Raw genomic sequence first — 114,499 nt, 5'->3', positions numbered from 1 at the left:
TGCAATCGGCGACTTGAAGGCGGCCGGGGCGGTGACGCCGAGCCGGTGCGTCGCGTCGCCGTGCTCCCCGGTCCGGTGCGCACCTTCGGGCGGTGTCCCGGCGGGCCGTCTGAACGTGGGCTGCCTTGCTGCGGGGTCCGTGCGGGCATGTGCCGACGGGGTGGCGGCCGGGGCCTGGTGGTGCTGAGGGGAGCTGGTGTCGGCGCGCGGCCTGCCTGGTGTGCGCTCTGGGGCGGTGCCCGGCGGGGGCGTGGTCGTGGGGTGTTCGGCCGCTGGCCCGTGCGGGCATGTGCCGACGGCGTGGTGGCCGGGGCGTGGTGGTGAGAGGGGTGCCTTGCGTCGGCGTGCTGCCTGCCTGGGGTGCACCCTCTCCGTGCCGGTGCCTGATGGCGGCGTCCTCGTGCGGTTCGACCGCGGGGCGTGCGGGCTTTTGCCTGCGGTGTGGTGGCGACTGAGGGGTGCCTGGGTCGGCACGCGACCCGCCCGGTGTGCGTTCCGGGGAGGTGTCTGGCGGCGTGTCGCGGTCGGCGTGTGGGGTGTCGTGGCGTCCGGGTCGGGGTCCGTCGGCCGTGCTCCGGCCGGTGCGCCCGGGGGCCGCCGTGGTCCTCTGAGAGACTGGGGGCGCCATGAGTGAGACTGTTGCTGAGCCGACCGCGCCTCTGCGGGCCCGTGCCGAGATCGATCTGGCCGCCCTGCGAGCCAATGTGCGGGTCCTGCGGGCCCGGGCCGAGGGCGCGGCCCTGATGGCCGTCGTCAAGTCCGACGCCTACGGCCACGGGGCGGTGCCGTGTGCCCGGGCGGCCGTCGAGGCGGGGGCGACCTGGCTCGGCACGGCCACGCCGGAGGAGGCGCTCGCGCTGCGCGCCGCCGGTCTGGACACCCGCGTCCTGTGCTGGCTCTGGGTGCCCGGCGGTCCCTGGCGGCAGGCCGTGGAGGCGGACATCGACGTGTCCCTCAGCGGGATGTGGGCGCTGCGCGAGGTCACGGAGGCCGCCCGGCAGGCGGGCCGGCCCGCGCGCGTGCAGCTGAAGGCCGACACCGGGCTCGGGCGCAACGGCTGCCAGCCCGCCGACTGGCCCGAACTCGTCGGCGAGGCCCTGCGCGCCGAACGCGAGGGCCTGCTCCGGGTCACCGGTCTGTGGTCCCACTTCGCCTGCGCCGACGAGCCCGGCCACCCCTCCATCGCCGCCCAGCTCACGCGGTTCCGGGAGATGGTGGCGTACGCCGAGGAGCAGGGCGTGCGCCCCGAGGTGCGGCACATCGCCAACTCCCCGGCCACGCTGACCCTTCCGGATAGCCACTTCGACCTGGTCCGGCCGGGCATCGCCATGTACGGCATCTCGCCCAGCCCGGAGATCGGCACCCCGGCGGACTTCGGCCTGCGCCCGGTGATGACGCTGAGCGCGTCGCTGGCGCTGGTCAAGCACGTCCCGGCCGGACACGGCGTCAGTTACGGCCACCACTACGTCACCCCGGGCGCGACCACCCTGGGCCTCGTCCCCGTCGGCTACGCGGACGGCATCCCCCGGCACGCCTCCGGCACCGGTCCGGTGCTGGTGGACGGCAAGTGGCGGACCGTCGCGGGGCGGGTGGCCATGGACCAGTTCGTGGTGGACCTCGGCGGGGACGAGCCGGAGGCCGGTGCGGAGGCGGTGCTGTTCGGTCCCGGCGACCGCGGCGAGCCCACCGCCGAGGACTGGGCGCAGGCCTGCGGCACGATCGCGTACGAGATCGTCACCCGCATCGGAACGCGTGTTCCCCGCGTCCATGTGAACGGGCGCCAGGAGGGGTAACCCCTTCAAGGGGCGGCCGAATCCGTGCCCGGTTACACCTGCCCCCACTGGTAACACGGACAACACCGAGCACTACCTTTACCAGCCCGGCACCACCCGTTTCACCCACCCAGCGAACTGCAGTACGGCGAAGAGGAGCGGTAGTGAGCGAGAGCAGTGCGGAGGCCGTGGTCGACGCCGTCGCCTCGGCGGCCGTCGCCGTCTCCGCAGCGGGGGCGGCCGGCAACTGGCGCAGGACGACCGGCCTCGCCGGCGCCGCGATAGGCGTGCTGGCCGCGGGCGCGGCCGCCGGGGTGGCCGTCGAGCGGATGACCGTGGGCCGCGGGATGCGCCGCCGGGCCCGGCTCGTGCTCGACTCGGCCGGCCCCTACGGGACGCTGCGCGGCACCCCGGGCAAGGCGTACGCCGACGACGGCACCGAGCTGTACTACGAGGTCGACGACGTGGAGCCCGACCTCGGTCCGAACGTCTCCCCGCGCCGCCGCAGGCTCTTCGGACGCAAGGCGCCCGCTCCCGTCACCGTCGTCTTCTGCCACGGCTACTGCCTCAACCAGGACTCCTGGCACTTCCAGCGCGCCGCCCTGCGCGGGGTCGTGCGCACCGTGCACTGGGACCAGCGCAGCCACGGCCGGTCCGGACGCGGAGTGGGCCAGACCCAGGACGGCGTGCCGCTCACCATCGACCAGCTCGGCCGCGATCTGAAGGCCGTCCTCGACGCGGCGGTGCCGGACGGGCCGATCGTGCTGGTCGGGCACTCCATGGGCGGGATGACCATCATGGCGCTGGCCGCGCACTTCCCGGAGCTGATCCGCGACCGGGTCGTCGCGACGGCGCTCATCGGGACCTCCTCCGGGCGGCTCGGCGAGGTCAACTTCGGGCTGCCGGTGGCCGGCGTCAACGCGGTGCGCCGGATACTCCCCGGAGTGCTGAGGGCGCTCGGGCAGCAGGCGGAACTGGTGGAGAAGGGGCGCCGGGCCACCGCCGACCTGTTCGCCGGGGTCATCAAGCGGTACTCGTTCGCCTCCCGGGACGTCGATCCCGCCGTCGAGCGCTTCGCCGAACGGATGATCGAGTCCACGCCGATCGACGTGGTCGCCGAGTTCTATCCGGCCTTCACCGAGCACGACAAGACCGAGGCGCTGCTCTGCTTCCGCGACTTCCCGGTGCTGGTGCTCGCCGGGGTGCAGGACCTGGTCACGCCCAGCGAGCACAGCGAGGCCATCGCCGACCTCCTCCCGGACGCCGAACTGGTGCTCGTGCCGGACGCCGGGCACCTCGTGATGCTGGAGCACCCCGAAGTGGTCACCGACCGCCTCGCCGACCTGCTCACACGGGCGGGGGCCGTGCCGGCAGGGGCTACCGTAAGTGGCTATGGAACAGCCAGCAGCACCAGCAGCACCGCAGGACCCCGCTGAGACCCGGCTGACCATCACCTCTCCCGAGCAGATGCGGGAGCTGGGCCGCCGCCTGGCCAAGCTGCTGCGCGCGGGCGACCTGGTGATGCTCAGCGGCGAGCTGGGCGCGGGGAAGACGACGCTCACCCGCGGCCTCGGCGAGGGGCTCGACGTACGCGGCGCGGTCACCTCGCCGACCTTCGTGATCGCCCGGGTGCACCCCTCCCTCGGCGGCGGGCCGCCGCTCGTCCACGTGGACGCCTACCGGCTCTCCGGCGGCCTCGACGAGATGGAGGACCTCGACCTGGACGTCTCCCTGCCCGACTCGGTGATCGTCGTGGAGTGGGGCGAGGGCAAGGTCGAGGAGCTGACCGAGGACCGGCTCCAGGTCGTCATCCACCGGGCCGTCGGCGACACGACCGACGAGGTGCGGCACGTGACCGTGACCGGGCTCGGAGAGCGGTGGGCGAGCGCGGACCTGGGCACGCTCGCGGCCTGATCCGGGCCGTTTTCCGACAAGGCGTCGGTAACATATTGCGCAGGATGTCCCGGGCGTGGTCATATGGTGTCCCGCCCGCGGTCAGGCATACCTAAGTGCGCCCGCCCCCGCACCTCAGGAGGCGTCCATGTCCGTTCCACGGCCCACGGAGCCGCCCGTGTTCGCCGGCGTGACCATGCGTGAGCTGCTGGCGTCCTGCGAGGCCGCACGCGCCGTCTCCCGTCCCCCGCGCGACCCGGCGCCCGCCAGGCCGCGGCACCCCGAGGCCCTGGGCCGGCGCCACGCCGCCTAGCAGGGCGGAGCGCCCCGCACGGCCGGCCGTGCCCCGCCCGCACGCGTGCCGCCAGGAGCGGCCGGGCGGGCGCCGACGCCGCGCACGCAGGTGCCGGTGTCCGCCGCGACACCCGCGGGCGTCAGCGGATCACCACCACCGGTACTCCGATCGTGGCGAACTTCCACATCGCGTCGCCGTCCTCGCGCCGCTCCCGGATGCCCCCCGTCTTCACCCCGTCCCCGGTGTCGGCGTCGCCGCGCAGCGCCGCGCTGAACCCGATCACCACCCCGTCCACGCTGGTGAACCGCACGACGTGCTCGATGGGCAGCCCGTCCGTCCCGGTGACCGCGTTGGAGCGGGAGGTGACCCAGTACCGGCCCACCGGCGGGTCCACCGTGCCGGGGTTCACCGGGAAGCTGCGCCGCACCAGGTTGTGCTCGTCGACCAGCCAGACCCGGTCGTCGTCCACCGAGTACACGACGCGTTCACCCGTCCCGGAACCGCTCGGCAGGGCGCCCGGATGGAGCGGGTCGCGCGGTGCCCTCCCGGTCGGCGAGGCGGACGCCGCGCTCGGTCCCGGCCTGCCGCTCAGGTTCGGCGGAACGGTCGCCTGCGCCTGGTAGGCGAGGTATCCGACGACGCCGATGGCCACCGCGGTGAGGCCGGCCACGATGCCCGAGCTGGTCCCTGCCACGCGCGCCCACCTCTGTTTCATGCCATATGTCGTACTTCGTACGAACCGTAGCAGTCGGTGACCGTCGCACCGGGACGGCGATGCGAGCGGCGCGGGAGCCGTAGGCTGTTCGCGTGCTCTTGCTCGCTCTGGATACCGCCACCCCCGCCGTCACCGTCGCGCTGCACGACGGGACGGACGTCATCGCCTCGTCGAGCCAGGTGGACGCCCGCCGGCACGGAGAGCTGCTGCTGCCGGCCGTCGACCGGGTGCTCGCCGAGGCCGGGCTCAAGCTGGACGCCGTCACCGGGATCGTCGTCGGGACCGGACCCGGCCCCTACACCGGCCTGCGCGTCGGCCTGATGACCGCCGACACCTTCGGCCTCGCGCTCGGCGTCCCGGTGCACGGCGTGTGCACCCTGGACGGCCTCGCCTACGCCGCCGACATCGAGAAGGGCCCCTTCGTCGTGGCGACCGACGCCCGGCGCAAGGAGGTCTACTGGGCGACGTACGCCGACTCCCGCACCCGCCTGACCGGCCCGGCCGTCGACCGCCCCGCCGACATCGCCGACCGGGTGGCCGGGCTCCCCGCGGTGGGCGCCGGCGCGCTGCTCTACCCGGACACGTTCCCGAGCGCCCACGAGCCGGAGCACGTGTCCGCCGCCGCCCTCGCCGCGCTCGCCGCCGGGAAGCTGGCCGCGGGCGAGGACCTGCCGGCGCCGCGCCCGCTGTACCTGCGCCGCCCCGACGCGCAGGTGCCCAAGAACTACAAGGTGGTCACCCCCAAGTGACAGAGCCTCGACTGCGTGAGATGCGCTGGTGGGACATCGACCCGGTCCTGGGCCTGGAGCGGGACCTGTTCCCCGACGACGCCTGGTCGAGGGGCATGTTCTGGTCCGAGCTGGCCCACGCCCGGGGCGCCGAGGCCAACCGGCGGTACCTCGTGGCCGAGGAGGACGACCGGATCGTCGGATACGCGGGTCTCGCCGCCACCGGCGCCACGTCCGACGACGGCACCACGTCCGACAGTGGCGCCACCGCGGTCGGCGACGTCCAGACCATCGCCGTCGCGCGCTCCCACCAGGGCACCGGCCTCGGCGGCCGGCTGCTGACCGAGCTGCTGAAGGCGGCCACCGCCTTCGAGTGCGGCGAGGTCATGCTGGAGTGCCGGGTCGACAACGTGCCCGCCCAGAAGCTCTACGAGCGCTTCGGCTTCGTGCCCATCGGCTTCAGACGCGGCTACTACCAGCCGGGGAACGTCGACGCCCTGGTGATGCGCCTGACCACAGCACCCGACAGCGGCCCCGCCGCGGACCCGCCCCCAGTACAAGGAACCGAGATCAATGGCTGACGAACCCCTCGTCCTCGGCATCGAGACCTCCTGCGACGAGACCGGCGTCGGCATCGTCCGCGGCACCACCCTGCTGGCGGACGCCGTCGCGTCCAGCGTCGACGAGCACGCCCGCTTCGGCGGCGTCGTACCCGAGGTGGCCTCGCGGGCCCACCTGGAGGCGATGGTCCCGACCATCGACCGCGCGCTGAAGGAGGCGGGCGTCACCGCCAGGGACCTGGACGGCATCGCGGTCACCGCCGGCCCGGGACTCGCCGGCGCCCTGCTCGTGGGCGTCTCGGCGGCCAAGGCCTACGCCTACGCCCTCGGCAAGCCCCTGTACGGCGTGAACCACCTGGCCTCCCACATCTGCGTGGACCAGCTCGAGCACGGCCCGCTGCCCGAGCCGACCATGGCCCTGCTGGTCTCCGGCGGCCACTCCTCCCTGCTGCTGTCCGAGGACATCACCTCCGACGTCCGCCCGATGGGCGCCACCATCGACGACGCCGCGGGCGAGGCCTTCGACAAGATCGCCCGGGTGCTGAACCTGGGCTTCCCCGGCGGCCCGGTCATCGACCGCTACGCCCGAGAGGGCGATCCGTCGGCGATCGCCTTCCCGCGCGGCCTGACCGGCCCGCGCGACCCGGCGTACGACTTCTCCTTCTCCGGTCTGAAGACCGCCGTGGCCCGCTGGATCGAGGCCAGGCGCGCGGCCGGCGAGGAGGTGCCGGTCCGCGACGTGGCCGCGTCCTTCCAGGAGGCCGTGGTCGACGTGCTGACCCGCAAGGCCGTCCGCGCCTGCAAGGACCAGGGCGTGGACCACCTGATGATCGGCGGCGGCGTCGCCGCCAACTCCCGGCTTCGCGTCCTCGCCCAGGAGCGCTGCGAGGCGGCCGGGATCCGGCTGCGCGTCCCGCGCCCCAAGCTGTGCACGGACAACGGCGCGATGGTCGCGGCCCTCGGCGCCGAGATGGTCTCCCGCAACCGCGCCGCCTCCGACTGGGACCTGTCCGCGGACTCCTCGCTGCCGGTGACCGACCCGCACGTGCCCGGGCAGAACCACGACCACGTGCACCGGACCGGCGAGGAGAACCTGTACTCGTGACGGTCGCCCTGATGTGGGAGGCCCGGGCCGCCGCCGGCCGGGGCGCGGAACTGCTCGACTGGGCGCGCGCGCAGGACCTGGTCCGCGAGCCGCTGCGCCGGGAGACCTTCCGGGCCCCGCAGGACCGGGTGCTGGTCATCACCTGGTGGGACGCGCCCTACGACGCCGAGCTGCCGGAACTGCCCGAACCGGCGGGCGGTCTGGTGACGCGGGCGGTGCACCGGTGGCGGTTCGAGCAGGTGGACGGGGAAGCGGAAGGCTGAGGTGGCGCGCGGGCTCGTTCTCGCGCTATGATCATCACACGCGAACGGCCGGAACGCCGGCCAGGACGCAGTGCGTTGGTGGTCCAAGGAAAGACGCCCCACTTCCTGTGGGGAGATGCAGGTGCAAGGCCTGCCCGGCGCTCCATCCGACACCCCGTCACCGGTATCCGGTGACGGGGTGTTCGCGTTCACCCCGCCTCGGCCACCTCCACCTCGCAGCGCAGCACCCGCTCGGGCCCGACCACCCGCACCGGCCCGGTCAGCCGCAGCCGCGCGGTGTGCCGCACCTCCGCGCTGGACGGTCCGAGCCGCAGCTCCAGCGCGCCCGGCTCCACCACGCGCGCGCCCGTGCGGCCGGTGAAGGACGACAGGTCGGCGTGGAAGCGGAAGGTCAGCCGGCGGGCCTCGCCGGGGGACAGCTCCAGCCGCCGGTAGCCGGTCAGCCGGACGTCCGGGCGGGTCACCGACGCCACCGGGTCGTGCAGATAGAGCTGGACCACCTCGGCGCCCGCCCGGTCGCCGGTGTTGCGGACGGTCACCGAGAGGTCGTAGGCGCCGTCCGTGCCGATCTCCGTGACATCGTCGCCGGTGAAGTCCTCCCAGGCGAACGTCGTGTACGAGCGGCCGTGGCCGAAGGGGTACAGCGGGGTCGGGTCGAGGCTGCTCACCTCGCCGGCCAGGCCCAGCGGCGGCTGGAGATAGGTCCAGGGCTGGCCGCCGGGCGCGCGCGGGACGCTCACCGGCAGGCGTCCCGAGGGGTTCACCCGGCCCGACAGGACGCCCGCGAGGGCCGGGCCGCCCTCCTCGCCGGGGAAGAAGGCCTGGACGGCCGCGCCCAGCCGGCCGTGCCAGCGGCCCAGCGCGTACGGGCGGCCGGTGAGCAGGACCAGCACGACCGGCACCCCGGTGGCGACCAGCGCGTCCAGCAGTTCGCCCTGGACGCCGGGCAGCCGCAGGTCCGCCACGTCGCAGCCCTCGCCGGAGGTGCCCCGGCCGAACAGGCCCGCCCGGTCGCCGAGGACCGCCACGCACACGTCCGCCTCCGCCGTCCGGGCCACCGCCTCGGCGAAGCCCGAGGTGTCCGGGTCCCGGACGTCGCAGCCCTCGGCGAACGTCACCTTGGCGTCCGGGAGTTCACCGCGCAGGGCGTCCAGGACCGTCGGGATCTCGATGCCGGCCGGCACCCCGGGGTGGTGGGGGAGCACATGGGAGGGGAAGGAGTAGCAGCCGAGCATCGCCAGCGCGTCCGCCGCGCGCGGGCCCACCACCGCGATCCGGGTGTCGGGGGCCAGCGGGAGCAGCCCGCCGGGGTTGTCGAGCAGCACCACCGACTCCTCCGCCAGCCGGCGGGCCAGGGCCCGGTTGCGGGCCGAGTCGAGATCGACGGGGCCGTCCGGCTCCGGACGCCAGTCCTCGTCCAGCAGTCCCAGCTCGCACTTCTGCAGCAGGACCCGGCGGGCCGCCCGGTCCACCAGCGACTCCGGGACGCGGCCCGCCCGCACCGCGGTGACGAGCGGGGTGCCGTAGCACTTCAGGGTGGGCAGTTCGACGTCGACGCCCGCCGCCAGGGCCAGGTGGGCGGCGCCGGCCTCGTCCTCGGCGACCCGGTGCTGGCTCTGCAGGAAGCCGACGCCGAAGTAGTCGGCGACCACCGTGCCGGTGAACCCCCACTCGCCGCGCAGGAGTTCGTCGAGCAGCCGGGGATCGGCTGAGACCGGTACGCCGTCGGTCTCGGTGTAGGAGGCCATCACCGAGCGGGCGCCGCCCTCGCGCAGCGCCATCTCGAACGGCGGCAGGGTCACGTCCGCGAGCTCCCTCGTGCCCGCCCGCACGGGCGCGAGGTTGCGGGCGCCCACCGAGGAGGCGTACCCGGCGAAGTGCTTGAGCGTGGCGACGACCCCGGCCGACTCCAGACCGCGCACATAGGCCGCGCCGACCGTGCCGACCAGGTAGGGGTCCTCGCCGATCGTCTCCTCGACCCGCCCCCAGCGCGGGTCGCGGACCACGTCCAGCACCGGGGCGAGGCCCTGGTGGACGCCGACCGAGCGCAGGTCGCGGCCGATGTGCCGGCCCACCTCGGCGACGAGCTCCGGGTCGAAGGCCGCGCCCCAGGCCAGCGGCACCGGGTACGCGGTCGCGCCCCAGGCCGTGAAGCCCGCCAGGCACTCCTCGTGGGCGACCGCCGGGATGCCGAACCGGCTCGCCGCGGCGATGCGGCGCTGGGCGCGGGCCAGCGCCTGCGTGCCCAGCGCCGGATCCACGGGGGCGGTGCCGAAGGAGCGGGTGAGCTGCCCGAGACCACGGGTGATCAGCTCGTCCCAGTCGTGATCGGCGGTCATCTCGCGCTGCAGCGGTGCGACCCCGTCGCCGTCCGTCGCGGCGCCCACCCACACCCCGTAGAGCTGGGCGGTCTTCTCCTCGAGAGTCATGCGGGAGAGCAGGTCGTCGACGCGTGCGGCGGCGGGCAGGGCGGGGTCGCGCCAAGGAGCGGTGGTCATGGAACTCCCGTCGGAAGGGTCGGGACGCCGGGCTGTACCCCGTTCGTCGGCACACTCTCGGGCTCTCGGGCGGTCGGACTCTCGACTCTGCTCACGAATGTTTCGGGCATTGCATCGAATGTTCCGGAAACCTATGGCGAGCGAACACCTTCGTCAAGAGGTCCCGCAGGGATACGATCGCGGGCATGAAGCCTTCGAAGCCCGCAGAAACGCAGACGGCGACCCTCGCCGAAATCGCCCGGGAGGCCGGGGTCTCCGCTCCGACTGTTTCGAAGGTCCTCAACGGCCGGGCCGACGTGGCCCCCGCCACCCGCACCCGCGTCGAGGAGTTGCTGCGCGCCTACGGCTACCGGCGCCGGCGCGCCGAGGCCTCCCGGTCCCCGCTGATCGACCTGGTCTTCCACGAACTGGAGAGCGCCTGGGCGATGGAGGTCATCCGGGGTGTGGAGAACGTGGCCCGGGACGCCGGCCTGAGCGTGGTGCTGTCCGAGTCCGCCGGGCGGCTCACCCCGGGCCGCACCTGGGCCGACCAGGTCGCCGCCCGCCGCCCGCACGGCGTGGTCCTGGTGCTCTCCGGCCTCGACGAGTCCCAGCGCGCGCTGCTGACCAGCCGGTCCATCCCGTTCGTGGTGATGGACCCGGCGGGCGACCCGGGTCCGGACGTGCCCTCGATCGGCGCCACCAACTGGCAGGGCGGCCTCGCCGCCACCCGCCACCTGGTGGAGCTCGGCCACACCAGGATCGGCGCCATCAGCGGACCCTCCCGGATGATGTGCAGCCGGGCCCGCGTCGACGGCTACCGGGCCGCGCTGGAGACGGCCGGACTGCCGGTCGACCCCTCGCTCGTCGTGACCGGCGACTTCCATCACGACGCCGGCTACCGGCTGGGCCTGGAGCTGCTGCGCCGCCCGGACCGTCCCACCGCCGTCTTCGCGGGCAACGACCTGCAGGCGCTCGGCCTGTTCGAGGCCGCACGGGAGCTGGGGCTGCGCGTCCCGGAGGACCTCAGCGTGGTGGGCTTCGACGATCTGCCGGTGGCCCGCTGGGTGGGGCCGCCGCTGACGACCGTGCGGCAGCCGCTGACCGAGATGGCCGAGGCCGCGGCCCGGCTGGTGCTGGAGCTGGGCCGCGCGGAGGACGAGCGGGCGGCGACCCGGGTGGAGCTGGCGACCAGCCTGGTGGTGCGCAGCAGCACGGCGGCCCCGGCCGCCGGGTGACATGAGCGGCCGGAAGGCGACGTATTGACGGGTGGGGCGTGCGCCCCCACACTCCTCCGAAGTCAATCGGTTGCACGACCGAAACTTTCGGAGGCCCCCCGGTCATGAGAACCTCCAGAACGCCCTTACGCGCCTGCCTGGCGGCCCTGGTCGCCGCCGCGGCCCTGCTGGCGGCCGGCGCCGGCACCGCCCGCGCCGCCGACCCGCCGCTGCGCGACCTCGCCGCGGCGCAGGGCAAGGTCATCGGCACCGCCGTCACCGGCTCCATGAAGTGGGACCCGGTCGAGTGAAGTGGGCGTACGGGGCGATGTCCGGCGGCGCCCGGTCCGGACGGCCGGGAAAAGATCTTCCAGGAAATCTCCGCGCGGCTGTCGATCCGGGCGTCTCCCGTTCGACGCACGGGTGAGCGGCGGGGAACGGCCCCGCCGCCCGGACCGAGGAGTCACCATGCCCCGCTACCTGTCGCTCGTGCGCATCGAAGAGGCCTCCGCCCCCGCCGAGGGCCCCAGTGAGGAACTGATGCGGCGGATGGGCGAGCTGATCGAGGAGATCACCAAGGCCGGCGTCATGCTCGACACCGCCGGGCTCACCCCCTCCGCCCAGGGCACCCGGGTGCACTGGGAGGGAGGGAAGGTCTCCGTCACCGACGGGCCCTTCACCGAGTCCAAAGAGGTCGTCGGCGGCTACGCGCTCATGCAGTGCAAGGACATGGCCGAGGCCGTGGAGTGGACCAAGCGGTTCGTGAAGACGCACGAGGACTTCTGGACCGTCACCTGTGAGGTCCGGGAGATCGCCGAGGGCTGACGTGCTTGGCTCCCGGGGCCCGGGGGTGTTGCATGGTGGGCTGTGGAAGCACAGCCCACCGCGGCACACGCCATCGAGACCGTCTTCCGGCTGGAGTCCCCGCGGGTCGTCGCCGGTGTCGCCCGCATCGTGCGGGACGTCGGCATCGCCGAGGAACTGGCGCAGGACGCGCTGGTCGCCGCCCTGGAGCGGTGGCCCCGGGACGGCGTGCCCGACAACCCCGGCGCCTGGCTCATGGCCACCGCCCGGCACCGCGCCGTCGACCTGGTCCGGCGCCGCGAGACCTACGCCCGCAAGCTCGCCGAGATCGGGCGGAACCTCCCGGCCGCGACCCCGCCGCTCGAACCCGCCGACCCGGAGGACATCGACGACGACCTGCTGCGGCTCGTCTTCACCACCTGCCATCCCGCGCTGTCCCCCGAGGCCCGCATCGCCCTCACCCTGCGCCTGCTCGGCGGCCTCAGCACGGCCGAGATCGCCCGCGCCCACCTGGTCCCGGAGGCGACGGTCGCCCAGCGCATCGTCCGCGCCAAACGCACCCTCGCGACCCGGAACGTCGCCTTCGAGGTGCCCTACGGGCCCGACCGCGAGGCCCGCCTCGGCTCGGTGCTGGACGTCATCTACCTGATCTTCAACGAGGGTTACGCCGCCACCGCCGGCGACGACCTGCTGCGCCCCGGGCTGTGCGAGGACGCCCTGCGGCTGGCCCGGCTGCTGTCCGGGCTGATGCCCAAGGAGCCGGAGGTGCACGGCCTGACCGCGCTGCTGGAGTTCCAGGCCTCGCGCACCGCCGCCCGCACCGCCCCCGACGGCACACCGGTGCTGCTGAAGGACCAGAACCGGCGCCGCTGGAACCGGATGCTCATCGCCCGCGGCATCCGGGCCCTCGCCCGCGCCGACGCCACCGCCACCGGCGCACCCGGCCCCTATGCCCTCCAGGCGGCCATCGCCGCCTGCCACGCGCACGCGTACTCCTACGCGGAGACCGACTGGCGCGCCATCGCCACCCTCTACACCCTGCTCGCCGCCCGCGCCCCGTCCCCGGTGGTCGAACTGAACCGCGCGGTCGCCGTGTCGATGGCCGAGGGACCGGCCGAAGCGCTGGAACTCGTCGAGGCCCTGGCCGGCGAACCCGCCCTGCGCGACTACCACCTGCTGCCCAGCGTCCGCGCCGACCTGCTCGCCCGCCTCGGCCGCCCGGCGGAGGCCCGCACCGAGTTCGAACGCGCGGCCTCCCTCACCCGCAACGAACGTGAACGCGCCCTGCTGCTGCGCCGGGCCGCCGAGGCCGGCTGAGCGGCCGCGGCCGCGGGCGCGCTCAGCGCACCGGCCGGCCGACCAGCATCGTCGGGGCCCCCGCGACCCGGGTGAGGAACACCGTCGCGGAGTTCGGGCCCTGCGGCTTGACCTTTCTGCGCAGTTCCTCGGGTTCGACCGCCGAGCCCCGCTTCTTCACGGTCAGGACGCCGACCTCCCGCTCGCGCAGCAGTGCCTTCAGCTTCTTGACGTTGAACGGGAGCTGGTCGGTGATCTCGTAGGCGGTGGCGTACGGGGTCGGGTGCGGGACGTCGGCGGTGATGTACGCGATGGTCTCGTCGACCAGGCCGCCGCCGATCTCCTCGGCCACCTCGGCGACCAGGTGGGCGCGGATCACGGCGCCGTCGGGCTCGTACAGGTACCGCCCCACCGGGCGCACCGCGGGATCGGGCAGGCCGCGGCCGGACAGCGTGCGCGGGCCCGGCAGCAGCGTGGCCCGCACGGCACCCGGCGCCCCGGTCCCGAACCACAGCACCGCCTCCTTCACGTCGCCGCCGTCCGAGATCCACTCGGCCTCGGCCTCGGCCGGGACGGCCTCGTGCGGGACGCCCGGGGCGATCTTCAGTGCGGCCCGGGGCGCCTTCAGGGCCGCCGCGACGGCCCACGACAGCGGCGGTGAGTAGGCCTCGGGGTCGAAGATCCGGCCCCGGCCGCCGCGCCGGGCGGGGTCCACGAAGACGGCGTCGTAGCCGTCGGTGTCCACCTCGGTCACGTCCGCCTCGCGCACCTCGATCAGCGCGGTGAGCCCCAGGGCGTCGGCGTTGGCCCGGGCCGCGGCCGCGGTCAGCGGATCGCGGTCCACGGCCAGCACCCGGATGCCGGCCCGCGCCAGCGCGATCGCGTCGCCGCCGATCCCGCAGCACAGATCGGCCACCGAGGTCACCCCCAGCCCTTTCATCCGCTCCGCGCGGTACGCGGCCACGCTCGCCCGCGTCGACTGCTCGACCCCGTTCGGGGTGAAGAACATCCGCCGCGCGTCCTCGGCCCCGAACTTCGCCGCCGCCCGCTGCCGCAGCCGTGCCTGTCCCAGCGCCGCCGAGACCAGCTCGGCGGGGTGTTCACGGCGCAGCCGGGTGGCGACGGCCAGCTCGTGCGCGGGGTCGGTGTCGCGCACCTCGTCGAGCAGGGCGCGGCCTTCGGGGCTGAGGAGGGGGGCGAGGTCGTTCACCGGGTCATTGTGGGCCAGTCGGTGGACGGTGCGCCTCCGGCGGCGGTGTCGGGCCGGGTTCGGCACCGGGGCCTGCGAGGATCCGAGACCATGCGAGAAGTAGTACAAAATGACAAAAAGCGGGCACGTGGCAGGCGTGCGCGTCTCACGCGGACCGCCCTCCGCTGCGGGGCGGCCGCCCTGGTCTCGGCCGCCTTCGCCGCCGGCTGCGGCTCCCCGGAGCGGGCACCCGGCGGCCACCCGGGCCCCAGCCGGAACGCCGGCCAGGGCGGCGCCCAGGCGCTGAGCCCCGAGGCGCGCCGCGCCGCCGAACGGGCCCGGCTGGCCGCCGCCGCCCAGCGCTGGAAGCTGGCCGCGGTGCCGCTCACGGCCCCGGCGCCGCCCGCCGTCAAGCCGCGGATCACCCCGCGCGACGGCTTCGAGGTGGACGGTCAGGACGAGGAGAACCTGCCCCCGGTCTTCACCACCGTCCCGACCAGGGAGAAGGTCGTCTTCCTCACCATCGACGACGGCGCCGAGAAGGACCCGGCGTTCCTGCGCATGATGAGCGACCTGAAGATCCCCTACTCGGCCTTCCTCAGCGACTACCTGGTGAAGAACGACTACGGCTACTTCCGCCGGATGCAGTCCCAGGGCCACACCCTCAACAACCACACCCTCACCCACCCGTACCTGCCCGGCCTGTCCTACGAGGAGCAGCGGCACGAGATCTGCGGCATGCAGGACGTCATGCGGAAGCAGTTCGGCAAGGCGCCCACCGTCTTCCGGCCGCCCTACGGCAACTACAACGGCGACACCCTGCGCGCCGCCAAGTCCTGCGGGATCAAGTACGCGCCGATCTGGGACGAGGAGGTCTTCGTCGACCACTGGGAGTACCGCGACTGGGACCGCAGCCTGCACCCCGGCGACATCGTGCTCACCCACTTCCGCGGCCGCGACGAGTGGGACGGCACGATGGTCGACGACATGCGCAGGTTCCTCGACAAGGTCACGCGCGAGGGGTACGCCGTGGCACGCCTGGAGGACTACCTGTGAGGCGCCTGGGGCAGCCGGCGGGCGGGCCGCTACGGGCGCGGACCGCGGCGGCCGCGCTCGCCGCGGCTCTCCTGCTCGCCGGCTGCGCCCAGTCCGTCGACCCCATCGAGCGGCTGGGCAAGCGGGCGGCCCAGGGCGCGCGGCAGCCCACCCCGGCCGACGGCGCGGCGTACCGCCGCTGGGGCCTGACCGCACCGCTCGACACCCCGCCCAGCCACCCGGCCCGGCCCCTCGGGACCCGCCGGACGGACGCCGCACCGCCCCCGGTCGTGGACCGCGTCGGCACCTCCGACCGGGTCGTCTTCCTCACCTACGACGACGGCGCCGAGCGGGACCCGCGGTTCGTCGACATGGTCCGCGAACTCCGGCTTCCGGTCAGCTTCTTCCTCACCGACAGCGTCGTGGGCCCCGGCTACGGCCACTTCGCCCGGCTGCGCGCGGTGGGCGCCGCGATCGAGAACCACACCCTCGACCACCCGGCGCTGCCCGGACTGCCGTACGCCGGGCAGCGCGCCGAGATCTGCGGCCAGCAGGACAGACTCGCATCCCGCTTCGGTGTGCGCCCCCGCCTCTTCCGGCCGCCCTACGGCACCTACGACGCCACCACCCTGCGCGCCGCCGGCGGCTGCGGCATCTCCACCGTCGTCCTGTGGCGGGCCGCCCTGGAGTCCGACGGCATCGTCTACCGCGGCGGCGCGCACCGCCTGGGCCCCGGTGACATCGTCCTCGTGGGCCCCGACGAGGCCGCCGGTCCCACCCTGACGCAGCGCACCATCCGCCTGCTGCGCCACCTCCAGAGGGAGGGCCTGACCGTGGCGCGCCTGGAGGACTATCTGGCCTGACCACGCCCGCCGCCGGCCTGTCACCGGCCCGCCGCCGACGCCGTGCACCACCCCGGCGGGGCCGACGCGCCGCACCGCCATTGGCACTCCGCTTGACCGAGTGCTAATCGCGGTCATAGTCTCGGCTCTGGCACTCGGCAGACGAGAGTGCCAGACACGCGACGGGCAGGTCCGGCACCCGCGACGACGGATCCACCTGGTCGCCACCTCAGACAGTTAACCCCGTGAGATCTCCGAAGGGGGAGGTCGGACCGTGACGACCACCAGCTCCAAGGTTGCCATCAAGCCGCTCGAGGACCGCATCGTGGTCCAGCCGCTCGACGCCGAGCAGACCACCGCCTCTGGCCTGGTCATCCCGGACACCGCGAAGGAGAAGCCCCAGGAGGGCGCCGTCCTCGCCGTGGGCCCGGGCCGCTTCGAGAACGGCGAGCGCCTGCCGCTCGACGTCAAGGTCGGCGACGTCGTCCTGTACAGCAAGTACGGCGGCACCGAGGTGAAGTACAACGGCGAGGAGTACCTCGTCCTCTCGGCTCGCGACGTCCTCGCGATCATCGAGAAGTAAGTCACCTCGAGCACTTTTGATGCTTGACGCTGCGCCCCTGGCCCCCGCGACCACATAAGAAGCCGGGCGCCCGGGGCGCAGTGCCTTTTTCACCCACAGATTTCCGAGAGGGCTCCCGCTGTCATGGCGAAGATCCTGAAGTTCGACGAGGACGCCCGTCGCGCCCTCGAGCGCGGCGTCAACAAGCTTGCCGACACGGTGAAGGTGACGATCGGCCCCAAGGGCCGCAACGTCGTCATCGACAAGAAGTTCGGCGCGCCCACCATCACCAACGACGGTGTCACGATCGCCCGTGAGGTCGAGATCGAGGACCCGTACGAGAACCTCGGCGCCCAGCTCGTGAAGGAGGTGGCGACCAAGACCAACGACATCGCTGGTGACGGCACCACCACCGCCACCGTGCTGGCCCAGGCGCTGGTGCGCGAGGGTCTGCGGAACGTGGCCGCCGGCGCCTCCCCTGCGCTGCTCAAGAAGGGCATCGACGCCGCGGTCAAGGCCGTCTCCGACGACCTGCTCGCCTCGGCCCGCCCGATCGACGAGAAGTCCGACATCGCCGCCGTCGCCGCGCTGTCCGCCCAGGACCAGCAGGTCGGCGAGCTGATCGCCGAGGCCATGGACAAGGTCGGCAAGGACGGCGTCATCACCGTCGAGGAGTCCAACACCTTCGGTCTGGAGCTGGACTTCACCGAGGGCATGGCCTTCGACAAGGGCTACCTGTCCCCGTACTTCGTCACCGACCAGGAGCGTATGGAGGCCGTCCTCGACGACCCGTACATCCTGATCAACCAGGGCAAGGTCAGCTCCATCCAGGACCTGCTGCCGCTGCTGGAGAAGGTCATCCAGTCGGGTGCCTCCAAGCCGCTGCTGATCATCGCCGAGGACGTCGAGGGCGAGGCCCTGTCGACCCTGGTCGTCAACAAGATCCGCGGCACCTTCAACGCCGTCGCGGTGAAGGCCCCGGGCTTCGGTGACCGCCGCAAGGCCATGCTGCAGGACATCGCCACCCTCACCGGCGGCACCGTCATCTCCGAGGAGGTCGGCCTCAAGCTCGACCAGGTCGGTCTGGACGTGCTGGGCTCCGCCCGCCGCGTGACCGTCACCAAGGACGACACCACGATCGTCGACGGCGGCGGCGACTCCGCCGACGTCGCGGGCCGCGTCAACCAGATCAAGGCCGAGATCGAGAACACCGACTCCGACTGGGACCGCGAGAAGCTCCAGGAGCGCCTCGCGAAGCTGGCCGGCGGCGTGTGCGTGATCAAGGTCGGCGCCGCCACCGAGGTGGAGCTGAAGGAGAAGAAGCACCGTCTGGAGGACGCCATCTCCGCGACCCGCGCCGCGGTCGAGGAGGGCATCGTCTCCGGTGGTGGCTCCGCGCTGGTCCACGCCGTCAAGGTCCTCGAGGGCAACCTCGACAAGACCGGCGACGAGGCCACCGGTGTCGCGGTCGTCCGCCGCGCCGCCGTCGAGCCGCTGCGCTGGATCGCCGAGAACGCCGGCCTTGAGGGCTACGTCATCGTCTCCAAGGTGGCCGAGCTCGAGAAGGGCAGCGGCTACAACGCCGCCTCCGGCGAGTACGGCGACCTGATCAAGGCCGGCGTCATCGACCCGGTCAAGGTCACCCGCTCCGCCCTGGAGAACGCCGCCTCCATCGCCTCCCTCCTGCTCACGACCGAGACCCTGGTCGTCGAGAAGAAGGAAGAGGAGGAGCCGGCCGCGGCGGGCCACGGCCACGGCCACGCCCACTGAGGCACCCCGGCGATGAGGCCCGGCACCCTTCGGGGTGCCGGGCCTCCCGCTTTTCCGCCCTCTCCCGGAACGCTCCCCGCCGTCCCCCGGGACCGCCCGCCGGTCAGCCCGACAGCCGGTCGAACATCCCCGGCTGGTACGAGCCGCCCGGGTTGTGCACGATCACGTTCATCCGGGTGGACGCGTTGACCAGGGCGATCACGCAGACCAGCGCACCGGTCTGGTCGTCGTCGAAGTGCTCGCGCACCCCCGCCCACGTCTCGTCGGACACGCCCCGCTCACCGAGCCGGGTGCCCTCCTCGGCGAGCGCCAGCGCGGCCCGCTCGGCGCCGGTGAAGACGGTGGAGTGGCGCCAGGCGGCGACCAGGCCGAGCCGGAGCGCGGACTCCCCGGCGGCCGCGGCCTCCTTGGTGTGGAGGTCGACGCAGAAACCGCAGCCGTTGAGCTGACCGACCCTCAGCTGGACCAGCTCCCGCAGGGTCTTCGGCAGCGTCGAGTCCTCCAGGGCCAGCGAGGTGCCGTAGAAGCGCTTGACGACCTTCGCCGCGGTCGGGCTTTCGAGCAGCAGGTTGAAACGGGGTTCCATGACCTTGTCCTCACTTCGTGCGGCACCGCGGCGCATCGTCCGCGGCGTCCTGACGACCACGAGACGCCGCCCGCCCGGCCCCTGTGACAGCACGGCGATGTGACGCGGCCCACCCGCCGCCGTGTCACAGACCGGACCCCTGCGGCGTCATGTGCGTGACGACGGACGAGAACCGACAGGGGAGCCGGCCATGACCGAGCACAGCGCGCACAGGGACGACACCGCCGGGGCGCCCGCCGGCCCGGACCCCGCCACCCGGACGTTCGTCGCCCACCGCAACCTGCTGTTCACCGTCGCCTACGAGATGCTCGGCTCGGCCGCCGACGCCGAGGACGTCCTCCAGGAGACCTGGCTGCGCTGGGCCGGCGTCGACCTCGGCACGGTGCGCGACCGGCGTGCCTACCTGGTCCGCATCACCACCCGCCAGGCGCTGACCCGCCTGCGCACGCTCCGCCGCCGCAAGGAGTCCTACGTCGGCCCCTGGCTCCCCGAGCCGCTGCTGACCGCGCCCGACGTGGCCGACGACGCCGAACTGGCCGACAGCGTCTCCATGGCGATGCTCCTGGTGCTGGAGACGCTGACGCCGACCGAACGCGCGGTGTTCGTCCTGCGCGAGGTGTTCGGCCTGGAGTACGACGAGATCGCCGGGGCCGTCGACAAGAAGCCACCGGCGGTCCGCCAGATCGCCCACCGGGCCCGGGCCCACGTCGCGGCCCGCCGTCCCCGCGAGACCGTCTCACCGGACCGCGCCCGCGAGGCGCTCGCGGCGTTCCGGCGGGCCGTCGAGACGGGCGACCCGCGGCGCCTGCTCGAGCTGATCGCACCGGACGTCGTCCTGCTGACGGACGGCGGCGGAGTCGTACGCGCCGCCCTGGAGCCCGTGGTGGGCGCCGCCCCGGTGATCCGGCTCCTCACCAGGATCTCCACCACCCTCTCCCTCCGGCCCGCCCAGATCAACGGCCACCCGGCCCTGCTCGCCCACCGCGGCCCCGACCTCGACACCGTCCTCGCCCTCCGCCTGGACGCCGGCCGCATCACGGGCCTGTACGCGGTCCGCAATCCGCAGAAGCTGTCACGCATCGGCAGGGAGACGGCGATGAGCCGGTGAGCCGCGGCCGGGGGAGCGGAGCCGGGAGATCTCGACGTCCCGTCTTGTCAGCCCGGCCACCGTGGCCGCGGATACCGGCTGATACTCACCCACCAGCGCAGCCCGTGCCCTCCACGTGCGGGCTGGCCAAACGGCGCAGGGGCGACGTCCTGTCCCAGACGTGCCAGCGCTCACCGCACACCGGGTCGGTCGCGTACGTCACCTCGGCCGGGAAGCCGTCGACCTTGACCCGCTCGGCCGGAGGGCCGGCGAGACGTCTGCCGCAACGCGGACAGTGATCCGGCGTACGCATCGGGTACATGCCCACAGCTCTCCTCCACCTGCCTCAACGCCTGTCGGAACCTGCGGAGCGGCCCCGCTCGGAGACCGCCCACCCGCTCACCTCGGCGGCCTCGGTGCCGCAGGTCAGGACGCGCCAGGCGTCTGGACTCCAGGCGAAGATCGCGTCCTGGCCGAAGCGGCGGCCCAGGTCGCGCGCTGCGGCGTCGCTCATGCCGACGACGGCCACGCTCTCCTCGCGATGCGTACCGCCCGCATCACCTCCCACCGCGGGCCACCAGGTGAGACCGCGCTGGTGGACCTCGTCGAGCAGCAGGGACTGGGCTTGCACGTTGGCGTCGTCCGACGCGGTGCGGCCCAGGGGGTTCCAGGCGGTGATCACATGGACGATGCCGCCGCCCGCCGCGGCCGGGAAGGCACCCTCGGCCTTGCCCGCAGGACGAGGTTCGACGTGAACGGTCCCGTCCGGGAACCGGATGGTGACGACCGCGGTCCGGTAGTGGTTCCAGTTACGGGGCATGACGGCTGCGTCGACGGCGTGCACAAGGGCCTCCTGTAGGACGAAGACCCCCTTACAGGTCGTGCAGGGAGATCGGTGCTTCACTCCGACCCGCCGCGTTCGATCGGATCGTTCAAGCCGCAACATTTCATGATCGTGACCTCGGAGCAAGGGGATCGCGAAGATCTTGCGGGAGACCGACACGGGTGTTAGCTTCCCGCTCGGTCGTGTGATCCAGCGCCGAACCTGGGCCCGCTGGGGGACATCACACCCGGGCGCGAGCTGCCCCGGGCGTCGGCCGGCCTGCGCGAGGTGCGCGGGAAAACGCAGATCACCGGGGTGCGACAGTGCGCTACCGGGGTCCTACGACTCCGGGAGGCTGCTCGACATGCCCGTACCCTCCGAGACCGCGCCAGGCTGCGACGGCCTTCCGCTCATCGATCACGCTGCCGCGCGGGAGCTGTTCCGCACCGCCGAGTGCACCGGCCTCGGCAGACCCGGAACCGACGAGATCTTCGACCAGTGGCTCGACAGCTTCAGCGACATCGCCTTCTACCGCAACGGGGACCTGCCCGTGCAGGCACGACAGGTCGACGCGAGCGACAGGTGGGTGCCGGAATCGCTCGGCAACAGCCGTGTCGGAGAAGCCCGGCTGGAGGCGGTCTTCCTCAACCCCGCGCAGCCCGCTCCCGCGCCGGAGAGCAAGCAGGCGGAGGCGCGCTCGAAGACCGAAGAAGCCGACGAGACCGAAGAAGCCGACGAGACGGACGAGATCGACGAGACGGACGAGGCCGACGACGAGACGGATACCGGCTGCGACGGCATGCCCGGCCTCTGCTGGCACTGCGAGGACGACAAGGAGCGCTACGCGAAGATCGACTACAGCAGAGGACCAGAGGACGAGGACGATGACCCCTATGTCCTCCAGTTCGTGAACACCTACCCGGGCGGCATGGGCGAGGATCCGTCCTACGGCCTGGGCGGTGAACTCCCGCCGGACCTCCGGACGAACTCGATCGAGGGCCTCACCGTCCTCACCGAAGCCGCCCAGAGGAAACTGGACACGGAACGCTGGGAGGTGGAGGGGCCATGGCGCCTGGACGGCTTCTCCTGCGAGAGCGACCTCGTCGACCCCGACGGTGAAGACGAGGAACCCGACGTCTCCGACGACGAGCCGGGCTGGGAATCGGACGCGATCCGCTACTACGCCGAGATCGACGACGAGGACGACGTCCCCGTCCTGCAGATCACCGGAGCCCGCTGGGGAGAACTCCACGTCTTCTACCGTGAACCCGTGTCCGTCCCCGGCGACGAGCCCCCGGACACCGGCACCGTGGACGGGCTGCGCACCGTCCTGCGACGGGCGACCGAGCAGGTCGGCGAAGCGGGTCACCGGATGGACGGCGGCTGGACCCTCCACTGGTCCCGTTGCTACGTCCTCCTGGCCGGCTGATGCCGGGGCGCGAGGAGAACGGCGCGACGGCGTCCCCTACTGCTCCAGCTCGTCCAGCGCCCCCAGCTGCTGCATCAGCCCGAGCTGGTCGTGCTGCCACCAGGTCTCGGTGATCTTGCCCTGGGGGTCGAAGCGGAAGAGGGTCATGCCGGTCATGGTGACCTGTCGGCCGGTCGCCGGGATGCCCAGGAAGTCGCCCTTGTGGGTCGCGAGCCAGGTCCAGCGCGCGCACGCCTGGTCGCCCTGGGCCAGCACGTCGTCGACCGTGAAGGCGAAGTCGAAGGCGGCCCGCCACATCCGGTACTCGCTGCGCACGCTGTCCAGCCCGATCGTGTCCTGCGGGTTCACCGGGTCGTGGCTGTGGACGTCCTCGTCCAGCAGGTCGTTGAGCGGCGGGAGGTCGCCCTCGCTCTCCAGGGCCGCGAAGAGCCGCCGCACGGACTCCAGGCCCAGCTGCTCGTCCCGGACGACGTCCAGGTCGGTGAAGGTCGGTGCCTCTTCGCACAGGGCGGCCATGTTCCGGAAGATTCTGCCGGTCTCCGGGAGGTTCGAGTTCCGCATCGCCTCCTCGTACGACGGGAACTCCACCACCTCGACGATGTGCGACGCGTCCGAGCGGTCCCTCGCGACCACCGCGTGCGTCGCCGTGCGCTTCCCCTTGCTCTGGGTGACCCAGTCGTCCATCAGCCGGTTCATCTCGTCCAGCCGGCTCGTCCTGCACTCGATGAGCTGTACGAAGGTCATGTCACCGCCTCCGGCCCCCCTGGTCGGGTACCGACCCGACCATTTTCCCACCGGAACGGCGGCGCCACCCTCGCTACTGGGGCCCGTACTTGCGGCCCGTCCGCGAGCTGATCCCGCCCAGGAGAACGCGCGGGGTGACCTTGACCAGCCCCATCAGCGCCTTGTAGCGCGGGTCCGGAATGGACAGCGACTTGCCGCGCGCGAGGTCGGCCAGCGCCGCGGCGACCAGCTTGTCCGCGTCCAGCCACATCCAGCCGGGGATGTTGTCCGTGCCCATCCCCGCCCGCTCGTGGAACTCGGTGCGCACGAAGCCGGGGCACAGCGCCATCAGCCGGACCCCGCTGCCGGCCAGGTCCTTCGCCGCGCCCTGGGTGAACTGCACGACCCACGCCTTGGAGGCGCCGTAGGTGCCCCGGGGCAGGAAGGCGGCCACGGACGCCACGTTGACGACACCGCCCCGGCCGCGCTCCCGCATCGCCGCGGTGGCCGCCGAGGTCAGCCGCAGCACCGCCTCGCAGTGCACCTTGAGCATCTTCAGCTCGTCGGCCATGGGCACGTCGAGGTAGCGGCCCTTGTTGCCGAAACCGGCGTTGTTGATCAGCAGGTCGACCGGTTTGCGCCGGTCGCCTAGCCGGTCGGCCACCCTCTCGATGCCCTTGTCCTCGGCGAGGTCGGCGGTGAGCACCTCCACCTCGACGCCGTGCCGGTCGTGCAGCTCGGTCGCCTGCTCGCGCAGCCGCTTGGTGTCCCGCGCCACCAGGACGAGGTCGTGCCCGTCAGCCGCCAGGCGCCGCGCGAAGGCGGCACCGATCCCCGCGGTCGATCCCGTAATCAGAGCCGTTGTCATGGCCCAAGCGTAGTGACCCGGAGCGAGCGCGTCCGCCGCCGGTGACGGCCGCTCAGCGGGCCTGGGCGGCGACGTACTTGCGGGCCTTGGCCAGGCTCTCCGGGTGCAGCGCCGCGCCGGCCGCGAGCAGCCGGGGCAGCAGTTCCCGCTCGGTGGTGACCGCGCGGAACTCCATCGCCGCCGTCACCCCGTGGTCCGGCCGGTGCACGATCTCGATGGAGTCGCCCGCCCGTATGCCGCCCGGTTCGATCACCCGGAGGTAGGCGCCGGTCGCGCCCTTCCGGGTGAATCTCCTCACCCATCCCCGTTCGGCCAGATGGCCCTGAAAAGTGCGGCACGGGATGCGGCCGGAGGTAACCTCCAGCACCACCTCGGAACCGATCCGCCAGCGCTCGCCGATCAACGCGCCGGACACGTCGATACCGTCCGTGGTGAGGTTCTCGCCGAAGCAGCCGTCGGCCAGCGTCCGGCCCAGCTCGCGCTCCCAGTCGTCGAGGTCCTCGCGCGCGAAGGCGTACACCGCCTGGTCGTCCCCGCCGTGGTGGCGGGTGTCGCACACCGCGTCCCCGGCCACCCCGCTCCCGCCGGTCCCCTTGGGACCGGGCGCCGCCACCCGCACCAGCCCGTCGACGGGCCGCTTGTCGATGCCCGTCACACCCTGCGGCTGGTCCGTGTACGGCACCGGCCGCGGGCGGCCGACGTTGACCGAGAGAAGCTTCATGGCCGCACGGTACGGGAACCGGACCCAAAGCGTCGACGCGATTTCCGGCGCCGGGCCCAAGCCCGGCTTATGCTTCAAGGGTGATCGAGGCCCGTCATCTGCGCGTCCTGCGCGCCGTCGCCACCACCGGCTCCTTCTCCGCCGCGGGGCGCGAGCTGGGCTGCACCCAGCCGGCCGTCAGCCAGCAGATGAAGGCGCTGGAAGCCTCGGTCGGCACCCCGCTGCTGGTCCGCAGCGGCCGCGAGATGCGCCTGACCGAGGCCGGTGAGGCCCTGGTCCGGCACGCCTCCGGCATCCTCGCCGGGCTCACCGCCGCCGAAGAGGAGGTCGCCGCCATCGCCGGCCTGCGCGCCGGCCGGGTGCGGCTCGTCTCCTTCCCCAGCGGCAGCTCCACCCTCGTGCCCACCGCCCTCGCCGCGCTCCGCGCCGCCCACCCCGGCACCCGCGTCTCCCTGGAGGAGGCCGAGCCCCCGCGATCCGTGGAGCTGCTGCGCGAGGGCGACTGCGACCTGGCGCTCGCCTTCCGTTACGAGGGCGCGGCCGCCGCCGAGGAGTGGGACGACCTGATCGTGCGGCCCCTGCTGACCGACCGCCTGGTCGCCCTGGTGCCCGAACGGCACCCGCTCGCGCGCGCGGAGTCCGTCGGCATCGGCGAGCTGGCCCGTGAGCCCTGGATCGCGGGCTGTCCGCGCTGTCGCGGCCAGCTCGTGGAGGTGTGCGAGGGGGCCGGCTTCACGCCCCGCATCGACTTCGCCACCGACGACTACCCGGCGGTGGCCGGCCTGGTGGGCGCGGGACTCGGGGTCGCCGTCCTGCCCCAGCTCGCGGTGGAGTCGGTACGGCCGAGAGGAGTGCGCACGGTGGAGCTGGAACCGGCGGTCCGGCGGCAGATCGTCGCCCTCACCCTGCCCGACCTGGCACAGGTGCCGGCCGTGGCGGCGACGCTGGAGCAGCTGGCCCGGGCGGCGGGGCGGGCGTAGGGGGCACGGCGGGGCGGGCGTCGGGGTCACGGCGGGGCGGGCGGTCACGGCGGCGAGAGGCAGACGGTCACGGCGGCGGAGTCAGACGGTCGTGGAGGCAGAGTCAGACGGTCACGGCGGCAGAGTCACGCGGTCACGGCGGCAGAGTCACGGGCACGCGCGTGGCGTGCCCGGTGGGGATGGGAAGCACCCGGTGGTCTGTGGGTGCAGAAACGTTTCCTTCATTGATGAGGGGCGGTGTCGCCGCTGGTGGTCGAGGCCGCCACCAGGCGGTTGCGGGCCCGCCCCATCAACTCCTCACGCTCGTCCTCGGTCAGGCCGCCCCAGACTCCGTACGGCTCGCGCACAGCCAACGCGTGCGCGGCACACTCCGCACGGACCGGGCACCTCATGCAGACCTCCTTGGCCGAGTTCTCTCGAGCGCTCCGAGCCGCCCCGCGCTCGCCCTCAGGGTGAAAGAAGAGCGAGCTGTCCACTCCGCGGCAGGCAGCCAGGAGCTGCCAGTCCCACAGGTCCGCGTTCGGTCCGGGAAGGCGGGAGAAATCTGCCATTACGTGACCCCTTGTAGCCGTTCTGGGCGGATCCGGTGCCAACGACCGTACATCTCCGGTCTAAGGAGATGAAAATATGACTCATTGCGAATCTAGCCCCAGACACCGAGAAACGGGAGCAAAAGCGACTAAATGGGGCATGGGATGTGATGAAAAGTTGAGAGTCCGTTGGGCATGTCTGCACCGTGTCGAGACCCTCACGTAGAGTGCCGAAGACGGCATGCAGCCCCGTAACTCTTTCGAGTGACCGTCGTTGAGAGTGCGGAGGCGGTTGAAAACACAAGCGCTCGGGCAGGCGTCCGAGTCGGTCGACCGCACAGGTGACGATTCCCTACCAGCCTGGAGGCTCAAGGTGACGTGCATCAGCTGCGGAGGGCGGTCATGACATCCGTCCTCGTCTGCGACGACTCCCCGCTTGCCCGAGAGGCGCTCCGTCGCGCGGTTGCCACCGTGCCCGGCGTCGAGCGTGTGACGACGGCGGCCAACGGCGAGGAAGTCCTCCGCCGCTGGGGCGCCGACCGCTCCGACCTGATCCTGATGGACGTACGCATGCCCGGCCTGGGCGGCGTCGAGACCGTGCGCCGGCTGCTGTCCGCCGATCCGGGCGCGCGCATCATCATGCTGACCGTCGCCGAGGACCTCGACGGCGTGGCCCTCGCGGTCGCCGCCGGCGCCCGCGGCTACCTGCACAAGGACGCCTCGCGCGCGGAGCTGCGCGCCACGGTGACGCAGGCCCTCGCCGACCCCACCTGGCGACTGGCCCCGCGCCGCCTGCGCTCGGCGGAGATGGGCGCCGCGCCCACCCTCACCGCGCGCGAGATCCAGGTGCTGGAGGGCATGAGCCACGGCCGCTCCAACGCCGAGATCGGCCGCGAGCTGTTCCTCTCCGAGGACACCGTCAAGACGCACGCCCGCCGCCTGTTCAAGAAGCTCGGCGCCTCGGACCGCGCCCACGCGGTGGCGCTCGGCTTCCGCTGGGGACTGGTCCGGTAGCACGTGCGCCGCGGCGCACGTCCGCGGCCGGCCGGCCCTGGCGGTCCCCGTCCGCCGCACGGCGGACGGGGCGGGGTGCGACCCGAGGCCGGTGCGACCGGGGGTCACGCGACCGCTGGGTACACGGCCGACGCATGTACGGCCGACGGATGTACAGCTGTTCGAGCGAGGTCGCGGCCCGGGACGCGCGCATGGTGACCGTGAGTGACGGTCGCCCTGATGCTCCGGTCGGCTCCCCGGCGGTCCGCCGCGCGATCCGCCGTTCGTCGGACGGCGCGATCCGCCGTTCGCCGGACGGGTTCCGCCGCTCGCGCCCGTGCGTCCGCCGGGGTGCGAGGCGTGCGGCGCCGGGCCGCCGGCGGGCGTGCGCACGGGTCCGGACGAGGTGGCCGGCGGACGCCCGCTGCTCGTTTCGGCGCGGATGCCGCATCCTTGAGATGTGGAGTCTCTCGGGGACGAGTCGGTCGAGCGGAAGGGGAGGGCGCAGGGGATGAGTGCCGGCGCACCTGCTCATAACGCTTCGGTGCACAACCACGAGCACGATGCGACGGACCGGACGGCCGCAGGGCACCATGGACCGATGCGCGACGACGAGGCGGGCACGGCCCATGGGGCGTTCGGTGCGCTCGTGCATCGTGCCGTCGACGGCGACGCGCAGGCCACGCACGACCTGCTGGCCCACGTCCACCCGCTCGCGCTGCGCTACTGCCGCACCCGGCTGTCCCGGCTTCCGGGCGACGCGCGCCACTTCGTGGAGGACCTCGCCCAGGAGGTCTGCGTGGCGGTGCTGCTCGCCCTGCCCCGCTACCGGGACACCGGCCGCCCCTTCGAGGCCTTCGTCTTCGCCATCGCCTCGCACAAGGTGGCCGACCTCCAGCGCGCCGCGATGCGCCACCCGGGCTCCACGGCCGTCCCCTCGGACGAGATGCCCGAACGCCCCGACGACTCCCTCGGCCCCGAGGAGCGCGCGCTGCTCAGCAGCGACGCCGAGTGGGCCAAGAAACTGTTGGCCAACCTCCCCGAGAACCAGCGGGAACTGCTCCTGCTGCGCATCGCCGTGGGCTTGACCGCGGAGGAGACCGGGCAGATGTTGGGAATGTCACCCGGCGCGGTCCGGGTCGCACAGCACCGGGCGCTCAGCCGCCTGCGCGCGCTGGCCGAGCAGTAACACCCCAGGACGGAGCGTCCCGGACTCCCTCCGCTGAACGGGCACGCCCCCGTTCCCGTACGAACATACGAAGCCCGAAGCGGCGCCCTGACGTGGAATTTGCTGACGAACCTTGCCGTTAGCATGGACATCCGCACCGATCAAGGCCATTTGGGGAAGGTGTCATGACTGCAAACGTCGACGGAGTGCCCGGAAAATTCGCGACACTCGGGCTGACCTACGACGACGTGCTGCTGCTGCCGGGCGCATCCGAGGTGCTCCCCAATGCGGTCGACACCTCGTCCCGCATCTCCCGCAACGTGCGGGTGAACATCCCGCTGCTCTCGGCGGCGATGGACAAGGTGACCGAGTCCCGCATGGCGATCGCGATGGCCCGGCTCGGCGGCGTCGGCGTGCTGCACCGCAACCTCTCCGTCGAGGACCAGGTCAACCAGGTCGACCTGGTGAAGCGGTCCGAGTCCGGCATGGTCACCGACCCGATCACGGTGCACCCGGAGGCGACGCTCGCCGAGGCGGACGCGCTGTGCGCCAAGTTCCGCATCAGCGGCGTCCCGGTCACCAGCCCCGCCGGCAAGCTGCTCGGCATCGTGACCAACCGCGACATGGCCTTCGAGAACGACCGCAGCCGCCGCGTGCACGAGGTCATGACCCCGATGCCGCTGGTCACCGGCAAGGTCGGCATCTCCGGTCCCGAGGCCATGGAGCTGCTGCGGAAGCACAAGATCGAGAAGCTGCCGCTGGTGGACGACGAGGGCGTCCTCAAGGGCCTGATCACGGTCAAGGACTTCGTCAAGGCCGAGCAGTACCCGAACGCCGCCAAGGACGCCGAGGGCCGGCTGCTCGTCGGCGCCGCGGTCGGCGCCAGCCCCGAGGCGCTGGAGCGCGCCCAGGCGCTCGCCGGGGCCGGTGTGGACTTCCTGGTCGTCGACACCTCGCACGGCCACAACAGCAACGCCCTGGGCTGGATGTCCAAGATCAAGTCGAGCGTGAACGTCGACGTGGTCGGCGGCAACGTCGCCACGCGCGACGGCGCCCAGGCGCTGATCGACGCCGGTGTGGACGGCATCAAGGTGGGCGTGGGCCCGGGCTCCATCTGCACCACCCGCGTCGTCGCCGGCATCGGCGTCCCGCAGGTGACCGCCATCTACGAGGCGTCCCTCGCGGCCCGCTCCGCGGGTGTCCCGCTGATCGGCGACGGCGGCCTGCAGTACTCCGGCGACATCGGCAAGGCGCTCGCCGCCGGCGCCGACACGGTGATGCTGGGCAGCCTCCTCGCCGGCTGCGAGGAGTCCCCGGGCGAGCTGCTCTTCATCAACGGCAAGCAGTTCAAGTCGTACCGCGGCATGGGCTCGCTGGGCGCCATGCAGTCCCGCGGCCAGGGCCGGTCGTACTCCAAGGACCGCTACTTCCAGGCCGAGGTGGCGTCCGACGACAAGCTCGTGCCCGAGGGCGTCGAGGGCCAGGTGCCCTACCGCGGCCCGCTCGCCAACGTGCTGCACCAGCTCGTCGGCGGCCTGCGCCAGACCATGGGCTACGTGGGCGCCGCCACCATCGAGGAGATGGAGTCCAAGGGCCGCTTCGTGCGGATCACCTCGGCCGGTCTGAAGGAGAGCCACCCGCACGACATCCAGATGACCGTCGAGGCGCCGAACTACAGCAACAAGAAGTGACGCACGCGCGCGCGTGACGGGCATCCACGGCGGCCCCGGAACCTCCGGGGCCGCCGTTGCCTTGCCCGTCGGCGATACTGGAAGACGCTGAACGCATCAGGGAAAGGCCAAGACGTGACTGAGATCGAGATCGGGCGCGGCAAGCGCGGCCGCCGGGCGTACGCCTTCGACGACATCGCCGTCGTCCCCAGCCGCCGTACGCGGGACCCGAAGGAGGTCTCGATCGCCTGGCAGATCGACGCCTACCGCTTCGAGCTGCCCTTCCTGGCCGCCCCCATGGACTCGGTCGTCTCCCCGGCCACCGCGATCCGCATCGGCGAGCTCGGCGGCCTGGGCGTACTGAACCTCGAGGGCCTGTGGACCCGGCATGAGGACCCGCAGCCGCTGCTCGACGAGATCGCCGAGCTGCCCGCCGAGCAGGCGACCCGCCGCCTCCAGGAGATCTACGCGGCTCCCATCAAGGAGGAGCTGATCGGCGCCCGCATCAAGGAGGTGCGCGACTCCGGCGTGGTCACGGCGGCCGCGCTCTCCCCGCAGCGCACCGCCCAGTTCTCCAAGGCGGTCGTGGACGCGGGCGTGGACATCTTCGTGATCCGCGGTACGACGGTCTCCGCGGAGCACGTCTCCTCCTCGCACGAGCCGCTGAACCTGAAGCAGTTCATCTACGAGCTCGACGTGCCGGTGATCGTGGGCGGCTGCGCCACCTACACCGCGGCCCTGCACCTGATGCGCACCGGCGCGGCCGGCGTGCTGGTGGGCTTCGGCGGCGGCGCCGCGCACACCACGCGCAACGTGCTCGGCATCCAGGTCCCGATGGCGACGGCGGTCGCCGACGTGGCCGCGGCCCGCCGGGACTACATGGACGAGTCCGGCGGCCGGTACGTGCACGTGATCGCGGACGGCGGCGTCGGCTGGTCCGGCGACCTGCCCAAGGCGATCGCCTGCGGCGCCGACTCCGTCATGATGGGCTCCCCGCTGGCCCGCGGCACGGACGCGCCCGGCAAGGGCCACCACTGGGGCATGGAGGCCGTCAACGAGGAGCTGCCCCGCGGCCAGAAGGTCGACCTGGGCACGGTCGGCACCATCGAGGAGATCCTCACCGGTCCGTCCCACACCCCCGACGGCTCCATGAACTTCTTCGGCGCCCTGCGCCGCGCCATGGCCACCACCGGCTACAGCGAACTGAAGGAGTTCCAGCGGGTCGAGGTCACGGTCGCGGACAGCCAGCACCGCCGCTGAGCCCGCGGCACACGCGAGAGGGCCGGTCATCCACGGGGTGACCGGCCCTCTCGCGTGCCCTGGGCCTTTCGTATGCCACCGGGGCCCGCCCGGGGCGCTCTCACAGCCGGTGCGCCGCCCCCGTGGGGGCCGCGCCCCGGGTGTCCAGCAGGAGCTGGGCCTTCACCGACAGGCCCTGCAGGTCGTACGTGCGGTGGTGCTGGAGCAGGATCGTCAGGTCGGCGTCGGCGACCGCCTCGTACAGCGCGTCGGCCCGGGGAATCGGGCGGTCCAGCACGCTCCACGCGGGCACGTACGGATCGTGGAAGCTCACGGACGCGCCCAGTTCGGTCAGCCGCGTCGCGATCTCGCGCGCGGGCGTGCCCTGGAGGTCGGCGATGTCCGGCTTGTAGGTGACGCCGAGCAGCAGGACGCGGGCCCCGCGCGCGGACTTGCCGTGCTCGTTGAGGAGGGTGGCCGCGCGCCGGACGACGTACTCGGGCATGCGGTCGTTGACCTGCTGGGCGAGTTCCACCATGCGCAGGGTGCGGGTCGCGTGCCCGGTCAGGTCCTGGGGGAGGCCGTGGCCGCCGACGCCCGGCCCCGGCCGGAAGGCCTGGAAGCCGAACGGCTTGGTCTCGGCGCAGCGGACGACGTCCCACAGGTCGACGCCCAACTCGTGGCAGAGCACGGCCATCTCGTTGACCAGTGCGATGTTCACGTGCCGGTAGTTGGTCTCCAGCAACTGCACCGTCTCCGCCTCGCGCAGCCCGCGCGCGCGGACCACCTTGTCGGTCAGCCGGCCGTAGAAGGCGGCGGCCGACTCGGTGCAGGCCGGGGTGAGGCCCCCGATGACCTTGGGCGTGTTGGCGGGGTTGCGGTCGCGGTTGCCGGGGTCCACCCGGCTGGGCGAGTAGGCGAGGTGGAAGTCGCGCCCGGCGCGGAGCCCGGAGCCCTCCTCCAGCAGGGGACGCAGGAACCCGTCGGTGGTCCCGGGCAGCACGGGTGACTCCAGGATGACCGTGGTGTGCGGGCGGAGCCGCCCGGCGAGGGTGCGGGCGGCCGCCTCGACCTGGCCGAGGTCGATCCCGCCGTCGGCGCCGCGCGGGGTCGGCGCGCAGATCACCGCGGTGCGCACGCGGCCGAGCTGGGCCGGGTCGGTGCCGGGGCGGAAGCCGGTGGAGCGCATCCGGCGCAGCTCGGCGGGGCTGAGCGAGCCGGCCTCGGGGCCGGTGGCGTACCCGATGGTCGGGATGCCTGCGGCGACGGCGGCCTGGGCGAGCGGCAGGCCGTACGGACCGAGTCCGATAACGGCGAGGTCTGCGGGCATGGGGCGTGGGCCGTCCTTCCCAGTAGCCGAAGCGGAACAGGTGCGCAACCGCTGTGAGCAGCATGTACGAGCGCACTGTCACACTAGGAGTAAATATGACCGTGATGTGGGATTGTGTTCGTGTGTCTCCCGGGTGGTTGCGCGCACGTTGTCCACAGGCCGCGGGTGCGTGGTGGCCGACGCAGGGCGTGCCGGTCAGAATCTGGGCATGAGGAGGGGATGAACCGGCTTCGCGCCGCCGCCGATGCGGCCGGCGCGAGCGAGACGTTCGACAGCGGGAGGCAGCGGTGAGGACAGCGACTCTGGGTCCGGCGCAGCGCGCCGAGGCACTGGCGGCGATGGCGGAACGCGAGCTGGACGTGCTGGTGGTCGGCGGCGGAGTGGTGGGCGCCGGCACCGCGCTGGACGCCGTCACCCGCGGCCTGTCGACCGGCCTGGTCGAGGCCCGTGACTGGGCGTCGGGGACTTCCAGCAGGTCCAGCAAGCTCGTCCACGGCGGCCTGCGTTACCTGGAGATGCTCGACTTCGCCCTCGTCCGCGAGGCGCTGAAGGAACGCGGCCTGCTGCTGGAGCGGCTCGCCCCGCACCTGGTCAAACCGGTGCCCTTCCTCTATCCGCTGCAGCACAAGGGCTGGGAGCGGCTGTACGCCGGGTCGGGCGTCGCGCTCTACGACGCGATGTCGATGGCCCGCGGGCACGGCCGGGGCCTGCCCCTGCACCGGCACCTGACCCGCCGTCACGCCCTGCGCGTCGCCCCCTGTCTGAAGAAGGACGCCCTGGTCGGCGCCCTGCAGTACTACGACGCCCAGATGGACGACGCCCGCTTCGTCACCAACCTGGTGCGCACGGCGGTGTCCTACGGCGCGCGGGCCGCCAACCGGGCGCGCGTGACCGGGTTCCTGCGCGAGGGCGAGCGGGTCGTCGGCGCCCGGGTGCGGGACGTGGAGGGCGGCGGCGAGTACGAGATCCGCGCCAAGCAGGTCGTCAACGCCACCGGGGTGTGGACCGACGACACGCAGGCCATGGTGGGGGAGCGGGGCCAGTTCCACGTCCGCGCCTCCAAGGGCATCCACCTGGTCGTGCCCAAGGACCGCATCCACTCCACCACCGGCCTGATCCTGCGCACCGAGAAGTCGGTGCTGTTCGTCATCCCCTGGGGCCGGCACTGGATCATCGGCACCACCGACACCGACTGGGACCTCGACAAGGCCCACCCGGCTGCCTCCAGCGCCGACATCGACTACCTGCTGGAGCACGTCAACTCGGTGCTCGCCGTGCCGCTCGGCCGCGACGACGTGCAGGGCGTGTACGCCGGCCTGCGCCCGCTGCTGGCCGGCGAGTCCGACGCCACCAGCAAGCTGTCCCGCGAGCACACCGTGGCGCATCCGGCGCCCGGTCTCGTGGTCGTGGCGGGCGGCAAGTACACGACGTACCGGGTGATGGCGAAGGACGCCGTCGACGAGGCGGTGCACGGGCTCGACACGCGCGTCGCCGACTGCGTCACCGAGGAGATCCCGCTGCTCGGCGCGGAGGGCTACCGGGCGATGTGGAACGCCCGGGCGCGCATAGCCGCCCGCACCGGCCTGCACGTGGTGCGGGTCGAGCACCTGCTCAACCGGTACGGCTCCATGGCGGAGGAGATCCTGGACCTCATCGCGGCCGACCCGGCCCTGGGCGAGCCGCTGCAGGCCGCCGACGACTACCTGCGCGCTGAGGTCGTCTACGCGGCCTCGCACGAGGGCGCCCGGCACCTGGACGACGTGCTCACCCGCCGCACCCGCATCTCCATAGAGACCTTCGACCGGGGCACCCGCAGCGCCCGTGAGGCCGCCGAGCTGATGGCACCCGTGCTCGGCTGGGACAAGGGCCAGATCGAGCGCGAGGTGGAGCACTACGAGAAGCGGGTGGAGGCCGAGCGGGAGTCCCAGCTCCAGCCCGACGACCTGACGGCCGACGCGGCCCGGCTGGGGGCGCCGGACATCGTGCCGCTGTAGCCGGACCACCCGGACGGGTGACCCGGGACCGGGATCCGCGCTGCCGGCCCGGCCGTTGTACCGGGTGAGAGGGCGCATCGGGCGCCGGGCGGGAGGGGGTGTGGCCTTGAGAGTTGTGGCCGGGATGTCGGGGTCACGGTCGGGTGCGTGTGGCACCGCCCGCGCGTCCGGGCGGCCGGGCCGGGCCGGGGCCGTGCGGCCCGTGCGGGACAAGGGGGCGCCGGCGTGCATGAAACGCGTTCGGCAGGTGTACTCGGGCAGGGACCCGGCCGGGCCCGGAGGGGGTGTGAGGCGCATGGTCTGACGCTGACTCAAGGTGCCGGTGCGGCGGGTGTTCCGGTGTGCGCGGCCCCCGGCGTGGCAGCGGGCACCCTGGGCGTCGGCCACTTGTCGGGTGAGAGACAATGGAGGCTCTGTCAGGGCGGGTTGCATGAGGGGACGCATGTCGGAGGCGGAGCGGTCGGGGACATCCCGTCAGGAGACTCGTCAGGACAAGAACGAGCGGCGTCTCCTCGCCGGGCGGTACCGGCTGGGAGACGTGCTGGGCCGCGGCGGCATGGGGACGGTGTGGCGCGCGGAGGACGAGACCCTCGGCCGCACGGTCGCCGTCAAGGAGCTGCGGTTCCCGTCGAACATCGACGAGGAGGAGAAGCGGCGCCTGATCACGCGCACCCTGCGCGAGGCCAAGGCGATCGCCCGGATCCGCAACAACAGCGCGGTGACGGTCTTCGACGTGGTCGACGAGGACGACCGGCCCTGGATCGTCATGGAGCTGGTCGAGGGCAAGTCGCTGGCCGAGGTCATCCGTGAGGACGGCCTGCTGGATCCCAGACGCGCCGCCGAGGTCGGCCTCGCCGTCCTGGACGTGCTGCGCTCCGCGCACCGCGAGGGCATCCTGCACCGGGACGTGAAGCCGTCCAACGTGCTCATCGCCGAGGACGGCCGGGTCGTGCTCACCGACTTCGGCATCGCGCAGGTGGAGGGCGACCCGTCCATCACCTCCACCGGAATGCTGGTCGGCGCCCCCTCCTACATCTCCCCGGAGCGGGCCCGCGGGCACAAGCCGGGACCCGCGGCCGACCTGTGGTCCCTGGGCGGCCTGCTGTACGCCTCGGTCGAGGGCCTGCCGCCGTACGACAGGGGCTCGGCGATCGCCACGCTGACCGCGGTGATGACCGAACCGCTCGAGGAGCCCAAGAACGCGGGCCCGCTCCGTGACGTCATCTACGGACTGCTCAACAAGGACCCGGCGCAGCGGCTCGACGACGCCGGCGCCCGGGCCATGCTCAACGCGGTGATCCACGCGCCCGAGCCGGAGTCGATGGACGCCACCCGTGTCGTTCCGCTGCCGGCGCAGCCCGGCGGGCCGGAGGGCAAGCGGGGCGAGGAGGCCGGGGAGAAGCTGCGCGGGGCGCTGCGCTCGGTCCGCAAGGCGGCCGGGGCGGCCACCGCTGCGGCGGCCGCCCGGACGAAGACCGACGGCGACACGGCGGCTCAAGGCGCCGGCGGCACGGGCGACGCCGGCGCCGTGGAGCGCGGCCAGGCCTCCGCTGCCACGGCCGGCGCCGGTTCGCGGGGAAGGCAGGCCGGTGCCGCGCAGGGCTCCGCGGCCGTGCCGAACTCCGGGGCCGACAAGCCGCGTTCCGGGTGGCCCGTGGTGCCGCCCCCGGACCTGCCGCCGCGGCCGGTGCCCAGGGCGCCGCTCACCGACGTGGTGCCCAGGCGGACCCTGGTGATCATCGTCGCCGTGGTCGCGCTGGCGGTGCTCGGCACCGTGCTGGCCCTCGTCCTCGGCGGCGGCAGCGGGAGCGACGACCGCGGCAGCGGTGCCGCGCCGAGCGCCCCCAGCTCCGTCAAGGAGGACAAGGGCGCGAGCGGCAAGGCCGGCGCCGACGGCGGCACGCGGACCGACGGGACCACCCCGACCCCACCCTCGACAGGGCCCTCGTCCGACGCGGCGAGCGCGAGCGCCTCCGGCGACGACGGCTCCGGCTCGTCCGGCTCCAGGAGCGACGGCGGCGCGCCCGTCGAGTCGACCCACAAGAGCGGCCAGGGCTACTCGATCGGGCTGCCCAAGGGCTGGAAGTACCAGTCGACCGGAGCCGCCGGCGACCGCTACGCCGGCCCCGACGGGCAGAAGCTGCTCGTCGCCTGGACCAGCACGCCCAAGGACGACCCGGTGGCGGACTGGAAGAACCAGGAGCGCTCCATGGTGCGTTCCCAGTACCAGAGGATCCGGATAGAGAAGGTCGGCTACCGGGGCTGGAACACCGCCGACTGGGAGTTCACCTACTCCGACGGCGGCACCCGGTACCGCACGATCGACCGGGGATTCGTGGTGAACGACCACCTCGGCCACGCGCTGATGTACACCGCCAAGGCCGCGAACTGGGACGGCGACCTGCGCGAGCGCACCTGGCGGACGCTGACGAAGTCCTTCGAGCCCAAGTCGTGACATGACCGAGCCCGGTTCGGTTCCGTGAGAATCCGGCATCCCCTCAATGCGGGTTGCCTCCGGCACGTATCGTGAATGGTTGCGGACCGTACGGAGCCGGATGTGGATGCGGAACGGACCGTCGGGGAACGGATCTGAACGACCAGGCGGCCGGGGGAGGCAACGTGGACGACTATGCGGGCCGGGTGCTCGCCGACCGGTACCGCCTGCCGCTGCCGCCGTCCGACGAGTACGAGCTGACCGAGACCCGGGCGTTCGACACCTACAGCGGCCAGGAGGTGCTGGTCCGTCAGGTGCCGCTGCCCGAGGTCGTCGAGGCCGAGGTGCTGGACTCGGAGGGGCTGCCCGAGGGCTTCACCGCCCGGGAGCGCGGCGCCCGCCGTTCCCCCGCCGCCCGTACCGCAACCCGCCGCCCCTCGGACCCCGCGGTGCGCCGTGCCGTCGAGGCCGCGCAGGCGGCGGCACGCATCCCCGACCATCCGCGTCTCGACCAGGTCTTCGACGTGTTCGCCGAGGGCGGCTCGCTGTGGATCGTCAGCGAATCGGTGGCCGCCCGGCCGCTGTCCGCGCTGCTGGCCGAGGAGCCGCTGACGCCGTACCGGGCGGCCGAGGTCGCCTCCGACGTCCTCATGGCGCTGCGCGTGCTGCACGCCCACGGCTGGACGCACCGCAACGTCACCGCCCGCACGGTCCTCGTCTGCGACGACGGCCGGGTGATGCTGACCGGACTCGCGGTCGGCGCGGCGGAGGAGGCGCTGTGCGGCTACGACCCGGTGCCGGCCCCGGACGGTCCGGCCGGTGACGTCGGCGCCCCGGACGCCCGGCCCCCCGCGGGACAGCTCCCCGGCGCTCCTGGCGCTCCAGGCGCCGACGGCGGTCCGGGTGCTCCCGGCGGGCACGAGGGCCCGGGTGCTGCCGGGGCCCCCGGCATCCCGGCGAGTCAGGGCTTCGGCGGTGCGCTCCGGCCCGCGGCCGCGGTCCCGGACCCCGACGCCGATCCCGAGGCCGCCCGGCGGGCCGCGATCCAGGCGCGGGCGGCCGGCGGGCTGCCGGCGCCCGGCACGGCTTCCGCCGCCGGCGTCCCGGTGCCGCCGTCCGGGCGGCGGGCCCTGGAGAGCGGGGACGACGTCCGTGCCGCCCGGGCCGGCGCCATAGCCGCCTACCGTGCGGGAACCCGGGCCGCGGCCCGGGTGCAGGGAGCCCAGCAGAACGGACGCGCCGCCCTGCCCGGAGCCCGTCCGCCCGCCGAGGGCGACGCCGGGGCCGCCGGCGCCCCACAGCCGCCGTACTCCTCCGGCCGGCCCGCCGTGCCGCCCGGCCGGACGGCCGACCCCCACGGCGTGACCGGCGCCGGCTGGCACGGCGCCGCACCCCGCACCGGCCCGGCCGGCGACCCCGCCCGACCGGAACTGCCGCCGGGCGACGACACGGCCTCCGGCCCCGGCCACCCGCCCACGCCCGGCTACGGTGCCGCGAACCCCGGTCAGTCACCCGCATCCGGCTACGGCCCTCACGGCCACGGCCGCAGTGCCGTGGTTCCGGGACAGGCGCCGGCTCCTGGTCAGTCGCCCGCGTCCGGGTACGGCACCGCGGGCCCCGGTCAGTCACCTGTCTCCGGGTACGGCGCTCCCGGCCCCGGACAGTCGCCCGCGTCCGGCTATGGCAGTGCGGGCCACGGTCAGTCACCGGCATCCGGCTATGGCGCCGCGGGCCCCGGTCAGCCGCCCGCCTCCGGGTACGGCGCTCCCGGCCCCGGTCAGTCGCCCGCGTCCGGGCCGGGAGGCGCCCGTGCCGGGTACGGTGCCGCCGTTCCGGGGCAGTCGCCCGCCCCCGCCCTCGGTGCCGCCCCGGCGGTGCCCGTGGGCGCGTCCGGCTCGGCCTCGCGTTGGGACGATCCCGATCCCGGTGCCGGTGCCGGTGCCGGTGCCGTGCGGCGTGGCCCCGGCACCGCGCTCGCCGCCGAGCGGGCCCGGCAGGTGCGGATGACCGTGGTGGGGCCGGTCACCGAGCGCTGGGCGCCGGAGCAGGCGGGCCCCGTGCACGAGAACTGGCAGCTCGCCGCGCCGATCGGGCCCGCCACCGACCTCTGGGCGCTCGGCGCGCTGCTCTTCCGCGCCGTCCAGGGACACGCCCCCTACCCCGAGGAGTCCACGGCCGAGCTGGTGCAACTGGTGTGCGCGGAGCCGCCCGCCTTCGCCGAGGAGTGCGGCCCGCTGCGCCCCGTCGTGGAGTCGCTGCTGCGTCAGGACCCCACCGACCGGCCCGACTTCGAGGAGCTGAGCGGCTGGCTGCGCTCCTTGGTGCGCTCGGCGCCCGAGCCGGACGCCGGATCCCATGTGGTGCCCGTTCCGCCGGCCGACCCCAAGCGGCTGCCGATCGTCCGGCGGCGCGGCGAGCTGGTGCGGCGACGGCGCGCGAGAGTGCCCGCCACGCATCCGCACGCGCGGCACAAGCGGGGCCGGGAACCGGACCGTTCGCCCCGCAGCCTGGGCCGGCTGCTGCTCCTGCTGATCATGCTCCTGCTGGCCGGCGCGGTGGCGTACGCGATGCTGTTCATGCCCAAGCAGGGCGGGAGCGGCGCCGCGGGCGGCGGTGACCGCACCGGCAGCGCAGGCGAGGCGAGCACCGCGCCCTCGCCGACCGAGCGGCCGTCCTCCGGACCGTCCGGCCCGGGGCCCTCGGCGTCCGCGCCCGCCGCCGAGACCCAGACCGGCGGAGACCCGTCCGTCGCCGACGGATTCACCCTGCGCAAGGACCCGGACGGCTTCCGCATCGCCGTCGCCAAGGGCTGGGACCGCACGCCGAAGAACGGCAGCGGTCAAGTCGTCTACTCCCACGGGAACTTCGAGCTGCTCGTCGTACCCGGAAGGGACGGCACGGGAACCTACGGCAGCGACCCGATGGTCTACCAGCGGGACAAGGAGCGCGAACTCCAGCCGTACCGGGACTCGAGTTGGGCCACGGCCACCGGCCTGCGGACGATCGAGGTGGGCGGACGGACCATGGCCGAGGGTCAGTTCACCTGGACGGACGGACAGGGCCGCGACCGGTACGTGCGCAACATGGCGATCCTGCTGAACGGCCGCTACCACATCGTCCAGGTCCGCGGCCCGGAAGCCGAGCGCGACGAGGTGACACGGCTGTACGAGCAAGCCACCGCGACGTACCGCTACACCGGCTGAACACCCCGTAGACCCGCCGCGCGCAACGGGGTTGGGACCCGTCGGCGCGCCGGAAGCGGCAACCGTCACAGGACTGTCACCTTGGTACCCCTCGTGTTCCCAGGGGGAGGGCCGGTCCTTAGTCTGACCCTGTCAATAGCATTGCGGGGCAACGTTGAATCAGATGCAGGGCCTGCTCATAGCGGGCCGCTACCGGCTCGCCGACTCCATCGGCAGCGGCGGCATGGGCCGGGTGTGGCGCGCCCACGACGAGGTGCTCCACCGGCAGGTCGCCGTCAAGGAGTTGACCGCGGCGCTCTACGTCTCCGAGAGCGACCGGGCGGTCCTGCTGGCCCGCACCAGGGCCGAGGCGCGGGCCGCCGCACGCATCAACCACTCCGCCGTCGTCACCGTCCACGACGTGCTGGAGCACGACGGCCGTCCGTGGATCGTCATGGAGCTGGTCGAGGGCCACTCGCTGGCCGACGCGGTCAAGGAGCGCGGCCGCATCGAGCCCCCCGAGGCCGCGCGGATCGGCCTGTGGGTGCTGCGGGCCCTGCGCGCCGCGCACTCGGCCGGCGTACTGCACCGGGACGTCAAGCCCGGCAACGTCCTCCTCGGCCGGGACGGCCGGGTCCTGCTCACCGACTTCGGCATCGCCCAGATAGAGGGCGACTCCACCATCACCCGCACCGGTGAGGTCGTCGGCTCGGTCGACTACCTCGCCCCCGAGCGGGTGCGCGGCCACGACCCCGGCCCGTCCTCGGACCTGTGGGCGCTCGGGGCCACGCTGTACACGGCGGTCGAGGGACGCTCGCCGTTCCGCCGCACCTCGCCGCTCAGCACCATGCAGGCGGTGGTCGAGGAGGACGCGGAGGAGCCCCGCAACGCCGGTCCGCTCGGCCCCGTCATCGCCGCCCTGCTGCACAAGGAACCGGCCCTGCGGCCGGGCGCGGCCGAAGCGGAGCGCATGCTCGCCGAGGCCGCGCAGGGCCGCCGGCCGCACACCACACAGGCGTTCGCACCGGCGCAGCACGGCCGCTTCCAGCCGGAGGCGCAGACGGGCTTCACACCCAGCGCCGCGCAAAAGGCGACACCTTATCCCCCGGTGACTAGGGCCACTAGGGTCGATGGTTCGTACGATCCGGGTTACGGGCAACACGCGCCCGTCCCCCAGGGGCAGCCGGTCCAGCCGTCCCGGCGCCGCCGGTTGCGCACACTCGCCATGGTGGTCGCCTTCGCCGCGATCGTCGGCGGAGGCACGGCCGTGGTGCTGCAAAAGTGGGGTCCGGGAAAGTCGGAGGCGAACGGCGGCACCTCCGTCACCACAGCGCCGAGCCACACCCCGACGGGGAAGATGAAGGGAACGGTTCCCGCAGGCTGGAAGCAGTACGACGATCCCGTAGGCTTCAGCCTCCGCCTGCCCGCGGGCTGGAAGCGGTCGGTTTCCATCAAGCGCAAGGACGGCTTGCAGCAAATCGACTATTCACCGGACGGAGGTGAGCACCTGGTGCATATCGCCGTCGATACCTTGCCGGACTACGACGACCCGTACGCTCACCAAGCCGAGCTGGGGCAGCAGTTGAGCCAGCAGTTGGTGGACTACGAACAGTTGAGCATGCAGCGCACGATTTACCGTGACGGGCAAGCATCCCGACTGGAGTACAAGTGGACGGCGCAGGACAATGATTTGCGTCCCCCCGGGGCGTACCAAGCCGTCGATCTCATGTACATCGCCCGGAGCGGGGTCGAGTACGCGATCTACATGTCCTCTCCTGCGCAGGACTGGGCTACCACGCGCAAGCAGTTCGAGAGAGTGTTGCAGAGCTGGCGAGAGGGCGCGGTGAAGCAGTGAGGGTATCCAGCGAACGGCTCTCCGGATGAAGCGGTCCGCGAGTTCAGGACTCTCCATCGCCTGAAACCGATCGTTTCTGACGTGCCTCGGCGGAGCTCCATACAAGAGCTCCGCCGAACGGGTCTTATGGGTGGCTCAGACCGCCGTGCGAGGATCAGGCCCAGTCAGAGCAATAGAGGTTGCCGACTATTTTGTCCCCTTCCCAAACCGCCACGTGCACACCTGCATAGCGGAGGGAGTTGTCGCTAGTCGAGGCGTGAGTGGTGAAGGAAAGAGTTGACCCGTTTCCGCCGTACTCGTGGCGCCAGGGCCAGTGGACCAGGTTTTCGATGCCGCCGCCACCCGAGGAGGAGATGAACTGAATCGCTACATGGTGACCATCGGCAGCTGTGTCCTTGACCCAGCCGCTGATGTCTACGTAATTGTCTGACCAGTTGGTGAACGTCATGCTCCCCGTGGCGCCGTTCGTGGAGCACGAGGCGCCACCGCTCGCCGCGCTGGCATTGGTCACTGTTGCCGCAGCGAATATCGCCACCGTCGCGACACTTGTAACGGAAAGGCGCTTCAAGGTGTTTCCCATGAGGAGACCATAATCCTTCCAAGGTTCACTCAAAAGTTTCATTCCGGCCGTCCGTTCGACCTCTGATGTCCCGGATGTTTCGGCGGTTTGGCATGCTTTGAATCCGATTAGAAGCGGATCATGGCTGAAAGTGAGCGTCCTTGTTCCGGTGAACCGTCGCGCGTCACCGGGCCGTCGGCATACCGGGTCGACTGCTACGGGTCTTCGGGGCCGAGGCGTCAGACTGGAACTGGAACCTGGACCAGGCGGAGCGGGGCACGAGACCACCTCTTGCCGTCGGCTGCCTCGGGGGCGGCACACTTGGCCGACCGCCGCCCCGGAGGGGGTGCGTCCGGTGCGGCATGATGGGCCTCATGGGATCCGACGGGGACGACTTCCGCGTGATCGCGGGCCGTTACCGCCTCCAGGAGCGGATCGGGCGCGGCGGCATGGGCGTCGTGTGGCGGGCGAGCGACCAGGTGCTGGGCCGGCTGGTGGCGGTCAAGGAACTGGCCGCCGACGACTCCCTCCCGGACGACGACGCCCGGCGCCGCCGCGACCGCACCTTCCGAGAGGCGCGTGCGGTCGCGCAGTTGAGGCACCCGCACATCATCGTCGTGCACGACGTCATAGAGCAGGACGAGCGCCCGTACCTCGTCATGGAGCTGATCGACGGCGGCTCCCTCGCGGACCGCATCGCCAGGCAGGGCCCGGTCGACGCCGCCGAGGCCGCCCGGATCGGCGCCGACCTGCTGAGCGCGCTGCGCGTCGCGCACGCGGCCGGCGTCCTGCACCGCGACATCAAGCCCGCGAACGTGCTGCTGGAGTCCGGCACCGGCCGGGTGGTGCTCACCGACTTCGGCATCGCGCAGGTCGCGGGCGCCACCACGCTCACCGAGACCGGTTCCTTCGTCGGCTCGCCCGAGTACACCGCCCCGGAGCGGATGTCGGGCACCCGCACCGGACCGGAGTCCGACCTGTGGTCGCTGGGCGCGCTGCTGTGCACGGTGCTCAGCGGCGAGTCGCCGTTCCGGCGGGACTCGCTCGGCGGCATCCTGCACGCCGTGGTCGCCGCCGAGATCCGGCCACCCGCCCAGGCCGAGCCACTGCTGCCCGTCGTACGGGGCCTGCTGGAACGCGACCCGGACCGGCGGCTGGACGCGGCGGACGCGGAGCGGATGCTGCGGGCGTTCCTGGAGACGGGCCGCACCCCGGCCGCCCCGGAACCGCCGGCGTCGGCCCGCACACCGAGGCTCGTCGCCCTCGCGGCCCGGGCGGCCGCGGCCGCCCACCCGCCGGCCGAGCCCGATCCGCCGCGGACGCCGGCCGATCCGCCCGCCGCCGAACAGCCCCCGCCCGCACGCCAGTCCTCGCGCGGGGTGCTGATCGCCGCCCTGCTCGTGGCCGCGGTGGCCGGGGCGGGCGTCTCGGCGGCGGCGCTGCTGCTGCACCAGGGCGAGGGCGGCGGCACGCCCGGCGGAACGACGAGCAGCCCCGCCGCGCCGACGAGCCGCTCCGCGTCCCCGCCGGACGGCAGCGCCTCGCCGTCCTCCGCGGTCACCGCGAGCAGCGCGCCCGCGGCCTCCCGGCCCCGCACCGCCCCCTCCGGTTACCGCACCGCCCGCGACCAGGACGGCTTCTCGCTCGCCGTGCCGCGGGACTTCACCCGCGAACGGCAGGGCGAACGCGTCTTCTACCTCTCACCGGGACAGACCTTCCGCCTCGGCGTCAAGATCTCCCCGCCCGACGCCGGCGGCCCGGCCGCGGTGATGAGCCGGGCAGCGGCGGGGGGCGCCAGCACCAATCCCGGCTACCACGACGGCAGGGTCGTCGGCACCACGCACGCCGGACACCCGGCCGCGCTCTGGGAGTTCACCTGGGACGGGTTCAGCGCGGCCGAGGGCCCGCGGCACACCTACGACCTGTGCTGGGAGGAGGGCGGCCGGCTGTACGACGTGTGGGTGTCGGCGCCGGTCGGACGGGTGCGGGAGGCGCGGGAGTACTTCGACGTGGCTGTGGACACCTTCTCGGCCACGGCACGTTGATCCCCGCCCGGTCACGGCTTCGTGACCGGTTCGTGCCCGCTGTGGTGGCGGACGCCGGTGGCGCGATATGGATGGTCCATGAGCAGTGACGGGGGAGCCGGCCGCACGGCCGACGACACGACGAGTTTCGTTCTGCGGCCGCCTGATCCGCCGCCCGGCGCACAGTACGGGGCCGCGGCGCCCCGGCAGCCGGCGCAGCAGGCGGCCCACCAGGCACCGCCCCCCGCCGCTCCCGTACCGTCCCAGGCCGCTCAGGAAGCGGTCCCCTCCCCTCAGGACCCGGGCGCCGGGCGGCTGATCGCCGGCCGGTACCGGCTGCTCGCCAAGCTCGGCCACGGCGGCATGGGTACGGTCTGGCGGGCCAAGGACGAGACGGTGGACCGCGAGGTCGCGGTGAAGGAACCCCGTGTGCCGGACCACCTTCCCGAGCGCGAACGCGCCAACGCCTTCGAGCGGATGCGCCGCGAGGCCCGCGCGGCGGCGAGGCTCGACCACCCCGCCGTCGTCAACGTGTACGACGTCGCGGTGGTGGACGGCCGGCCGTGGATCGTGATGGAGCTGGTGCACGGCCGCACCCTGGGCGGCGCGCTCCAGGAGGGCACGCTGGACGTGCGCGAGGCGGCGCGGATCGGTCTTGAGGTGCTCGGCGCGCTGGAGGCCGCGCACGCGGCCGGCGTGCTGCACCGGGACGTCAAGCCGGACAACGTGCTGCTGGGCCGGTACGGCCGGGTCGTGCTCACGGACTTCGGCATCGCCCGGATCGAGGGCGAGACGAACCTGACGGACACCGGCGGTTTCGTCGGTTCGCCCGAGTACATCGCGCCGGAACGGGTGCTGGGACAGCGTCCCGGGCCGTCGAGCGACCTGTGGTCCCTCGGCGTCGTCCTCTACACCGCCACCGAGGGCGTGTCCCCGTTCCGCCGCAGCAACACACCGGCCACCCTGCAGTCCGTCCTCAACGCCACCCCGGCCGCGCCCGCCGCCGCGCGCGGTCCGCTGGCGGAGGCCGTCAACGGCCTGCTCCAGAAGGATCCTTCCCGCCGCCCGACGGCCGCCCAGGTCCGGGTGCTGCTGGAGACGGCCGCCGAGCCCCCGGCGCCGGAGCCCACCCAGCGCGTGGCGCCCGCCGTCCCCGCCGGCCGTGCCCCTCGCCTGGGCCGCAAGGCCTGGCTGGGCGTGGGCGCCGCCCTGGCCGCGGCGGCGGTGGCCGGGTACCTCGTCCTCGCCGACCCCTTCGCGGGGCCGCTGCCGGACGGCTGGGCGAAGCACACGGACGCCGGACTGGGGGCCACCCTCGCCGTCCCCGAGACCTACGAGCCCGGCCACCCGGACAAGGACGACTCCGACCAGAGCTGGGTGTCGTACACGGACCCGAGCGGTGGCGTCTCGGTCGTGCTGGACCTGACGCGGAAGTCGGAGGACTCGCTCAACACGATCAAGAGCAACGCGGTGGCCCAGATGCACGCCGACGACGAGAAGTTCAAGAACGACGGCGACTACAGCCTCGACATGCCCAAGGGCGCGAGGACGCACCCGGACGACGGCGCCACGTACCAGGGCCGGCGGGCCGCCACGAACACCGTCGAGTTCACCACCGACGACTCCCAGCACCCGCGCCCGCGTGAACTGCGCATCTTCTACTACCGCACCGGCTCCGGCGACCTGTACCGCCTCACCGTCGGCTACCCGGGCAGGGGCGACTTCACCGCCCGGGGCCGGGAGGTCGCCAGGACCGCGATCGCGAACCTGGAGATCAAGAAGCCCTGAGGGAACGGGAGTCGGGGCGGGCCGGCGCCCGGCCTCCTTCGACAAGGGCGTGGTGCGCACGGTACTCATGTGACATGAGTGGAGACGGCGAACACCCGCCCGACGCACGCCTGATCGGTGGACGCTACCGGCTCCTGGCGCGCCTGGGCGCCGGGCCGGCCGGAACGGTCTGGCGGGCCAGGGACGAGCAGGAGCGGCGGGACGTCGCCGTCAAGGAGCCCGTGCTGCCCGGGCGTCCGGCCGACGACGAGGAGAGCCGGCGCATCGCGCACCGGATCCACCGGGAGGCGCGGACCGCGGCCCGGGTACGGCACCCCTCCGCCGTCGCCCTGTATGACGTCGTCCTGGAAGACGAACTGCCCTGGATCGTCATGGAGCTGGTGGAGGGCGATTCGCTCCGCGAGGCCGTACGGCGCGGGCCGCTGCCGCCCGCCGAGGCCGCCCGTGTCGGGCTCGCCGTGCTGGGGGCGCTCAGGGCCGCGCACGCCGTGGGGATCGTGCACCGGGACCTCAAGCCCGCCAACGTCCTGATCGAGTCCGGCACCGGGCGGGTCGTCGTCACCGACTTCGGGATCGGGGACGGGCCCGCCGCCGACGTCCCGGCCGGATTCGCCGCCCCGGAGCGCGCCTCCGGCCGCGGCGCCGGTCCGGCCTCCGACCTGTGGTCCCTCGGTGCGCTGCTCGCCACCGCCGTGCGGGGCGGCGACGCCGGCCCGCTGCGACCGCTCCTGGACCGCCTGCACGCCCCGGACCCGGACGCGAGGCCGGCCGCGGAGGAGGTCGCGGCGGCCCTGGAGGAGGTCGCGGCGGCGCCTGAGGGGGTGGCGGCGGTGCCTGAGGCCCGCGCGGTCACGCCCGCCGCCCGCCCGACCGACCCCGAGCCGCAGCGGACCCTGACGGCAGGACCGCACCCCTGACCCGGGCGGCGTGGGCGCCCTGCCGCTACTGCCGCCTACTGCCGCCTCCGACCCGACCCGACCCGACCCGAGCCGCGCCCGGCGCCCGCACCTCGCCCGCCACCCGGCGGGCCCACCTCGTCCGTCACCCGGCGGGCCCACCCCGCCCGTCACCCGCGGAAAAACCCGGCCCACCATGATCGTCACCTGACAACGCGCTGATCAGCGCATTTGCTGCCAGTGATCACTGGCGTCGTGTGAGCACTCGGTGAATCCCCGTTACCGACGGGTACCCAAAGCCTCCGTCGCGGCATACCCTGCGCGTCATGACGGACTCGCAGGCCCCGGACCTCACCGGCACCAATCCGCTCGCGCCCGCCCCCGAGGGCGTCCGCACCGCCGCCGACGTGGTCACCCCCACGCTGGTGGCCCAGCTCACCAAGGGTGTCGTCGGCTCCGGCCGCACCGCCAACCACACCCCGTTCACCGGCGAGAAGCTGGCCGACCTGCCCGAGTCCACACCCGAGGACGTGCTCAAGGCCTTCGATGCCGCCCGCGCCGCCCAGGCCGTGTGGGAGAGGACCCCGGTGAGCCGGCGCGCCGCCGTGCTGCTCCGCTTCCACGACCTGGTGCTCGAGCGCCAGGCCGAGGTGCTCGACCTGATCCAGCTCGAGACCGGCAAGGCCCGGCTGCACGCGCACGAGGAGGTGCAGGCCGTCGCCGTCGCGGCCCGCCACTACGGCCGCAAGGCCCCCGGCTACCTGCGGCCCAAGCGGCACGCCGGGGCCATGCCGACCCTGACGAAGGTCACCGAACTGCGCCACCCGCGCGGAGTCGTCGGCCAGATCGCCCCGTGGAACTACCCGCTGGAACTGTCCGTGGGCGACGCGCTGCCCGCCTTCGCGGCCGGCAACGCGGTCGTCATGAAGCCGGACACCGAGACCTGCCTCACCGCGCTCTGGGCCCGTGACCTGCTCATCGAGGCCGGACTGCCCGAGGGTGTCTTCCAGGTCGTGCTCGGCGAAGGCCCGGTCGTCGGCCCCGAGTTGGTCAAGCACGCCGACTACGTCTCCTTCACCGGCTCCACCCGCACCGGACGCGAGGTCGCCCAGGGCGCCGCCGCCCGTCTGGTCGGGGTATCCCTCGAACTCGGCGGCAAGAACGCCATGCTGGTCCTGGAGGACGCCGACATCGAGAAGGCCGCCGCGGGCGCAGTACGGGCCTGTTTCTCCTCGGCCGGCCAGCTCTGCATCTCCATCGAGCGGCTGTTCGTGCACGAGTCCGTCGCCGACGCCTTCCTGGAGCGCTTCGCCGCCCGCACCCGGGCCATGCGGCTCGGCAACTCCCTCGCCTACGGCGCCGACATGGGCTCGCTGGTCGGCGAGCGGCAGTTCAAGACCGTCGAACGGCATGTGCAGGAGGCCGTCGCCAAGGGCGCCCGGGTGGTCACGGGCGGGGTGGCCCGTCCGGACATCGGCCCGTACTTCTTCGAGCCGACCATCCTGGACGGCGTCGAGGACTCCATGGCCGTCTGCGAGGAGGAGACCTTCGGGCCCGTCGTCTCGCTGTACCGCTTCAAGACCGAGGACGAGGCGGTGGAACGCGCCAACTCCACCCCGTACGGCCTCAACGCGTCCGTGTGGACCAAGTCGGCCAAGCGCGGCCTGGACGTCGCCTCCCGGCTGCGCACCGGCACGGTCAACGTCAACGAGGGCTACGCGCCCGCCTACGGCAGCGTCCAGTCGCCGATGGGCGGCATGAAGGACTCCGGCCTCGGCCGCCGCCACGGCTCCGAGGGCATCCTCAAGTACACCGAGGCCCAGACGGTGGCCCGGCAGCGGCTGCTGCCGATGGCGCCGTCGCTGGGGATGGACGACGCGCAGTACGCCCGGTTCATGAGCCGCAGCCTCCGCCTGATGAAGGCCTTCCGCTTCCGTTAGCCACGCCCCCACGACCCCACCGCCAGCAAGCCCGTTCTCGACGAGGAGAGCACGTGTCGCAGGAGAAGTCTGTCCAGACCCGGGACGAGGACGGGTACGACTACGACGTCATCGTGATCGGTTCGGGGTTCGGCGGCTCGGTCTCCGCGCTGCGCCTCACCGAGAAGGGCTACCGGGTGGGCGTGCTGGAGGCCGGCCGCCGCTTCACCCGCGAGACCCTGCCCAGGAACTCCTGGGACCTGAAGAACTACCTCTGGGCGCCCCGGCTCGGCATGTACGGCATCCAGCGCATCCACCTGCTGGGCAACGTGATGGTGCTGGCCGGCGCGGGCGTGGGCGGCGGCTCGCTCAACTACGCCAACACCCTCTACGTACCGCCGAAGGCCTTCTTCGAGGACCCGCAGTGGCGGGACATCACCGACTGGCAGCAGGAGCTGAAGCCGTACTACGACCAGGCGCAGCGCATGCTCGGCGTGCGGCTCAACCCGACCATGACCCCCTCCGACGTGCACCTGAAGGCGGCGGCGCAGCGGATGGGCGTCGGGGACACCTTTCACCTGGCGCCGGTCGGCGTGTTCTTCGGCGACGGCAAGGACGCCGACGGCACGGCGCAGGGCAGGCCCGGCGAGCGGGTGGACGACCCGTACTTCGGCGGCGCCGGGCCGTCCCGCAACGCCTGCACCGAGTGCGGCGAGTGCATGACCGGCTGCCGGCACGGCGCGAAGAACACCCTCAACGAGAACTACCTGTACCTCGCCGAGAAGGCCGGTGCGGTGGTCCACCCGATGACCACGGTGGTGTCCGTCACGGACGACTCGCGCGGCGGGTACGCGATCGCGACACTGCCGACGGACGAGAAGAAGAAGGGCGCAGGACGGCTGTTCACCGCGCGGAAGGTCGTCGTCGCGGCCGGTACGTACGGCACCCAGACGCTGCTGCACCGGATGAAGGCCGGCGGTCAGCTTCCGCGCCTCTCCGCCCGGCTGGGTGAGCTGACCCGTACCAACTCCGAGGCGCTGGTCGGCGCGCAGACCGACAACCGCCGCTACCGCAGGGCGACCGGGGAGCGGAGGGCCGACTTCACTCGCGGGGTCGCCATCACGTCCTCGATCCACCCCGACGACAGCACCCACATCGAACCCGTCCGCTACGGCAAGGGCTCCAACTCGATGGGCGGTCTGTCCATCCTCCAGGTCCCCTACGCCGAGGGATCCTCGCGTGTCCTGGCCTGGCTGGCCAACGCCGCCCGCCATCCCATGCTCGTCGCCCGCTCGCTGTCCAACCGGCGCTGGTCGGAGCGGACCATCATCGGGCTGGTGATGCAGTCGCTGGACAACTCGCTGACGACCTATCTGAAGCCCGGCGGGGTCGGCAAGGGCCTGCTCACCGCCCGGCAGGGGCACGGCGCTCCCAACCCCAAGCAGATCAAGGCCGCGTCCGAGGCCGCCACCGTGCTCGCCGAGGAGATCAACGGCTTCCCGGGCAGCAACGTCGGCGAGCTGATGGGCACCCCGCTGACCGCGCACTTCCTCGGCGGCTGCCCCATCGGCGGCTCCCCGGAGACCGGGGTGATCGACCCGTACCACCGGCTCTACGGCCACCCCGGCATCTCGGTGGTGGACGGCGCCGCCGTCTCGGCCAACCTGGGCGTCAACCCGTCCCTGACGATCACCGCGCAGGCCGAGCGGGCCATGTCGTACTGGCCGAACAAGGGCGAGGAGGACCCGCGCCCCGCGCAGGGGGCGGCCTACGAGCGCCTGAAGCCCGTGGAGCCGCGCGAGCCGGCGGTCCCGGCGGACGCGTTCGGCGCGCTCCGGCTGCCGTTCCTGGGCATCCCCGCGGTGCCGCCGAAGAAGTAGCCGGACCGGGAAGACGCCGAGGGACCTGCATCCCCCTCCGAACGCAGGTCCCTCGCCTCTTACCGTCTTCTTGATCCGGCAGCAAGTTTGATCCGCGAGGGCGGTGAAGGGTTGCTTCCGGATGCCCCGGAAATTCTGTGGCGTGAGTCACATGCGGGTGGAGTGGGGTCAGTGTGCGGGGGTGGCCCGGGCGCGGGTTAGATGGAAACGGGCCGGGGCCTGATGGACGCGGGGCCGGGCCTGACGGCAGCGGGCCGGGGTCTGACGGACGCTGGGCCAGGGCTTGACGGCACGGGCTGCACGGGGCTGACGGGCGCGCGGCTGGAGCCTGACGGGCACCGGCCCGGGGGTGGGCGCGGCGAAGGGCCCCGCCGGCTGGAGCCGCGGGGCCCTCTTCCCGTCGCCACCGGCTTCGAGGCGCGCCGGTGCCCGGGAGCGGCGCCGGGGGTCGCGCCGCCTGCTCTGTGGGACTCGGGCTCTGGTCCGGGGTTCCGCCGGCCGGCCCCGGGCGTCCCCGGAGCCGGCCGTTCCCTTGGGTGACCGGGCTGCTGTCCCCTGCCGTCCGGTCACTTCTCCGGAGCGAGGTCCCACGGCGCACGGCACGACCCGTACGCCTCATCGCTCCGGTGAGCCACGCGTGGTTCTCTCGGGCCCGCCCCTGGCTGGCACGGACACCGGTCTCAACGAGCCGCCGCGCCGGCCGGTCACGCGCCGTACGGGTGAGACCAGGACCGAACTCAGATGCGACCCCGGCACAGCTCCAGCATGGTCATCGCCAGCGCGGTGCCCGGCTTGCCGAGCGCCTCGCGGTAGCGGCCGAGGATCTCCATCTCGCGGGAGAGGTTCACCCGCCGGCCGCCGGAGGAGATGCGGGTCTCCTGGACGACGGTGGACACGGCCATCCGCTCCTGGATGAGCCCGATGATCCGGTCGTCCAGCGCGTCGATGCGGGCCCGGGCGTCGGCGATGGTCTGTTCCGCGGTGAGAGTGGTCATGGCGGGGGCTCCTCGTGAAGGTGGCTGGTGGAGGCCCCGGAACGGCAGAACCCGGAGAAACGACAGGCGCCCCGGGCCTTGTCGGCCCGGGGCGCCTGGTAAGTCGCTTGGCGGTTCGCTCAAGCAGCACGACCATGGCAGCCGGCGGGCCGGGTGCCATAGGTAAAGACGAAGGTCGAGTGCGCGAGCATGCGTCCAGTATGCCACGGCTGCGTCCGGGGAAGGCGAGTCCGCCCGCACCGTTAGACTCGATAGCACAGACCCCGCCCGACCACCAGAAGGCACCCCGTGTCATCAGCGACTCCCTCTGCCGCCTCCCCCGACACCGTCCTGGTCGTCGATTTCGGCGCGCAGTACGCCCAGCTCATCGCCCGTCGCGTCCGCGAGGCGCGGGTCTACAGCGAGATCGTGCCGAGCACCATGCCGGTCGAGGAGATGCTCGCCAAGAACCCCGCGGCGATCATCCTCTCCGGCGGCCCCTCGTCCGTGTACGAGGAGGGCGCCCCCCGGCTCGACCGCGCGCTCTTCGAGGCCGGCGTCCCCGTCTTCGGCATGTGCTACGGCTTCCAGCTCATGGCGCAGCTCCTGGGCGGCACCGTCGACAACACCGGCGCCCGTGAGTACGGCCGCACCGACCTGCACGTCTCCAAGTCGGGCTCCACCCTCTTCGAGGGCACCCCCGACGAGCAGCACGTGTGGATGTCGCACGGCGACGCCTGCTCCGCCGCCCCCGAGGGCTTCACCGTCACCGCGTCCACGGACGTCGTGCCGGTCGCCGCCTTCGAGAACGACGAGAAGAAGCTGTACGGCGTCCAGTACCACCCCGAGGTCATGCACTCCACGCACGGCCAGCTGGTGCTGGAGCACTTCCTGTACCGGGGCGCGGGCCTCACCCCGTCGTGGACCACCGGCAACGTGATCGAGGAGCAGGTCGCCGCGATCCGCGAGCAGGTCGGCGACAAGCGCGCCATCTGCGGTCTGTCCGGCGGTGTGGACTCCGCCGTCGCCGCCGCGCTCGTCGCGCGGGCCGTCGGCGACCAGCTCACCTGCGTCTACGTCGACCACGGCCTGATGCGCAAGGGCGAGACCGAGCAGGTCGAAAAGGACTTCGTGGCCGCGACCGGCGTCAAGCTGGTCGTCGTGGACGCCGAGGAGCGCTTCCTGACCGCGCTCAAGGGCGTCTCCGACCCGGAGGAGAAGCGCAAGATCATCGGCCGGGAGTTCATCCGCGTCTTCGAGCAGGCGCAGGCCGAGATCATCGCCGACGAGGGCCCGGCCGTGGAGTTCCTGGTCCAGGGCACCCTCTACCCGGACGTGGTCGAGTCCGGCGGCGGCACCGGCACCGCGAACATCAAGTCGCACCACAACGTCGGCGGCCTGCCCGAGGACCTCGAGTTCAAGCTGATCGAGCCGCTGCGCAAGCTGTTCAAGGACGAGGTCCGGATGGTCGGCCAGGAGCTGGGCCTGCCGGAGGAGATCGTGCAGCGCCAGCCCTTCCCGGGCCCCGGCCTCGGCATCCGCATCGTCGGCGAGGTCACCAAGGAGCGCCTCGACCTGCTCCGGGACGCCGACGCCATCGCCCGCGAGGAGCTGACCGCGGCCGGCCTCGACCGGGACATCTGGCAGTGCCCGGTGGTCCTGCTCGCCGACGTCCGCAGCGTGGGCGTCCAGGGCGACGGCCGCACCTACGGTCACCCGATCGTGCTGCGCCCGGTGTCCTCCGAGGACGCCATGACCGCCGACTGGTCGCGGCTGCCGTACGACGTCCTCGCCCGCATCTCGACCCGGATCACCAACGAGGTCCGGGACGTCAACCGCGTCGTCCTCGACGTGACCTCCAAGCCCCCGGGCACCATCGAGTGGGAGTGATCCCCGCCCCGTGAGCAGCGGGTCCCGGACGGCGGGGCCCACGGTTTCTCCTCCGATCCGGACGAGAGACCCTAGGTCCGCCTGAGCGTGCGCACCGGCGCGCCGGGCCGCCAGACCTGGACGACCAGATACGTGTCGTCCTCGACGAAGGTCCGCACGACCTCCGTCAACTCGGTGCGGAAGAGGTGGAACGGCTGCGGCGGTTCCACCTCTTCCACGTACGCGGCCTTGGTCCCGCCCTCCCCGACCTCGTACGCGCGCCCGGCGATCCGCACGTCCCCGCCCGCCATGCCGGTGCCCTCGCCCGGGTTCGCCTGCAGCGTGAAGCGCGGATCGCGCCGCAGGTCCAGGGCCTTCAGCGAGCCCGCCATCATGCCGAGCCACAGCTCGCCGCCCCGGAAGTCCGCCTCCAGGCCGGAGGTGCGCGGGGAGCCGTCCCGGCGCAGGGTGGCGAGCACGTGGTGCCGGAAGGCGCCGAAGCGCCGCTCGGTGACCGCGGCGAGATCGGGTGCGGCGGTGGTGAAGGCTGCCCAGTTCATGGCGGCCAGTCTCACCGGCAAAGCGGACACCTTCTGTCGTGTATCCGTCGCGCACGTCATCTTTACCAACCAGCGCTGCCCTTTTGCGCCGACCGGCGGTAACTTCCCGCCCGTACCGCAAACCCCCACGCTGGAGGACCCATGCACGGGCCCACGCCGCCCCCTCCGCTGCCCACCGACCAGCTCCGGTTCGCCATGCCGCCGATGCACGACTCGGTCGAGGACGAACGCCGGCACCGCAAGGAGCGGCTCGCGGGCGCCCTGCGGATCTTCGGGCGCGCCGGACTCGAGGACGGGGTCTCCGGGCACATCACCGCGCGCGACCCGGAGTACAGCGACTGCTTCTGGGTCAACCCGTTCGGGATGCCGTTCCAGCACGTCACCGTCGGCGACCTGGTGCTGGCCAACCGGGACGGGCAGGTCGTCGAGGGCCGCTACCACGTCAACCAGGCCGCGTTCACGGTCCACGCCCAGGTGCACGCCGCCCGTCCCGACGTCGTGGCCGTCGCGCACTGCCACTCCGTGCACGGCCGGGCCGTCGCCGCGCTCGGCGACCTCATCGACCCCATCACCCAGGAGAGCTGCGCCTTCTACGAGGACCTGGCGCTTTACGACGCCTACACCGGCGTCAACGTCGACGCCGAGGAGGGCCGCCGCATCGCCGGCGTGCTGGGGTCGCGCAAGGCGCTGGTGCTGCGCAACCACGGACTGCTGACCGTGGGGGACTCAGTGGACGCGGCGGCCTGGTGGTTCCTGTCGCTGGAACGGTCCTGCCAGGTGCAGCTCCTGGCCAAGGCGGCCGGCCGGCCGGTCCTCATCGACCACAAGCTCGCCGTGGCCACCCGCGAACAGCTCGGCGGCGACCTGGTGGCCTGGATCAACTACCAGCCCCTGTGGCAGGACATCAGCCGCAGGGAACCCGATCTGCTCGGCTAGCCACCGGCACCGGACCGGCCGCTGGACTCCGGCTGCCGCATTTCGTCCGCCCGATTCCGGCTGCAGGGATCCCGGCTGCCGGCTGTCGGCTCTCGGCCCCCGAATCCTCGTCGGATCCGTGTCGCGCGGGGTGCCGGGCGGCGCGTCAACACGGCGGTATGGAGTTCACCCGCCGTGGCCCGGACCGGCCGGCCCGGACCGCCGCCGGGGTGGGGCACAATTCGCTGTCGTCGCAGGGGAGTTGCGCGGCCGGAAACGCGCACTGCGCGCGGCTCCGGCCCGGACGGGAAGTCGTGGGGAAGGCGGGCGTCGGCCGTGGCGGTACAGGAGGCCAGACAAGGCACGGGTGCAGACGGCACCCATGAGGGCGGCTGCGCGTGCGGCGACTGCCCGCACGGGGCCCGGCAGGGGCACCGGCGGGCCGTCGCCGCGTTCCTGCGCGCCCGCGACGAGTTCGCGGCCGGCGAGGGCCTGCCGCAGGCCGTGGCCCACTCGGCCTCCGCCTCCCGCCAGTGGGTCTCCGAGGAGCTGACCCAGCGTGCCGAGGAGGTCGCCGGACGAGGCCGCGCCGAGGGTGAGGCCTGGCTCGCGCGGCTGTGGCTGCGCACCGTGTACGCGGTGGCGGGCGCCTTCCTCGCCCTGCTGCTCGCCGAGTCGCTGACCGCGATCGGCGCGGGCTGGAGCAGCGCCCGCACCGCCGCCCTGCTCGCCGCCCTCGCCGTCGGGGGCGTCCTGGCCGCCGCCTCCTGGCGGCACCGGGCGCGCGGCGGGGTGCTGGCACCGCTCATCGGCGAGGACAACCGCATGTCCACCTCCCGCGCGGTGGCCGCGAGCTGGCTCCTCCTCGTGATCTACGCCGTCCTGCTGCTCGCGGGCCGGCTGGCCGCCGCCTCCGGTCACGGCGAACGGGACGCGCTGCTGGCCGGCCTCGACCTCGCGCGCGGCGCGGGCCTGGCGACCGTCCTCGCCGTGCTGTGCGGCATCGCGGTACTGGTCCGCCGGGTGGTCGGCCTGCGCATCCTCGCCCAGCGGCTGCAGAAGGTGCCGGCCCACCGGCCGCGCGCGGCCGACCTGCTGACCGACGACTCCGGCCGGGGCGCCTTCGCCGACATCCAGTACGTCGCCGTCAACGCCGTCGCCCTGCTGTTCGCCGCCGTCCGGCTGGCCCGCCGCCCCGACCAGCTCCCCGACCTGCCCTGGGGACTCGCGGTGCTGGTGCTGGTCTCCGCCGCGACCTACCTGGCCGGCAAGTACGCGGAGGGCGGCCGCCCGGTGATCCTCTCCGTGGTGCGCGCCCGCGAGCCCGGCGACCTGGACGGCCCGATCCGCACCGGCGACGACATCGAGATCCGCGGCACCGGCTTCGTCCCGCCCGGCGCTCACGGCGCCGACCGCCTCTCCCGCACGGTCGTCCGCATCGGCGCCGTCGACGTCCACGTCCCCCTGGTCCCCGTCACCGGCGGCTTCCGCAACCCCACGGACACCGTCCTGACCGTCCCGGTGCCGGCCGAGGTGGAGCCCGGCGCGGTCGAGGTGCAGGTGATCACCGCGGGCGGCGCGGCGACCAACCGGTGCGTCGTCCAGATCGCGGAGTGAGGGGAGAACGGAGCGAGGGGGCGTGGGGTGAGAGGTGAGAGGGTGAGGAGGCCGGCCCGCGGGCTGCCGGCTTCCTCCGGTTCGGCTCTCCGAATACACCCGAAAGTCGGAAATTAGTACAAGCATCCCGGAGGGAGTTGAACCGTTCCCGCCTGCCGTACGTATCGTCGGTCGAGGGGTACCGGCACGGTGGGTGAGAGGCGGCTGGCAGTGATGACTCAGAGTACTCGGATGGACACGTACGCCTCCGATCTGAACGGTGTGCGAGGCTGGCGCGACTCGGCCACCCGGTACTCCCTTCTGCCGCTTCGCATCTTCCTCGGCGTGACCTTCGTGTACGCCGGGCTGGACAAGATCACCGACAGTGCCTTCCTCAAGTCCGGCGGTGCCGGCTCCATCGGTGACACCATGCGCGCGGCCCGCGGCTCCGCCGCCATCCCGGCCCTGATCGATCTGGCTCTGAAGAACCCCGTCGGCTTCGGCGTCGCCATCGCCCTCGGCGAACTGGCCGTCGGCATCGGCACCCTGCTCGGGCTGTTCGGCCGGCTGGCCGCCCTGGGCGGCGCGCTGATCTCGCTCAGCCTGTGGCTGACCGTGAGCTGGGCCTCGAAGCCGTACTACTACGGCAACGACCTCGCCTACCTGATGGCCTGGCTGCCCCTCGTCCTCGCCGGAACGTCCTACTTCTCCGTCGACGCGGCCCTGAGGTCCCGGCGACGAGCCCGCACGGGCGGCTATCGCTGACCGCCGCGCGACGAGCCCGCGCGGGCGGCTACCGCTGACCGCCGCGCGCGGTGTGTCTGCGGATGCCCCGCGCCGCCGCCGTACTGACGCCGGCCAGGCACAGGCCGCCCACCACCAGCGGGATGATCACGAACCACGGGGTGTCCCACAGCCCCGCCGCGTCACCGGCGTAGACCGCGCCGGCGGCGGTGAGGAAGAGGCCGGCGACCAGCTTTCCCGGCCGGAACTCATGACGCAGCACGGCTGACCTCCACCTGTCCGACGCCCACCCTGAGGTCCAGCCTGAGCGTGCCGGTCCTCTTCGCGGATCCGACGGGCGACAGGGTCACCTTCTGGTGCCTGTCCGGCTTCACGTCCACGTCCTCCCTGCTCTCACCGGGCAACCGGATGTCGCCCACGCCCACGTCGATGTTCATCCGCACCGTCGCGTCCCGCGGCACGATCACCTTCAGCTGTCCCGCGCCCACCTCGGCGCCGGTGGTCACCGTCCGCCCCCTGCCGGGGTGGACCCGGGTCAGGTCCAGGGTGCCCACACCGGTGCCCACGGAGTAGGCGGGGCGCACCTCCGCCGTAGCGGCCGGTCTCCAGGACGTCCGGCTCCAGTGGGTCGCTATGTCCTTCGGCAGGGCCGTGGCGCCCGCCAGCGCGGCGGCCGTGAGGATCGCGAGGAACACCGATCCGGCTCCTGTCCGGCCCAGGAACGCGCTGAGCGCGATGCCGAGGCCGAGGACCACGAGCGCCCAGGCCAGGCCGGTCTGCAGGCTGACGCCCAGCGGGTGCGTGTCCCAGGTCAGCCCGGTGCCCAGGCCGCCGGCCAGCAGGGCGAGCAGGAACACCCAGCCGCCGATCCAGCGCGGGCCACGCGGTCTCGGCGGCGCCGCCGGCCGCACCGGCTGCGCGGAGCCCGGGTGCGTCCAGGGGAGGTCCATCCTGACGTCGACGGCCGGGGCGAGGTCCCGGTCGCGGGTGTCGGAAGGGCCCCACAGATACCCGGTGCCTCCGACATGGGTGCCGTCCTTGACGATCGGGTCCCGCCACCAGGACGGGGGGTAGATGTCGATGACCGGCGGCGCCTTGGCCTCCGGCGGGGCGTCGGCGGCGGCCTGTGCGGCGAGCGGATCGGGGTCCGGGGCCCCGCGGTGCCGTGACCAGTACCCCGCGCCGGCCAGCAGCAGGGAGAGCACCACGGCGAAGGCGAGCACCCCGCCGTTCTTCAGCATGGTCAGGAAGATGCCGCAGCCGACGAGGGCGAACAGCACAGCGGCCAGCGCCTGCCCGTCGACCCGCCCGGTCAGCAGCTTGCGGACCTCGTTCTCCTCTTCCTCCTCAAACGGCACGAGCAGCCAGGCGAAGCCGTAGAAGATCAGACCGATGCCACCGGTCGCGGCCAGCACCGCCAGGGTGATCCGGAAGATCACCGGATCCATGTCGGTCTGCCGTCCGAGCCCCGCGCACACGCCCGCGATCATCTTGTGCCGGCGGTCGCGCCGGAAGCGGCCCGGGGTGGCGGCGCCGTCCTGCTCCCGCGAGTCCTGCTCCCGCTCCTGCTGAGCCGTTGTCGTCCGTCCCGCCGCGCCAGTGCCGGCGGCCCTCTCCGTGCCGGGCGCTCCGGTCCCTCCCGTCGCGGCGGGCTTGGCATCCGTCGGTCCGGTACCCGGGTCCGGGCGCGGGCCGGGGCCGGGTCCCGGACCCGTCGCGGCGTGCTCGTGATCCGTCATGCGTCCATGGTGACGGTCCGTCCGCCGCGAGGGCAGTCGGGATGACCCTGGGCGAACCCTGAGATCCGCCCGGAGACCCGTCCGGAAGGCGGTCCGGCCCGGGCCGGCCGGCCGCCGCGGACCGCCGGCACCGAGATCAGGGGAGATTAGGGGGCGGACCCTGATGCTCCGCCCCCGCGGCCGTGTGAACATCGATGCCATGCCGGAAGCCGCAGCACTGCCCCTCGATGACCCGCGGCCACCGCGCAAGCTCTACCGCAGCAGCGACGGCCGCTGGCTCGGCGGAGTGGCGCGAGGCCTCGCCGGGCACCTCGGCCTGCCCGTCATCTGGGTCCGGCTCGCCTTCGTAGGCCTGTTCATGGCCAACGGCCTCGGCGCGCTGCTGTACGCCGCGTTCTGGTTCTTCGTACCGCTCGGCGTCGGCGGCGTCGGCGGTCACAAGCCGCCGCTGGTCGGCACCGAGACCTCCCCGGAGGGCCGGCGCAGACTGGTGGCCCGCAAGCCGGACAAGGGACAGATCGTCGCCCTGCTCCTCATGGTCATCGTGTCCATGGTCTTCGTGGGCAGCGTCAACCTGACCAACGGGGCCAAGGCCTACCTGCTGCCCGCCGTGCTGGTCGCGGCCGGTGTCGCCCTGGTGTGGCGCCAGGCGGACAACGCCCGCCGTGCCCGCTGGGTGGAGGTCGGCAGCCGCCGCCGCACGCTCAGCCTGCTGCGCGCGGCCGTCGGAGTCCTGCTGGTCACGGCCGGCGTCTCCGCCATCTTCGTCATGCAGGGCTCGGCCGCCCACCTCGGCGCGGTCCTCCAGGCCGCGCTCGCCGTCCTCGTCGGCATCACCCTGCTCGCCGGGCCCTACCTGGTCCGGATGACCCAGGACCTCTCCGAGGAACGCCTGATGCGCATCCGGGCCCAGGAACGCGCCGAGGTCGCCGCCCACGTGCACGACTCCGTGCTGCACACCCTCACCCTGATCCAGCGCAACGCGGACAACGCCGGCGAGGTGCGCCGCCTGGCCCGCGCCCAGGAGCGGGACCTCCGCACCTGGCTGTACAAGCCCGAGGGCACGGGCAAGGACGAGGCGGACGAGCCCGACACGGTCGCCGAGGCGGTACGGCGCAGCGCGGCCGAGGTCGAGGACAAGCACGGTGTGCCCATAGAGGTGGTCGTGGTCGGCGACTGCCCGCTCGACGAAGGGACCGGGGCGCAGATGCAGGCCGCGCGCGAGGCGATGGTCAACGCCGCCAAGTACGGTGGCGAGGGCGGTGCCGTACAGGTCTACGCCGAGGTCGAGGGGAGGACGGTGTTCGTGTCGGTCCGTGACCGCGGCCCCGGCTTCGACCTCGACTCGATACCCGCCGACCGGATGGGTGTCAGAGAATCGATCATCGGCCGCATGGAGCGCAACGGCGGCACGGCCCGGCTGCGGGCGGTGCCGGGCGGCGGCACGGAGGTCGAACTGGAGATGGAGAGGGCGGAGAAGACGTCATGAGCGACGCGACCGAGGCGAGCGGTACGGCGGGAGCGGCGGAGCCGGCCGGGCCCGGCCCGGCCGGTGAACGGCACGTGCGCGTGGTGCTCGTGGACGACCACCGCATGTTCCGCACCGGTGTCCAGGCCGAGATCGGGCAGACCGTCGAGACCGGGGTCGAGGTGGTCGGCGAGGCCGCGGACGTCGACCAGGCGGTCTCGGTCATCACCGCGACCCGGCCCGAGGTGGTCCTGCTCGACGTCCACCTGCCCGGTGGCGGCGGGGTCGAAGTACTGCGCCGGTGCGTCGCGTTGATGGCCGACGCCGAGCGGCCCGTCCGCTTCCTGGCGCTGTCCGTCTCAGACGCCGCTGAGGACGTGATCGGCGTGATCCGCGGCGGTGCCCGCGGCTACGTCACCAAGACCATCACCGGCACCGACCTGGTCGACTCGGTCTTCCGGGTCCAGGAGGGCGACGCCGTCTTCTCGCCGCGCCTGGCCGGGTTCGTGCTGGACGCCTTCGCCTCCACCGACGCCCCGCCCGTCGACGAGGACCTGGACCGCCTCACCCAGCGCGAACGGGAGGTGCTGCGTCTGATCGCCCGCGGTTACGCCTACAAGGAGATCGCCAAGCAGCTCTTCATCTCGGTCAAGACGGTCGAGTCCCATGTCTCGGCGGTCCTGCGCAAGCTCCAGCTCTCCAACCGCCACGAGCTGACCCGCTGGGCCACGGCACGCCGGCTGGTGTGACCCGCCGGGCCGCCGCTCACGGGCGCGCCGGCTGGTGTACCCGCCGGGCCGCCGCTCACGTCACCCGCGTCGCCCCCGCGAACGGCATCTCGTCGACGGGGGCCACCCGGACCGGCGCCGACGGGTTGGGGGCGTGGATCATCCGGCCGGCGCCGATGTAGATGCCGACATGGCTGATGCCCGAGTAGAAGAAGACCAGGTCGCCGGGCTGGAGCTGGGAGCGGGACACGCGCCGGCCCGCGTTGATCTGGGCGTAGGTGGTGCGGGGCAGGGAGATGCCGGCGGAGCGGTAGGCGGCCTGCACCAGTCCGGAGCAGTCGAAGGCGTTGGGTCCGGTCGCGCCCCACACATAGGGGCTGCCGAGCTTCTGGTAGGCGTAGGCGACGGCCGCCGCCGCACGGGGGCCGGAGGGAACGGACCCCGCCTGTGCCAGGGCCGCCCGGGCGTCGGAGGCCGAGCGCGAGGCGTGCCCGGCGGCGTCGCCGGTGATCCAGGTGCGCTCCGGGGGAGTGAGCCGTGCCAGCAGCCTGCGCGCCTCCGCGAGTTTCGCGGTGACCGTCTGCTTGTGCCGCCGCACCTCCGCCTGCCGCGACCGCAGCGACTTCAGCTCGACGCGGGCGGCGCCGCGTAACTGCTCGATCTCGCGGAGCTGTTCGCGCACCCGCGCCACCGCCCCGGCCTGCCGGTCGTCCACCCGCTCCGCGAGCGCGGCCCCGTCCAGGTACCGGTCGGGGTCGCTGGACAGTGCCAGTTGCCAGGAAGGGTCGATCGCGCCGTCGCGGTACTGCGCGGCCGCCACCGAACCCAGCGCGTCGCGTGCCGTGTTGAGCCGCTGCTGCCTGCGGGCGGCCTCGTCCTGCAGCGAGTTCAGCCGCCGCTGGGTCGCCTCCGTCCTCTCCTTCGCCCCGTCGTACCGCTGGGTGGCGGTCTCCGCCTCCTGGTACAGCTTGTCGACCTTGGCCTTCACCTGGGCCGGCGTCAGCTGCGGTTCGGCGTTGCCCGTGCCCTCGAAGGCCGTCGCGGTGGCCGCGCCCGCCAGGGCGAGGGTCACGGCCGTACGGGCCGTGTTGCCGCCGAGCGAGCGCTGTCGGGGCTTTCGGTGCGCTGCCACCTGGACCGTCACGTCCTTCCATGGGACCTCTGCGGCCGAGCGGTCGGTGTGTCCGGCGGCGGCCCGCACAGGGGAACGGGCCGCCGCCGGACCTTTCTCGGCGGAGGTGGCCGGCGGCCGTCCCTGGCCCGGACGGCGGTGGGAAGCCGGTCACCTGGGGGAGGACGTTAGGGCGCATTGTGACAGTCCGGTAACGCACTGTATGGAACTGACCGAGACGGACCGGGCCGAGCGGGTCCGTGATCGCCTCGCCGGGTCATGGCTGCCGCCTTGACGCTCCGTAGTGACCGAAGCGCGCGTTGCGGGGCCTGCGGGAAGCCTGTGGTGCTATACGGCGCATATATGCAAGATCATCCGCGTCGGATCCGGTCGTGGGACGGGCCCGGTGGCCGGCCGCCCCGGACCCCCTCATTAGGCTCCGGGGTCATGGACGTACTCATCCATCTCTTCGTCGGCCTGCACATCATCGGCATCGCCGCGCTGCTCGGCGGTTTCCTCACCCAGATGAAGGCGATGGGCCAGGGCACGGCCCGGTTCGTCCCCGGAATGCTGCACGGCGCGTTCACCATGCTGGTCACCGGCGTGGCCCTGGTCGGGCTCAACGAGGCCGACGGCCACCACGTCAACACCATCAAGATCGGCGTGAAGCTGGCCGTGCTGATCGTGATCCTCGGGCTGGTCTACGTCCAGCGCGACGAGGAGAAGGTGGACAAGCGGGTCTTCGGGCTCGTGGGTCTGCTGACCATGGTGAACATCTTCATCGCCGTGCTGTGGACCTGAGGCCCGTGCCGCAGCCGTGAGGTCCGTGCCGCAGTCGTGAGGCTCAGCCCGCACTGAACAGGCCGGTGCGGGCTGCGCGCACCGCACCGGCCGCGACCACCAGCCACACCGCCACCGCCAGCCACACCAGCGCCTGGCCGGGCTGCTTCAGCCACCCGAGGGCCAGGGCCGTCCCGACCGACAGGGTCGACGTGGCCGTCATGCCCACCGGGAACACCGTCGCCCACCGACGCACGTCGTAGCGCAGCCGCGGCCTGGCCACCTCGGCGACCAGCAGGGCCACACAACAGGCCAGGGTCAGTACCAGCAGCGTCGCCGTGACATCGCGCAGCACGGTCCGGTCGTCGTCGTTCCACAGGCGGAGCCGGGCGCTGTCGGCGGCGAGCAGCTTCGCCCCGGCCAGCGCGGAGATGGCGAGCGCGCCGCCCAGGACCCAGTGGTCCCCGGGCCCCTCGAACACCTGGCGCGGATCGAAACGCGGCAGTGCCACGCCGTAGAGGGCAAGGCCCAGCCAGAACAGCACCAGCGCGGCGTGCGCGAGCCATGCCGTGGACTTCGCCGCGGCCAGCGTGGTCGCCAGCACCGCCAGCCCCTGTGTGGCCACACAACACAGGAACACCGACCTCGGCATGCGCCGCCCCCAGTGCCGTACGACGAGGACCAGCAGCACCGGCCACAGCAGCACCGCCAGCGCCAGGGCCGCCTCGGCCACGGTGTGCCGGCCGAGCAGCGAGGACCGGGTGCCGAGCACCGTCGTCGCGGCGACGGCGGTGAGCGCGCCGGGGCTCTTCGCATCGGCCAGCCACCGCTGCCGTTGCGTCGCCAGCCGGACTGCGAAGTCGGCGGCGAGCGCCACCCAGGCGAGGCAGCCCAGCCACAGGAGGACCTGGGAAACCGCCTCGGAACCCGTCAGATGCAGGCCCACCGACACGATGCCGCTCGCCATGACCGCGGCCCCCGCCGCCGGCGGACGCCCCTGCCACCACGTACGCAGACCAGGGAAGCCGGGCATGGGCATGCGCCCGATGCTAGGCAGCGGCAGGGCGGCCGCCCGTGGGGCACGCGCGCGTGGGGCCCGAAAAGAGCACTGTCAGGCCGGGCGCACCACCCGGTGGACGACCGGCTCGCCGGCCAGGTGGACCGGCTCCTCGCGGACGTACGCACCGGGCCGCGGGGCGTGGATCATCGTCCCGTCGCCGGTGAGGAGGCCCGCATGGCTGCTGTCGTCGCCGAAGAAGACCAGGTCACCCGGGCGCGCTTCGACGAGCGGGACGGTGGTGCCCATGGCCGCCTGGTCACGTGCGGCACGCGGCAGGGCGACGCCTGCTGCCCTCCAGGCGGCCTGGGTGAGCCCGGAGCAGTCGTAGGAGCCGGGCCCGCTGGCACCGGCGACGTACGGCTTGCCGATCTGAGCGCGGGCGAAGGCGATGGCCTTCTCGGCCTTGGTGACGGGCGCCGGCGGGACGACGGGCGGCAAGCTCACCTGCGGCGCGGCGGAGCGCGCCTGTTCCGCGGCGGGGGCGGAAGCCGGCGCCGGGACCGAGGATCCGGCCGGAGTCAGAGGCCGGGCCGGAACCGCAGCCCGAGCCGTGGCCGGAACCGCAGCCGGAGCCGGGGCCGGAGCCGGGGCCGAAAACGCGTCCGGAGCCGGAGTCACGGCCCGAGCCGGAGCCGGAACCGCAGCCGAATCCGGTGCTGTGGCCGGTGCCGTGACCGGTGCCGTGAGGTGGGTCAGCAGCGCGCGCGCCGTCGCGAGCTTGTGCTGGACGGCCGCCTTGGCCGTCTTCACGTCGTACGACGCCGCGGCCGGCGCCTCGGGAACCCCGGCGGCCGCGGGGGCGGGGGGCGTCCCGCGCTCCGCCGCGCCCTTCACCCGGGAGGCCAGCCGGTTCATCAGCCGGCTCTGGGCGAAGTGGTCCTCCGGGAAGTCCGCGAGCAGCGAGGTGGCCGTCTCGGGAGCCGCGGTGAACGGAACCAGTCCTTCGCGGGCCTTGCTGAACAGTCCCGGACGCCGTGCGGCCTCCGGGCGCGGGGTCCCGGCGCGTGCCCGCTGCACGGCCGCCGGCTCCTCCTCCGGATCCGCCCTGCGGTACAGCTCGTCGATCTTCTTCTCGATCTCCTCCGCGCTCGGCCCGGCGTCGCCCGCGGGGGCGGACGCGGAGGCCGGTGCGGCCCCGGCCGTCTGGGACAGGACGGCCACGGAGGTGAGCGCGGCGGTGGCCAGGACGGGGGTGCGGATGCCCGTCCCACGGGTCCCCGGAGGACCCGGCTTGCGGTGCGACGCCAAGGGAGGCGACTCCTTCCAACGTGCCGCCTACCGGGTTAGCTGTCGGGTTCGGGCGGGTGGTTCGGAAGGGTTGCCCTACGGCGTCGTCCCGGGCGGGAGTCGGCCGATTCACCCCAGGATCGGTGGGTCCCCGGCTCCGGCTGCCGCGAAGGGGCGCACCGGACTCGGCGGAGGCCGCGCGGCCCGGCGAGGTTCGCCGGTAGGGGTCGTGCGGCCTGACGGCAACCTAGCCAACTCGTGTGACTCCTGTGAAGGTTGCCGTGCCATATGTCCGATACATTTCCGTGACCCGGGGTGGGTCTCACACCGGCGTGACCAGGCGCTTCCGCAGGGTGAGCGGCCCGGCCGCACCCGTCGCGAGGTGGCCGGCGAGCCGCTGCCGTGTCCTGTCGCGGACCTCACGGGCGCCGACTTTCCACTGCCGGGACCGGTTGTCGGTGCGGGCCCCTAGACTCGTAGAGCGATGAGCAGCCTCTTTGACGACAGCTTCCTGGCGGACCTCCAGGCCCCTCGCGGGCACGCGGAGGAACCCCCGCCGCCGCCCGAGGACGATCACGCCCCGGAGCCCCTTCCGGACGATCTGTTCGGCGGGAAGTTCGACGTGCCGCCGGACCGGGACGCCCACTACCGCGACGGCGCCCCGCGTCCCGTGATCGACGCGGACGCGCTGCTGACGGGGCTGAACGACAACCAGCGCGCCGCGGTCGTCCACGCCGGCTCGCCGCTGCTCATCGTGGCCGGCGCCGGCTCCGGCAAGACGCGCGTGCTCACCCACCGCATCGCCCACCTGCTCGCCGCGCGCGACGTGCACCCGGGGCAGATCCTCGCGATCACCTTCACCAACAAGGCCGCGGGCGAGATGAAGGAGCGGGTCGAGCAGCTCGTCGGCCCGCGCGCCAACGCGATGTGGGTGATGACCTTCCACAGCGCGTGCGTGCGCATCCTGCGCCGCGAGTCGAAGAAGCTCGGCTTCACGTCGTCCTTCTCGATCTACGACGCCGCCGACTCCAAGCGCCTGATGGCCCTGGTCTGCCGCGACCTCGACCTCGATCCCAAGCGCTTCCCGCCGAAGTCCTTCAGCGCCAAGATCAGCAACCTGAAGAACGAGCTGATCGACGAGGAGGACTTCGCCGCCCAGGCCACCGACGGCTTCGAGAAGACCCTCGCCCAGGCCTACGCGCTCTACCAGTCGAGGCTGCGCGAGGCCAACGCACTGGACTTCGACGACCTGATCATGACGACGGTCAACCTGCTGCGCGCCTTCCCGGACGTGGCCGAGCACTACCGCCGCCGCTTCCGGCACGTCCTGGTCGACGAGTACCAGGACACCAACCACGCGCAGTACGCCCTCGTCCGCGAGCTGGTGGGCACCGGGCAGCACGACGAGGACGTACCGCCCGGCGAGTACGACCTGCCGCCCGCCGAGCTGTGCGTGGTGGGTGACGCGGACCAGTCGATCTACGCCTTCCGGGGCGCGACGATCCGCAACATCCTCCAGTTCGAGGAGGACTACCCGGACGCGACGACGATCCTGCTGGAGCAGAACTACCGCTCCACGCAGACCATCCTGTCCGCCGCCAACGCGGTCATCGAGCGCAACGAGTCCCGCCGCCCGAAGAACCTATGGACCAACGCCGGCCAGGGCGCGCGGATCACCGGCTACGTCGCCGACACCGAGCACGACGAGGCCCAGTTCGTCGCCGACGAGATAGACCGCCTCACCGACGCGGGCGACGCGAAGGCGGGCGACGTCGCCGTCTTCTACCGCACGAACGCCCAGTCCCGTGTCTTCGAAGAGGTCTTCATCCGCGTCGGCCTGCCCTACAAGGTCGTCGGCGGCGTCCGCTTCTACGAGCGCAAGGAGGTCCGGGACGTCCTGGCCTACCTGCGCGTCCTCGCGAACCCCGAGGACTCGGTGCCGCTGCGCCGCATCCTCAACGTGCCCAAGCGCGGCATCGGTGACCGCGCCGAGGCGATGATCGACGCCCTCGCCCAGCGGGAGAAGATCAGCTTCCCGCAGGCGCTCAAGCGTGTGGACGAGGCCTACGGCATGGCCGCGCGCTCCACCAACGCGGTCAAGCGGTTCAACACGCTGATGGAGGACCTGCGGACCATCGTGGAGTCCGGCGCCGGACCGGCGACCGTGCTGGAGGCCATACTCGAACGCACCGGCTACCTCGCCGAGCTGCAGAACTCCACCGACCCGCAGGACGAGACCCGCATCGAGAACCTGCAGGAACTCGCCGCGGTGGCCCTGGAGTTCGAGCAGGAGCGCGCGGAGGGGGAGGCGGGCACGCTGGCCGACTTCCTGGAACAGGTCGCGCTGGTCGCCGACTCCGACCAGATCCCGGACGAGGAGGACGGCGACGGCGTCATCACACTGATGACCCTGCACACCGCCAAGGGCCTGGAGTTCCCGGTGGTCTTCCTGACCGGCATGGAGGACGGCGTCTTCCCGCACATGCGCGCCCTCGGCCAGACCAAGGAACTGGAGGAGGAACGGCGCCTGGCGTACGTGGGCATCACGCGCGCGCGGGAGCGGCTGTACCTCACCCGGTCGGCGATGCGCAGCGCCTGGGGCCAGCCGTCGTACAACCCGCCCTCCCGTTTCCTGGAGGAGATCCCGGCCACCCACCTGGAGTGGAAGCGGACCGGAGCCGCGGCGCCGGTGTCCTCCGGGCCCGCCGCCGGGATCGCGGCGTCGCTGTCCTCCTCCCGTTCCCGCTCCGCGGCGTCGGGCGCGTCCGGGTTCGCCACCCGGCGCACGGCCGAGAAGCCGGCGGTCGCCCTGGCAGTCGGGGACCGGGTCACGCACGACCAGTTCGGTCTTGGCACGGTCGTCGCGGTCAAGGGCACCGGCGGCAACGCCGAGGCGACGATCGACTTCGGGGACGCCAAGCCGAAGCGGCTGCTGCTGCGGTACGCGCCCGTCGAGAAGCTCTAGCCGGCCCGCCGGGCGGCACACGCGAACGGGGTGAGCCCCGCCGGACCGGCGGGGCTCACCCCGTTCGCGTGTGCCCGATGCTCAGCTCGGGTCCAGTCCGTGGCTCCGCAGCCACGGCAGCGGGTCTATGGCCGCCCCGCCGGCCGGGCGGACCTCGAAGTGCAGGTGCGGGCCGGTGGAGTTGCCCGAGTTGCCGGAGTAGGCGATCGGCTGGCCGGCCTTGACGGCGGTACCGGCGGCCACGCGGTAGCTGGAGAGGTGGCAGTACCAGGTCTCCGTGCCGTCCTTCGCCGTCACGATCATCATGTTGCCGTAGGCGCTGTTCCACTTGGTGGAGACGACGCCGTCGGTCGCGGCCATCACCGTGGTTCCGTACGAGACCGGGAAGTCGATGCCCGTGTGCACGGACATCCAGTTCACACCGGCCTGGCCGAAGTAGGCGCTGAGCCCCTTCTGCAGGACCGGGATGGCGAACTTGGGCCGCAGCCGCTCCTTGAGCGCGGCCTCGGCGGCGGCCTTCTTCTTCTGCAGCTCCTGCTGCGTCTTGAGGTCGATGCGTTCCTGCGTCCGGCTGGCCCGGTCGGCGAAGTCGTCGGCGCCGGCGGAGAGCGTCCTGAGCTGGGTGTCCAGCTTGCTGTTGGCGACGGACGGCTTCACCGTCTGCGCGTCCGAGGCGGTGACGGAGGAGTCGCCTCCGTCGTCGGTCAGGCCGCCGACGGAGGCGGCGGCGATGCCGGCGACCCCCATCACACAGGCCGAGGGCACGGCGATGGTCAGCAGTGCGGAGCGCTTGGGGGGCGTACGGCGCCGGGAACGCGCCGCGCCGCGGGAGCCCGCGCGGGGCGCGGGCACCGGAGCGGACTCCTCCTGGTCGTCGAGCAGAACCGCTACCGCGGGCAGTTCGCCCGTGTCGCCCGGCTCGCCGTCCCTGGCGCCCGCTTCCGGGAACTCACCGGTCTCGGCGTACTCGCCGAACTCGGCGGCGCCGGTGTACTCGCCGGTGCCCGCGTACTCGCCGGCCTCCGGGTACTCGCCGGCGGCGGCCTTGGGGTACTCGCCGGCGGCGGCCTCGGGGTACTCGCCGGCCTCGGCGTACCCGGCGTACTCGTCCGTCCCGGCAGCCTGGTCGAACCGTTCGGCGTGCTGGTCGTGCGGGGTCCCGGGCTGGTCGTGCGGCGCCGCGAGCTGCCCGTGCGGCACGGATGTGCCGTCGGAGTTCCACTGCGTGGCGTCGTACACGCCGGTGTCGTAGGCCTGGGTGCCCCACTGCCACTGCTGGGTCTGGTCGGCGCCCGCGGGCTGGTCGTGCTGCAGCCAGGCGTTCGCGTCCCACTGGCCGCTGAAGTCGTCGCCCGTGGCCTGCGCGGGAATCGTCCACGCGGTGGTGTCGTACGCGCCCGTGTCGTAGGCCGCGTGCTGCTGGGCCGCGTACGGGTCGTGCCGCGTGAACTGGCCCGTACCGGTCTGCCACTGCGTGCTGTCGTAGGCGCCGGTATGCCGGCCGTCACCCGGCAGGCTGCCGAAGAGCGGGTCGGTGGCGAAGGCGCCGGTCCCGCTGGTGGTGGCCGTGAAACCGGTGGCGTCATAGCCGCCGTACGTGGTGAGGTCGTCGTGCTGGGCTTCCTGCGTTCCGTACGCGTAGTGCCCGGTGGAGGCGTCGGAAGCCGGGGCCGGGGTGGTCATGGTCCCCGACGGGTGACGGTCGTTCACCAACTTCTCTTTCGCCTCGACAACAGTGGCTGCCAGAGCAGTGCGGCGACTGTACCCGGCGGTATGCGGGCGCGACAATCGTCGGCCGGTTTCGGGTGGGCCGGAAACGGGCATTCGGCCGTGATTCGGGGGTCGTGAACCTGACCTTGGCTTTGTGTTCGAGGCTTGTTCGACGTCAGGTGGCGGTGAGTAACCGGTGGAGCGGCTCTGTCACAGCCCGCTCGGCCCGGTTCGCGCCCCCGTCGGCCGGCTTCGCTCAGGCCACCGTCGCGCCGTCGGTGAGCCGGGTCTCGGCGGGCGCGGCCTCTAGGGCCTCCCGTATGCCGACCGCGACGGCCGGGTGCACCGGCAGCGCGAGGTGCCCGATGCCCGTCACCCGGACGTTGCGCACATCCAGGTCGGGGTGGTCGATGCAGGCCGATTCCAGGGGGACCATCACGGAGTCCAGGTCGCTCCAGAAGCTGATGAAGCGCGTGCGGCAGCCGGGCGCAGGCCTGGTCAGCGCCTCGATCACCTCGGAGCCGGGCCGCATCTGCCGCACGATGGGGTGCGCGCTCGCCAGGGGCATGGCCCGGGTTCCGGAGTGCGGCGTGCCGAGGGTGACGAGCGTGCGCACCCTGGCGTGGCCGCCCAGGCACTGTGTGTAGTAGCGCGCGATGAGGCCGCCGAGGCTGTGCCCCACGATGTCCACCTGGCTGCTGCCGGTGCGCTCGCAGATCTCCTCGACGTGTCGGCCCAGCAGTTCGGCCGCGATGCGTATGTCGCAGGTCAACGGAGAGTAGTTGAGTGACTCGATGCGCTGGCGGCCGCTGCGCGCGAGGTTACGACGCAGCAGGACGAAGACGGAGCGGTTGTCGATGAAGCCGTGCAGCAGGACGACCGGCGGGCCGGGCCTGCCCGGCAGCCGGGTGGTGCCGTCCTGGGTGGACCGGGCGGGACCTCGGCGCTCCGGGGTTAAACCCGTCGGGTACAGCAGCACGTGCCCGGCCAGGATGGCCGCCTCCAGCGCGGTCGCTTTGAGCAGGGCCATGGAGAGATCGACCAGTCTGCCGGGCCACAGGCGCCGGTAGATCGGGAGGACGAGCGGCAGTACCCCGGTGACCTTCATTGGCCGACCTCCAGTCGGCACGCGGGGGGCGGCTCGGTCCTCCGCGTGCCCTCATGTCCCACTATGTGATTTCCCCCTCCCCGCGCACCGTAAAACTGCCGGTTGCGGGATGCTGGAGATAACGTTCGTTCACTTCGCGACGGGTGGCGGGACGCGCCAAAAGTGCGGTACTTGTCGTTACGGACGGAAGCGATCGCTTCCGTGATCCTCTGATGGAGGCAGTGATGGGTGTGGCAGCCGGTCCGATCCGCGTGGTTGTGGCCAAGCCGGGGCTCGACGGCCACGATCGCGGGGCCAAGGTCATCGCGCGGGCGCTGCGCGACGCCGGCATGGAGGTCATCTACACCGGGCTCCACCAGACGCCCGAGCAGATCGTCGGCACCGCGATCCAGGAGGACGCCGACGCGATCGGCCTGTCCATCCTCTCCGGCGCCCACAACACCCTCTTCGCCGCCGTCATCGATCTGCTCAAGGAGCGCGAGGCCGAGGACATCGTCGTCTTCGGCGGCGGCATCATCCCGGAGGAGGACATCGCGCCGCTGAAGGAGAAGGGCGTCGCGGGCATCTTCACGCCGGGAGCGACCACCACGGCGATCGTGGAGTGGGTGCGGGAGAACGTGCGCCAGCCGGCCGCCTCCGGAGGCTGAGCCGCGGACGCGGTGCCGTGCGGCAGGCTCCGGGGCGTCGCCCCCGGAGCCCTTCGCGTCCGAACAGCCCCCTCCTCAGTCGCCGGATCTGGGGGGCGTTCCGTCCGGTGCCAGCTCCGCGGCCATCGCCGCCCGCAGCCGCAGGGTGGTGACGAGCCGCTGGAACGCCTCCGCCCAGTAACCCCCGGCGCCCGGCGAGGCGTCCTCCCGCTCGTCGGGTATCGCGAGCAGAGCGTCGAGGCGGGTGGCCTCCGCCGGGTCCAGGCACCGCTCGGCCAGTCCCATCACCCCGCTGAAGCTCCAGGGGTAACTGCCCCCGTCCCGCGCGATGTCGAGGGCGTCCACCACGGCCCGGCCGAGCGGGGCGGCCCAGGGGACCGCGCACACCCCGAGAAGCTGGAACGCCTCGGACAGGCCATGGGTCGCGATGAAACCCGCCACCCACTCGGCCCGTGCGCCGGCGTCGAGCGCGGCCAGCAGCTTCGCCCGCTCCGCCAGGGACACCGCACCCGGTCCGCCTGCCTCGGGCGCCGACGGTGAGCCGAGCAGCACCCTCGACCACTCGGCGTCGCGCTGCCGCACCGCCGCCCGGCACCAGGCGGCGTGCAGCTCGCCCTGCCAGCCGTCGGACACCGGGAGCGCCACGATCTGCGCCGGGGTGCGCCCGCCGAGCCGCCCGGGCCAGATCCCCAGCGGCGCCGCCTCCACCAACTGGCCGAGCCACCAGGAGCGTTCGCCTCTGCCGGTGGGGGGCTTGGCCGTCACACCGTCCCGCTCCATGCCCGGGTCGCACTCGTGCGGCGCCTCCACCACGAGCGCGGGCGAGTCCGCGGTGCGGTCCACGGCCACACACGCCGCGGCCCGTCGCGCCATGCGGGTGGCGAGCGCCGAACCGGGCAGCGACGACAGCAGTTCCGCGGCGGTCGCCCGGACGTTGCGGCTGCGGTCGCTCAACGCCCTTTCGAGGAAGGCCTCGTCCTCGGCCGACAGGCCCGCGCGCAGCGAGTCGAGGAACATCAGGCGGTCCTCCGCCCGCTCGGTGGGCCAGGTGCCCTCCAGCAGTTCCCGTGCGACGGCGGGCGTGGCGGCCCGCAGCGCGCCCAGCAGCGCGACCCGCTCCGCGAACAGCCCCTCCTGCCACAGCCGGCGCACCGCCTCGCCGTCCCCGGTGCCGGGCAGTGCCGCGCCGCCGCCCGGCGCCGCGCGCAGGGCGAACCGCCAGTCGGGGTTGAGCCGGGCCAGCCACAGCGCCCGCGGCCCGGCGAACGCCAGCGCCGCCGGCCGCAGGTCCGTGCGGCCCCGGGCGGCGTCCAGCAGCGCGGGCAGCGCCGGGGCAGGGGCGGCGTAGCCGTGCGCGTTGGCCGCCGCCAGCCACTGCGGGAGCAGTTCCATGAGGTCGGGCGAGCTGCCCCGACGGCCGCCGCCCGCGCCGCCGGAGCGGTCGGCCAGCAGCGTCGCGAGCCTGCGGGCCGCGGCCGCGGGCAGCGCCGGACGCGGATCCTCCGGGGCGGGCTCCGGCCGCGGTGCGGCCCGCCCGGGCCGCAGACCCGCCCGCCGCCGCACGGTCGCCACGGCGGCGGCGTCCAGCAGGGCCACCGGGGCCTCCCGCCCGGCGGGCGCCGCCGGCGGGCGCCGGTCGGTGCCCAGCAGAGCGGTGGTGACCAGCTCCTCCCAGGAGGCCTCGCCGTCCCGCGTGGCCGGCGTTCCGTCCATGCCGTTTCCTTCCCTTTCCGTCCTCGACTGCGCCGCGCCGGACTCCGGCCGGCGGTCCCGCCCGGTCAGCACAGCGTCACCGGGTCGCCCGGGCCCCCGGGCCACGCCGTCAGCGGGGTGAAGCCGCGGTGGCCGCACTCGCCGAAGACCCGCACGGGCGCGCCGCCGGACAGGGCGACCAGGCGCCACAGGCCGGGGCGGGCACGGAACGCCTCGGTGAGCGGCAGCGCCGAGTCCGCCTGCGCGTCGGCCAGTTGCCAGCCGCCGCCCGCCTCCGTGTCCTGGGCCGGCACTACCCCGTCCAGGGTGACCGGGACCGAGTCCAGCCAGGGGTCCTCGCGGAGCGCCTCGCCGTAGCGCGCCGCCGCCTCGGCGGTGGTCGCGCCGGGTGGGCGCAGAGCGGCGGGCACGGGCGGCGCGTACTGCTCGCCCAGGGCCGCCCGCGCCTGACCGGCGCCGGGGAACACGGACAGGTCCGCGTCCAGGACCAGTCCGACCGGCAGTGACAGCTCCGGTGCCCGGCCGGCCGCGCCGTAGGAGAGGAGCAGCCGGGTCAGACCCGAGTCGGCGCCGTGCAGCCATATCCGGCGCGTCGTCAGTTTCGCGTCCGCCGTGTCGTACTGCGCCAGCACCAGCCAGCGGTCGCGCAGCGGCGGGCCGTCCGACTGGGCCGGCAGCCCGAGCCGGGAGCGGACCGTGGCGGCGAGGGCGTCCGGCAGCCGGTCGTGGCGCAGCCAGCCCTGGTCCAGGAGGTGCAGCAGGGCGCTCTCCTCCAGCAGCCGCGCCGGCCAGCCCGGGCCGGAGGCCGGTATCGCGCCCAACTCCCTTACCCGCGCCGCGAGTCCGGGTGCCTGCGCGTCGACCATGCGCGCCGCCGTCTCCTCCCAGAGGGCGTAGCCGGCCTGTTCGGCCGTGGCCAGACCGCCGCGCAGCAGGTCCGCCAGGCGCTGCTCCAGTTCCGTCGCGCCCGCGGTGACCCGCTCGGCGCGGCGTTCCGCCCGTCGCCGCGCCGCCCCGGGGTCGGCGGTCCCGGAGGCCGAACCGCCACCGTCTCCGGTCTCCTTCTTCTCCGCGCGCTCGCGCCGGCCCGAGAGCCACTGCGCGGCCCAGTCCGGCGGCTCGGCCGGCCGCGGTACCGAGCCGTCCCCCTCCGCCCACAGCAGGAGCAGCCCGAGGGCGTGCTTGCACGGGAACTTACGGCTCGGACAACTGCACCTGTACGCCGGGCCGGTGACGTCCGCGAGGTCCACCACCGTCTGGTACGGCTTGCTGCCGCTGCCCTTGCACAGCCCCCACACCGTCCCCTCTCCGCTACCCGTGCCGGACCACGGCCCGGCCGTGCCCAGCCTGCTTCCCGCCTTGCGTGACGCGGCGTCAGGCGCCAGAGCCAGCACCTGGTCCGCGGTCCAGCGCACCCCCTGCTCAGTCATGGAAACGACGGTAGGTCCCGCCACTGACAATCGGACTCGTGAGCCCGTTCGTGCAGGTCAGGGCGATTGTCAGTGGGGTGGTGCACGGTTGGTGACAGATCCGAACCGGCCGAGCTGGAGGGGGCCTCAGCCATGTCTGTGTCCGTGGAACCGATGTCCGTCGACGCGAGCGGGAACCAGGACGCGCAGGCGTCCGGGAACCAGGACGCACAGGCGTTGCGACCGCACGCCGAGCACGCGTTCGCGGCCGAACTCGCCGCGCTCGCCGCCCAGGACGACCGCCCGCGTCCGGCCCGCTGGAAGCTGTCGCCGTGGGCGGTGGCGACCTACCTGCTCGGCGGCGCCCTGCCGGACGGCACCGTGATCACACCGAAGTACGTGGGCCCGCGCCGCATCGTCGAGGTCGCCGTCACCACCCTCGCCACCGACCGCGCCCTGCTCCTGCTCGGCGTCCCCGGCACGGCCAAGACCTGGGTGTCGGAGCATCTGGCGGCGGCCGTGAGCGGCGACTCGACCCTGCTCGTACAGGGCACGGCGGGCACACCGGAGGAGGCGATCCGCTACGGCTGGAACTACGCGCAGCTCCTCGCGCACGGCCCCAGCCGGGACGCCCTCGTGCCCAGCCCCGTGATGCGGGCCATGTCCGAGGGGATGACGGCCCGGGTGGAGGAGCTGACCCGCATCCCGGCCGACGTCCAGGACACCCTGATCACGATCCTTTCCGAGAAGACGCTGCCGATCCCGGAGCTGGGCCAGGAGGTGCAGGCGGTCCGCGGCTTCAACCTCATCGCCACCGCCAACGACCGCGACCGCGGCGTCAACGACCTCTCCAGCGCCCTGCGCCGCCGCTTCAACACCGTGGTGCTGCCGCTGCCGGAGAGCCCCGACGCCGAGGTCGACATCGTCACCCGGCGCGTGGAGCAGATCGGCCGCTCCCTCGACCTGCCCGCCGTGCCGGACGGCGTCCACGAGATCCGCCGGGTGGTGACCGTCTTCCGCGAGCTGCGCGACGGCGTCACCGCCGACGGCCGCACCAAGCTAAAGTCGCCGAGCGGCACGCTGTCCACGGCGGAGGCGATCTCCGTGGTGACCAACGGCCTGGCCCTGGCCGCCCACTTCGGCGACGGGATACTGCGCGCGGGAGACGTCGCCGCCGGCATCCTCGGCGCCGTCGTCCGCGACCCGGCGGCCGACCGCGTGATCTGGCAGGAGTACCTGGAGACGGTGGTGCGCGAGCGCGACGGCTGGAAGGACTTCTACCGGGCCTGCCGGGAGGTGAGCGCGTGAGCGGCACCGCCGCCCGGGACGGCGCGTACGGCTCCGGGCCGCTGCTGCTGGGCGTACGGCACCACGGGCCGGGCTCGGCGCGCGCGGTGCGGGCCGCCCTGGACGCGGCCCGGCCCGGCGCCGTGCTCGTCGAGGGACCACCCGAGGCCGACCCGCTGGTCGCGCTGGCCGCCGACCCGGACATGCGGCCCCCCGTCGCCCTGCTCGCGCACGCCGTGGACGAGCCCGGCCGCTCGGCGTTCTGGCCCATGGCCGAGTTCAGCCCCGAGTGGGTGGCGATCCGCTGGGCCCTCGGGCACGACGTCCCGGTCCGCTTCATCGACCTGCCGGCCGCGCACACGCTGGCCTGGGACACCGAGCCGGAGACACCGTCCGGGACCGGCCCGCACGACGACGAGGAGCCGGAGCGGGACCTGCGCCTCGACCCGCTGGCCGTGCTCGCCGAAACCGCCGGTTACGACGATCCCGAGCGCTGGTGGGAGGACGTCGTCGAGCACCGGGGCGCCGGCCCCCTGGACCCCTTCGCGCCGTTCGCCGCGCTGGAGGAGGCCATGGCCGCGCTGCGGGAGCGCTACGGCGCCGGCGGCAGACCGCGCGACCTGGTGCGGGAGGCCCACATGCGGCTCCAGGTGCGCGCCGCGCGCAAGGAGTTCGGGCCGGAGGTGGCCGTCGTGTGCGGCGCGTGGCACGTGCCCGCGTTGCGGGAGCGGGCCACCGTCACCGCGGACCGGGCGCTGCTCAAGGGGCTGCCCAAGCTCAGGACCGACCTGACCTGGGTGCCGTGGACACACCGCAGGCTGGCCCGGTCGAGCGGCTACGGCGCCGGGATCGACTCGCCGGGCTGGTACGGGCACCTGTTCCGGGCGCCGGACCGTCCCGTCGAGCGCTGGCTCACCAAGGTGGCGGGGCTGCTGCGCGAGGAGGACCGGATGGTCTCCTCCGCGCACGTCATCGAGGCGGTGCGGCTCGCCGGGACCCTCGCGGCGATGCGCGGCCGCCCGCTGCCCGGCCTGACCGAGACCACCGACGCGGTGCGCGCGGTGATGTGCGACGGCTCCGACGTGCCGCTGGCGCTGGTGCACGACCGGCTGGTCGTCGGCGACCTGCTGGGCGAGGTGCCGGAATCGGCGCCCGCGGTGCCCCTGCAGCGCGACCTCGCCCGGGAGCAGCGCAGGCTGCGGCTGAAGCCGGAGGCGCTGGAGCGGGAGCTGGAACTCGACCTGCGCAAGGACACCGACGCCGGCCGGGGCAGGCTGCTGCACCGGCTGCGGCTGCTCGGCGTCGGCTGGGGCGAGCCGGCCGAGTCACGCGGGAGCACCGGCACCTTCCGGGAGACCTGGCGGCTGCGCTGGGAGCCGGAGCTGTCGGTCCGGGTCGCCGAGGCGGGGGTGTGGGGGACGACCGTGCTCGCCGCGGCCACGGCGAAGGCGGAGGCGGACGCGCTCGCCGCTCGCGCCCTCGCCGACGTCACCGCCCTCGCCGAGCAATGCCTGCTCGCCGGGCTGCCGGACGCGCTGCCCGTGGTGATGCGGGTGCTCGCCGACCGGGCGGCCCTCGACACGGACGTCGGCCATCTCGCCCAGGCGCTGCCCGCCCTGGTCCGTTCGCTGCGCTACGGCGATGTGCGCGGCACCGACACCGGGGCCCTGGCCGGCGTCGCGGCGGGCCTGGCCGAGCGGGTCTTCGTCGGCCTGCCGGCGGCCTGCGCCGCCCTGGACGCGGACGCGGCACTGGAGATGCGCGGCCACGTGGACGCCGTGCACACGGCTGTGGGCCTCCTCGCGGAGACCCTGGCCGGCGCACCGGCCGCCGGCCACGGCGACCTGCGCGGCCGGTGGCGTGCCGTGCTGCGGGCCCTGGCCGCCCGGGACACCGTGCCCGGCGTCGTCCGCGGGCGGGCGGTGCGGCTGCTGCTGGACGACGGCGAGCTCGAGCCGGAGGAGGCGGCCCGGCTGATGGGCCTGGTGCTCTCGCCGGGCACCCCGCCGGCCGACGCGGCGGCCTGGATCGAGGGCTTCGCCGGGGGCGGCGGCGGCATGCTGCTGGTCCACGACGAACGGCTGCTCGGTCTGGTCGACACCTGGCTCACCGGGGTCCCCGCGGACGCCTTCACCGACGTGCTGCCGCTGCTGCGGCGCACCTTCTCGGCGTACGAGCCGGGCGTGCGCAGAACCCTCGGGGAACTGGTGCGCCGCGGCCCGGGGGCGGACACCGCCCGCACGGCCAGGACATCGGTGCTGCCCGGCTTCGCCGCCGAGTTGGACACCGCGCGGGCCGACGCCGTGCTGCCGGTGCTGCGGCTGCTGCTCGGCCCGGACCCGGACGGCGGCACCACGACGAGCGACGACGACTGCCTGACGGGAGTGGGCGCATGACCGGCGAACCCCTGCTGACGGAACCCGCCGACCCGGCGCGCGAGCGGCTGCGGCGCTGGCGGCTGGTGCTCGGCGGCGACCAGGCCGACGGCACCGGATGCGCCCTGTCCGGCCGGGACGCGGCGATGGACGGCACGCTCGCCGCGCTGTACGGCAAGGGCGACAAACCGCAGGGCGGGCGGGAGCGTTCGGCGGGCCTCGGCGCCTCGGCACCGTCCGTGGCCCGCTGGCTCGGGGACATCCGCACCTACTTCCCCTCCTCCGTCGTCCAGGTCATGCAGCGCGACGCCATCGACCGGCTCGGGCTCGCCTCCCTGCTGCTGGAGCCGGAGATGCTGGAGGCGGTCGAGGCCGACGTGCATCTGGTCGGCACACTGCTCTCGCTCAACCGGGCCATGCCCGAGACGACGAAGGAGACCGCGCGGGCGGTGGTGCGCAAAGTGGTCGAGGACCTGGAGAAGCGGCTCGCCACCCGCACCCGGGCCACCCTCACCGGCGCCCTCGACCGCAGCGCGCGGGTCAGCCGGCCGCGCCACCACGACATCGACTGGAACCGCACCATCGCGGCCAACCTCAAGCACTACCTGCCCGAGTACCGCACGATCGTGCCGGAACGGCTGATCGGGTACGGGCGGGCCGCGCAGTCCGTGAAGAAGGAGGTCGTCCTCTGCATCGACCAGTCGGGGTCGATGGCGGCGTCCGTGGTCTACGCGTCGGTCTTCGGGGCGGTGCTGGCCTCCATGCGGTCGATCGACACCCGGCTCGTCGTCTTCGACACGGCGGTCGTGGACCTCACCGACCAGCTGGACGATCCGGTCGACGTGCTCTTCGGCACCCAGCTCGGCGGCGGTACGGACATCAACCGGGCGCTCGCCTACTGCCAGGAGCAGATCACCCGGCCGGCCGAGACGGTCGTCGTGCTGATCAGCGACCTCTACGAGGGTGGCATACGGGAGGAGATGCTCAAGCGGGTCTCGGCGATGAAGGCGTCCGGGGTGCAGTTCGTGGCCCTGCTCGCGCTGTCGGACGAAGGAGCGCCCGCGTACGACCGGGAGCACGCGGCGGCGCTCGCCGCGCTCGGGGCACCGGCGTTCGCCTGCACGCCCGACCTGTTCCCCGAGGTGATGGCGGCGGCGATCGAGAAGCGGCCGCTGCCCATACCGGACACCGCGTGACGCGGGGCGGCGAAAGGGACATGGCTACTCATTGGTAACAGGGGGCTTGCGCTACCTCGGGCCGTGCGTGCGAGTATCTACGCCGCCTTCACCCCGACTCCAGGAAGCGCCCGCCTCTTGCCCCTGACAGCAGCTCGGTTCGGGACCGCTGTGCGCGCGCTGCGTACCGCGGGCGGGCGGCGTGTGCTCCAACTGGTGCTGCTGGTGGGCGGACTGCTCGCGCTCGGCTTCCTCTGCGGGACGCAGGCGCAGGCGGCCGAGGGCACGCCGTCTGTGGGTCCGGTGAGTTCGCCACTGCTTCGGTCCGGGCACCAGGGCGTCGCAAGGACCGTCACGGCGCCGAGCGCCACGGCACCGGCCGCCGAGGACTCGACGGCCACGGGAGGGCCGGCCACAGCGAGGCCCGCCACGGCAGAGCCCACCGGGGGAAAGCCCGCCACGGCCGGGAGCGTCACCGAACGAGCCGTCGCCACCGTTCAAGAGACCACGGCCGGGGGCGTCGCCGAACGGGCCGTCACCTCCGTGCGGGGGGTCACGGGTGGGGCCGTCGTCGGACGGCCCGTCACCTCCGTGCAGAGGGTCGCCGACGGGTCTGTCGCCGGACGGGCCGTCACCACCGTTCAGGAGAACCCGTCCGGGGCCGTTGTCGGGCGGGCCGTCAGCTCCGTGCAGGGGGTCACCGGCGGGACCGTCGTCGGAGGAACCGTCACCTCGGTGGAAGCGGTCGCCGAACGGGTCGTGACCCCCGTGCGCACCGTCGTGCGCGAGACGTCCGGCGCCCTCGACGAGGTGCGGGCCACAACGCTGCCCGGGGCCACCTCCCTGCCCGCGCAGGGACTGCCCGTGCCGGGACTGCCCGTGCCGGGACTGCCAGTGCCAGGAGTCCCCGGAGTCTCCGACCCGCTGCCCGCGCAGCAGTTGCCCGTGCCGGTCACCCCGGCGCCCGGGGCGGACCGGCCCGGCGGCATGGCGCCGGCGGCCGGCCGGGCCGACCGGCCGGGCACCGGGAGCGCCAAGGGCGACGGCCGTCACCGCGCCGCCGCCCCCGTGCGTCCGTCGGGCGCCACGTACGGACCGGGTGCCGTGCCCGCCACCGCGCAGGCCCCGGCGCACACCCAGACCGCCTGTTCCACCGCACCTGCCGGAGCCCCGGCCAAACTGCCCACGCCGTCCGGGGACCCGGACGGCGCGCTCGGCAAGCAGGCGGCCGACGGCACCGCCTCCCGGCACGGCGACGCGCACGCCGTCGCCCTCGACGGCCGGGCGCCCGTGCGGCTCCTGGCCGGAGCCACCGCGCGTGTCGACGCGCCCGGGACCCGGGAACGGCACCGGGACATCCCTCTCTTCCCCGGCTAGGGCCAGGGCCGGCCTCCCCGCCACCGACCCGTGGCGCGGGACGCGACAGGTCTGCCCGTCCGTCCGGGACCCGCTTCCCGATCCCTCGGCGATCTCGCTGATCCCCCGGCGATCCCCGGACGGAACTCCCAGCCGTTCCGAAGGACTGACGCACGCAATGAACAAGAACATCCGCCGTTCCATCGTCATCGCCGCCGGTGTGACCGGTGTCTGGGCGCTCGGCTCGGCCGCCGCCAGCGCGGACGAGCTGTCCTCGCCCGCGGTCTCCGCACCGGACACCGACAGCGGCTCCGGCACCCTGACCGGCGCGCTCGTCGGCACGGTCGACGGCGTCCTCACCGGCGTCACCGACGTCGCAGGCGCCACGGGCGTCCCCGGCACCGTCTCCAGGCTGACCGACACCGCCACCGGGACCCTCTCGGACACGGCGGCCGAGGCGCACCGACAGGCACGGACCGCCACCGGCGTCGCCGACCGGACCGCCACCGGCGGTGCCGACCGCGCCGGCGGCCGGCCCGGCACCGGCGCCAGTACCCCCGCTGCCGGGAAGGCCACGGCTGAGGAAGCCGTCAAGGGTGCCGAGGCCGCCCGCCCCGACGCGCGCGCGGCTGGTGCACGCGCACGGCGTGCGGAGGCCGCACAGCATGCGGTGCACGCCCGGGAGAGGGGCGACGGACTCCTCGGCGGCACGACCGCCAGGGCCGCCAGGGCGACCGACGTGGTCACGCCCCTCCCGGCCCCGGGCCCGCAGGGCGAGATCGACTACCTCTTCGGCCCGCTGTCCTCCTTCGCCCCCGAGCTGGAGGAGGCGCTGGCCGCCGCACAGACCAGGCTCCACCGCACCAGCGCGGACGCCCGCCCGCAGGTCACGGCCGCCGTCGCGGGCGTCCCGGCGTACGCTGCCGGCAGGGTCGCCGATGCGCGGCGGCGGGCCGCGGGCTCCGCACGGGCGGTGCCGGGTGCGGCCGCCGTGGTGGTGGACGAGACGGCAGCCGCCGCCGTGCCGCCGGTGGCCGCCGCCGCGGTGCACGGGATGGTGCCGGTCGCCGGGCAGGCCGTGACGGACGCGGGGGCGCTCGGGTACGGCGTGGCCGGTGCGGCGGCGCCCTTCGCGGACGGCGTCGTGGGCGCCGTGCCGCCGGGCGTCCAGGAGGTGACCGGGCGGGCCGGGGCCTTCGCACAGGGCGTGACCGGGCAGGTGCCGCCGTTCGAGGCCGGGGTCACCGGTGCCGTGGAGCCGGCCGCCGGCCAGGTCACCGGTGCCGTCGGGCCGGCCGCCGGTCAGGTCACTGGTGCCGTCGGGCCGGTTGTCGGTCAGGTCACTGGTGCCGTCGGGCCGGCTGTCGGTCAGGTCACCGGTGCCGTCGGGCCGGCTGTCGGTCAGGTCACCGGGACGGTGCGGCCGGCCGTGGACGGCGTCGGTGGCAGCGCGAGCGGGGCGGCGTACGGCGTGGCCGGTGAGGCGGTGGCGTTCGTGGACGGTGTGGCCGGTGCCGCCGGGCCCGTGACGCGTCAGGCGGGCCCCTTCGCGCGGGACCTCGGCTGGACCGCGCGGGTCACCGCCGGGCCGCTGGCCGCGCATGCCGTGGACGGGACCGGGCGGGCCGCTGAGAACGCCGCGCCGGGGTATGTGCACGACCTGACGAACCACTACGGCCACTACGGCGTGCGGGCCTGACGGGCCGCGAAGACTCCGCGGAGGAGAACCGGCCCGGACGGCCGAATGCCGTCGGCATGTCCGGGCCGGTCCTCCGCGGTACGCGGACGGGTGGTCCCCATTGGGGTGGGGATCAGCCGTCCGGGGCCTCCAGGGGCCCGTACCGGGGGCCTCACCGGGTTCACCCCAGCCCGGTGAGGCCGCACGCATCCCCCCATGTCGGCACCCCGTGCCAGCGAACCCGGCATCATGTGACAGGTATCACCGCTCAGGTGTGACCCTCGATTTAGGGAGCCCCCGCAAGCGGCGATAACCTGCGAGACGGACATGCCGCGCGCTCGGACACCGTGTGCGCTTCCCTTGTGACACAGCGGACGTCACGTTGCCCTTCGCGGCACGCCCACGCATCCAACGAACCGCGAGATCACTGATAGGGACGGAAGCGCGTGGACCTGTTCGAGTACCAGGCGAGGGACCTCTTCGCCAAGCACGATGTACCGGTGCTGGCCGGTGAAGTCATCGACACGCCTGAGGCGGCGCGCGCGATCACCGAGCGGCTCGGCGGCAAGTCCGTCGTCAAGGCGCAGGTGAAGGTCGGTGGCCGCGGCAAGGCCGGTGGCGTCAAGCTGGCCGCCTCCGCGGACGAGGCCGTCGCCCGTGCGACGGACATCCTCGGCATGGACATCAAGGGCCACACGGTCCACAAGGTCATGATTGCCGAGACCGCCCCGGAGATCGTCGAGGAGTACTACGTCTCCTACCTCCTCGACCGCGCCAACCGCACCTTCCTCTCCATCGCCTCCGTCGAGGGCGGCATGGAGATCGAGGAGGTGGCGGCCACCCGTCCGGAGGCCGTCGCCAAGACGCCGATCGACCCGATCGACGGTGTGGACGAGGCCAAGGCCCGCGAGATCGTCGAGGCCGCCAAGTTCCCGGCCGAGGTCGCGGACAAGGTCGTGAACGTCCTCGTCAAGCTGTGGGACACCTTCATCAAGTCGGACGCCCTCCTCGTCGAGGTCAACCCGCTGGCGAAGGTCGCCTCCGGTGACGTCCTCGCCCTCGACGGCAAGGTGTCGCTCGACGAGAACGCCGAGTTCCGCCACCCCGAGTACGAGGAACTCCACGACAAGGACGCCGCCAACCCGCTCGAGGCGGCCGCCAAGGAGAAGAACCTCAACTACGTCAAGCTCGACGGTGAGGTCGGCATCATCGGCAACGGCGCCGGTCTCGTCATGAGCACCCTGGACGTCGTCGCGTACGCCGGTGAGAACCACGGCGGCGTCAAGCCCGCCAACTTCCTGGACATCGGCGGTGGCGCCTCCGCCCAGGTCATGGCGAACGGCCTGGAGATCATCCTGGGCGACCCGGACGTCAAGTCCGTCTTCGTGAACGTCTTCGGCGGCATCACCGCCTGCGACGAGGTCGCCAACGGCATCGTCCAGGCGCTGAAGCTCCTGGAGGACCGCGGCGAGAACGTCTCCAAGCCGCTCGTCGTCCGTCTGGACGGCAACAACGCCGAGCTGGGCCGGCAGATCCTCACCGACGCCAACCACCCGCTGGTGCAGCGCGTCGACACCATGGACGGCGCGGCCGACAAGGCCGCCGAGCTGGCCCACGCCGCCAAGTAAGCACTCAGGACGAGGACACAACACACCATGGCTATCTGGCTCAACAAGGACAGCAAGGTCATCGTCCAGGGCATGACCGGCGCCACCGGCATGAAGCACACCAAGCTCATGCTCGGTGACGGCACCCAGGTCGTGGGCGGCGTGAACCCGCGCAAGGCGGGTCAGACCGTGGACTTCGACGGCACCGAGGTACCGGTCTTCGGCACCGTCAAGGAGGCCGTCGAGAAGACCGGCGCCAACGTCTCCGTCATCTTCGTGCCGGAGAAGTTCACCAAGGACGCGGTCGTCGAGGCCATCGACGCCGAGATCCCGCTGGCCGTCGTGATCACCGAGGGCATCGCCGTGCACGACACGGCCGCCTTCTGGGCGTACGCCGGCAAGAAGGGCAACAAGACCCGCATCATCGGCCCGAACTGCCCCGGCATCATCACCCCGGGCCAGTCGAACGTCGGCATCATCCCGGGCGACATCACCAAGCCGGGCCGCATCGGCCTGGTCTCGAAGTCCGGCACGCTGACGTACCAGATGATGTACGAGCTGCGTGACATCGGCTTCTCGACGGCCGTCGGCATCGGTGGCGACCCGATCATCGGCACCACCCACATCGACGCCCTGGCCGCGTTCCAGGACGACCCCGACACCGACCTGATCGTGATGATCGGTGAGATCGGCGGCGACGCCGAGGAGCGCGCGGCCGCGTTCATCGCGGAGAACGTGACCAAGCCGGTCGTCGGCTACGTCGCGGGCTTCACCGCGCCCGAGGGCAAGACCATGGGCCACGCCGGCGCCATCGTCTCCGGTTCGTCCGGCACCGCCCAGGCGAAGAAGGAGGCCCTCGAGGCCGCCGGCGTCAAGGTCGGCAAGACGCCGACCGAGACGGCGAAGCTGGCGCGGGAGATCCTGAGCGCCTGACGCACCCGGCTGAGCGTCCGCAGGCCCGTCCCCGGTGAGGGGGCGGGCCTGCCCGCGTTCGCGCCCGGCTGCCCGCGTTCGCGCCCGCCTGCCCGGCGGGCGCGACCACGTCACCCGGCCATGGGCGTCAGCCGTTGCGGGCCGCCGGTCTGCGAGCGGCGGAGCTTCTCGCGCAGCGCCTGTTCCGCGCGGGACAAGGGACCCAGGGCGGCCGGCGGCGGCACCCCCTGCACCGCCTGGGCCGGGGCGACGGGCGGCTCGTAGTGGGTCGGCGCCGTGCGCAGGGTCAGCGCCGTGGAGCCGACGATCGCGACCGTGAAGGCGATGGCCGCGCGCGTCCAGAAGACGTTCCGGCGTTCGCCGCCGGTCCGCACGGTCGCGGGCACGGGCGGCCGCGGCCGCTCGGCCGAGGCGAGCTCGACCAGCCGCCGGTGCAGTTCGGCGGGGTCGGCCAGCTGCGGGACCCGCGCGGCCACCGCCTCCCGGGCGCGGGTCAGCCGGCCGGCCGCGGCGGGTGTGCTCGCCTCCGTCTCCGCCGCCGTCTCGGGCAGGTCGAGGCCGACGCCGTCGTACAGCACGAGGGTGCGCCGGTAGGAGGGCGGCAGTTCGAGCAGGGCGTGCAGCAGCGCGCGGTCGGCGGGGTCGTCCGGCGGGGGTTCGGGGGAGCGGTGGCGGGGGCGGAAGCGGTGCCAGGGGGAGAGGGCCCACTCGTACGCCACCGCCCGCACCCAGCCTGCCGGGTCCCGGTCCTGCGCCACCTCCGGCCAGCGCTGCCAGGCGACCTGGAAGGCGTGCTCCACGGCCTCACGGGCCAGCTCGCGGCGGCCGGTGAGCAGGTACGCCTGCCGGGCGAGGGCCGGAGCGCAGAACGCGTACAGCGCGTCGAAGGCCTGAGCGGGCGTCAACGCGGGCGGTGACCCCGCGGGGTCGTGCGTGTCCGTCCGCCCGGCCGCGGGCCCGGCGAGGCCGGCCAGCAGACGGGCGTAGGCCTCGCCCTCCCGGCCGCCGGGAGTGTCCCGGCCGCGCTCCCAGGCGCGGACCGTGGCACGGCCGACGCCGATCCGCGCGGCGACCTGAGCCTCGGTCAGTCCGCCGGCCTCGCGCAGGCGTCGGCGTTCGGTCGGTGATGGCAACTGGCTGGCCGGGCTTTCCGTCACAGGACACTCCTTCGGCCGAAAAAGTACATAAACATATATTGAGCGACACATCGGTGGTTCCCCTGTTACGACGGGAAAGCGCGTGTCGTTGGGAGCATGGCGGGCGTGACCCTGATGACCGATCGCCGACCTTCGCTGCCGCCCCTGCTGCACGGGATGCGCGACCGATCGCCCGGGCTGGGCGCCGGCCTGCTGGGCGGTGCGGTCGCCGCAGCGCTCGGGCTCGGCTCGCTCGCGGTGCTCGTGCTGGCCCTGTGGATCAGCTCGCCGTACCCCGACAGCGGTCCGGACGGCGCGCTGCACGTCGCCGCCGCGCTGTGGCTGCTGGGGCACGGCGTCGAACTGGTCCGCACCGACACGCTGTCCGGCGTGCCCCAGCCGGTGGGCGTGTCCCCGCTGCTCCTCCTCGCGCTCCCGATGTGGCTGCTCCACCGGGCGGCGCGGGACGCGACGGACGCCTCCCCGGAGCCCGACGGCCCGCCGCCCGTCCCGGCGCGCACGGCGTGGACGGGCGTGGTCCTCGGCTACCTCGGCGTCGGCACCGCCGCCGCGCTGTACTGCTCGGGCGGCGAACTGCGCCCCCACTGGGGCTGGGTGACGGTGTGTCTGCCGGTGGCCGCCGCGGTGCCCGCCGCGGCCGGTGTGTGGACGGCGCACGGCTGCCCGCGCGGACCCCTGCGCCGTCTGCTGCCGCGGCTGCCGAGGCCGGTGCGGGCGCTGCTGTCCGGGCCGGACGCGTGGGCCCGGCTGACCGCGGCGGTACGGGCCGCCGCCGCCGGGACGGCGGTGCTCGCCGGGGGCGGGGCGCTGCTGGTGGGGGTGTCGCTGGTGCTGCACGGCGATGTCGCGCGCGCGTCGTTCCTCCAGCTCACGGCGGGCTGGACCGGCCGGTTCGCCGTGCTGCTGCTCGGCATCGCGCTGATCCCGAACGCGGCGGTGTGGTCGGCCTCCTACGCCCTCGGCCCCGGCTTCGTGCTCGGCGCCGGGCACCTGGTGCGGCCCCTCGCCTCCGACCCGGCCCCGCTGCTGCCCCCGTTCCCGCTCCTCGCCGCGGTGCCGGACCCGGGCCCCGGGACCCGGCTCGACTGGGCCGTGGGCCTGGTGCCGGTGGCGGCCGGGGTGACGGTGGCCTGGTTCCTGGCCCGGGCGGCCGCGGGCTGGCGGTGGCGGACCGGTGCCGGACAGGAGGCCGGGTGGCGGGCGGCACCCTGGTCCGCGCTGCGGACGGCCGGGGCGCTGGTCCTTGCGGCGCTGCTGTGCGGGACGGCCGTCGCGCTGCTCGCCGCGCTGTCCGGCGGCCGCCTGGGCGCGGGCACGCTGGCCGACTTCGGCCCGGTGTGGTGGCAGGCCGGTCCCGTGGCCGCGCTGTGGATCGCGGTGACCGGAATGCCGGTGGCGCTGGTCTCGCGGGCCTGGCGGCTGTGGCGGGGCCGGGCGCGGGCGGCGGAGCGGGCCGGGCGGGCGGCGACGGGGACGGGGGCCGCGCGGGCCCCGCTCACGACCGCCGGCAGAGGTGCCGCGCCGACCCCGCTCACGACCGCCGGCAAGGGGGCCGCGAACGCCCCCGCGCCGCAGCCGTCGAAGCCGGTCAAGGGCGCGAGGACGGCGAGTGCGCCGGGTGGGGGACAGCTCGAGGACGAGCTGTACGACTTCCTGCCCACCGGCGACCCGTACCCCCGGGCCTGGCGGGACGACGACCTCCCGGGTGCCTCCCGCTGGGAGGCCTTGCGCGCGGCCTCGACGCCCGCGCGGACAGAGGAACAGCCGTCCACGCCGACCCCGCCACCGCCCGCCGGAGCGCACCGTCCCGCCGGCGACCCGGCGGCCGACGCACCTCGGCCCGCTGGTGGTCCGGCTGCGGACGCGCCTCGGCCCGCTGGTGGTCCGGTCGCCGACGCATCCCGTCCCACCGGCGGCCCAGGTGCCGACGTACCTCGCCCTGCCGACGGCCCAGGTGCCGACGTACTCCGTTCCGCCGCCGACCCGGCAGCCGACGCGCCTCGGCCCGCTGGTGGTCCGGGCGACAAGGTGTCCCGGCCCGTCACAGGCCCGGCGGCCGGTGACCCGTCGGGCCGGGACGAGGAGCCGGGCCCGTCACCGGCAACGGCCGCCGCCGAACCGCCCGCGGAGCCCGCCCGGCCGGCCCTGCCGCACCCGGCGGCCCCGTCGGACACCCCCGGCCCGCCCGAGCCACCGGCCACCGCGTAACCGGGTGGCCGAGTTGGCCGCATGGCCGAGCCACCGGCCACCGCGCAGCCGAGTCAGCCGGGTGGCCGACCAGCCGCATGGCCGAGCCGCCGGCCACCGCGCAGCCGAGTCAGCCGGGTGGCCGACCAGCCGCATGGCCACAAGACACCGTGCCCGGGCCCGTCAGCCGTTGCCGACGCCCAGGACCCCGCGCAGTTCCTTCGGCAGGTGCTGGTCGCAGGACTGTTTGGCCTGCTGGGTCAGGGCGTCGCTGACACAGGTGTAGTAGTCGCTGTAGACGAGCTGGACCGTGAAGGTCGAGGCCACCAGGAGCAGGGCCAGGCCGGCCGTGACCAGGCCGCTGATCGCCGCCGTGGTCTGCGGGCGGGCGCCCGGCGGCGGGGTGGGGGCGTCCGGGCCGGGGTTGCGGGGCTTGGCGCGCAGGGCGCTGATGCCCCAGTACAGGGCGAGCGCGCCCAGCAGCAGCGACACGTACGGCCAGCTGAACAGGGCGAAGAAGACGGCCCACATGCCGGACAGCAGGGCGTAGCGCGCGCGGCGCTGGGCCGGGTCGGTGGGGTCCCAGCGCGTGCCGGGTCCCGTCGGACCACCCGGGCCGGGGCCCTCGGGCCGGCTGCCGGGACGTTCGCCGAAGCCGCCGGAGGAGCGGCCGGGCTGGCGGTCGCTCCACTGACTGCCCCAGTGCGAGCCGCCCTGCGGGCCCGAGGAGGGCTCCTGGGAACCCTCGGGGCGGCGGGGCTGCCACGGCCGGTCCGGGGTGCCCTCCGGCGGCGGCGCGAACGGGTTGTCGTCCTTGCGCTCGCCGCCCTGCCCGTCGCCGTCCCGGCCGCCCGACGGCGCCTCGGGCGGCGAGGACGGCCGCTCCCGGAGCAGCACGCCGGCACGCTCGCTCCCCTGGGCCAGAAGTGGCGGGAACGTGAGGAGTCGCAGGCTGCGATCGGGCATCAGAAGAGCGTCTTCCCCTAGGTGAGCGCGGCTGTCCGCGTTGAGCTTCCACCCCGTGAACGCACCGCACGGCGACCGCGTTCCCGGGGCTGCTCCTTCGTGATTCCCTCCGAACGCTACCTTCCGGCCACGCCCCCGTCCCGAGGGGGCCTTCCGGAGTGCCGGTATCGTTGCTGACGGCCGGCCGCTTCGTAGGCTTCCCCGTATCCGGGGCCGTGAAGCATTGGTACGAACGTACAAACCGCCGGCCGGACATGTCGCTCACCGAGAAAGGGCCCCACCGTGGCCGCCACCCCCGCTGGCCGAGCGGTCAAGCGCCTCGTCGTACTGGTCTCCGGATCCGGCACCAATCTCCAGGCGCTCCTGGACGAGATCGAGCGCACCGGGGTGGAGGAGTACGGGGCGCGGATCGTCGCCGTGGGGGCCGACCGCGGCGGCATCGAGGGGCTCGCCCGGGCCGAGCGTGCCGGACTGCCCACCTTCGTGTGCCGGGTGAAGGACCACCCGACCCGGGACGAGTGGGACGCGGCCCTCGCCGAGGCCGTGGCCGCGCACGAACCCGACCTCGTGGTCTCCGCCGGGTTCATGAAGATCGTCGGCAAGGAGTTCCTCGCGCGGTTCGGCGGGCGGTTCGTCAACACCCACCCGGCACTGCTGCCCAGTTTCCCGGGGGCCCACGGCGTGCGCGACGCGCTCGCGTACGGGGCCAGGGTCACCGGCTGCACCGTCCACTTCGTCGACGACGGCGTCGACACCGGGCCGATCATCGCCCAGGGCGTGGTCGAGGTCCGGGACGAGGACGACGAGAGCGCGCTGCACGAGCGCATCAAGGAAGTCGAGCGAAGGCTGCTCGTCGAGGTCGTGGGGCGGCTCGCCCGCAACGGCTATCGCATTGAGGGACGAAAGGTAGTTATCCAGTGACCGCCACCGCCGAGAGCACCAAGCGGCCCATTCGCCGGGCGCTCGTCAGCGTCTACGACAAGACCGGGCTCGAGGACCTCGCGCGCGGCCTGCACGAGGCCGGTGTCGAGCTGGTCTCCACCGGCTCCACGGCCGGCCGCATCGCCGCCGCGGGCGTCCCCGTCACCAAGGTCGAGGAGCTGACCGGCTTCCCCGAGTGCCTGGACGGCCGGGTCAAGACCCTGCACCCCAAGGTGCACGCGGGCATCCTCGCCGACCTGCGTCTCGACAGCCACCGCGAGCAGCTCGCCGAGCTGGGCGTGGAGCCGTTCGACCTGGTCGTCGTCAACCTCTACCCGTTCCGCGAGACGGTCGCCTCCGGCGCCTCGGACGACGAGTGTGTGGAGCAGATCGACATCGGCGGCCCGTCGATGGTCCGCGCCGCCGCCAAGAACCACCCCTCGGTGGCCGTGGTGACCAGCCCGCAGCGGTACGCCGACGTCCTCGCCGCCGCCGCGGCCGGCGGCTTCGACCTCGCCACCCGCAAGCGGCTCGCCGCCGAGGCCTTCCAGCACACGGCCGCCTACGACGTGGCCGTCGCCTCCTGGTTCGCCTCCTCCTACGCCCCCGTCGACGAGTCGTCGTTCCCCGACTTCCTCGGCGCCACCTGGGAGCGCGCGCACACCCTGCGCTACGGCGAGAACCCGCACCAGCCGGCCGCCCTCTACGTCGAGGCGGGCGGCGAAGGCCTCGCGCAGGCCGAGCAGCTGCACGGCAAGGAGATGTCGTACAACAACTACACGGACACGGACGCCGCCCGCCGTGCCGCGTACGACCACGACGAGCCCTGCGTCGCGATCATCAAGCACGCCAACCCCTGCGGCATCGCGGTCGGCGCCGACGTCGCCGAGGCGCACCGCAAGGCGCACGCCTGCGACCCGGTCTCCGCGTACGGCGGCGTCATCGCCGTGAACCGGCCGGTCAGCAAGGAGATGGCCGAGCAGGTCGCGGAGATCTTCACCGAGGTCATCGTCGCGCCAGGCTACGAGGAGGGGGCCCTGGAGGCCCTCGCCAAGAAGAAGAACATCCGGGTCCTCAAGGCCCCGAACGGCCCGGCGAACCAGGTCGAGGTCAAGGCGGTCGACGGCGGCGTGCTGCTGCAGGAGACCGACCGGCTGCAGGCGGACGGCGACGACCCGGCCAACTGGACGCTCGCCAGCGGCGAGGCGCTGGGCGAGGCCGAGCTGGCCGAGCTCGCCTTCGCCTGGAAGGCCTGCCGCGCGGTGAAGTCCAACGCGATCCTGCTCGCCAAGGACGGCGCCTCGGTCGGCGTCGGCATGGGCCAGGTCAACCGCGTCGACTCCTGCAAGCTGGCCGTGGAGCGGGCCGGCGAGGAGCGCGCACGCGGCGCCTACGCGGCCTCCGACGCCTTCTTCCCCTTCCCCGACGGCCCCGAGATCCTCATCGGCGCCGGTGTCCGGGCGATCGTCCAGCCGGGCGGCTCGATCCGCGACGAGCAGGTCGTGGAGGCGGCCCAGAAGGCGGGCGTGACCATGTACTTCACCGGCACGCGCCACTTCTTCCACTGAGCCCGCAGGGCCACGAGAAGCGGCCTCCGGTTCCCTCGCGGGGCCGGAGGCCGCTTCTCGTCGTGCGGGCGGTGCGCTCAGCTCACTGGCTGCGGATCACGATCGAGCCGCAGATCTTGTCGGCGAACGTCTGGCTCTTGGAGTCCCACGCCGGCCAGAGGTAGCCGAGGTAGCAGGGCAGGCCGTCCAGGAAGTGGGCGAGCTGGCGCACGAACGCCATGCCGCCGCCGAGCGGCTGGCCGGTGTCCTCCTTGAGCGTGCGGATGCCGAGCGCCTTCTTGCCGATGGTCTGGCCGGTCTTGCCCTCCTGGATCACCTGCCAGATGAGGACGCCGACGCCGAGCAGGAAACCGACCAGCGTGAGGATCGGGGCGCCCGCCTTGGCGCCGATGAGGGCGAAGGGGAGGTAGGCGACCAGGTAGATGATGATGTCGATCAGCTTGCTGAGGAACCGCTGGCCCCAGTTCGCGTACTGCGGCTGCATGCCGTACCCGGCCTGCTGCGGGTAACCCGGGTAGCCCGGCTGCTGCGGGTAGCCGTAGCCCTGCGGGGGCACACCCTGCGGGGGCACGCCCTGCGGGGCCTGCGGGTAGCCGGGCTGCTGGGGGTAGCCGGGCTGCTGGGGGTAGCCGTAGCCCTGCTGCGGAGGGACGCCCTGAGGAGCCTGCGGGTGGCCCGGCTGCTGCGGTTGCCCGTAGCCCTGCTGCGGATCCTGCGGCTTTTCATAGGGGTTGTTGGGCGAGCCGAAACTCATGGCGGATTTCCTCCGTTGAATCTGCGGGGACGACGCGGAAGGAACGGAGGTACGTCAGGATCTGAGCGGTTTGCCCCCCAACCGGACCGCGATACTGCGCCGTTCATCGTCGTCGGGCAGGCGAGTTCTTGTCCAGCCGGATTCGCGATGCGTTGTGCAAGTGCAACATCGTCGATCATGTCCGGACATCCGGGACCGTGCGCGGGCGCCGTCCCAGCTGCCGGACGGTGGGGACCCGGATTGGAACCGGGGGCCGGTCATCCGCGAGGATGGGGGCATGACCGCCCAGATTCTCGATGGCAAGGCCACCGCAGCCGCGATCAAGTCCGATCTGACCGCCCGCGTGGCGGCGCTGAGGGAGCGGGGCGTCACGCCCGGCCTCGGCACGATCCTGGTCGGGGAAGACCCCGGCAGCCAGAAGTACGTCGCCGGCAAGCACCGCGACTGCGCCCAGGTCGGCATCGCCTCCATCCAGCGCGAACTGCCCGCCACGGCCACCCAGGAGGAGATCGAGGCGGTCGTCCGGGAGCTGAACGAGGACCCGGCCTGCACCGGTTACATCGTGCAACTCCCGCTGCCCAAGGGCATCGACGAGAACCGCATCCTGGAGCTGATGGACCCGGCCAAGGACGCCGACGGCCTGCACCCGATGAACCTCGGCCGCCTGGTGCTGAACGAGCCGGCGCCGCTGCCCTGCACCCCCAACGGCATCATCAGCCTGCTGCGGGCCCACGGCGTCGAGATCAAGGGCGCCGAGGTCGTCGTCGTCGGCCGCGGCGTGACCATCGGCCGTCCGATGCCGCTGCTGCTCACCCGGCGCAGCGAGAACGCCACCGTGACCCAGTGCCACACCGGCACCCGTGATCTGTCCGCCCACCTGAAGCGGGCCGACATCATCATCGCGGCGGCCGGCTTCCCGCACCTGATCAGTGCCGAGGACGTCAAGCCGGGCGCGGCCGTGCTGGACGTCGGCGTCTCCCGCAACGCCGAGGGCAAGATCGTCGGCGACGTCCACCCGGACGTGGCCGAGGTCGCCGCCTGGATCTCCCCGAACCCGGGTGGTGTGGGCCCCATGACCCGGGCGCAGCTCCTGGTCAACGTGGTCGAGGCGGCGGAGCGCAGTGCCGGCTGAGGACGACCGTACGGTGAGCGAGCCCACGGTCCGCGACGCGATCAGCGCCCCTGACGCCGAGGGGCGCCCGCGGCGCGTCACGCGCCGATTCCCGCTGTTCACCAGGGACACCGCGCGGCCAGAGGGCGGCGGCCGGGCAGCCCCGAGCGACGCCCCGGCGCCCGCCCGGCAGTGGCCGGTGCTCGTCGTGCTGACCGCCGTCGCGCTCGGCCTGCTGCTGACCGCGGTCGACGTGTTCCGCTACGGCACCCTGCTGATCGGCGCGGCCCTGCTGGCCGGGGCGGCCCTGCGCTGGACCCTGCCGAGCGTCGGCATGCTCGCCGTCCGCTCGCGGTTCACCGACATCGTCACCTACGGCGTCCTGGGTCTCGTGATCGTGCTGCTGGCGATGACGGTCCAGCCCAACCCGTGGCTGGAGATCCCGTTCCTGAAGGACACGCTGCACTTCACGCTGACCAAGTAGCGCCGCCCGCCGGCCTCTTGGCGCCCCGTGCGATGCGGTGCGACGGCGGCCCGTCCCCTCCCCCGAGCAAGGACGGACCGCCGTCGCGACGTAAGCCTTCCCTGTCGTGAACGCCCTGTTCAACGGCTGTCCGCGCGCTGTGGCACGGAAGTGACCATTCCGCTACGGTGTCCGCGCACTGCCACATGTGTGCCGGTCGTGCCGGTGCCGGGTGCGCGGCCGCCGGCACCCGTGCGCTCCCGCCCGGGGAACTGGGATCCTTGGTCGACGCATCTCTGTGGGTGGGCCCAGAACGATGTCGCGCCGGGAACGGACCGGTCCGGCGCGCGGGCCACGCGCGGGGAACGGCGCGGGAACCAACAGCACCGACCGGGGGGAAGAGGGGGAAGCACGATGCCTCGATGGAAAGCCTTGCCGGACGAGCTGGATCCGCAGATCAAGGAGTTCACGAGCCAGTTGCGACGGCTCGTGGACCGCAGCGGCCTGAGCATCGCGGCGCTGGCGGACCGGACCGGCTACAGCAAGACGTCCTGGGAGCGCTACCTGGGCGGGCGGCTCCTCGCGCCCAAGGGTGCGATCGTGGCGCTCGCCGAGGTCACCGGCACCCACCCGGTCCACCTCACCACGATGTGGGAGCTGGCCGAGCGGGCCTGGAGCCGCGCGGAGATGCGGCACGACCGGACCATGGAGCAGATCCGCATCTCCCAGGCGCGTGCCGCGCTCGGGGAGTTCGGCGCCGCCGAGGCCGAGGCCCAGGGGACGGGCGGCACGCGGACGGCCCACCCGGGCCCAGGCACCGCACCGATTCCCGGCAGCGCACCGATTCCCGGCACCGCATCGTTCCCCGGCACCGCGCCGGGCGCCGCCGCCTCCGCGGGCGCCCCGCCGCGGGTTCCCTCCCAGCCGACGGCGTCCGACGCCGACGAACGCGAGCGGGCGGACCGCCCCGCGCCCGCGGTCAACTCCTGGGGACTGGCCGGTTACGAGGGACCGTCGCGGGCGAGCGGCCGCCCCGGCACGCGTCCGGTGCCCTTGCCGGAAGGCGCCGGCCGGCCTGCGGTCCCGCCGCAGCCGTACGGCGGGCAGCGGCCGCCGGCCCCCTCCGCGGGCGGCCGTTCCGCGGAGGGGGCAGGCGGCAGGCGGCGGCTGACGATGCTGCTCGCGGGCGCCGGGGCCGTTCTGGTCCTCGGCGCGGCCGCGTTCCTGGTCGTCAACCGGGGCGGCGGCGAGCACGGGAGCGCCGCGAAGCCGCCCTCCCCGTCCGCCAGCACCCGCCCCAGCCTGCCCGCCGGGGTCAAGTGCGCCGGCTCGGACTGCACCGGCAAGGACGCGGAGGCGATGGGCTGCAGCGGCAGCCTGGTGAGCACCGCGAAGTCGGCCGCCGTCGGCGCCACCACCCTCGAGGTCCGCTACAGCAAGACCTGCGGCACCGCCTGGGGGCGCATAACCGGCGCCGCCCCGGGCGACCAGGTCGAGTTGTCGGCCGGCAAGGCACGCCAGCGGGGGGACATCACCGCGGCCGGGGACACCATCGCCTACACGCCGATGGTCGCCGTGAAGGACCCCGCCCAGGCCGAGGCGTGCGCCACCCTCGCCTCCGGACAGACGGGCTGCACGAAGTAACGGCCGGACGGGAGCCGAGCGGTCCGTTCGGGTGGTTCTCCGGGGGCGGAGCGCATGGGCGTCGGCATCCTGGGCACGCGAACCGTACCCCCACGGGAGTCCGGCAGTCCGGTACCCCCGCCGGCGGCCGCCTGCGTCCCCTCCCCCGGACGGGCGGCCGCCGCTTCCGCACCCCCGTGAGCCGCCCCGCGGCCCGCCGGCGCGACTTGTGGGCTGAGCCACAGGGCCCCGGACGTCTCGCATGGCGGATGCGCGATAGCCTGACCGGTGGATTCTCTTGACGCCAAGAGATCGATCATCCGCCGGGGCCGTGCCGCCCCACCGCCAGCTGTCCTACGGAGAACGCCATGACCCGCACTCCCGTGAACGTCACCGTCACCGGCGCGGCCGGCCAGATCGGTTACGCCCTGCTCTTCCGCATCGCCTCCGGCCAGCTGCTCGGCGCGGACGTGCCGGTCAAGCTGCGCCTCCTGGAGATCACGCCGGCGCTGAAGGCCGCCGAGGGCACGGCCATGGAGCTGGACGACTGCGCCTTCCCGCTGCTGCAGGGCATCGAGATCAGCGACGACCCGAACGTCGCCTTCGACGGCGCGAACGTGGCCCTCCTCGTCGGCGCCCGCCCCCGCACCAAGGGCATGGAGCGCGGCGACCTGCTCGAGGCCAACGGCGGCATCTTCAAGCCGCAGGGCAAGGCCATCAACGACCACGCGGCGGACGACATCAAGGTCCTGGTCGTCGGCAACCCGGCCAACACCAACGCGCTGATCGCCCAGGCCGCCGCGCCGGACGTACCGGCCGAGCGCTTCACCGCGATGACCCGCCTCGACCACAACCGCGCGCTGACCCAGCTGGCGAAGAAGACGGGCTCGACGGTCGCCGACATCAAGCGCCTGACCATCTGGGGCAACCACTCCGCCACCCAGTACCCCGACATCTTCCACGCCACGGTCGCCGGCAAGAACGCCGCCGAGGTCGTCGCCGACGAGAAGTGGCTGGCCGAGGACTTCATCCCGACCGTCGCCAAGCGCGGCGCCGCGATCATCGAGGCCCGTGGCGCCTCGTCCGCAGCCTCCGCCGCCAACGCGGCCATCGACCACGTGCACACCTGGGTCAACGGCACCGCCGAGGGCGACTGGACCTCCATGGGCATCCCGTCGGACGGCTCCTACGGCGTCCCGGAGGGTCTGATCTCCTCCTTCCCGGTCACCACGAAGGACGGCAAGTACGAGATCGTCCAGGGCCTGGACATCAACGAGTTCTCCCGCGCCCGCATCGACGCCTCCGTCAAGGAGCTCGAGGAGGAGCGCGAGGCGGTCCGCGGCCTCGGCCTCATCTGACCACGCCCGCGGCGGTGACGCCGTGAGCCGCGAGTGGGCCCGCTCCGGGAAACCGGAGCGGGCCCACTCGCGTCTCACCTCGGCGCCTGCCCGGCGCCCGCCGGTGCCCTATGCTGATGGTTCGTCAACTCACCTGTACATCGAGTGACTTACCACGCCTCGGGGGAATCGCGTGAACACCGCTTCCGTGCCGCAGCAGCCGACGCCCGCGGCGGCACCGTCCGCACCACCGCCCACCCCGCCGCACGCCAGTGAGGCCACCCGGCTGCTGTGCGCGGGCGTCTACCTGGACCCGGACTACCGGGACCGGGTGATCGACGAACTCCACCTCAACGAGCAGCGGTTCGTGGCGCCCTCGCTCGGCCTCGACGCCGCCCGCGTGCTCGCCCACGCCCTGCGCGCCCGCCGCCGGGAACTGCAGTGGGCCGCCGCCGTCCTCGGCCTGTGGCTGGTGGGAGCGGCGCTGACCCAGGGGCTGCTGGCCCTCTATGTCTTCCCCAGCCTGTACCTCGCGATCGGCGCCTGGATCAGGGGCCGCTCGCCGCAGGTCCCGGTGTACCGCGTGGTGGTCGCCTTCTTCTTCCGCTGGTGGGGCCGCATCCTGCTCGCGGTGCTGGCGCTGATCACCGTGATCGCCGCGTTCGCCGGTGGGTCCGGCGGCTCGTCGTCCGGCTCCTACGGCGGCTCGTACGGCTCGTACGACTCCTACGACTCGTACGGGACCTCCGACTCGCCGGACCTGAGCGACGTCCTCCTGCCGGGCTCCGGCGGCGGGGCTCATTTCCGGCCCTGGCAGGCCTGGGCCGCCCTGGTCGTCCTCGTGCTCGTCGCGGTGTGCCTGGCCGCCCAGCGGGGCCAGTTCGCGCGCGTCATGGCCGGCGAGCTGTCCCCGCAGCGCTTCCCCGACGCCGCGGGCGACCCCGCCGAGCAGGGCGTGAACCAGCGGCTCCAGTGGCTCAAGCACCGCATCCGGACGGAACAGCACGCGCCGCTGGTCATGTACCACGAGTCGCGTCCGTTCTGCGGGGCCGGTGTGCCCCAGCAGGACTGGGTGCTGGCCGTCGAGCTGAAGCCCGACGCGCTGAAGAAGCGGCAGCGGCCCATCAGCAACCGGCTGGTGCTGGAGAGCATCCGGCCGCTGGTGGAGCGGCTCCGGCTGCCCGCCGAGTACGCGGGGGCCGGGGTGCGCGACCGGCTGCGCTGGCTGGAGATCGACGAGTGCGTGTTCCTGCCCGCCGAGGGGCTGCTGCGCCGCGAGGACGCGCCCTACCAGCCGGAGGCCTTCGAGGCGCACCGGGCGCACGCGGTCGAGGAGGGCGCCGAGAAGCGCCGGCACTTCCTGCGCGTCCGCGTCGGCGGCTGGGAGGAGGAGCTGGTCGTCACGGTGTTCGTGCGCGTCCACACCCAGGGCCGCATGCTCATGCTGGAGATCGCCCCGCATGTGCTGCCGCCGGTTCGCCAGTTCTTCAAGGAGGCCGACCGCGCGGCCCACAGGTACCGGCACAACAGCGTGCTCGGCAAGGCCTTCTGGGCCGTGACCCGGGTGCCGGTCTCGCCGGCCGCGGCCCTGATCGTCCTCGGCCGGGCCGTGGCGTACGGCGGACGGCTGCTGACGGGCGGGTACGCGCACGCGCTGCCGGACGGGCCCGCGCTGTCCGTCCGGGAACTGGGCGCGGCCGACGCCGGTTCGCAGTTCCAGGAGATGGACGTCTCCCGCTACCTCAAGAGCATCCAGGACCGGGTGGCGAGCGGGGTGCGGACCGCGCTCGCCGAAGCCGGTTACCAGACCGGCGAGTTCGTCCAGCAGATCAACAACATCAGCAACGGGGGCGTGCACATCGGCAGCGTCGAGGGCAGCACCTTCGCCGTCGGCGACAACTCCTCCGCCTCCTCCACCAACGGCGGCAGCGCGCCGCGGAAGGGAGCCGACGCCCATGGCGACGAATGAGCCGAGGGTCAGCATCGGCGACGTCTCGCACAGCACCTTCGCCATCGGCGACCACTCGCACGCCGAGAGCCACCACGGCACGGCCGCGCCGCGCGACGCGGCGGCCGAGGAACTGCTGCTGGCCGTGCGGGAGCTGCGCGCCGACCTGGCCCGGGTGCGGGCCGACGACCGGACGGCGGAACTGGACTCGGCCCTCGCCGACACGGAGGACGAGATCACCCGCACCGGCCAGGCCGCCCCCTCCCGCCGCGAGCGCCTGCGCCGGCTGCTCGACGACTCCCAGGCGCTGGTGGGCCTGCTCGCCTCGGCGAGCACGCTGGCCGGCCTGGTGGGGCTGTGAGGCGGACGCGATGAGCGGGGGAGCGCGGTACTGGAACGAGGAGACCCAGCGCTGGGAGGACAGCGGGGGAGCACGGACCGGCGCACCGGTGACACCGCCGCCGCCGGCCATGCCGGACCGGGCACCCGAGTGGCCGCCGGCCGGACCGCGTACGGTCGCCGACGGCGCGTCCGCCCCCGCGGAGCCCGCCCCGTCCGCGCCCGAGCCGCCGTCGTCGGCGCCGTCCGCGCCCCCGGCGCCCTGGTGGGAGGCGCCGGGCACCGGGCCCGGCGCCTGGACGGGCGCCTCCGGCGGCCCGGCGGACGGACCGGCGGGCGAACCGGACGGTCCTGACACCGGTGGCGCCGGCGCGGGCTGGACCTCGCCCGAGTGGACCGTGCCGCCGATGCCGCCCGGGCCGGCGCCCGTGCGCACCGGCGGGCCCAGCCGGAGAACGGTCTGGACCGTCGTCGTGGGCGCGGCCGTGGCCGGTGTCGCCGCGAGCCTGGTACTGACCCTCGTGGTGGGTCCGGGGGGCGGCGACAAGCCCGCCTCGGCGGCCTCGCCGACCGCCTCCGCGGTCCCGGACTCGCCCGTGCCGTCCGACGGCCCCGCCGGCGGCCCGTCCGGCTCCGCGTCCGCCACGGACGACGCGGCCGGCCCGTCCGCATCGGCGAGCCCGCTGCCCGCGGGCTGGGAGTCGTACGACGACGACGAGGGCTTCCGGATCGCCCGCCCCAAGGGCTGGTCGCGGTCCACGCTCAGCTCCTCCTACGGCATCAGGATCGTCAACTACCGCAGCCCGGACCGGGAGCACCGACTGCAGATCTACCAGGTCGCGGAGGCGTCCCCGGACGACTCGTTCCGGGCGTACCTGTCCGCGGACACCGCCAAGCCGCCGGGGTTCAAGAAGCTCGCCCTGGTCGACCTCGACGAGGGCGACTTCGTCGGCTCGCGCATGGAGTACCTGGCCGACAGCATCAGGGACGAGCCGGACCTCGGCGTCTGGCACGTCTACGACGAGCGCTTCGTGGCCGTCGACGGGCGGATCTACGCCGTCGCCGCCTACGGCCCCGACCGGGACGGCGGCGACGACGAACTGAAGCTGCTCGACACCGCGCTGAGCGGGTTCTGTCCGCCCGACACGGGCTGTGACCCTCCGATGGACTGAACGCAGCGCCGCGGATGACCCGTTTCTGTCCGTATTCGCCTGAAGTTTCAGTGACGCCGCGCACTGTGGGCCGCCGATTCCGCATGCAAGTCCGCAGTCGCGGGCAGGCGGCGACGGTCCCTGGGCACGCCCCTCGCGTGACACATGGGAGCCGAACAGGAACGGAAGGCGATACCGATCATGGCGGACAGAACGGAACGACAGGACCAGGCGACCATCCACGCGGGAGGACAGTGGCTGGCGGCGGTCTCCGGCGCGACGCGCGAGATCCTCGACCCCGCGGACGCCCGGCGGTTCGCCCTGGTCGCCGAGGGTGACGAGAAGGACGCGGAGCGGGCGGTGGCCGCCGCCCGGCAGGCGTTCGACCACGGCCCCTGGCCCGGCACACCGGTCGCCGAGCGCGCCGCGCTGCTGCGCCGCGTCGCCGGCCTGCTGACGCGCGACCGCGAGGAACTCGGCCTGCTGGAGAGCCGGGACGCGGGCAAGACCGTCGAGGAGGGCCGCGTCGACATCGACTGCGTCGCCGACGCCTTCCGCTACTTCGCCGACCTGGTCGCGGGCGAGGCCCCCGGCCGGGTGGTCGACGCGGGCTCACCCGACATCCACAGCGTCGTCGTCCACGAGCCGGTCGGCGTCTGCGCGCTGATCACCCCCTGGAACTACCCGCTGCTCCAGGCGAGCTGGAAGATCGCCCCCGCGCTCGCGGCCGGCAACACCTTCGTGATCAAGCCCAGCGAGATCACCCCGATGACGACCATCGCGCTGATCGACCTGCTGCGCGAGGCCGGTCTGCCCGACGGCGTCGCCAACCTGGTCACCGGCCCCGGCCACACCGTGGGCGCCCGGCTCGCCGAACACACCGACGTCGACCTCGTCTCCTTCACCGGCGGCCTGGTCAGCGGCACCAAGGTCGCCCAGGCCGCCGCCCCCACCGTCAAGAAGGTCGCCCTCGAACTCGGGGGCAAGAACCCCAACGTGGTCTTCGCCGACGCCTGCGCCACCGAGGAGGACTTCGACACCGCGGTGGACCAGGCCCTCAACGCCGCCTTCATCCACAGCGGCCAGGTCTGCTCGGCGGGCTCCCGGCTGATCGTCGAGGAGTCGGTCCGGGAGCGCTTCGTCACCGAACTCGCCCGCCGCGCCCAGCGGATCAGGCTCGGCCGGGGCACCGAGGACGGTGTCGAGTGCGGCCCGCTCGTCTCCGCGCAGCAGCGCGCCAAGGTCGAGGGATACGTCGCCTCCGCGCTCGAGGAGGGCGCGGTGCTGCGCTGCGGCGGCAGGCGCCCCGAGCCGTCCGGGACCCGGCCGGAGAGCGGCTACTTCTACGAGCCGACCGTCCTCGACGCCTGCCACCGCGAGATGCGGGTCGTCCGCGAGGAGGTCTTCGGGCCGGTCCTGACCGTCGAGACCTTCCGCACCGAGGAGGAGGCGGTGTTCCTCGCCAACGACACCGAGTACGGCCTGGCCGGCGCCGTCTGGACCGCCGACGCGGGCCGCGCCCGGCGCGTCGCGGGGCGGCTGCGCCACGGCACCGTCTGGATCAACGACTTCCACCCCTACCTGCCGCAGGCGGAGTGGGGCGGCTTCGGCAGGAGCGGCACCGGGCGTGAACTCGGCCCCGCCGGCCTCGCCGAGTACCGCGAGACCAAGCACGTCTACCAGAACCTGGCGCCGAAGCCGGTGCGCTGGTTCGCCGGCTGAGCCCCCACCGGCCCCGCCGGCGAACCGCTTTCCGCACCCTGAACTTCCTCCCACCCCCCAGGAGTAACCACCCGATGCCCGATCACACCCACGAATTCGACTACGTCGTCATCGGCGGCGGAACAGCCGGTTCCGTCATCGCCTCGCGGCTTACGGAGAACCCGGACGTGACCGTCGCCGTCATCGAGGGCGGCCCCAGCGACGTCGGCCGCGACGACGTGCTGACCCTGCGCCGCTGGATGGGCCTGCTCGGCGGCGAACTCGACTACGACTACCCGACCACCGAACAGCCCCGCGGCAACTCGCACATCCGGCACAGCCGGGCCCGGGTGCTGGGCGGCTGCTCCTCCCACAACACCCTCATCTCCTTCAAGCCGCTGCCGTCCGACTGGGACGAGTGGGAGGAGGCCGGCGCCAAGGGCTGGGGCGCCGTGCCGATGGAGGCGTACTTCGCCCGCCTGAAGAACAACATCGTCTCCGTCGACGAGAAGGACCGCAACGCCATCGCCCGCGACTTCGTCGACGCCGCGCAGGCTGCGCTCGGCGTCCCGCGCGTCGAGGGCTTCAACAAGAAGCCGTTCACCGAGGGCGCCGGCTTCTTCGACCTCGCCTACCACCCGGAGGACAACAAGCGCTCCTCCGCCTCGGTGGCGTACCTGCACCCCGTACTGGACGAACGCCCCAACCTCCACCTGTTCCTGGAGACCTGGGCGTACAAACTGGAGCTGGACGGCACCCGCGCCGAGGGCGTGCGCGTGCGCACCAAGGACGGCGAGGAACTGCTGGTACGGGCCCGCGACGAGGTCGTGCTGTGCGCGGGCGCCGTCGACTCGCCCCGCCTGCTGCTGCACTCCGGCATCGGCCCGCGCGAGGACCTGGAGGCGCTCGGCATCCCCGTCGCCCACGACCTGCCCGGCGTCGGCGAGAACCTGCTCGACCATCCCGAGTCGGTGATCGTCTGGGAGACGAACGGGCCGATCCCGGAGAACTCCGCGATGGACTCCGACGCGGGCCTGTTCGTGCGCCGCGACCCCGGCCACCAGGGCCCGGACCTGATGTTCCACTTCTACCAGATCCCGTTCACCGACAACCCGGAGCGACTGGGCTACGAGCGGCCGGAGTTCGGCGTCTCGATGACCCCGAACATCCCCAAGCCGAAGAGCCGCGGCCGCCTCTACCTCACCAGCGCCGACCCGTCCGTGAAGCCCGCGCTGGACTTCCGCTACTTCACCGACGAGGACGACTACGACGCGCGGACCCTGGTCGACGGCATCCGCATCGCCCGCGAGATCGCCGCGGCCGAGCCGCTGGCCGGCTGGCTCAAGCGCGAGGTCTGCCCCGGCCCCGAGGTCCAGGACGACGCCGAACTCAGCGAGTACGCCCGCAAGGTCGCGCACACCGTCTACCACCCGGCCGGCACCTGCCGGATGGGCGCGGCGGACGATCCGCTCGCCGTCGTCGACCCCGAGCTGCGCATCCGCGGCCTCGACGGCATCCGCGTCGCGGACGCCTCCGTCTTCCCGACCATGACGGCGGTCAACCCGATGATCGGGGTGCTCATGGTCGGGGAGAAGGCCGTCGAACTGATCGGAGGCGATGCGCGATGACGCTCACCGTTCCCACCCGCAAGCCGCCCACCGGCGACGCCCCCGTCTTCTCCGTCGACGGACTGTGGAAGGTGTTCGGCCCCAAGGCCGGCCGCATACCCGGGGACCCGGAGCTGAGCGCGCTCAGCCCCGCCGACCTGCGCTCCCGCACCGGCTGCACGGCCGCCGTCCGGGACGTCTCCTTCGACGTCCGCAAGGGCGAGGTCTTCGTGGTGATGGGCCTGTCCGGCTCCGGCAAGTCCACCCTGGTGCGCTGTCTGACCCGGCTCATCGAGCCCACCGCCGGGACCATCGCCATCGACGGCGAGGACGTGCGCGCGATGGACCGGGCACGCCTGCGCGAACTGCGCCGCCACCGTGCCGCGATGGTCTTCCAGCACTTCGGCCTGCTCCCGCACCGCACGGTCCTCGACAACGTCGCCTACGGCCTGGAGATCCAGGGCGTCGGCCGGTCCGAGCGGCGCGAGCGGGCCGCCGAGGTGGTCGCCAAGGTCGGCCTCGAAGGCATGGAGAAGCGCCGCCCCGCCCAGCTCTCCGGCGGCCAGCGCCAGCGCGTCGGACTCGCCCGGGCGCTCGCAGTCGACCCCGAGGTCCTGCTGTTCGACGAGCCGTTCAGCGCGCTCGACCCGCTGATCCGGCGCGACATGCAGGAGGAGGTGGCCCGGCTGCACAGCGAGGAGGGCCGCACGATGGTCTTCATCACCCACGACCTCTCCGAGGCGCTGAAGCTCGGCGACCGCATCGCCCTGATGCGCGACGGCCGTGTCGTCCAGCTCGGCACCCCCGAGGAGATCGTCTCCGCCCCCGCCGACGACTACGTCCGCGACTTCGTCCAGGACGTGCCGCGCGAGCAGGTCGTCACCTGCCGCAGCGCCATGCGCCCCGCGTCCCTGGAGGAGGCCGGCCACGGCCCCGCCGTCCGCCCGGAGGCCACCGTCGCCGAGGCCATCGAGGCGGTGGCGCGGGCCGGCGCCCCGGCCCGTGTGATGAACGAGGGCAAGTGCCTCGGAGTGGTCGGCCACGAGCAGTTGCTGAACGTGGTCGCCGGCACCGGGGCCGCACCGGCCGGGGACGGCGCGGCGGACCCGGCCGGACCCGTCGGGAGCGCGGCGCGCCCCGCGCCCGCCCTGCGCGCCGGCACGGAGGCGGTCTGATGGCGACGGTCACCGCGACAGCCCCCCGCACGCACCTGCCCGGCGTACTGAGACACCGCGCCGCGGCGAAGCTCCTCCTGCTCGCCGTCGTCGCCGCGGTCCTGGTACCCCTCGTCAACGCCCGCTGGGGCAGCGCCTCCTGGCCCGGCGCCCTCACCGTCGACCTCGCCAAGCCCCTGGCCTCCGCCAGCGACTGGGTGATCGACAACCGCGACAGCCACCCCCTGTTCCTCTACTTCTTCGGCTACATCAGCAACGCCGTCGTCCTCGCGGTACGCGCCGTGTACCTCACCCTGCTCGCCGCGGGCTGGGCCGGCGTCACCGCCTTCGGCGCCCTCGTCGCCTGGCGCGTCGCCGGTGTCCGGCTGGCCGCCGGCACCGCCGCCGCCCTGCTGGCCTGCGGGGCGCTCGGCATGTGGGTGCCGACCATGCAGACCCTGGCCCTCATGGTGGTCGCGGTCCTGGCCTCGGTGGCCGTGGGCGCCCTGCTCGGTCTGGCCGCGGGCCTCTCCGACCGGATGGACCGGGCGCTGCGCCCGGTGCTGGACACCATGCAGGTGCTCCCCGCGTTCGCCTACCTCCTCCCCGTCGTCCTGGTCTTCGGCATCGGCGTGCCCGCGGCCGTGCTCGCCACCGTCGTCTACGCCGCCCCGCCGATGGCCCGGCTCACCGCGCTCGGTCTGCGCGGCGCCGACCCCGAAGTCCTGGAGGCCGTGGAGTCGCTCGGCGCCACCGCCCGCCAGCGGCTGCTGACCGCCCGCGTCCCGCTGGCCCGCAAGGAACTCCTGCTCGGCCTCAACCAGACGATCATGATGGCCCTGTCCATGGCCGTCATCGCCTCCGTCATCGGCGCCGGCGGCCTCGGCGACCGCGTCTACCAGGCCCTCGCCTCCGTCGACGTGGGCGCGGCCCTCGCCGCCGGCGTCCCGATCGTGCTGCTCGCGGTCGTCCTGGACCGCGTCACCGGCGCGGCCGGCGACGGCGGCACGGCGGCCGGCCGCCCCCGCACCATCGGCTGGGCCTACGCTCTCGCCGTCACCGTGGCCGTCGCCCTGGCCACCCGGCTGCTCGGCGCCCTCGACTGGCCCGGCGGCTGGACCCTGCCGATCGCCGAGCCGGTCAACCGCGCCGTCGACTGGATGACCGCCCACCTGTACTCCGGTGTCCCGGTGGTCGGCGGCACCGCCGACTGGGCGGGCCACTTCACCACCTGGGTCCTCGACCCGGTCCGCGACGGACTGCAGTGGCTGCCCTGGTGGGCGGTGCTGCTCGCGGTCGCCGCCCTGGCCTGGCTGATCGGCACCTGGCGCACCGCGCTGACCGCCGTCCTCGCCATGGCCGCGATCGGCGTGCTCGGCGTGTGGAAGCCGTCCCTCGACACCCTCTCCCAGGTGCTCGCCGCCGTCGCCGTCACCCTCGTGCTGGGCTTCGCCACCGGCATCGCCGCGGCCCGCAGCGACCGCGTCGAACGCGCGCTGCGCCCGGTGCTGGACGTCTTCCAGACGATGCCGCAGTTCGTGTACCTGATCCCGGTCGTCGCCCTGTTCGGCGTCGGCCGCGCCCCGGCCGTCGCCGCGGCCGTCGTGTACGCGCTGCCGGCCGTCGTCCGGATCACCGCCCAGGGCCTGCGCCAGGTCGACCCGGCCGCCCTGGAGTCGGCGCGCTCGCTTGGCGCCACCGGCCGCCAGCAGCTCTGGCAGGTGCAACTGCCGCTGGCCCGCCGCTCGCTGCTGCTCGCCGTCAACCAGGGCGTGGTCCTGGTCCTCGCCGTCGTCATCATCGGCGGCCTGGTCGGCGGTGGCGCCCTCGGCTACGACGTCGCCTTCGGTCTCGCCCAGGGCGACCTGGCGACCGGCCTGGTGGCCGGCGCGGCCATCGTCTGCCTCGGCCTGATGCTCGACCGGGTGACCCAGCCCACCGAACGGCGCCCGAAGAAGGGAGCGTGACATGCGATTCCGTACCACGTGCACGGTGGCCGCGGGCGTGTCCGCGCTCGCGCTGCTCACCGGCTGCGGCGCCGCCGACATGACCAAGCAGGCCAGCCCCTTCGCCAACGCGCGGGGCTCCAAGACCGTCACCCTGTCCGTGCAGTCCTGGGTGGGCGCCCAGTCCAACGTGGCCGTCGCCCAGTACCTGCTGGAGCACAAGCTCGGCTACCGCGTGGACACCGTCCAGGTCGACGAGGTGCCCGCCTGGGACGCGCTCAGCCAGGGCCGGGTCGACGCCATCCTGGAGGACTGGGGCCACCCGGACCAGGAGAAGCGGTACGTCAAGGACAAGAAGACCATCGCGCCCGGCGGCGGTCTCGGGGTGACCGGCCACATCGGCTGGTACGTCCCCACCTACCTGGTCAAGCAGCACCCGGACATCACCGACTGGCACAACCTGAACAAGTACGCCTCCCTCTTCCGCACCGCGGAGAGCGGCGGCAAGGGCCAGCTCATGGACGGCTCCCCGTCCTACGTCACCAACGACAAGGCGCTGGTGAAGAACCTGAAGCTGGACTACCAGGTCGTCTTCGCCGGTTCCGAAGCGGCGCAGATCACGCAGATGAAGCAGTTCGCCAAGGAGAAGAAGCCCTTCCTGACGTACTGGTACGCGCCGCAGTGGCTGTTCAAGAAGGTCCCCATGACCGAGGTGAAGCTGCCGCCGTACAAGGAGGGCTGCGACGCGGACCCGGCGAAGATCACCTGCGCCTACCCGCACACCCCGCTGCAGAAGTACCTGAACTCCGGCTTCGCGAAGTCCGGCGGCGAGGCGGCGGCCTTCCTGAAGAAGTTCAAGTGGACGACCGAGGACCAGAACGAGGTCTCCCTGATGATCGCCGACCAGAAGCTGAACCCGCAGGACGCGGCGAAGAAGTGGGTGGACAGCCACCCGTCCGTCTGGAAGAAGTGGCTGTCCTGACCCGGCTCAGCGCAGTCCGGCGACGATCTCGCCCAGCGCGGCCGCGGCCCGCCGCTGGAGTCCCGGACCGAACGTGACGCGAGTGGCCCCGAGTTCGCCGAGCACGGCGGGCGAGGGGCCCTCGCCGTCCAGCCGGGCCACCATGTTGAGCGGGCCCTGGATGCCGGACCGCAGCAGGGGCAGCACACCGGCCGGCGCGAGGATCGGGTACACGCAGTCCGCGCCCGCCGCCACGTACAGCGCGGCGCGCGCGATGGTCTGTCCGGGGTCGCCGTCTCCGTGCACGAAGGTGTCGACGCGGGCGTTGACGAACAGCCGGTCCGCGGCGGCCGAGCGGACCCCGGCGAGGTACTCGGCGTGCTGGTGCGGGTCCTTCAGGACGCCCGCCGCCGAGTCCTCGATGTTGCACCCCACCGCGCCCGCCTCCAGCAGCCGCTCCACCAGTTCCCCGGGGGCGAGCCCGTAGCCGTCCTCGACGTCCGCCGACACCGGCACGTCCACCGCCCGGGCGATCCTGGCCACCGCGGCGAACATCTCCGCGGCCGGGGTGTCGCCGTCCGCGTAGCCCAGACAGGCGGCGATCCCGGCGCTGGGCGTGGCCAGCGCCGGGAACCCCGCGTCGGCGCACACCCGGGCGCTCGCCGCGTCCCACGGGCCGGGCAGCACCAGGGGATCGCCCTGCGGGCGCCGGCGGTGCAGCGCCCGGAACAGGTCCGCCCCGGCCGGGGCCGGCGCCCCGGCGGGGCGGCTCACCCGCGCTGTCCGGGCTGGTAGTGGCCCGGCGCCATCCGGCTGGTCACGCCGAGGCGGTTCCAGGCGTTGATCACCGTGATCGCGGCGATCAGCTGCGCCAGCTCGGCCTCCTCGAACCGCTTCGCGGCCCGCTCGTACACCTCGTCCGGCACGAACCCCTCGGTCAGCACGGTGACCGCCTCGGTCAGCTCGATCGCCGCCAGCTCCTTCTCCGTGTAGAAGTGCCGGGACTCCTCCCAGGCGCTGAGCTGCACGATCCGCTCCACGCTCTCGCCGGCCGCGAGCGCGTCCTTGGTGTGCATGTCCAGACAGAAGGCGCAGTGGTTGAGCTGGGAGGCGCGGATCTTCACCAGCTCCAGCAGCCTGGGGTCCAGACCCTGCTTGGCGGCGGTGTCCAGGCGGACCATCGCCTTGTAGACCTCGGGGGCGTGCCGGGCCCACTCCAGGCGCGGGGCGTGTTCGGTGGCGTACTCGACGGGTTCCTGTGCGCTGCTCATGGTTCGACCCTAGGAGTCCGGCAGCCCAGGAGTATGGTCCACTTCCATGGTGGATTCCTGGGCCAATCTGGGCGTGGACCTGCATCTGGAACCGGCCGGGACCAGCGGGCTGCGCCGCGGCCTGACCGACGCGCTGCGGGACGCGGTCCGCACCGGCCGGCTCGCGCCCGGCACCCGGCTGCCGTCCTCCCGTTCGCTCGCCGCCGACCTCGGCATCGCCCGCAACACCGTCGCCGAGGCCTACGCCGACCTGGTGGCCGAGGGCTGGCTCACCGCCCGCCAGGGTTCCGGCACCCGGGTGGCGGAGCGAGCGGTGATCCCGCCGGCGGCGGACGCGCCCCGGCGCCGCCCGCCGGGCCGCCCGGCGTACAGCCTGCTCCCCGGCAGTCCCGACCTGACCGCCTTCCCGCGCACCGAGTGGCTCAAGGCCGCCCGCCGCGCCCTGGCCGACGCCCCGGCCGACGCCCTCGGCTACGGCGACCCGCGCGGCCGCGTCGAACTGCGCACCGCCCTCGCCGGCTACCTCGCCCGTGTGCGCGGCGTCCGCGCCGACCCGGAGACGATCGTGATCACCGCCGGCTTCTCGCACGCCCTGCGCGTCCTCGGCGCGCTGCTGCGGGCGCGCGGGGTGCGGTCGGTGGCGGTGGAGTCCTACGGCCTCGACACCCACTGGGGCCTGCTGCGCGCCGCCGGTCTCACGACACCCGCCCTGCCCTACGACGAACTGGGCACGGACACCGGCGCGTTGACCGGTGAGGGTGCGGTGCTCCTCACCCCCGCCCATCAGTTCCCCATGGGCACGCCCCTGCACCCGGACCGGCGGACCGCGGTGGTGGAGTGGGCGCGGCGCACCGGCGCCCTGGTCCTGGAGGACGACTACGACGGCGAGTTCCGCTACGACCGCCAGCCCGTCGGCGCGCTCCAGGGCCTCGACCCCGGCCGGGTCGTCCACCTCGGCACCACCAGCAAGGCCCTCGCCCCCGGGCTCAGGCTGGGCTGGATGGTCCTGCCGCCCGCGCTGGCGGAGGAGGCGGCCGAGGCCAAGGGCCGGATCGACACCGTCGGCGTGCTGGACCAGCTCACCCTGGCCGAGTTCCTCACCTCCGGCGCCTACGACCGGCACGTCCGCTCCGCCCGGCTGCGCTACCGGCGCCGCCGCGACGCCCTCGCCGCCGCCGTCGCCGAGCGCGCGCCCGGCGTCCGGGTCACCGGGATCGCGGCCGGCCTGCACGCGGTGCTGCGGCTGCCGCCCGGCACCGAGCAGTCGGTGGTGCGAGCCGCGACCTGGCAGGGCCTGGCCCTGCACGGCCTGTCCTTCCACCGCCACCCCGAGGCCCTCGCCGAACCGGCCGACGCCCTGGTCGTCGGCTACGGCACCCCACCGGACAGCGCGTGGACAGGCGCACTGGAGGCCCTGTGCCGGGCGCTGCCGTGAGCCGTCCACGCATGAGACGCATGCGACCGGTACCGCATGCCTGTACCATTCGACTGGTACGACATTCACGTACCAGTTGTGCCGATCCCGACGGAGTGAGTCATGTCCATCACTGCCAGCGAGGCCCGAGCCAAACTCTTCCCGTTGATCCAGCAGGTCAACGACGACCACGAGCCCGTCGAGATCACCTCCAGGGGCGGCAACGCCATACTGATGTCCGCCGATGACTTCCGCTCCTGGCAGGAGACCGTCTACCTGCTGCGTTCGCCGGCCAACGCCGCCCATCTCATGGCCGCCGTCGCGGCGGACAAGGCTGCCGACACCCCGCTGATCACCAGGAGCGTGCAAGAACTCCAGGACCTTGCGGAGGACGGGGAGTGAGGGACGTAAGGTTCCGGCCCACCGGGTGGGAGGACCTCCTGTACTGGCAGGACGCCGACAGGAAACTGTTCCGCAACCTCGTCCGCCTCATCGGCGAGATCCAGCGCGATCCCTTCACCGGCATCGGCAGACCGGAACCGCTGAAGGGTGACCTGTCGGGCTACTGGTCGCGCCGGATCGACGACGAGCACCGGCTCGTCTACCGGGCCACCGACAAGGAAGTCGTGATCATCAAGGCGCGGTACCACTACTGATGCTCACGGGGTGCCACCGGGACACCGGTGGGCACGACGGTCTACACGGTCCTGCCGGGGGTGCCGGGGCATGGTGCCGTGCCCCATTCCTCGGCGAGTGCCGCGACCAGGACGAGCCCCCGTCTGCAGTCCTCCTCGGTCCCGGCGTCCCGCACCAAAGGCAGCCGCTCACCGTCGGTGTCGTTCACCTCGATCGGGATCCGGCCCCCGCCGTCCCGCCTGCTCAGCGCCGCCACCCCGCTGACCAGGTGCGACGCCCCCACGGCGGCGCTCTGTGGGGGTGGCGGGTGCCGGTGTTGGGCTTGTCGGGCACGAGGCTCGTACGGCCGCGTTCTCTCGAGTGGGACGGGACCCCGTGAGACCTCGCCCGCTGTCAGGTCGTGCCGCGGCGCAGACGGTGCGTGACGAGGCCCTCGATGTCGGTGAGCCACTGGCGGAGGGAGACGCCGTCGGGGGGGTAGACCATGAGGCCCAGAATTCCCGTGGCACGCTCCAGATCCTCGTCCGACGGGACACAGGACAGGAAGTCGCCGAGTTCCTGGGCGGCCGCGGCGAGATATTCGACGGGATTCCCGTCGAGATAGTCGTCAAGAGCCTCTCGGTGGGAGCCGTAGAATCGCGGGTAATCCTGGTGGAAGTAGCCACCAAGCAGAGAGGAGAGTTCCGGGAATCGCTTTCTCCATTCCCAGTCGGTCTGTGGAATCGGCGCTTGTTCGTATACACCGGAGGTTTTGACCCTCTGCAGATGGGAGCGGATGGTCGCGAGGCACTGCTCCACGGTGCGTCCGGCTGGGGGCTCGACGTGGGGCAGGAGGTCCACGTCGTCGGCGATCGCGTCGTCGAACAGGCCGACCCGCAACAGGTCGTCGATCTCCGCGATGACTGCGTCCAGGGTTCCCGGCGTACGCACAGCCTGTCGCACATACGCCTTGAGCGCTACGCCGGGCTCATCGGTGGTGTCCGTGAAGGAATTCCCGGAGAAGGCGTAGGAATCGAGCAGTTCATGCAGCGCGGGGAACCGCTCGTCTCTGTCCAGGAACCCTTCGGGGCAATGGTGGGTCACAGGGTGTTCCTTGCGGTCACGAGGTGGGATAAGAGGTGTGGATACGGTAACCGCTTGGCATGTCGGGATCGCGACGCAGGAGCAGGAAGACCTTGTGAACGTTGTGCGGTCCGGTTCCTCTGATGAAATCCTCCCGGGACAGGCTCCGGCCGGTGACTTCCTCTCCGAAGTCGACCCTGAAGGTGAGCTCCGGCTTTCTGGTGTTCTCCAGCCATCGCCTGACGTCGTGCTGACGTTGAACGATCGCCCGGTCCGTCAGATCCTGTGCTGCCTCGGGGCTGACGAAGCTGGAACTGCCGGTGATCCTCTTCTCGGCGCGCAGGCGGGCCCGGAGTTCCCGGTCGGTCTTCTCGGCATGCTTCTCCAGGGTGTGGGAGTGCGATCTGGCAGTCCCCTTGCCCTCGTCTCCCGCCAGGTCCGCCCGGTACTTCGGCTTGACCGCGCCCTTGCGTTTGCTGCGGGGCCAGGCGTTCGGTTCCCCGTCGCCCTTCATGAGCAGGCCGAGGTCGTCCGCCGATGCCGTTGCGCCGCCCGGCAGGGCGAAGTCGGGGGAGAGGCCGGGCAGCCGGACGCCGCCCAGGAGTTCGCTCCAGCCGCCTGCCTGGCTCGCGGCCCTGACGGCAGCGCCCCCGCCGCCGAAGCCACCGCCTAGGAGCGCGCCGTAAGCGGCAGCGTCACGGGCCTCGTCGAGGCTGAGCCCCTTCTGCTCACCCAGGGCGATGGACACGGGCTGGGCGACGGCGAGGTCCACGGTGACGGACTCGATGCCCGCGATGGCGGCGGTGGCCAGGGCGGTGCCCGCGATGGTGGCGACCTCGGCCGTGACCGTGACACCGAGGCCGGCGGCGAGTTCGGCGACGGTCGCGGCGGCCGCGACGGCCGCTCCCTCGGAGAGGCCTGCGGTGAAGACGGCCAGGAGGGTGCCCGCCACGAGGGTGGCGCCGACGATCTCCAGTTCGTGTTCGAGCTTCTTCTTCGCGGCGTGCACGGCGTCGGCGTAGGCGTCCAGGGCCTTGGCCATGTCGCGGGCGCCGTCGGACAGGTCTTTCAGCCAGCCGTGCTTGTCGTGGTAGTAGCGACGCCAGAAGGGATCGTCGAAGGCGGAGATGGCCTCGCCCTTGTTGTGTTCGATCAGGGATCGGGCGGCCCTGTTGGCGGCGGCGGTGACGTCCTCGACGTCGTCGGCGAAGTCCCGCCACACCTTCGCGGCGTCCCGCAGCCCGTCGACGTCGGCCGCCGGCCACCACATGCCCGTCAGGTCCTGGA

Annotated in this window: 97 protein-coding genes and 1 riboswitch (1 of these 98 only partly in view); of the genes, 66 read left to right on the top strand and 31 right to left on the bottom strand. The window is 73.3% G+C overall.

Translation table 11 applies throughout. From position 1 onward, the window contains the following. Positions 1 to 626: 626 nt before the first annotated feature. The 4 genes from alr to TNCT1_RS35750 all read left to right on the top strand — a co-directional run bounded on the left by alr (position 627) and on the right by TNCT1_RS35750 (position 3,978). On the top strand, positions 627 to 1,793 hold the full coding sequence (alr, locus tag TNCT1_RS03100; RefSeq protein WP_143627857.1) for an alanine racemase: 1,167 nt from the start codon (positions 627 to 629) through the stop codon (positions 1,791 to 1,793). Between the two features lie 143 nt (positions 1,794 to 1,936). Continuing rightward, positions 1,937 to 3,208, top strand: a complete 1,272-nt coding sequence (locus TNCT1_RS03095) for an alpha/beta fold hydrolase (RefSeq protein WP_143627855.1) — start codon at positions 1,937 to 1,939, stop codon at positions 3,206 to 3,208. Next, complete coding sequence (gene tsaE / locus TNCT1_RS03090) at positions 3,165 to 3,686, top strand: tRNA (adenosine(37)-N6)-threonylcarbamoyltransferase complex ATPase subunit type 1 TsaE (RefSeq protein WP_143627853.1); 522 nt, start codon at positions 3,165 to 3,167, stop codon at positions 3,684 to 3,686. The genes TNCT1_RS03095 and tsaE overlap by 44 nt, the downstream gene beginning before the upstream one ends. A gap of 127 nt (positions 3,687 to 3,813) precedes the next feature. Continuing rightward, on the top strand, positions 3,814 to 3,978 hold the full coding sequence (locus tag TNCT1_RS35750; RefSeq protein ID WP_174266125.1) for a hypothetical protein: 165 nt from the start codon (positions 3,814 to 3,816) through the stop codon (positions 3,976 to 3,978). A 121-nt stretch (positions 3,979 to 4,099) separates the two neighbouring features. Here the strand turns inward: TNCT1_RS35750 and TNCT1_RS03085 are convergent, their stop codons facing one another. Next, a complete protein-coding gene (locus TNCT1_RS03085) occupies positions 4,100 to 4,654 on the bottom strand; it encodes a hypothetical protein (RefSeq protein ID WP_143627850.1) in 555 nt (184 codons plus the stop codon). A 113-nt stretch (positions 4,655 to 4,767) separates the two neighbouring features. Between TNCT1_RS03085 and tsaB the strand changes: the two genes are divergently transcribed. From tsaB to TNCT1_RS03065, 4 genes are read left to right on the top strand one after another with little or no spacing between them, the layout of a single operon-like run. Further along, a complete protein-coding gene (gene tsaB, locus TNCT1_RS03080) occupies positions 4,768 to 5,424 on the top strand; it encodes a tRNA (adenosine(37)-N6)-threonylcarbamoyltransferase complex dimerization subunit type 1 TsaB (RefSeq protein ID WP_143627848.1) in 657 nt (218 codons plus the stop codon). A 20-nt stretch (positions 5,425 to 5,444) separates the two neighbouring features. Further along, positions 5,445 to 5,984 (top strand): ribosomal protein S18-alanine N-acetyltransferase, encoded by a 540-nt coding sequence (gene rimI / locus TNCT1_RS03075; RefSeq protein WP_143628332.1) that lies wholly within the window; start codon positions 5,445 to 5,447, stop codon positions 5,982 to 5,984. Beyond that, positions 5,977 to 7,068, top strand: coding sequence for a tRNA (adenosine(37)-N6)-threonylcarbamoyltransferase complex transferase subunit TsaD (tsaD, locus tag TNCT1_RS03070; RefSeq protein ID WP_143627846.1), 1,092 nt, complete (start codon positions 5,977 to 5,979; stop codon positions 7,066 to 7,068). Before rimI ends, tsaD begins: the two co-directional genes overlap by 8 nt. Next, complete coding sequence (locus tag TNCT1_RS03065) at positions 7,065 to 7,331, top strand: hypothetical protein (RefSeq protein WP_143627844.1); 267 nt, start codon at positions 7,065 to 7,067, stop codon at positions 7,329 to 7,331. Before tsaD ends, TNCT1_RS03065 begins: the two co-directional genes overlap by 4 nt. A 188-nt stretch (positions 7,332 to 7,519) precedes the next feature. Here TNCT1_RS03065 and TNCT1_RS03055 read toward each other — a convergent pair whose 3' ends face one another. Further along, the gene (locus tag TNCT1_RS03055; protein WP_143627842.1) at positions 7,520 to 9,829 is read right to left on the bottom strand and encodes a glycoside hydrolase family 3 N-terminal domain-containing protein; all 2,310 of its coding nucleotides are present in this window, start codon (positions 9,827 to 9,829) and stop codon (positions 7,520 to 7,522) included. Between the two features lie 185 nt (positions 9,830 to 10,014). Between TNCT1_RS03055 and TNCT1_RS03050 the strand changes: the two genes are divergently transcribed. The 4 genes from TNCT1_RS03050 to TNCT1_RS03035 all read left to right on the top strand — a co-directional run bounded on the left by TNCT1_RS03050 (position 10,015) and on the right by TNCT1_RS03035 (position 13,146). Further along, positions 10,015 to 11,046 carry a LacI family DNA-binding transcriptional regulator gene (locus tag TNCT1_RS03050; RefSeq protein ID WP_143627840.1) on the top strand — a complete coding sequence of 344 codons (1,032 nt, stop codon included), beginning with the start codon at positions 10,015 to 10,017 and terminating at the stop codon, positions 11,044 to 11,046. A 104-nt stretch (positions 11,047 to 11,150) separates the two neighbouring features. Continuing rightward, positions 11,151 to 11,336: a hypothetical protein gene (locus TNCT1_RS03045; protein WP_268894156.1), complete on the top strand. Its 186-nt coding sequence runs from the start codon at positions 11,151 to 11,153 to the stop codon at positions 11,334 to 11,336. Positions 11,337 to 11,493: 157 nt separating this feature from the next. Next, entirely contained in the window at positions 11,494 to 11,850 is a 357-nt protein-coding gene (locus TNCT1_RS03040) for a YciI family protein (RefSeq protein WP_143627838.1), read from the top strand. 42 nt (positions 11,851 to 11,892) lie between these two features. Then, positions 11,893 to 13,146, top strand: a complete 1,254-nt coding sequence (locus TNCT1_RS03035; RefSeq protein ID WP_143627835.1) for an RNA polymerase sigma factor — start codon at positions 11,893 to 11,895, stop codon at positions 13,144 to 13,146. 22 nt (positions 13,147 to 13,168) lie between these two features. On the opposite strand, the gene TNCT1_RS03030 is transcribed toward TNCT1_RS03035, so the two are convergent. Next, positions 13,169 to 14,335, bottom strand: a complete 1,167-nt coding sequence (locus tag TNCT1_RS03030) for a methyltransferase domain-containing protein (protein WP_174266124.1) — start codon at positions 14,333 to 14,335, stop codon at positions 13,169 to 13,171. A gap of 90 nt (positions 14,336 to 14,425) precedes the next feature. Between TNCT1_RS03030 and TNCT1_RS03025 the strand changes: the two genes are divergently transcribed. The 4 genes from TNCT1_RS03025 to groL all read left to right on the top strand — a co-directional run bounded on the left by TNCT1_RS03025 (position 14,426) and on the right by groL (position 18,523). Next, positions 14,426 to 15,370 carry a polysaccharide deacetylase family protein gene (locus TNCT1_RS03025; protein WP_174266123.1) on the top strand — a complete coding sequence of 315 codons (945 nt, stop codon included), beginning with the start codon at positions 14,426 to 14,428 and terminating at the stop codon, positions 15,368 to 15,370. Next, on the top strand, positions 15,367 to 16,212 hold the full coding sequence (locus tag TNCT1_RS03020) for a polysaccharide deacetylase family protein (protein WP_373920453.1): 846 nt from the start codon (positions 15,367 to 15,369) through the stop codon (positions 16,210 to 16,212). The genes TNCT1_RS03025 and TNCT1_RS03020 overlap by 4 nt, the downstream gene beginning before the upstream one ends. 253 nt (positions 16,213 to 16,465) lie before the next feature. After that, a complete protein-coding gene (gene groES, locus TNCT1_RS03015; protein WP_020132158.1) occupies positions 16,466 to 16,774 on the top strand; it encodes a co-chaperone GroES in 309 nt (102 codons plus the stop codon). A 123-nt stretch (positions 16,775 to 16,897) separates the two neighbouring features. Beyond that, positions 16,898 to 18,523, top strand: a complete 1,626-nt coding sequence (gene groL / locus TNCT1_RS03010; protein ID WP_143627831.1) for a chaperonin GroEL — start codon at positions 16,898 to 16,900, stop codon at positions 18,521 to 18,523. Positions 18,524 to 18,626: 103 nt separating this feature from the next. Here groL and TNCT1_RS03005 read toward each other — a convergent pair whose 3' ends face one another. Beyond that, complete coding sequence (locus TNCT1_RS03005) at positions 18,627 to 19,109, bottom strand: carboxymuconolactone decarboxylase family protein (RefSeq protein WP_143627829.1); 483 nt, start codon at positions 19,107 to 19,109, stop codon at positions 18,627 to 18,629. Between the two features lie 190 nt (positions 19,110 to 19,299). Between TNCT1_RS03005 and TNCT1_RS03000 the strand changes: the two genes are divergently transcribed. Beyond that, positions 19,300 to 20,217: an RNA polymerase sigma-70 factor gene (locus tag TNCT1_RS03000; protein WP_143627827.1), complete on the top strand. Its 918-nt coding sequence runs from the start codon at positions 19,300 to 19,302 to the stop codon at positions 20,215 to 20,217. A gap of 85 nt (positions 20,218 to 20,302) precedes the next feature. Here TNCT1_RS03000 and TNCT1_RS02995 read toward each other — a convergent pair whose 3' ends face one another. Then, positions 20,303 to 20,518, bottom strand: a complete 216-nt coding sequence (locus tag TNCT1_RS02995) for a hypothetical protein (RefSeq protein WP_143627825.1) — start codon at positions 20,516 to 20,518, stop codon at positions 20,303 to 20,305. A gap of 24 nt (positions 20,519 to 20,542) precedes the next feature. Then, positions 20,543 to 21,016, bottom strand: coding sequence for a DUF3293 domain-containing protein (locus TNCT1_RS02990; protein WP_160160372.1), 474 nt, complete (start codon positions 21,014 to 21,016; stop codon positions 20,543 to 20,545). 367 nt (positions 21,017 to 21,383) lie between these two features. On the opposite strand from TNCT1_RS02990, the gene TNCT1_RS02985 reads away from it, so the two are divergent. Next, complete coding sequence (locus tag TNCT1_RS02985) at positions 21,384 to 22,448, top strand: hypothetical protein (RefSeq protein WP_143627821.1); 1,065 nt, start codon at positions 21,384 to 21,386, stop codon at positions 22,446 to 22,448. A gap of 36 nt (positions 22,449 to 22,484) precedes the next feature. Here the strand turns inward: TNCT1_RS02985 and TNCT1_RS02980 are convergent, their stop codons facing one another. From TNCT1_RS02980 to TNCT1_RS02970, 3 genes are all read right to left on the bottom strand, one after another. Next, complete coding sequence (locus TNCT1_RS02980) at positions 22,485 to 23,192, bottom strand: ester cyclase (RefSeq protein ID WP_143627819.1); 708 nt, start codon at positions 23,190 to 23,192, stop codon at positions 22,485 to 22,487. 73 nt (positions 23,193 to 23,265) lie between these two features. Then, positions 23,266 to 24,039: an SDR family oxidoreductase gene (locus tag TNCT1_RS02975; protein WP_143627817.1), complete on the bottom strand. Its 774-nt coding sequence runs from the start codon at positions 24,037 to 24,039 to the stop codon at positions 23,266 to 23,268. 52 nt (positions 24,040 to 24,091) lie between these two features. Further along, complete coding sequence (locus TNCT1_RS02970; RefSeq protein WP_143627815.1) at positions 24,092 to 24,760, bottom strand: MOSC domain-containing protein; 669 nt, start codon at positions 24,758 to 24,760, stop codon at positions 24,092 to 24,094. A gap of 80 nt (positions 24,761 to 24,840) precedes the next feature. On the opposite strand from TNCT1_RS02970, the gene TNCT1_RS02965 reads away from it, so the two are divergent. Beyond that, the gene (locus TNCT1_RS02965; protein WP_143627813.1) at positions 24,841 to 25,740 is read left to right on the top strand and encodes a LysR family transcriptional regulator; all 900 of its coding nucleotides are present in this window, start codon (positions 24,841 to 24,843) and stop codon (positions 25,738 to 25,740) included. Positions 25,741 to 25,961: 221 nt separating this feature from the next. On the opposite strand, the gene TNCT1_RS02960 is transcribed toward TNCT1_RS02965, so the two are convergent. Beyond that, positions 25,962 to 26,291 carry a WhiB family transcriptional regulator gene (locus TNCT1_RS02960; protein ID WP_143627811.1) on the bottom strand — a complete coding sequence of 110 codons (330 nt, stop codon included), beginning with the start codon at positions 26,289 to 26,291 and terminating at the stop codon, positions 25,962 to 25,964. A 381-nt stretch (positions 26,292 to 26,672) separates the two neighbouring features. On the opposite strand from TNCT1_RS02960, the gene TNCT1_RS02955 reads away from it, so the two are divergent. From TNCT1_RS02955 to TNCT1_RS02940, 4 genes are all read left to right on the top strand, one after another. Beyond that, on the top strand, positions 26,673 to 27,284 hold the full coding sequence (locus TNCT1_RS02955) for a response regulator transcription factor (RefSeq protein WP_003948568.1): 612 nt from the start codon (positions 26,673 to 26,675) through the stop codon (positions 27,282 to 27,284). Positions 27,285 to 27,864: 580 nt separating this feature from the next. After that, a complete protein-coding gene (locus TNCT1_RS02950; protein ID WP_143627809.1) occupies positions 27,865 to 28,452 on the top strand; it encodes a sigma-70 family RNA polymerase sigma factor in 588 nt (195 codons plus the stop codon). A 164-nt stretch (positions 28,453 to 28,616) separates the two neighbouring features. Then, on the top strand, positions 28,617 to 30,122 hold the full coding sequence (gene guaB / locus TNCT1_RS02945) for an IMP dehydrogenase (protein WP_143627807.1): 1,506 nt from the start codon (positions 28,617 to 28,619) through the stop codon (positions 30,120 to 30,122). Between the two features lie 114 nt (positions 30,123 to 30,236). Then, on the top strand, positions 30,237 to 31,361 hold the full coding sequence (locus TNCT1_RS02940) for a GuaB3 family IMP dehydrogenase-related protein (RefSeq protein ID WP_143627805.1): 1,125 nt from the start codon (positions 30,237 to 30,239) through the stop codon (positions 31,359 to 31,361). A gap of 100 nt (positions 31,362 to 31,461) precedes the next feature. On the opposite strand, the gene TNCT1_RS02935 is transcribed toward TNCT1_RS02940, so the two are convergent. Continuing rightward, positions 31,462 to 32,670, bottom strand: coding sequence for a nucleotide sugar dehydrogenase (locus TNCT1_RS02935; protein WP_143627803.1), 1,209 nt, complete (start codon positions 32,668 to 32,670; stop codon positions 31,462 to 31,464). A 287-nt stretch (positions 32,671 to 32,957) separates the two neighbouring features. On the opposite strand from TNCT1_RS02935, the gene TNCT1_RS02930 reads away from it, so the two are divergent. From TNCT1_RS02930 to TNCT1_RS02915, 4 genes are all read left to right on the top strand, one after another. Continuing rightward, positions 32,958 to 34,664 (top strand): glycerol-3-phosphate dehydrogenase/oxidase, encoded by a 1,707-nt coding sequence (locus tag TNCT1_RS02930; RefSeq protein ID WP_143627801.1) that lies wholly within the window; start codon positions 32,958 to 32,960, stop codon positions 34,662 to 34,664. A 442-nt stretch (positions 34,665 to 35,106) separates the two neighbouring features. Continuing rightward, entirely contained in the window at positions 35,107 to 37,119 is a 2,013-nt protein-coding gene (locus tag TNCT1_RS02925) for a serine/threonine-protein kinase (protein WP_143627799.1), read from the top strand. Between the two features lie 164 nt (positions 37,120 to 37,283). Continuing rightward, positions 37,284 to 40,301 (top strand): protein kinase, encoded by a 3,018-nt coding sequence (locus TNCT1_RS02920; protein ID WP_143627797.1) that lies wholly within the window; start codon positions 37,284 to 37,286, stop codon positions 40,299 to 40,301. Between the two features lie 163 nt (positions 40,302 to 40,464). Next, positions 40,465 to 42,135, top strand: a complete 1,671-nt coding sequence (locus TNCT1_RS02915; RefSeq protein WP_143627795.1) for a serine/threonine-protein kinase — start codon at positions 40,465 to 40,467, stop codon at positions 42,133 to 42,135. 154 nt (positions 42,136 to 42,289) lie between these two features. Here the strand turns inward: TNCT1_RS02915 and TNCT1_RS02910 are convergent, their stop codons facing one another. Next, positions 42,290 to 42,715: a hypothetical protein gene (locus TNCT1_RS02910; RefSeq protein ID WP_143627793.1), complete on the bottom strand. Its 426-nt coding sequence runs from the start codon at positions 42,713 to 42,715 to the stop codon at positions 42,290 to 42,292. 353 nt (positions 42,716 to 43,068) lie between these two features. On the opposite strand from TNCT1_RS02910, the gene TNCT1_RS02905 reads away from it, so the two are divergent. From TNCT1_RS02905 to TNCT1_RS02885, 5 genes are all read left to right on the top strand, one after another. Beyond that, a complete protein-coding gene (locus tag TNCT1_RS02905; protein ID WP_143627791.1) occupies positions 43,069 to 44,739 on the top strand; it encodes a serine/threonine-protein kinase in 1,671 nt (556 codons plus the stop codon). Positions 44,740 to 44,817: 78 nt separating this feature from the next. Then, positions 44,818 to 46,506 carry a serine/threonine-protein kinase gene (locus tag TNCT1_RS02900; protein ID WP_143627789.1) on the top strand — a complete coding sequence of 563 codons (1,689 nt, stop codon included), beginning with the start codon at positions 44,818 to 44,820 and terminating at the stop codon, positions 46,504 to 46,506. A 74-nt stretch (positions 46,507 to 46,580) separates the two neighbouring features. After that, positions 46,581 to 47,423 carry a serine/threonine-protein kinase gene (locus tag TNCT1_RS02895; protein WP_143627787.1) on the top strand — a complete coding sequence of 281 codons (843 nt, stop codon included), beginning with the start codon at positions 46,581 to 46,583 and terminating at the stop codon, positions 47,421 to 47,423. Positions 47,424 to 47,728: 305 nt separating this feature from the next. Next, a complete protein-coding gene (locus tag TNCT1_RS02890) occupies positions 47,729 to 49,342 on the top strand; it encodes a succinic semialdehyde dehydrogenase (RefSeq protein WP_143627785.1) in 1,614 nt (537 codons plus the stop codon). Between the two features lie 53 nt (positions 49,343 to 49,395). Continuing rightward, entirely contained in the window at positions 49,396 to 51,201 is a 1,806-nt protein-coding gene (locus TNCT1_RS02885) for a GMC family oxidoreductase N-terminal domain-containing protein (protein WP_143627783.1), read from the top strand. Positions 51,202 to 51,938: 737 nt separating this feature from the next. On the opposite strand, the gene TNCT1_RS02880 is transcribed toward TNCT1_RS02885, so the two are convergent. Then, positions 51,939 to 52,196: a chorismate mutase gene (locus tag TNCT1_RS02880; protein ID WP_143627781.1), complete on the bottom strand. Its 258-nt coding sequence runs from the start codon at positions 52,194 to 52,196 to the stop codon at positions 51,939 to 51,941. Positions 52,197 to 52,484: 288 nt separating this feature from the next. Between TNCT1_RS02880 and guaA the strand changes: the two genes are divergently transcribed. Further along, complete coding sequence (guaA, locus tag TNCT1_RS02875; protein WP_143627779.1) at positions 52,485 to 54,065, top strand: glutamine-hydrolyzing GMP synthase; 1,581 nt, start codon at positions 52,485 to 52,487, stop codon at positions 54,063 to 54,065. 71 nt (positions 54,066 to 54,136) lie between these two features. Here the strand turns inward: guaA and TNCT1_RS02870 are convergent, their stop codons facing one another. After that, entirely contained in the window at positions 54,137 to 54,604 is a 468-nt protein-coding gene (locus TNCT1_RS02870; RefSeq protein WP_143627777.1) for a pyridoxamine 5'-phosphate oxidase family protein, read from the bottom strand. 141 nt (positions 54,605 to 54,745) lie between these two features. On the opposite strand from TNCT1_RS02870, the gene TNCT1_RS02865 reads away from it, so the two are divergent. The 3 genes from TNCT1_RS02865 (at position 54,746) to TNCT1_RS02855 (ending at position 57,880) form a co-directional block, all read left to right on the top strand. After that, entirely contained in the window at positions 54,746 to 55,540 is a 795-nt protein-coding gene (locus tag TNCT1_RS02865) for a class II aldolase/adducin family protein (protein ID WP_143627775.1), read from the top strand. Between the two features lie 315 nt (positions 55,541 to 55,855). After that, complete coding sequence (locus TNCT1_RS02860) at positions 55,856 to 57,136, top strand: hypothetical protein (protein WP_143627773.1); 1,281 nt, start codon at positions 55,856 to 55,858, stop codon at positions 57,134 to 57,136. A 213-nt stretch (positions 57,137 to 57,349) separates the two neighbouring features. Next, complete coding sequence (locus TNCT1_RS02855) at positions 57,350 to 57,880, top strand: DoxX family protein (RefSeq protein WP_143627770.1); 531 nt, start codon at positions 57,350 to 57,352, stop codon at positions 57,878 to 57,880. Positions 57,881 to 57,908: 28 nt separating this feature from the next. On the opposite strand, the gene TNCT1_RS02850 is transcribed toward TNCT1_RS02855, so the two are convergent. Then, complete coding sequence (locus TNCT1_RS02850; RefSeq protein ID WP_143627768.1) at positions 57,909 to 58,121, bottom strand: hypothetical protein; 213 nt, start codon at positions 58,119 to 58,121, stop codon at positions 57,909 to 57,911. Beyond that, complete coding sequence (locus TNCT1_RS02845; RefSeq protein ID WP_143627766.1) at positions 58,108 to 59,598, bottom strand: PspC domain-containing protein; 1,491 nt, start codon at positions 59,596 to 59,598, stop codon at positions 58,108 to 58,110. The genes TNCT1_RS02850 and TNCT1_RS02845 overlap by 14 nt, the downstream gene beginning before the upstream one ends. A gap of 163 nt (positions 59,599 to 59,761) precedes the next feature. On the opposite strand from TNCT1_RS02845, the gene TNCT1_RS02840 reads away from it, so the two are divergent. Beyond that, positions 59,762 to 61,087, top strand: a complete 1,326-nt coding sequence (locus tag TNCT1_RS02840) for an ATP-binding protein (RefSeq protein WP_174266122.1) — start codon at positions 59,762 to 59,764, stop codon at positions 61,085 to 61,087. Continuing rightward, complete coding sequence (locus TNCT1_RS02835; RefSeq protein WP_143627762.1) at positions 61,084 to 61,815, top strand: response regulator transcription factor; 732 nt, start codon at positions 61,084 to 61,086, stop codon at positions 61,813 to 61,815. Before TNCT1_RS02840 ends, TNCT1_RS02835 begins: the two co-directional genes overlap by 4 nt. A gap of 55 nt (positions 61,816 to 61,870) precedes the next feature. On the opposite strand, the gene TNCT1_RS02830 is transcribed toward TNCT1_RS02835, so the two are convergent. Then, a complete protein-coding gene (locus TNCT1_RS02830) occupies positions 61,871 to 62,926 on the bottom strand; it encodes a C40 family peptidase (protein WP_174266121.1) in 1,056 nt (351 codons plus the stop codon). A gap of 426 nt (positions 62,927 to 63,352) precedes the next feature. Between TNCT1_RS02830 and TNCT1_RS02825 the strand changes: the two genes are divergently transcribed. After that, on the top strand, positions 63,353 to 63,706 hold the full coding sequence (locus TNCT1_RS02825; RefSeq protein ID WP_143627758.1) for a hypothetical protein: 354 nt from the start codon (positions 63,353 to 63,355) through the stop codon (positions 63,704 to 63,706). Positions 63,707 to 63,749: 43 nt separating this feature from the next. Here TNCT1_RS02825 and TNCT1_RS02820 read toward each other — a convergent pair whose 3' ends face one another. Both TNCT1_RS02820 and TNCT1_RS02815 read right to left on the bottom strand, forming a co-directional pair. After that, positions 63,750 to 64,724, bottom strand: a complete 975-nt coding sequence (locus tag TNCT1_RS02820; protein WP_143627756.1) for a tellurite resistance/C4-dicarboxylate transporter family protein — start codon at positions 64,722 to 64,724, stop codon at positions 63,750 to 63,752. 72 nt (positions 64,725 to 64,796) lie between these two features. Then, a complete protein-coding gene (locus TNCT1_RS02815; protein WP_143627754.1) occupies positions 64,797 to 65,993 on the bottom strand; it encodes a C40 family peptidase in 1,197 nt (398 codons plus the stop codon). 7 nt (positions 65,994 to 66,000) lie between these two features. Next, positions 66,001 to 66,159: riboswitch (cyclic di-AMP (ydaO/yuaA leader) on the bottom strand. A gap of 297 nt (positions 66,160 to 66,456) precedes the next feature. Between TNCT1_RS02815 and pcrA the strand changes: the two genes are divergently transcribed. Next, a complete protein-coding gene (gene pcrA / locus TNCT1_RS02810; protein WP_143627752.1) occupies positions 66,457 to 68,937 on the top strand; it encodes a DNA helicase PcrA in 2,481 nt (826 codons plus the stop codon). Between the two features lie 81 nt (positions 68,938 to 69,018). On the opposite strand, the gene TNCT1_RS02805 is transcribed toward pcrA, so the two are convergent. Then, positions 69,019 to 70,647 (bottom strand): M23 family metallopeptidase, encoded by a 1,629-nt coding sequence (locus tag TNCT1_RS02805; protein ID WP_143627750.1) that lies wholly within the window; start codon positions 70,645 to 70,647, stop codon positions 69,019 to 69,021. Between the two features lie 256 nt (positions 70,648 to 70,903). Next, entirely contained in the window at positions 70,904 to 71,755 is an 852-nt protein-coding gene (locus TNCT1_RS02800; RefSeq protein ID WP_143627748.1) for a triacylglycerol lipase, read from the bottom strand. Positions 71,756 to 71,979: 224 nt separating this feature from the next. Between TNCT1_RS02800 and TNCT1_RS02795 the strand changes: the two genes are divergently transcribed. Continuing rightward, a complete protein-coding gene (locus TNCT1_RS02795) occupies positions 71,980 to 72,402 on the top strand; it encodes a cobalamin B12-binding domain-containing protein (protein WP_143627746.1) in 423 nt (140 codons plus the stop codon). Between the two features lie 75 nt (positions 72,403 to 72,477). Here the strand turns inward: TNCT1_RS02795 and TNCT1_RS02790 are convergent, their stop codons facing one another. Continuing rightward, positions 72,478 to 74,115, bottom strand: a complete 1,638-nt coding sequence (locus TNCT1_RS02790) for a DUF5691 domain-containing protein (protein WP_143627745.1) — start codon at positions 74,113 to 74,115, stop codon at positions 72,478 to 72,480. Positions 74,116 to 74,180: 65 nt separating this feature from the next. After that, positions 74,181 to 75,545, bottom strand: a complete 1,365-nt coding sequence (locus TNCT1_RS02785) for an SWIM zinc finger domain-containing protein (protein WP_143627743.1) — start codon at positions 75,543 to 75,545, stop codon at positions 74,181 to 74,183. Positions 75,546 to 75,677: 132 nt separating this feature from the next. Here TNCT1_RS02785 and TNCT1_RS02780 point away from each other — a divergent pair, with 132 nt between their 5' ends. The 7 genes from TNCT1_RS02780 to sucD all read left to right on the top strand — a co-directional run bounded on the left by TNCT1_RS02780 (position 75,678) and on the right by sucD (position 85,935). Beyond that, positions 75,678 to 76,832 (top strand): AAA family ATPase, encoded by a 1,155-nt coding sequence (locus TNCT1_RS02780; RefSeq protein ID WP_174266119.1) that lies wholly within the window; start codon positions 75,678 to 75,680, stop codon positions 76,830 to 76,832. After that, positions 76,829 to 79,207 carry a DUF5682 family protein gene (locus TNCT1_RS02775; protein WP_143627741.1) on the top strand — a complete coding sequence of 793 codons (2,379 nt, stop codon included), beginning with the start codon at positions 76,829 to 76,831 and terminating at the stop codon, positions 79,205 to 79,207. The genes TNCT1_RS02780 and TNCT1_RS02775 overlap by 4 nt, the downstream gene beginning before the upstream one ends. Then, positions 79,204 to 80,382: a VWA domain-containing protein gene (locus tag TNCT1_RS02770; protein ID WP_174266118.1), complete on the top strand. Its 1,179-nt coding sequence runs from the start codon at positions 79,204 to 79,206 to the stop codon at positions 80,380 to 80,382. Before TNCT1_RS02775 ends, TNCT1_RS02770 begins: the two co-directional genes overlap by 4 nt. Positions 80,383 to 80,532: 150 nt before the next feature. Continuing rightward, on the top strand, positions 80,533 to 81,738 hold the full coding sequence (locus TNCT1_RS02765) for a hypothetical protein (RefSeq protein ID WP_143627739.1): 1,206 nt from the start codon (positions 80,533 to 80,535) through the stop codon (positions 81,736 to 81,738). 157 nt (positions 81,739 to 81,895) lie between these two features. After that, positions 81,896 to 83,416 carry a hypothetical protein gene (locus TNCT1_RS35460; RefSeq protein WP_160160371.1) on the top strand — a complete coding sequence of 507 codons (1,521 nt, stop codon included), beginning with the start codon at positions 81,896 to 81,898 and terminating at the stop codon, positions 83,414 to 83,416. 425 nt (positions 83,417 to 83,841) lie between these two features. Continuing rightward, entirely contained in the window at positions 83,842 to 85,023 is a 1,182-nt protein-coding gene (sucC, locus tag TNCT1_RS02755) for an ADP-forming succinate--CoA ligase subunit beta (RefSeq protein WP_133919908.1), read from the top strand. Between the two features lie 27 nt (positions 85,024 to 85,050). Continuing rightward, positions 85,051 to 85,935 carry a succinate--CoA ligase subunit alpha gene (gene sucD / locus TNCT1_RS02750; RefSeq protein WP_143627738.1) on the top strand — a complete coding sequence of 295 codons (885 nt, stop codon included), beginning with the start codon at positions 85,051 to 85,053 and terminating at the stop codon, positions 85,933 to 85,935. Positions 85,936 to 86,045: 110 nt separating this feature from the next. Here the strand turns inward: sucD and TNCT1_RS02745 are convergent, their stop codons facing one another. After that, positions 86,046 to 87,092 (bottom strand): sigma factor-like helix-turn-helix DNA-binding protein, encoded by a 1,047-nt coding sequence (locus TNCT1_RS02745; RefSeq protein ID WP_174266117.1) that lies wholly within the window; start codon positions 87,090 to 87,092, stop codon positions 86,046 to 86,048. Between the two features lie 96 nt (positions 87,093 to 87,188). Between TNCT1_RS02745 and TNCT1_RS36775 the strand changes: the two genes are divergently transcribed. Then, positions 87,189 to 89,300: a DUF6350 family protein gene (locus TNCT1_RS36775; RefSeq protein WP_235902280.1), complete on the top strand. Its 2,112-nt coding sequence runs from the start codon at positions 87,189 to 87,191 to the stop codon at positions 89,298 to 89,300. 162 nt (positions 89,301 to 89,462) lie between these two features. On the opposite strand, the gene TNCT1_RS02735 is transcribed toward TNCT1_RS36775, so the two are convergent. Further along, positions 89,463 to 90,245, bottom strand: coding sequence for a hypothetical protein (locus TNCT1_RS02735; protein ID WP_143627736.1), 783 nt, complete (start codon positions 90,243 to 90,245; stop codon positions 89,463 to 89,465). Between the two features lie 282 nt (positions 90,246 to 90,527). Between TNCT1_RS02735 and purN the strand changes: the two genes are divergently transcribed. After that, complete coding sequence (purN, locus tag TNCT1_RS02730) at positions 90,528 to 91,166, top strand: phosphoribosylglycinamide formyltransferase (RefSeq protein ID WP_143627735.1); 639 nt, start codon at positions 90,528 to 90,530, stop codon at positions 91,164 to 91,166. Beyond that, positions 91,163 to 92,734 carry a bifunctional phosphoribosylaminoimidazolecarboxamide formyltransferase/IMP cyclohydrolase gene (purH, locus tag TNCT1_RS02725; protein ID WP_143627734.1) on the top strand — a complete coding sequence of 524 codons (1,572 nt, stop codon included), beginning with the start codon at positions 91,163 to 91,165 and terminating at the stop codon, positions 92,732 to 92,734. The genes purN and purH overlap by 4 nt, the downstream gene beginning before the upstream one ends. Positions 92,735 to 92,816: 82 nt before the next feature. Here purH and TNCT1_RS02720 read toward each other — a convergent pair whose 3' ends face one another. Beyond that, positions 92,817 to 93,488 (bottom strand): RDD family protein, encoded by a 672-nt coding sequence (locus TNCT1_RS02720; protein WP_143627733.1) that lies wholly within the window; start codon positions 93,486 to 93,488, stop codon positions 92,817 to 92,819. A gap of 277 nt (positions 93,489 to 93,765) precedes the next feature. Between TNCT1_RS02720 and TNCT1_RS02715 the strand changes: the two genes are divergently transcribed. The 12 genes from TNCT1_RS02715 (at position 93,766) to TNCT1_RS02655 (ending at position 108,850) form a co-directional block, all read left to right on the top strand. Continuing rightward, positions 93,766 to 94,620, top strand: a complete 855-nt coding sequence (locus TNCT1_RS02715; RefSeq protein ID WP_143627732.1) for a bifunctional methylenetetrahydrofolate dehydrogenase/methenyltetrahydrofolate cyclohydrolase — start codon at positions 93,766 to 93,768, stop codon at positions 94,618 to 94,620. Next, the gene (locus TNCT1_RS02710; protein WP_143627731.1) at positions 94,610 to 95,083 is read left to right on the top strand and encodes a DUF3017 domain-containing protein; all 474 of its coding nucleotides are present in this window, start codon (positions 94,610 to 94,612) and stop codon (positions 95,081 to 95,083) included. The genes TNCT1_RS02715 and TNCT1_RS02710 overlap by 11 nt, the downstream gene beginning before the upstream one ends. A 393-nt stretch (positions 95,084 to 95,476) precedes the next feature. Then, positions 95,477 to 96,706 (top strand): helix-turn-helix domain-containing protein, encoded by a 1,230-nt coding sequence (locus TNCT1_RS02705; protein WP_143627730.1) that lies wholly within the window; start codon positions 95,477 to 95,479, stop codon positions 96,704 to 96,706. A 347-nt stretch (positions 96,707 to 97,053) separates the two neighbouring features. Then, the gene (locus tag TNCT1_RS02695; protein WP_143627726.1) at positions 97,054 to 98,043 is read left to right on the top strand and encodes a malate dehydrogenase; all 990 of its coding nucleotides are present in this window, start codon (positions 97,054 to 97,056) and stop codon (positions 98,041 to 98,043) included. Positions 98,044 to 98,215: 172 nt separating this feature from the next. Then, positions 98,216 to 99,991 (top strand): hypothetical protein, encoded by a 1,776-nt coding sequence (locus tag TNCT1_RS02690; protein ID WP_143627724.1) that lies wholly within the window; start codon positions 98,216 to 98,218, stop codon positions 99,989 to 99,991. After that, positions 99,978 to 100,331: a hypothetical protein gene (locus TNCT1_RS02685; RefSeq protein WP_143627722.1), complete on the top strand. Its 354-nt coding sequence runs from the start codon at positions 99,978 to 99,980 to the stop codon at positions 100,329 to 100,331. The genes TNCT1_RS02690 and TNCT1_RS02685 overlap by 14 nt, the downstream gene beginning before the upstream one ends. Before the next feature lie 10 nt (positions 100,332 to 100,341). Then, a complete protein-coding gene (locus TNCT1_RS36090; RefSeq protein WP_160160370.1) occupies positions 100,342 to 101,481 on the top strand; it encodes a hypothetical protein in 1,140 nt (379 codons plus the stop codon). Positions 101,482 to 101,661: 180 nt separating this feature from the next. Then, entirely contained in the window at positions 101,662 to 103,182 is a 1,521-nt protein-coding gene (locus tag TNCT1_RS02675; protein ID WP_143627720.1) for an aldehyde dehydrogenase family protein, read from the top strand. Positions 103,183 to 103,256: 74 nt separating this feature from the next. Beyond that, positions 103,257 to 104,789, top strand: coding sequence for a GMC family oxidoreductase (locus tag TNCT1_RS02670; protein ID WP_143627718.1), 1,533 nt, complete (start codon positions 103,257 to 103,259; stop codon positions 104,787 to 104,789). Continuing rightward, positions 104,786 to 105,943, top strand: a complete 1,158-nt coding sequence (locus TNCT1_RS02665) for a glycine betaine/L-proline ABC transporter ATP-binding protein (RefSeq protein WP_143627716.1) — start codon at positions 104,786 to 104,788, stop codon at positions 105,941 to 105,943. The genes TNCT1_RS02670 and TNCT1_RS02665 overlap by 4 nt, the downstream gene beginning before the upstream one ends. Further along, positions 105,943 to 107,889, top strand: coding sequence for a proline/glycine betaine ABC transporter permease (locus TNCT1_RS02660; RefSeq protein ID WP_143627714.1), 1,947 nt, complete (start codon positions 105,943 to 105,945; stop codon positions 107,887 to 107,889). The genes TNCT1_RS02665 and TNCT1_RS02660 overlap by 1 nt, the downstream gene beginning before the upstream one ends. Position 107,890: 1 nt before the next feature. Continuing rightward, positions 107,891 to 108,850 carry an ABC transporter substrate-binding protein gene (locus tag TNCT1_RS02655; protein ID WP_143627712.1) on the top strand — a complete coding sequence of 320 codons (960 nt, stop codon included), beginning with the start codon at positions 107,891 to 107,893 and terminating at the stop codon, positions 108,848 to 108,850. Positions 108,851 to 108,856: 6 nt separating this feature from the next. On the opposite strand, the gene TNCT1_RS02650 is transcribed toward TNCT1_RS02655, so the two are convergent. Together TNCT1_RS02650 and TNCT1_RS02645 are read right to left on the bottom strand one after the other, a co-directional pair. Continuing rightward, entirely contained in the window at positions 108,857 to 109,603 is a 747-nt protein-coding gene (locus tag TNCT1_RS02650) for an isocitrate lyase/phosphoenolpyruvate mutase family protein (RefSeq protein WP_174266116.1), read from the bottom strand. Beyond that, positions 109,600 to 110,100: a carboxymuconolactone decarboxylase family protein gene (locus TNCT1_RS02645; protein ID WP_143627710.1), complete on the bottom strand. Its 501-nt coding sequence runs from the start codon at positions 110,098 to 110,100 to the stop codon at positions 109,600 to 109,602. Before TNCT1_RS02645 ends, TNCT1_RS02650 begins: the two co-directional genes overlap by 4 nt. Positions 110,101 to 110,146: 46 nt before the next feature. Here TNCT1_RS02645 and TNCT1_RS02640 point away from each other — a divergent pair, with 46 nt between their 5' ends. The 3 genes from TNCT1_RS02640 to TNCT1_RS02630 all read left to right on the top strand — a co-directional run bounded on the left by TNCT1_RS02640 (position 110,147) and on the right by TNCT1_RS02630 (position 112,170). Next, positions 110,147 to 111,535, top strand: coding sequence for a PLP-dependent aminotransferase family protein (locus TNCT1_RS02640; protein ID WP_143627708.1), 1,389 nt, complete (start codon positions 110,147 to 110,149; stop codon positions 111,533 to 111,535). 102 nt (positions 111,536 to 111,637) lie between these two features. Beyond that, positions 111,638 to 111,916, top strand: coding sequence for a type II toxin-antitoxin system Phd/YefM family antitoxin (locus TNCT1_RS02635; RefSeq protein ID WP_143627706.1), 279 nt, complete (start codon positions 111,638 to 111,640; stop codon positions 111,914 to 111,916). After that, positions 111,913 to 112,170 carry a Txe/YoeB family addiction module toxin gene (locus tag TNCT1_RS02630; protein WP_143627704.1) on the top strand — a complete coding sequence of 86 codons (258 nt, stop codon included), beginning with the start codon at positions 111,913 to 111,915 and terminating at the stop codon, positions 112,168 to 112,170. The genes TNCT1_RS02635 and TNCT1_RS02630 overlap by 4 nt, the downstream gene beginning before the upstream one ends. A gap of 41 nt (positions 112,171 to 112,211) precedes the next feature. Here TNCT1_RS02630 and TNCT1_RS02625 read toward each other — a convergent pair whose 3' ends face one another. From TNCT1_RS02625 to TNCT1_RS02615, 3 genes are all read right to left on the bottom strand, one after another. Then, positions 112,212 to 112,433 (bottom strand): hypothetical protein, encoded by a 222-nt coding sequence (locus TNCT1_RS02625; RefSeq protein ID WP_216856573.1) that lies wholly within the window; start codon positions 112,431 to 112,433, stop codon positions 112,212 to 112,214. 110 nt (positions 112,434 to 112,543) lie between these two features. Continuing rightward, the gene (locus TNCT1_RS02620; protein ID WP_235902277.1) at positions 112,544 to 113,233 is read right to left on the bottom strand and encodes a contact-dependent growth inhibition system immunity protein; all 690 of its coding nucleotides are present in this window, start codon (positions 113,231 to 113,233) and stop codon (positions 112,544 to 112,546) included. Positions 113,234 to 113,249: 16 nt separating this feature from the next. Beyond that, positions 113,250 to 114,499, bottom strand: partial view of an RNase A-like domain-containing protein gene (locus TNCT1_RS02615; protein WP_143627702.1) — the 3' portion only. It continues 31 nt past the right edge of the window; only the last 1,250 of its 1,281 coding nucleotides appear in the window; the start codon falls outside the window, past its right edge; its stop codon occupies positions 113,250 to 113,252.

Source organism: Streptomyces sp. 1-11 (genome assembly GCF_007176755.1).
Classification (GTDB): domain Bacteria; phylum Actinomycetota; class Actinomycetes; order Streptomycetales; family Streptomycetaceae; genus Streptomyces.
This window is presented reverse-complemented; position numbering and strand designations above follow the sequence as displayed.

Bases quoted from the DNA above. Each gene is read 5' to 3' on its own strand.
- TNCT1_RS02855 (WP_143627770.1), top strand. From the start codon at position 57,350: ATGACTCAGAGTACTCGGATGGACACGTACGCCTCCGATCTGAACGGT.
- TNCT1_RS02665 (WP_143627716.1), top strand. From the start codon at position 104,786: ATGACGCTCACCGTTCCCACCCGCAAGCCGCCCACCGGCGACGCCCCC.
- TNCT1_RS02960 (WP_143627811.1), bottom strand. From the start codon at position 26,291: ATGGCAGATTTCTCCCGCCTTCCCGGACCGAACGCGGACCTGTGGGAC.
- TNCT1_RS02935 (WP_143627803.1), bottom strand. From the start codon at position 32,670: ATGCCCGCAGACCTCGCCGTTATCGGACTCGGTCCGTACGGCCTGCCG.
- TNCT1_RS03025 (WP_174266123.1), top strand. From the start codon at position 14,426: ATGCGAGAAGTAGTACAAAATGACAAAAAGCGGGCACGTGGCAGGCGT.
- TNCT1_RS02880 (WP_143627781.1), bottom strand. From the start codon at position 52,196: ATGACCACTCTCACCGCGGAACAGACCATCGCCGACGCCCGGGCCCGC.
- TNCT1_RS02905 (WP_143627791.1), top strand. From the start codon at position 43,069: ATGGGATCCGACGGGGACGACTTCCGCGTGATCGCGGGCCGTTACCGC.
- TNCT1_RS02800 (WP_143627748.1), bottom strand. From the start codon at position 71,755: ATGAAGGTCACCGGGGTACTGCCGCTCGTCCTCCCGATCTACCGGCGC.
- TNCT1_RS35460 (WP_160160371.1), top strand. From the start codon at position 81,896: ATGAACAAGAACATCCGCCGTTCCATCGTCATCGCCGCCGGTGTGACC.
- groL (WP_143627831.1), top strand. From the start codon at position 16,898: ATGGCGAAGATCCTGAAGTTCGACGAGGACGCCCGTCGCGCCCTCGAG.
- TNCT1_RS02900 (WP_143627789.1), top strand. From the start codon at position 44,818: ATGAGCAGTGACGGGGGAGCCGGCCGCACGGCCGACGACACGACGAGT.
- TNCT1_RS02655 (WP_143627712.1), top strand. From the start codon at position 107,891: ATGCGATTCCGTACCACGTGCACGGTGGCCGCGGGCGTGTCCGCGCTC.
- TNCT1_RS02825 (WP_143627758.1), top strand. From the start codon at position 63,353: ATGGACGTACTCATCCATCTCTTCGTCGGCCTGCACATCATCGGCATC.
- TNCT1_RS02720 (WP_143627733.1), bottom strand. From the start codon at position 93,488: ATGAGTTTCGGCTCGCCCAACAACCCCTATGAAAAGCCGCAGGATCCG.
- guaB (WP_143627807.1), top strand. From the start codon at position 28,617: ATGACTGCAAACGTCGACGGAGTGCCCGGAAAATTCGCGACACTCGGG.
- pcrA (WP_143627752.1), top strand. From the start codon at position 66,457: ATGAGCAGCCTCTTTGACGACAGCTTCCTGGCGGACCTCCAGGCCCCT.
- TNCT1_RS02705 (WP_143627730.1), top strand. From the start codon at position 95,477: ATGCCTCGATGGAAAGCCTTGCCGGACGAGCTGGATCCGCAGATCAAG.
- TNCT1_RS02890 (WP_143627785.1), top strand. From the start codon at position 47,729: ATGACGGACTCGCAGGCCCCGGACCTCACCGGCACCAATCCGCTCGCG.
- TNCT1_RS02795 (WP_143627746.1), top strand. From the start codon at position 71,980: ATGGGTGTGGCAGCCGGTCCGATCCGCGTGGTTGTGGCCAAGCCGGGG.
- TNCT1_RS02820 (WP_143627756.1), bottom strand. From the start codon at position 64,724: ATGCCCATGCCCGGCTTCCCTGGTCTGCGTACGTGGTGGCAGGGGCGT.
- TNCT1_RS02685 (WP_143627722.1), top strand. From the start codon at position 99,978: ATGGCGACGAATGAGCCGAGGGTCAGCATCGGCGACGTCTCGCACAGC.
- TNCT1_RS02640 (WP_143627708.1), top strand. From the start codon at position 110,147: ATGGTGGATTCCTGGGCCAATCTGGGCGTGGACCTGCATCTGGAACCG.
- alr (WP_143627857.1), top strand. From the start codon at position 627: ATGAGTGAGACTGTTGCTGAGCCGACCGCGCCTCTGCGGGCCCGTGCC.
- TNCT1_RS02840 (WP_174266122.1), top strand. From the start codon at position 59,762: ATGCTCCGCCCCCGCGGCCGTGTGAACATCGATGCCATGCCGGAAGCC.
- TNCT1_RS02970 (WP_143627815.1), bottom strand. From the start codon at position 24,760: ATGAAGCTTCTCTCGGTCAACGTCGGCCGCCCGCGGCCGGTGCCGTAC.
- TNCT1_RS02790 (WP_143627745.1), bottom strand. From the start codon at position 74,115: ATGGACGGAACGCCGGCCACGCGGGACGGCGAGGCCTCCTGGGAGGAG.
- TNCT1_RS02910 (WP_143627793.1), bottom strand. From the start codon at position 42,715: ATGGGAAACACCTTGAAGCGCCTTTCCGTTACAAGTGTCGCGACGGTG.
- TNCT1_RS36775 (WP_235902280.1), top strand. From the start codon at position 87,189: ATGGCGGGCGTGACCCTGATGACCGATCGCCGACCTTCGCTGCCGCCC.
- TNCT1_RS36090 (WP_160160370.1), top strand. From the start codon at position 100,342: ATGAGCGGGGGAGCGCGGTACTGGAACGAGGAGACCCAGCGCTGGGAG.
- TNCT1_RS02670 (WP_143627718.1), top strand. From the start codon at position 103,257: ATGCCCGATCACACCCACGAATTCGACTACGTCGTCATCGGCGGCGGA.
- tsaE (WP_143627853.1), top strand. From the start codon at position 3,165: ATGGAACAGCCAGCAGCACCAGCAGCACCGCAGGACCCCGCTGAGACC.
- TNCT1_RS03045 (WP_268894156.1), top strand. From the start codon at position 11,151: ATGAGAACCTCCAGAACGCCCTTACGCGCCTGCCTGGCGGCCCTGGTC.
- TNCT1_RS02985 (WP_143627821.1), top strand. From the start codon at position 21,384: ATGCCCGTACCCTCCGAGACCGCGCCAGGCTGCGACGGCCTTCCGCTC.
- TNCT1_RS03000 (WP_143627827.1), top strand. From the start codon at position 19,300: ATGACCGAGCACAGCGCGCACAGGGACGACACCGCCGGGGCGCCCGCC.
- TNCT1_RS02835 (WP_143627762.1), top strand. From the start codon at position 61,084: ATGAGCGACGCGACCGAGGCGAGCGGTACGGCGGGAGCGGCGGAGCCG.
- TNCT1_RS02770 (WP_174266118.1), top strand. From the start codon at position 79,204: ATGACCGGCGAACCCCTGCTGACGGAACCCGCCGACCCGGCGCGCGAG.
- TNCT1_RS02645 (WP_143627710.1), bottom strand. From the start codon at position 110,100: ATGAGCAGCGCACAGGAACCCGTCGAGTACGCCACCGAACACGCCCCG.
- TNCT1_RS02975 (WP_143627817.1), bottom strand. From the start codon at position 24,039: ATGACAACGGCTCTGATTACGGGATCGACCGCGGGGATCGGTGCCGCC.
- TNCT1_RS35750 (WP_174266125.1), top strand. From the start codon at position 3,814: ATGTCCGTTCCACGGCCCACGGAGCCGCCCGTGTTCGCCGGCGTGACC.
- tsaD (WP_143627846.1), top strand. From the start codon at position 5,977: ATGGCTGACGAACCCCTCGTCCTCGGCATCGAGACCTCCTGCGACGAG.
- TNCT1_RS02735 (WP_143627736.1), bottom strand. From the start codon at position 90,245: ATGCCCGATCGCAGCCTGCGACTCCTCACGTTCCCGCCACTTCTGGCC.
- TNCT1_RS02715 (WP_143627732.1), top strand. From the start codon at position 93,766: ATGACCGCCCAGATTCTCGATGGCAAGGCCACCGCAGCCGCGATCAAG.
- TNCT1_RS02675 (WP_143627720.1), top strand. From the start codon at position 101,662: ATGGCGGACAGAACGGAACGACAGGACCAGGCGACCATCCACGCGGGA.
- TNCT1_RS02845 (WP_143627766.1), bottom strand. From the start codon at position 59,598: ATGACGGATCACGAGCACGCCGCGACGGGTCCGGGACCCGGCCCCGGC.
- TNCT1_RS02980 (WP_143627819.1), bottom strand. From the start codon at position 23,192: ATGACCTTCGTACAGCTCATCGAGTGCAGGACGAGCCGGCTGGACGAG.
- TNCT1_RS03050 (WP_143627840.1), top strand. From the start codon at position 10,015: ATGAAGCCTTCGAAGCCCGCAGAAACGCAGACGGCGACCCTCGCCGAA.
- TNCT1_RS02660 (WP_143627714.1), top strand. From the start codon at position 105,943: ATGGCGACGGTCACCGCGACAGCCCCCCGCACGCACCTGCCCGGCGTA.
- TNCT1_RS02925 (WP_143627799.1), top strand. From the start codon at position 35,107: ATGTCGGAGGCGGAGCGGTCGGGGACATCCCGTCAGGAGACTCGTCAG.
- TNCT1_RS02870 (WP_143627777.1), bottom strand. From the start codon at position 54,604: ATGAACTGGGCAGCCTTCACCACCGCCGCACCCGATCTCGCCGCGGTC.
- sucD (WP_143627738.1), top strand. From the start codon at position 85,051: ATGGCTATCTGGCTCAACAAGGACAGCAAGGTCATCGTCCAGGGCATG.
- TNCT1_RS02785 (WP_143627743.1), bottom strand. From the start codon at position 75,545: ATGACTGAGCAGGGGGTGCGCTGGACCGCGGACCAGGTGCTGGCTCTG.
- TNCT1_RS02895 (WP_143627787.1), top strand. From the start codon at position 46,581: ATGAGTGGAGACGGCGAACACCCGCCCGACGCACGCCTGATCGGTGGA.
- TNCT1_RS02955 (WP_003948568.1), top strand. From the start codon at position 26,673: ATGACATCCGTCCTCGTCTGCGACGACTCCCCGCTTGCCCGAGAGGCG.
- rimI (WP_143628332.1), top strand. From the start codon at position 5,445: ATGCGCTGGTGGGACATCGACCCGGTCCTGGGCCTGGAGCGGGACCTG.
- TNCT1_RS03055 (WP_143627842.1), bottom strand. From the start codon at position 9,829: ATGACCACCGCTCCTTGGCGCGACCCCGCCCTGCCCGCCGCCGCACGC.
- TNCT1_RS03040 (WP_143627838.1), top strand. From the start codon at position 11,494: ATGCCCCGCTACCTGTCGCTCGTGCGCATCGAAGAGGCCTCCGCCCCC.
- TNCT1_RS02635 (WP_143627706.1), top strand. From the start codon at position 111,638: ATGTCCATCACTGCCAGCGAGGCCCGAGCCAAACTCTTCCCGTTGATC.
- TNCT1_RS02780 (WP_174266119.1), top strand. From the start codon at position 75,678: ATGTCTGTGTCCGTGGAACCGATGTCCGTCGACGCGAGCGGGAACCAG.
- TNCT1_RS02695 (WP_143627726.1), top strand. From the start codon at position 97,054: ATGACCCGCACTCCCGTGAACGTCACCGTCACCGGCGCGGCCGGCCAG.
- TNCT1_RS02990 (WP_160160372.1), bottom strand. From the start codon at position 21,016: ATGCCCCGTAACTGGAACCACTACCGGACCGCGGTCGTCACCATCCGG.
- TNCT1_RS02995 (WP_143627825.1), bottom strand. From the start codon at position 20,518: ATGTACCCGATGCGTACGCCGGATCACTGTCCGCGTTGCGGCAGACGT.
- TNCT1_RS02950 (WP_143627809.1), top strand. From the start codon at position 27,865: ATGCGCGACGACGAGGCGGGCACGGCCCATGGGGCGTTCGGTGCGCTC.
- TNCT1_RS02915 (WP_143627795.1), top strand. From the start codon at position 40,465: ATGCAGGGCCTGCTCATAGCGGGCCGCTACCGGCTCGCCGACTCCATC.
- TNCT1_RS03005 (WP_143627829.1), bottom strand. From the start codon at position 19,109: ATGGAACCCCGTTTCAACCTGCTGCTCGAAAGCCCGACCGCGGCGAAG.
- TNCT1_RS02865 (WP_143627775.1), top strand. From the start codon at position 54,746: ATGCACGGGCCCACGCCGCCCCCTCCGCTGCCCACCGACCAGCTCCGG.